Genomic DNA, 114,190 nt, shown 5'->3' with positions numbered 1-114,190 from the left:
GTAGACGATGCGGCCGTTCACCTTCTGCACCTCGGTGGAGTGCGTCTTCTCGGGATCGAGCTCCACGAACGGCAGCGCCGGCGAGACGGTGCATGTCAGCGACGAAGGGCGACCAGCGCCGTTGCGCTTGAACAGGGCCACCAGCTCGTCGTCCAGCGCGGCGCCGTGCTCGATGGTGTCCACGCCGGCCTCGAGGCCCACGCGCACGCCCTCGGCGCTCTCGATGTGCGCGGCGGTGCGCAGGCCCAGCTTGCGCGCTTCGTCGCAGGCAGCTTGCGCGATGTCGGGCGCCATGCGCAGCACGCCCGGCTCGCCTTCCACCTCCGCGTCGAACACGCCGCCCGTGATGAACAGCTTCACCAAGTCGCACTTGCGCGCGAAGCAATCGCGCACGATGGCGCGCGCCTCTTCGGGCGTGGACGCAACGTGGGCGAACAGCCCCGCGCCATGGCCGCCCGGCACCGTGACGCCCACGCCGGACGTGACCAGGCGCGGGCCGGGGTACTTCCCCGCGTCGATGGCGTCGCGCACGTCCACGTCGGCGAACCCGGGGTCGCCCACCGAGCGCACGGTGGTCACGCCGCTGGCCAGCTGTTGCTGCGCATGCGCCTTGAGCGTGCGGCGCAGGTACCACATCCCCAGCGGGTTGCCCACCACCTTGTCGATGAGGTCGCCGGCCGCCCCTGCGCTCGTCGGCTTGCCCGAACCGCACAGATGCACGTGCAGGTTCACCAGGCCGGGGACGAGGTACGCGCCGGCAAGGTCGATCTCGCGCGCGCCCATCGGCCCCACCGTGGCAGCCGCGGGGCCCACGCGGACGATGCGGCCTCCGTCCACGACGACGGTCATGTTGGGCTGCGGCTCCATGCGCTCGGTGCCGTCGAGAACGGTGGCATGCGTGAAAACGTAAGCGGACATGGCAACTCCTTCGCGATCGCGATACGGCCTTGCTCGACAGTATACGCCGCTTTGCCGAGCCGGCCCGACACGCGAGACCTGTTCGCCGTAAGCATTTTTTTCGTTTTGCGAACCTATCGAGGACTCAAAAGGACGCAGCACCGACCGCTTCGGAAATCGAGCGCTTCCGACCTGCGGTTTTGCATTCGCCCTGCGAAGAGCTGTTGTCGCCGGGCCGCGCAATGTTCGCAAAACGAAAAAATTGCTTACTTCGGGCGAATTCGCGTGTCCGATCAACGTGGGCTCCCTGCGGCGCACCGCGCGCCGCACATCGCGAACGTCACGCACCCGCGAGAATGCCTCGAAGCCGTCGAGGGCTTCGTCAGCCGTTTCGAGTAGCGCCGTCGCGCTCGGCGCGCGCGACGGCGAACACGAGGTGCGGCATGTCCACGCCTCGGTAGCGCTTGACGATGGAACCCTCCGGCTCCATGCCGAGACGGCGCGCCACCCGCTGCGAGGGAAGGTTCGTGTCGCGGATGATCGAGTACACGCGTTCGACGCCCACGGTGTCGAACGCGTGGTCGCGGCAGGCCCGCGCCGCCTCACAGGCGAAGCCGCGATGCCAGAACGCCCGCTGGAACAGGTAGCCCACCTCCACGACGCGCACGCCGTCGGCATCCTGGTAGGTCAACCCGCATTGGCCGATCATGGCGCCGGTCTCCTTGAGCACGACCGCCCACAGCCCGAAGCCGTCGCGCGCGTAGCGCTCCATCTGGCGGTCGAGCCACGCCTGCGCCTCGTCGTCCGGCAGCGCGCCCTCGTAGGCGTACATGGCCTCGTCGTCCTGGAGGATGGCGCAGAGGGCGGCGAAGTCGCCTTGGTCCATCTCGCGCAGAACCAGCCGCTCGGTCTCGAGGACGAAGCGCCCGGCAGGCCGTCCCATGCTCATGGGCGCTTCCCGTCCTCGATGCCGAGGCGCGCGGCCGTCTCGGCGAGCGCCTCGGCCGTGATCGGCCGGCCCTCCCCCACGTGCACGGCCACGCACGAGAAGCTGGGCTTGTCGGCCGTGAACAGCGCCAGCTCGCGCGAAGCCGCCCGCACGTCGTCCTTCGTCATGCCCGCGCGACGCAACGGCGACACCACGCCCAGCTCGGCGAGCGCCTTGAAACCGGGGCGGTTCGCCGGGTCGTCCGTGACGTTCGTGCCGTCGGCGAGCACCTCGAAGCCGTCCTGCGCCATATGGGCGAGGATGGTTGAGAAGATGAACGTCTTGCATCGGTAGCACCGGTCGGGGCCGTTCGCGCATATCCCGTCCTGCGCCAGCACGTCGGCGTCGATCAGCTCGAGCTCCGCGCCCAGCTCGCGCGTTAGCCGGCGCGCGTCGTCGATCTCGAAGGCGGGCTGGAACGCCGTCCGCACGCCGTACGCCTTCACGTCGCATCCGGCGCGCAGCGCGGCGGCCAGCAGAAACGACGAGTCGCACCCGCCCGAGAACGCCACGGCCAAGCGCGGCGTGCGCGCGAAAAACGCGTCGAGCGCCTCGACGCCCACGTCCTGCCCGGGACCCGTCGCCGTCATGCGGGCTTCTTCTCGAACAGTTCGGCGGCGCGCCCGAGCTCCTTCACGATCTCGATATGCTGCGGGCACACGCTCTCGCACGCGCCGCAGCCGACGCACGTCGACGCAGGGCCGCTCGACGCGTTCCAATCGTAGTTCTCCTGCGCGCGGTGCTCGTCATGGTACAGCTCCAGGATGTTGAGCGACGCGAGGGCCGCGGGAATGCGCACGCCTTGCGGGCAGTTCTTCAGGCAGTAGCGGCAGTCGGTGCACGGCACGGTGTCCACGCCGTCGAGGATGGCGCGCACCCGCGCGAGCGCCTCGTCCTCCACCCGGCTCAGCGGCTCGAAGCCGTTCATGACGGCCACGTTCTCGCGCACTTGGTCGGGCGTGGACATGCCCGACAGCACGGTGAGCACCCCCGGCAGCGACGCGGCGAATCGCAGCGCCCACGACGGCAGCGACTCGTCTGGGTTCACGGCGCGCAGCACGTCCGCCGCATCCTGCGGCAGACGCACGAGCGAGCCGCCCTTGATGGGCTCCATCACCACGATGGGAAGACCGTGGGCGCGCGCCACCTCGTAGCACGCGCGCGACTCGATGGTCTCGCTCTCCCAGTCGGCGTAGTTGATCTGCAGCTGCACGAAGTCCACCTCGGGGTGGGCCCGGAGCACCTCCTCGAGCACCGCCGCCTTGTCGTGGATGGAGAAACCCAGGTTGCGGATGAGCCCGGCTTCCTTTTTCTCGCGCAGGAAATCCCACAGGCCGAAGTCGTCGAACAGGCGCGTGCGCTCCTCGCCCAGGTTGTGCAGGAGGAAGTTGTCGAAGTAGCCTGCGCCGGTCTCGCGCAGCGACTTGTCGAACATGGCGCGCGCATGGTCGGCGTTCTCCGCAAGCCACGCCGGCAGCTTCGTGGCCACCTGGAACGACTCGCGCGGGTAGCGCTCGACGAGCGCCTCGCGCAGAGCCGCTTCGGACTGGCCGTTATGGTAGCCGCGCGCCGTGTCGAAGTAGGTGAAGCCCGCATCCATGAACAGGTCGACCATCTCCTTGACCTGCTCGACGTCGATCTCCTTGCCGCCGTCGCGCTCCACCGTCGGCAGCCTCATGAACCCGAAGCCCAGCTTCCCTATCTCGTTCATCGCGATTCTCCGTTCCCCGATCATATCGTCTCAACGCGCTCGGCGTAGATATCAGCGTCCACATGCCACGAGCCATCGTCCTGCACGGTCACGTTCTGCCAGTGGAAGCGATCGTCTTCGATGGTGACGAACACCCACTTTCGCCGCCCATCGTCGACGTCCGTCAGGACGATCATATCGTCCTGCCTCCTTGCTTCGAGCCGGAACATCTTTCCCGCGTAGCCGTAGGCAACGTCCCACGCGTGCGTGCCGGGGTTGTAGACGCGCAGCGACGTGCCGTACTCGGTCAGCGGATGCGCGAGCTCGGTTCTCGTCCTGCGCGAAGGCAGGATGATCACGTCTTGGATGCCCATGCCCTCGAGCACCCGCTCAAAGATCCACTCGCCCTCGACCGAGCACGACAGGTTGCGGTCGACGTAGTCGAGCTTCCAGCTGCCGACGAGCTTGCCGAAATAGTCGTCCTCCTCGGGCAACTCCGGGCTCCTACCGTCGCTCGTCAACGCCTCGATAAAGTCGTCCATGAGCGCCAACCCCCTTCTGACCAAGCTTGCAGATACCACTTGTTTTCCCAGTTTAGCACAGGGTTCTGTATCAACATTTCTCATCCTAGCGAAGTGAAAAACCTACATGGCCGAACTACGCTAAAAAATGACAACCAGCCCGAAGGCTGGCTGTTCAATGCGTCATGACCTCAAGTTGTCGGCGAAATCGACCGATCGAGCTCACCCCCGCCGTCCGGCGCAGCTGCGCGCAGCGAAGACGGCGATTCCGGCGCAAGCAACAACCGCCAACCCCAGCATAACGACCCCGGAAACTGAAAGCGGATCACCGGTGGAAGCGAGCGGAGCAGCCGAAGGTACCGGCTTAACCGAAGCAACGGGCGTTGTATCCGCAGGGCCGATCGGGGCGGGACCCTCGGCCAGCTCCCCCACTTCAAGCGCGAACGCGGACAGGCTCGTCACCGTGATAGTGACCATGCCGTCTTTGGCGATTACGCGGTTCGAAAGGAGGTGTCCGTCGTTGAGCCGGTGCCACACGGTCACCCAATGTCCGTTAGCCTCTTCGCCGACCGGAAAGGACAGCATAAAGCTGCCGAAGCCCTCGTGAAGGGCAATGCCGTCGGCAGACAGATTGACCTCGAACACGCCGGCGAACGTTCCCGACCCCATTGCCGCGACAAGCTCATCGTAGGCCGTGCCCGAGGTGAGCTCGGCTGCGCTCAAAGCGACCGTTGCCCCATCGGGAATATTCGACCCGTTCAAAATGCCCTGCGCCTTGACTCCCACATCGCCCGCAACGGGGATCTCGACATCGGCGTTCGAGCCTTTGAACACGGCGCATATGTTCTCATCGGCAGTAACGGGCTCGTTTACATCATAAGATCCAGCAAGGTTCAGATCTTCCCCTAAACGGTAGTAGCCCTCGAAGACCCGGTCCTCGGTGCCCCCGAGATACTGCTCCGCATACGTTTGAAACGTGGGGCTATCGGAAACCGAATATCCCCTTCCTGCCGGAATGCCGAGATTCGTCGGCGGATACGAACTGCTTGAACCCGTGCTGTCTTGGATCGAAACGTCAACTCGATAGAGAGGGATGGCGTATACCGGCAGAAGCCTTACATCACGGTTGATAATGGTCGAAGAGGAAAAGAGGCTTTCTACCCTGTCCGATATGCTCGGATCGTCTTTCGGGCTATTGTAGAGGCCAACGCGCCACACGTAGGCGTGGCGGGCCGACGGATCCGAAGAAGTGGACCACTGCCATCCCAAGAAGTCCGCCTCAGCCATCATTCCAAAGTAATCCCACTCCGTTTTGCCGGGATTCGGGATATCCCCTGCAGAAACGGTGCCACCCTTCGCAACCTTTATCGACCCCGTTTCACCGAAGGTCACCGTGTAAGTGGATGGTTCCTCCTCATCCGCAAGCACGGATGCATCATTATCATCGGCAGCTGAAACGTCCTCGCCCGCCGATCCGGCGGCTCCGCCCCCATCCGCAGCGTAAGCAAAGGTACTCATTGCCAACACCACCATCGCTGCGATGAATAGCGAAGCGCAAAGCCTGGTGGCAAGCACGCAAGTTGTCGTTCTAATCCCCTTGTAAGCCATCCCGAATCCTCCCCGAAAGACAATCACGTGCGTATTTTCACAAACCATAATTAGTTTACCCTATCGCTTCGGAATTCTGCAGCGCAATCCCCGATTCAAGAGCACGTCAAGGAAAAGCGAACGACGTTCTGGAACAGGGTCGCCCTACATGACCCCTTCCATACGATACTCCATCAGCTCGGTACGGCCCTCTCGCCCGCAGACGCCCCGCATCACAATGGGGCCGTACCCTCACCTTGAGAGATTGGAGAACCCGTGTACTATTCCAGCGGAAACTACGAAGCGTTCGCCCGCCCGGCAAAACCGGAAGGCATCGAGGATAAATCGGCCTACATCGTCGGTACCGGATTGGCGGGCTTGACGGCCGCATGCTACCTGATACGAGACGCCCAGATGGACGGCTCGCGCGTGCATATATTCGAGCGCGACGCCGTACCGGGCGGTGCCTGCGACGGATGGGAGTATCCTCAGATCGGCTTCACCATGCGCGGCGGGCGCGAGATGGACAACCACTTCGAAGTGATGTGGGACCTGTTCCGATCCATCCCCTCCATCGAGGACGAGAACATGAGCATCCTCGATTACTACTATCAGCTGAACAAGCGCGATCCCAACTACTCCCTGTGCCGCGCGACGGTCAACCAAGGCGAAGACGCCGGCCTCGACAACAAGTTCGGCTTGTCCGACAAGGCGTGCATGGAGATCATGAACCTATTCTTCACGCCCGAGGAGCAGCTCGACGACAAAGCCATCACCGACTACTTCTCCGACGACGTGCTCGATTCCAACTTTTGGCTGTACTGGCGCACCATGTTCGGGTTCGAGAACTGGCACAGCGCGCTCGAGATGAAGCGCTACATCCAGCGTTTCGTGCACCACGTCGGCGGCTTGCCCGACTTCAGCGCGCTGCGCTTCACCCAGTACAACCAGTTCGAATCCCTCATCTTGCCCACGGTGAACTACCTGAAGGGCCAAGGCGTGCAGTTCCACTTGAACACCGAGGTCGTCGACGTCACGTTCTCCAATACCGAGGAGCGCAAAGTGGCCACCGAGGTGCAGACGATATGCGAGGGAGCGCCCAAAGCCTTCCACCTCTCCGAGAACGACCTCCTGTTCATCACCAACGGCAGCTGCGTCGCCAACTCGTCCTTCGGATCGCAAGACGAGCCGGCGCAGTTCAACACCGTGCTCGAACAGGGAACCGGGTTCGACCTGTGGCGGCGCATCGCCCGACAGGACCCGTCGTTCGGACGCCCGGAAAAGTTCATCGGCGATCCGGAGAAGTCCAATTGGATGAGCGCCACCGTCACAACCCTCGACGAGAAGATCGTCCCCTACATCGAGAGGATCTGCCGCCGCGATCCGTTCTCAGGCGGCGTCGTGACCGGCGGCATCGTGACCATTAAAGACTCGAATTGGCTTTTGAGCTGGACGTTCAACAGGCAACCCCAGTTCCGCGCCCAACCTGGCAACGAGCTGTGCGGCTGGTTGTACGGCCTGTTCACCGACGTGCCCGGCAACTACGTGAAAAAGACCCTGCGCGAATGCACCGGCAAGGAGATCTGCATGGAATGGCTGTACCACCTGGGCGTTCCCGAATCGCAGATCGAGGATCTCGCCGAGAACAGCGCCAACACGGTTCCGTGCATGATGCCCTACATCACGGCGTTCTTCATGCCGCGCGCCGCCGGCGACCGCCCCGACGTCGTGCCCGAAGGCGCGGTGAACTTCGCGTTTATCGGGCAGTTCGCCGAAACGCCGCGCGACACCATCTTCACCACCGAGTATTCCATGCGCACCGGCATGGAGGCCGTCTACACGCTGTGCAACGTCGACCGCGGCGTGCCCGAGGTGTGGGGCAGCGCGTTCGACATCCGCGACCTGCTGAACGCCACCACGCTCATCAGGGACGGCAAGCCCGTCACCGACATGGACATGAACCCCCTCGAGAAGCTCGCCCTGCACGAGGGGATCGAGAAGCTCAAGGGCACCGACCTCTACGGGCTGCTGGCCGAGTTCGGCGTGATCCCGTCCGACGACGCCGACGCGCCCGCGCCCGCCACCGGAGCCGTGTACCCCGGCATGCACTAAACGCCCAAGAGTCGCATAGCCCCCTGTTCAAAGGGGGCTATGCGACTTCCACGGCACCATGCGAACCTCCCAACTCGCTACCGACCCGGCTCGAGCACGTGTTCCAGGATGTCCCCGGGCTGGCAATCCAGAATCTCGCAGAGGGAATCGAGCGTGTCGAAACGCATCGCCGACACCCTCCCCTTCTTGATGCGGGAGAGGTTCGCGGGCGTGATGCCCACCTTTCCCGCAAGCTCCATGGTCCCGATTCCGCGCTCCTGCATCGCGCGCTCGAGGCGGCAGACGATGGGCATGACGCAGGCTCCTTCCTTTGCCGAACGGGTCGGAAACGCATGGCAAATGAATACCCATGTGTATTCAGGAAGAATAGTCTAGCGCATACCCTTGGAACATGGCCGGACAATTGGACAAAAGGTACGCGCTTCTGGGCGCGACGATCCGAAGAGTGCGAGAGGACAAGAACCTCACGCAAAGGGAGCTTGCGGGCATGATCGGCCAGCCTTCCTCGAACTCTTACGTTTATCGGCTGGAGAACGGGAAGATGAAGGTCAGTCTGGAGCAACTCATCAGGATAGCGGACGCCCTCGAAGTCGAAGTGCGCGACCTGATCGATTTCTAGCTTTCACCTGTTGATCTCGAAGTGCATGACGTCGTCACCCTGGACGACGCGCTCCTTGCTCTCCCGGCATAAGCGGCCCCGGCATCGCGACAGTGGCGAAACCAGACGCAAAACGAAGAAAGCGCCGGAGGAGGTAAAATACATACCTTTCGGGCGCTTTGCTACAATTCATAGTACAGTGTTTTCACTTGATGTCAATGATCTCTCGACGACGATTGACAAACCACAGATGTTTGATGCTTCGCATTTCCCGGGCATGCTTACGCAGCTCGCGCTCAATCACTACATCTGGCAGTTTCCTCATCCTATGAGAATCAAAAATGATGTTAGGCGACTGATGAAGCGCCCTGCGCAGATTCCGGTCGATGGCCCGCGCGTTGTCAGCCTTGGGAGCTTTCATTTCCCAAACAAACCCGTTGATCATCGCATCGGCAGAAGTTCTTCTGCTCTCTTCGCTGCGACGGATGAACTCCACGGTCAGCCCTGCCATGGCGAGCGCCTGAGCGGTTTCATACTCCTGTTCCCAGAGGTTGATGCCTGGGGCGATGATTATCTTCCCTTGACTGTTCTACATACTGGCCATTATACGACCATACGACCTACCTGGATATCGGTTTCGTAGGACATTGGGGTGATCCGAAATACCCTATGCAGGTCTTTCCCCGCCGTTGGGGTTCGGCTCGTCGGGAAGGGCGACGAATCCAGTACAACATTTTCACATCAAGCATACGGGAAATTGGGTCGAAACCGGGCTTTGGACGCGATAGTCGAAAAGAGAAAAAGAGCCGCATAACCCCTGCTCAAAAAGAAATTATACGACTCTCGGAGCTACCTGAGAACTATCATACGTTGAACTTGAAGTGCATGACGTCACCGTCTTGGACGACGTACTCCTTGCCTTCCTGGCGCAAGCGACCGGCGTCGCGGCAGCCCTTCTCGCCGTTCAGCTCGGAGTAATCGGCGAAGGACGCCGTCTCGGCCTTGATGAAGCCGCGCTCGAAGTCCGAGTGGATGACGCCGGCCGCCTGCGGTGCCTTCGCGCCGATGGGCACGGTCCAGGCGCGCGTCTCGGTCTCGCCGCTCGTGAAGTACGACTGGAGTCCCAGCAGATGGTACGCCTCGCGCACGAGACGGGCCAGGCCGCTCTCCGCAAGGCCCATGGCCTCGAGATACTCCTTCGCCTCGGCCGGGTCGATCTCGGCGAGCTCGGCCACGTCGGCCTCCACCTTCGCGCAGATGGGCACCGGCGCGCAGCCGTCGATCTCGGGCAAATCGGCCGTGAGCTGGTCTTCGTCGACGTTTGCCAGGTACAGCATCGGCTTCATCGTGAGCAGATGCAGGTCGTACAGCGCCGCGCGCTCGTCGTCGGTGAGGTCGAGCGTGCGGGCTCGATGCCCCTCGTTCAGGCCATCGTACACTTTCTTGGCCGCGGCCACCTTCGCCGCGCCCGCCTTGTCGCGCTTGGCTTCCTTCTCGAGACGCGGCAGCGCCTTCTCCAGCGTGCCCATGTCCGCGAGGATGAGTTCGGTCTTGATGGTCTCCACGTCGCTTTGCGGATCCACCTTGCCGGAGACGTGAACCACGTCGGGGTCGCCGAAGAAGCGCACGACCTCGCAGATGGCGTCGGTCTCGCGGATGTTCGCGAGGAACTGGTTGCCCAGGCCCTCACCCTGGCTAGCGCCCGCGACGAGGCCTGCGATGTCCACGAACTCGACGGTGGCCGGCACGATGCGCGCCGGATGGTCGATCTCGGCCAGGCGGTCGAGCCGCGCATCGGGCACGGGCACGACGCCCACGTTGGGCTCGATGGTGGCGAACGGGTAGTTGGCTGCGAGGCCGCCCTTGTTCGTGAGGGCCGTGAACAGCGTGGACTTGCCGACGTTCGGCAAACCGACGATACCGATGGAAAGCGACATGGAACTTCCTTCTCAAGCGATGCAAACGTATCGCCCCATGATAGCAAACTACGGATAGCAGGACGAGCGCGCGGCATGAACCCCACGTAACGAAACGCTAGACGACATCCTCTCCAAGTAGAATCTTCGGCATGGTGGTCAGGCACCGGTTCCAACGTTTGTAGAACTTCTCGAGGCCGAGCTTCGAAACCCGCGCATGGGCCTCCTCGCTTTCCAGCACCCAATGCAGCACATAGGTCACCTTGCCGACGTTCCTGGTAAGGCGAACGGGCAGCGCGCCCTCTTTGACGGAGGCGAAATCTTTCTGCCTATGGGTGCGTTTGATGTAGCGAACGTCGATGACGCCGTCCTGCTCCAGGTAGAACGCCGCCACTTCCTTCATGAGCTCTTCGATTTCGTCCACCTTGGTCAACTTCGCTTCGTATATGCATATCTCGTTGAACATGGGAGTCCCCCTACTCCATCCGTCGGCATGCAGGCACGTCCGTCCCGTCCGCATGCACGGGAGCGCTTCGTCCATCATAGCGCAACGCAACATGGCGGCCATCACGCAGGAATGCCAGCAGACGAAACGTCCTATCTACCTGACGAAGAACGGCACCGCGACGCTCGTGGTCATGGACGCAGATGCGTTCGACGAGGAGATGTCCGTCCACCAAGCCGTGTATGATCGGGAGGCGCGCGTGTTCCGCGCCATCATGCGCGGTCGCGAGGACGAGCTGGCCGGCCGCGTTCGCACGCTCGAGGATGCTCGCGCCGACGCTCGCGCGCTCAGGGAAACCCGCCATGGCCGATGACGAAGACCCTGCCATCGCTTTCGAAGTGAGGCTGACCGACGAAGCATTCTACGCTTACGCCGCCCTTCCGACGGAACGCGTCTTCGCGCACGTCGACAACGACCTCGATCCGCTCGCGATAACCCCGGAATTGGGGCAGGTGTACGATCCGGCTTACGATGCCGCGAAACCGCCGTTCACCTGCCGCGTCCTCTATTGCGAGCAGTACGGCATCTATTACCACGTAGACGAAACGGAGCGCGCCGTCATCGTGTTCGCCATCGAGGACCAGCGACGCAACCCGCTTACGCGGTTCCAATCCTACGAGTACGAGGTTGCAAGCTTCCCGCAAGAAAACCGCACTTCGGGATAATAGCAGCTGAGGCCCTCGGCACACGAATCGGCGCGTTCGGGAGGGATCTCCATGCGCTCGAGGTACTCCCGCTCGCTCGCGCACGTGCGGGCGATGGCCGTGTTGCGCACAATGGCCTCGATGTCGCGCAGGATGAACGACGAATCGTCGGAGCGGCCGACGATCTTCGCGGCGGCCACCCCCGCGCGCTCAAGCCGCCAGATGGCGCACAACCCGCACGCCGTGCGGTGGAAGCGCTCGTAAGCAAGCGCGTTCTCGCTCAGCTCGCGATCGAGCCTTTCCCCGCCGTACGGCGCCACGAGGTTCTCTCGACGCGCATGGCGCACGTCCCAGCACAGAGCGTTGCGCCCTTCGAAATGCCGCCCGAGGCACGACCCGTCGGCGAAGATGCAGCCGTTGCGCATGAGGAACGCCTCGTACTCCACCTCGGGAGCCTCGCGCACCATGGCCTCGATCTCGTCGAGGCCCACGTCGCGCGGCACGATGACCCGCGTGCAGCCGAGGCGCCGGTACACGCGCGCGATGGCGGCGTTGTACACGCCGCACATCGTGGACGCCACCACCCGCAAGCCGCAATCGGCGGCCGGCTCCACGGCTTCGGGAACCGATACGATCACGCCGGTCGCGCCCGCATCCTGCAAGCGCTCGAAGTACCCGAACAGGAAGTCGAGCTGCTCGCGGCTGTACGCGTTGGCGTTGAACGTGACGTACGCCTGCTTGCCGAGCGCGCGCACCTCGCCCACGATGTCGAGCACCTCCTCGAACGAGTAGGGGTTGGACACGCGGCCGAACCCGGTCATGCGGTTGAGGTCGGCGGACGCTCCGAAGCGCTCATGCCACGCGTCGTCGTGGAATCCCAGGTAGAATTCCTCGCCACCCGCCTGAGCGTAGCGTTTCAGGTACGTGCGGTCGTTCACGGGGACGAGCGGGTTCATCGCTGCACCAATACGTCGATGGGCGACACGATCATGCGGAAATCCTCTCCTTCGCTGATGAGGCATGCAGGGTTGGCGAAGTACACGGTGCGCCCCTGCTTCAGCAGGCGCACGCCGGACGGCAGAGCGTAGCCGACGGCGCAGCGCGCGCATTCGAGCGAGCACGGCGCGTTCGGGCGGAACTTCTCGCAGAGGGGCCGGCGCAGGCTCGCCAGCTCGCAGACGGCACCGGTGGTCAGGTAGCAGTACGGCACATGCACGCCCACCTGCACCTGGGGCATGAGCGCGGTCAGCGGCGCCAGGTCGAGCGCCGCATGCGTGGGATCGACCTCGACGCCGCGCACCTCGCCGCGACGGAACACCTCGGTGATCAGCGGCGGGATGTCGACGACATAGCGCACGTCCAGCAGCTCGGCGTACCGTGGATCGCGCGGCGCCTTGGAGAACAGGCGGCCGACGTTGACGGGGCAGCCGTAGCGATGCACGCAGCGCGCCAGCATGCCCACGTCGTTCACCGTGATCTCGTCGATCAGGTCGCCGTAGGCGTGCACGAGCCGATCGATGCGCTCGCACCCGGCCTCCACGTCCTTTTGCGAGAACACGGGCAAGACGAGCGTCGCCGGGATGCCCTCCCGGCGGCAGAGCGCGAACGACTCGCGCCATACGCGCTTCGGTTGGCGCAGGAAGTATTGGCTGCAGAAGTTCGAACCGACGTACAGGCGCTCGACGGAGCTGCGGCCCGCCTTCTGCATGGCGCGCTCCACCAGTTGGGAGAGCGTGAAACCATGCGGACGGGCCGCAGCCGCCACGTCGGCCACGTTGCACGCGGGCGTCGATTGCATGGCGGAGGCTACCGCCCGCCCACCGACGAGCCGCCGCCGTGGCGCGGGTTCACCGGAAGATCGTCGCCGGTCCGGCCGTTCGAAGCAGGCGCCTGCGCGGCGCTTCGGGCCTCGCCCGAACCGGCGCCCTCGCCGTAGCGCTCGCCGGAGCCGTAGCGCTCTCCCGAACCGTACGATTCCCCGGAGCCGTAGCGCTCGCCGGAACCGTAGCGCTCGCCGGAGCCGTCCTGCGCTCCCGAACCGTACTTCTCGCCCGAGCCGTACTTCTCCCCGGAACCGTAGTTCTCACCCGCGCTGTAACGCTCGCCGGACGCGTGCTGATGCGTGCGTTCTTCTTCTGCCATGAAGTCCTCCTTCGTCGCAGCGGATCGAAAATCGGCCCCGCAGGGCCGCACGCCCGAAGGCGCCAGCACATCATAGCGAGCGCCTCCGACGGCGCGCGGGGACCCTGTCTCGCCCTTGCTGGAGCGTGCCCTGCCCGTAAGGCCCCCGAAACCAAGCGGAGCGCCCCGAAGGGCGCTCCGTCAGCACATGCCGAGCAGTCGGAACGACGGCGTTAGAAGCTCACGAGGCCGAACGTCTGGGCGACGAACGCCACGAGGATGACCACCACGAGCACCGGCGCGATGTACTTGATGATGACGGTCCAAACCTTCTCCATCTTGAAGTCGCTCGAGATCTTAACCTCGTCCACGATAGCCTTCGGCTTGATGATCCACCCGACGAACACGCAGGTCAAAAGTGCCACGATGGGCATGATCACCGAGTTCGATATGAAGTCGAAGAAGTCGAGCAGCGACGTGCCCGCGCCGAGCGGCTCGATGAACGACAGGCCGTTGTAGCCCAGGTTCACGATGATGCCGGCCACCGCGACCACGCCGATGACCGCGCACAGCGCTTTCTTGCGCGACCAGCCCGCACCGTCCTGGATGATGGACGTGCACGTCTCGGTGAGCGAGATGGCGCTGGTCAGCGCGGCGAACAACACGAGCAGGAAGAACAGGAAGCCCACCACGGTAGCAGCCCCGCCCATGTCGGCGAACACGCCGGGCAGGATGACGAACATGAGCGACGGGCCGGAGTTCGCCGCCACGGCCTCGCCCGAACCCATGGCCACGAACGCGGCCGGCACGATCATGAGGCCGGCAAGGAACGACACGCCGATGTCGAAGCCGCCGATGCGCGCCACGCTCTGCGTGAGGCTCGACTTCTTATCAAGGTAGGAGCCGTACGTGATCATGATGCCCATGGCCAGCGACAGGCTGTAGAACATCTGCCCGAGCGCGCCGATGACCAGCTCCGGCGAGAACTTGCTGAAGTCGGGCATGAGGTAGTACAGCGCGCCGTCGATGGCGCCCGGCATGGTGAGCGTGTACAGCGCGATACCCACCGCCATCACGATGAGCGCCGGCATCATGACGAGGTTCGCCTTCTCGATGCCGCCCTTCACGCCCAGCGACACCACGATGAACACGATGGCCATGAACAGGAGCATCCACAGGAAGCTCTCGGTGTTGCTGGTGATGAAGCCCGTGAAGAAGTCTCCTCCGTCGGCCAGCGCCTCGGGCCCGTTGATCAGGTAGGCCGCCGCGTACTTCGTCACCCAGCCGCCGATGATGCAGTAGTACGGCGTGATGATGAAGGGCACGGTGGACGCGAGGACGCCGATGAAAGCGTACTTCTTGCCGAACTGCTTGAACGCGCCGATGGCCGACTGCCCCGTCTTGCGGCCGAGCGCCGTTTCCAGCAGCAGCAGCGAGACGCCGAAGGTGAACACGAGCACCAGGTAGGTGATCAAAAACGTGCCGCCGCCGTACTTGGCGGCGAGGTAGGGAAAGCGCCACATGTTCCCCAAGCCCACGGCCGAAGCCGCCGCGGCAAGGATGAACGCCCACTTGCCCGACCACGCCGAGCGCGTGTGCGCGTGTGTTGAAGCCATTCGATTCCTCCGTTGACGTAGAACTGGTAATCCCCGAACGCCCTGCCCGCGAAGCGCGTCCGCGAGGGGCCGGATGCGGGCGCCATCCACGTTGTGCACTTGCGCCGCGATCCAATGGCACATTATACCGAGAAACCGCCGCGCACGGACCACGTTTTCGCAGAAGCGCGCTCATAAAGGCTCGCGGTCGCGCGCTTCGTTACGGGCAGGATGCGCGCCGGGAACCGTTCGCAAGCAATCAGGGCGCGCTCGCTGCTGGCTTGAATACTGATCGCATCATGGATGCCGCCGTGCCGTCGAAACGAGAGGATCCCACCATGAACCATCCTGCTTACCTGTCCCGCCGCACGTTCCTGGCGGGAAGCGCCGTGCTCGCCGCCACTGCCGGGCTCGGCCTGTTCGGCTGCTCGAGCGCGGGCACGGACGCCTCCGCGCCGACTGCCGCTTCGAACGAGGACGAACCCGTGAACGCCTACTACGAGAACGCCGTCATCTACACGGTCGACGGTCAGGATCGCATGGCCGAAGCGCTGGCTGTCCGCGACGGGAAGATCGCCTTCGTCGGATCGTCGTCCGACGGGCAGCGTTACAAGGACACCGCCCAGAACGTGGTGGACCTCCAGGGTAGATTCGTGCTGCCGGGCCTCATAGAGGGCCACATCCATTCGGGATCGCCCGACTTCTTCGACTTCAGCCTCATCGGCCTCCCCACCGCCGACGACGAGTTGGCCGCCATCAAGGAATACGTCGACGCCCACCCCGAGAAGGACACGTATCTCGGCTTCGGCTACATGGCCAGCCTCTACCCCGGCGAAGAGCTGGAACGCGGGCCCAAAAAGGAGCGCCTCGACGAGATCAGCCCCGACAAGCCGCTGCTCGTGTACTCGTTCGACGGACACGGCGCGTGGCTGAACTCGAAGGCATTCGAGTACCTCGGCATCACGCCCGACACGCCCTCCACGCCCGGTGGCGAGATCTACAAGAACGCGGACGGCAGCCTATGGGGCACGCTGGCCGACTCCGCCATGTCGATGACCTCGAACTATCCCGTCAACCAAGAGAACGTGGCCGACGGGCTGGCGACGTTTCTGCGGGGCCTCAACGCGTTGGGCTACACGTCCATCTTCACGCCGCCCGGCAACGGTTTCTTCCCCGTGCCCTACGAGGGCTACCAGGCGCTCGCGGACCGCGACGAGCTCACCATGCGCGTGCGCGGCGCGGGCATCGTCACCAGCTGGCAGACCGACGAGGACCTGGCCACGCTCAGCGAGCTCAAGAAAAAGTACGACAGCGACGCGCTCAAAGTTATCGCCGGCAAGATATTCGTCGACGGCGTGATGGACAACGAGTCGGCCCTGCTATCCGAGCCCTACGCGAACAACCCGTCCAACTACGGCGAGACCGGCTGGGAGCAGAACCCCCTCAACCAGGCCGCCGCGGCCATCAACCGCGCGGGGATGCTCGCGCACATCCACGCCATCGGCGACGAGGCCGTGACGATGGGGCTCGACGCCATCGAGTACGCCGAGCAGAACGTGCCGAACGACGACGAGCGCAACGCCATCACCCACCTGCAGCTCGTGAAGGAGGACGACGTCCCGCGCTTCGCCGAGCTGGAGGTGACGGCCGTGGCCGACCCCTACTGGCACTTCAAGGAGCCGCAGTACTGGGAATCGAAGGAAAGCCCGGCACTGGGAGAGCGCGCCGAGAAGATGTACCCGATGAAGTCGTTCGTGGACGCGGGCGTGACGCTCGTCTCCGCCTCCGACTTCCCGGTGACCTCGAACCCCAACCCCTTCTACGCGATGCAGTTCGGCGTGACGCGCAACCTCGTGGACGGCAAGCCCTACGACGTGCCCGACATCACCGACATGGACGACCCCGCCTACCTGCTGTGGCCCGAGGAGCGCGTGGACATCAAGCGGATGATCCGCAGCTTCACCGCCGACGCCGCCTGGGCGCTGTCCCTCGACGGCGAGACGGGCAGCCTCGAGGAGGGCAAGGCGGCCGACTTCATCGTGGTGGATCAGAACGTCCTCGAGGCGAAACCGCTCGACATCAAGAACACGAAGGTGCTCCAAACCTACCTTCGCGGCGAGCGCGTCTACGACGCCGCGACGGCCGAGCAGTAGGGGCGCGTATACAGCTCTCCCTCAAACCGAAGACCTCCGTCTCGACATGATACAATGCAGATCGAGCGGAGGTCTTTTCTCGAGGAGGTGCAGTATGACGAACGTACAATCGATCAGTCGCGCCGTACAGGAAACGGCACAACGCTACCCCATCAGAAGCGCCGCGCTGTTCGGCTCGTACGCGCGAGGAGAAAACCGCGAGGACAGCGACGTCGACATCCTCATCGAAACGGATGGCACGTTCTCGTTGCTCGATGCCGCCCGATTCCGTCGAGAGCTCTCGGAAGCGCTCGATGTTGACATCGACGTGGTGTCGGCACGCTCGCTCGAGGGTTCTTTTGCGCGCCACGCTGTTCGTGACCAAGTAGTTCTCTATGAGCGCTCTTAGCACTCGAGATGCCTCCATTCTCGAAGGCATCGTATCGAACTGCAATTCGATCGAGGATAGGATCGAGCGCCATCGCGTCGATCGCACGGTTTTCATCAAACAGGCGGATCTGAGGGAAATGCTGCTCTTCCCCCTCATTCAAATCGGAGAGCTCGCCAACCATCTGAGCGAACAGGCTCTTGCGACGTACGACGATATCCCATGGAGCGACATCGTCGGCATGCGTCACATGATCGTGCACGGTTATGGCACTATCGACACAACCTGGGCGTGGACGACCATCGTGCAAGACGTTCCCGAACTCAAGCGGCTCTGCTCCTCAATTCTCGAAGGCCGTTAGCCCGCACCCTCCAAATCTGCGGTTTTGGCGAGGGGGCGGGCGCGGCGCTTGGGGCTTATGCGCCGATTAGGCTATCATGGTGCGCAGACCAAACGAGAAGGAGAACCATCCATGTGCGGTATCTGCGGATTCACCGGGGCGACCGAAGCCGATCTGCCCGCTTTGAAGGCGATGTGCGACATCATGGCGCACCGCGGCCCCGACGGCGAAGGCCAGTACCTCGCCGACGGCGTGGCGTTGGGGCATCGCCGCCTGTCGCTCATCGACCTGGCAAACGGCAACCAGCCCATGGTGCGCGCCACAGGCGCGCATGACTCCGCCGTCACCTCCCCCGCCGTCGAGGGATCCGCGCCCGGATCGTTCACCGTCGGCGACTACGCCATCGTGTTCAACGGCGAGATCTACAACTACCGCGACCTGCGCGCCGAGCTGGCCGCCGAAGGCTGGACGTTCAAGACCGAGTCCGACACCGAGACGCTGCTCGTGTCGTATCTGGCGTGGGGCAAGCTGCTGCTCGACAAGGTGCGCGGCATGTTCGCGTTCGCCATCTGGGACAAGCAGAACCGCGAGCTGTTCTGCGCGCGCGACTTCTTCGGCATCAAGCCGTTCTACTACACCGTGCAGAACGGCGAGGCCGGCCCGCAGTTCATCTTCGCCTCCGAGATCAAGTGCATCCTCGAGCACCCCGCCTACGAGCGCGAGCTCAACGAGGAGGCTCTCGAGCAGTACCTGTGCTTCCAGTTCTCGGCGCTGCCCGAGACGTTCTTCAAGGGCATCTACAAGCTGGAGCCCGCGCACTGCATGACCGTCCGCGCCGACGGCAGCATCGAGACCGAGCGGTACTGGCGCCCCACCTACGACTTCGACGAGAGCCGCAGCCGCGAGGACACCGTGGAGGCCATCGACGCCGCCATGCGCGAGAGCGTGCGCTACCACAACGTGGCCGACGTGGAGGTGGGCTCGTTCTTGTCCTCGGGCATCGACTCCAGCTACATGGCCGCGTGCCTGGCGAAGGAGAATCCCGACATCAAGACGTTCACCGTGGGCTTCGCCGAGTACGAGGGCGAGCGCGACGAGATCACCTGGGCGCGCGAGCTGGCCGACGAGCTGCACATCGAGAACAACTCGAAGCACATCGGCGAAGAGGAGTACTGGGCGAGCCTGCCGCGCGTGCAGTGGCACATGGACGAGCCGTCCGCCGACCCGAGCGCCGTGGCGCTGTACTTCGTCGACCAGGAGGCCGCCAAGAAGGTGAAGGCCGTGCTGTCCGGCGAGGGCGCCGACGAGTTCTTCGGCGGCTACCGCATCTACCAGACGCCCTTCGCCAACGCGAAGCTGTCCTGGGCGCCGAAGGGCCTGCTGCGCGGCGCGTCGAAGATGGCGCGCGGTCTGGGCGTGCGCGGCGCGAACTACCTGGAACGCGCCTCGGAGACGGTGGAGGACTGGTATTACACGAACGCGAACGGCGTGGCGTTCTCGCCCGACGAGCGCGCGCGGCTGTTGAAGCGCCCCGTGCAGGCGTGCACCCCGCAAGAGCTGACCGCACCCGTGTACGCCGAGGTAGCCGGCCTCGACGAGACGACGCGCATGCAGTACGCCGACCTGTTCTTCTGGCTCGTGGGCGACATCCTGTTGAAGACCGACAAGATGTCGATGGCCCATTCGCTGGAAAGCCGCGTGCCGTTCCTCGACAAGGAGGTGTTCAACGTCTCGCGCACCGTCCCCACCCCGCTCAAGGCCGACGGCGAGCAGACGAAGATCGCCTTGCGCGAGGCCGCCGAGCGCGCCATCCCGAAGGACTGGGCGCAGAAGGAAAAGCTGGGCTTCCCCGTGCCCGTGGTGGGCTGGCTGCGCCAGGATCGCTACTACGACGAGATCAAGGGTTGGTTCACCGGCCCCGAGGCGAAGCGGTTCTTCAACGAGGACGAGCTGGTGAAGCTGCTGGACGACCACAAGAGCGGCGCCGCCGACAACACCCGCAAGATCTGGATCGTCTACATGTTCCTCATGTGGTACCGCATCTACTTCGTCGACCGCACCGTTCCCGAAAAACCCGCAGCATAGCGAAGAGCCCCCGGTCGGGGGCTCTTTTTTAGCATAGAAGGGGACAGTCTTTTTTTTGCCACTTCGTCAGGCGAGCTTCGACGAATCGACGGCGACGAGGTGGCCGTGCTCGTCCTCGAAGACGCACAGCCCGCCGTCGCGGCTCTCGTACAGGTTGCGGAAGCGCGCGAAGCGGCGCTTCTTGGCGAGCTTCGGCTGCGGCTCGGGCTCGGACTGGGGTTCAGGTTGCGGCTCAGGTTGAGGCTCGAGCTGGGATTCGGGTTGCGGCTCGGGCTCGGGCTGAGATTCAGGTTGCGGCTCGGTTTGCGGCTCGGGCTCGGGCTCGGGAACCGCCTCGAGGGGCGGCAGGGGCTCGGTGGGGTCTCCGGACTGCGCAGGCTCGTCCGACGCCTCGGGCTGTTCGATCTCTGCGGCAGCCGCCTCGAGCTCGTCCACCGCCTCTTCCAACTGGGCGGCAGCGGCGATCAGCTCCTCTATCGTCAGCGGCTTCTCCGGCACCCGCGCTTCCGGCTCGGGCTCAGGCTCCGGTTCGGGCTCGGACTCGGTCGCCAGCGCCGCAGCGTGCGCCGCTTCGACGAAGTCCTCTTCGTCGGGGTCGTTCTTCGCCACGAGATCGCGCTCCATCTGCACCTCGGCAGCCTGGAAGTCCGTCTCGCTCGGCTCGTCCACGACGGACTCCGGCTCGATCGCAGGAGGCATCACGACGGGAGGCAGCACGCGCTCCTCCAACCGCTCTTCACGCTCCTCGATGGCCGCTTCGGCCAGGCCGCCTTCCAGCACCTCGATGCCCGAGGCCATGACGTGCGACGGCGCCGGCGCCGGGTCGATGCCCAAGCGCGTGTACAGCGAGCGGTTCGATTGGGCGATAGACACAAGCTCGCACGCAAGCGCGACCCGATCGGCCTCCTCGACGCCCTCCTGCAAGAGCTTGCCTATTTCAAGCACGCGCGTCCACGAAAGCGCGTCCATATCCTCTTTGAGCGATATGATCTTGTCCGCTTCGCGCGCCACGCGCTTCTCCGTTGATTTCCCAAACATGATACGCCGCCTTCAGGTTACCGAGCGCCTATTGTAGCACGTCAGTAGATGACTCGCCAGAATACGAGCCCCTGAGCTGGGGCGTTTTCTCCCGCAACCCGACGATCGCAGGCTTCCAGAACCTCGCCCACCCAATCGGCGTCGCGCTGGCCCTTGCCCACCATCACGAGCGTGCCCACGATGGTTCGCACCATGGAGTGCAGAAACGCGTTGCCCACCACCTTGATGGACATGAGGTTCTCGCCCATCACCGTCTCGGGATGGAACGATATCTCGCGCACGTTGCGATGCGTCGGCTTGCCCTCGGCCGATGCCGCCATGCAGAAGCTCTTGAAGTCGTGCTCGCCCAGCAAATGCTGCGCGCCGGCTTCCATGGCCGTGAGGTCGAGGCCGCCGGGAACGAACCACGAGAAGTCCTTCATGAAGATGGGGCTCGTGGAGTCCACGCACAGATGGTAATGGTACTCGCGCGCCTGCGCGTCGAAGCGCGCCGAGAAGCCCAGCTTCTTCGGCTCGACCTCGCGCACGGTGATGGCATCGTGCGTGAGCGCATTGAGCGAGCGGCGCAAGCTCGGCAACGAGCGACCGGCGATGTCGAGATCGTTCACGTCGAAGCTGACCACCTGGCCGAGGGCGTGCACCCCCGCATCGGTGCGGCCGGCGCACGTCGTCTCTACGTCGCGCCGGAACAGCAGGCGCAACGCGTCCTCGAGGTCGCCTTGCACGGTGGTCTGACCCGGCTGGCGGGCGAACCCGCTGAACGGCGCGCCGTTGTACGACAGCGTCAGCGCCAGCGTGTGATCGCGCACGGGTTTTTCGGCAGCGTTGGCCGCTGTCGCTTCGCGCTCTCGCGCGGTGGAGGGTGTGATGGTTTCCGTATTCATAGGCGACATGATAAACGAACCCGACCCCGCTGCGAAGCGGGGTCGGGTATCCTCTTGCCAAATTGTTGAATAGGCCCCGGCCTTCTCAACGCGAAAGGAACCGCGCGCCCATCCTCGCTCTGAAGCGCGCGTAGGGCGCTGAAGCACGTTTTCCGTGCGAGACACATCCGAGAAGCACGGATCGCGCCAGCATACGGCACACGCATCCGACGCGCCATCCCGCGCTGGGGAAAAGCGCTTCGCGAGTCGCAAAACGCCGAAGATGCTCGAACGGAAACGCGTCTGCATCGAGACGTGCAGAAAACCTCGACGCTATCCGTTGCAAAACAGGGTTTTTGGCAGGATTTTCCCGCTCCGGTTGCCATCGAGAACGTTCCAGCACGGCCTTCGCACGGGAAACCGCAGGTCACGCCTCGCTCAATCTCCGAGATGACCGGGCGTGGCTGCCAAAAACCCGGTTTTGCAACGGATAGCGCTGAACATCCTGCGCAGTCCGCCCACGGAGCGCGTCGGCGCGTGGCCGCACGCGCCGTGGGCACCGCGACCAAAAAAAGCGGGCCCGAAGGCCCGCTCGATCGCAAAAGGATGTCCCGCCCCTACGAAGCCCTCCACACCTGGGAGCCGAAGAGGTCCTGGATCTCCGAGCGCATCACGGGGCTGCGGGAATCAACCGAGATGGGCAGCTCGGCACGGTACTTGTGGCCGTCGTTCTGCTGCACGAACAGCACCACGCCGTCGCGTCCCGGATACGACTTCAAGATGCGGTTGAGACGCAGCGACTTCGACTGGTCGAACTCGGACATCGCCACGCGCAGCTCGAGGTGCGACGGACGGGCATCCGCCTCGCTGAGCTCGATGACCTCCACCTCGAACGCCATGATCTGATTGCCGCGGTCGTTGGCCTCGAACTTGCCCTTCACCTTGACGATGGCGTCTTCCTGAATGGCCTCGGCGTTCTCGTCGTACTTGAAGCAGATGCACTCCACGTGCCCCGTCGTGTCCTCGAGGGTGAACGTGGCCATCTTCGTGCCGCGCTTCGTCAGCTTCGTCACCACGTTCGAGATCATGCCCACGAACACCGCGGACTTGATCTCCTTCGTGCGTTCGGCCAAGTCGCCCAGCTGGAACTTCGTCATACGCGCGATGGTGCCCTCGTACGGACGCAGCGGATGGTCCGAGACGTAGATCTTCATGATCTCCTTCTCGAACGACAGCAGCTGGCGCTTCGGCCACTCCACGCCGTCCGGCTCCGGGATCTCCTCCTCGAAGCCGGAATCCGGATCGTCTCCGAACAGGTCGAACATCGACACCTGGCCGCGCTCGCGGTCCTTCTGGCGCTTCGACGCGCTTTCAAGCAGCGGCGTCTCGTCGACGAAGTACATGAGCTGCTTGCGCGTGTAGCCCGTCGAGTCGAACGCCCCGCCCTTGATGAGCGCTTCGAGCGTCTTGCGGTTGTAGCATTTCGCATCGAGGCGGTTCACGAAGTCGTGCAGCGACGTGAACGGGCCGTTCGCCTCGCGCTCCTCGATGATGGCCTCGGCCACGTTCGCGCCGACGCCGCGCACGCCCACGAGGCCGAAGCGCACGCCCTCGTCGGTGGGCGTGAACTCGGCGTTGGACGAGTTGATGTCCGGCGGCAGCACGGGGATGCCCGAGTGGTTGCAGCTGGCGATGTAGCGGATCAGGCGGTCGGTGTTGCCCATGTAGGACGACAGCACGGCGGCCATGAAGTCGTTCGGGTAGTGCGCCTTCAAATACGCCGTCCGCATAACCAGGATGGCGTATGCGGCCGAGTGCGATTTGTTGAACGCGTACTTCGCGAACTTCTCGGCGTCTTCCCAGATCTGCTTCGCGATCTCGAGCGAGTAGCCGTTCTCCACCGCGCCGTCGTTCCAGTCGGCCTGGAGCTGGCGCATGATGTCGAGCTTCTTCTTGCCCATGGCCTTGCGCAGCTTGTCGGCCTTGCCCGCCGAGAAGCCGCTCATCTCCATGGAGATCTGCATGATCTGCTCTTGGTAGACCATGGTGCCGTAGGTCTCTTCCAGAAGCGGGCGCAGGCGGTCGTCGTAGTAGTGGACGGGCGTCTTGCCCTGGGCCACCTTCACGTAGTCGTCTACCATGCCCGACTCCAACGGGCCCGGGCGGTTGAGGGCGATCGAGGCCACGACGTCGGAGAAGCGCGTCGGGGGGAGCCGCGCGAACAGGCTGACGTACAGCGCGCCCTCCACCTGGAACAAGCCGTCCATGTTGCCGGACTGCATGAGCTTGAAGGCGCCCTCGTCGTCGATGGGGATGTCCTCGGGGATCACCTTCGTGCCGAAGCGCTGCTCGATGTTGCGGCATGCGATGGTGAGCACGTCGAGCGTGCGCAGGCCGAGGAAGTCCATTTTCAGCAGGCCCAGCTCGGGCGTGTAGTGGCCGTCGTACTGGGTGATGATGCCGCCGCCCTTGGTGTCGCGCTTCATGGGCACGTGGTCGCTCATGGGGTCGCGGCAGATGATGGTGGCGCATGCGTGCACGCCCTCGCCGCGCACGTGGCCTTCGATGGACAGCGCCGCGTCGATGACGGCCTTCACGTCCTCTTCGGTCTCGTACGCCTTCTTGAGGTCGGGGTTCGTGGCCAAGGCCTTGTCGATGGTGATGCCCAGCTCGTCGCCGATCATCTTCGTGATCTTGTCGCCGGTGCTGTACGGGTAGTCCAGCACGCGCGCGGCGTCGCGCACGGCGTTCTTGGCCTGCAGGGTGCCGAACGTGATGACCTGGGATACGTGGTCCTCGCCGTACACGTCCTTGATGTGGTTGATCACTTCTTCTCGGCGGCCCTGCTCGAAGTCGACGTCGATATCGGGCATCTCCACGCGCTCGGGCGACAGGAATCGCTCGAACAGCAGGCCGTTCGACAGCGGGTCGAGGGCGGTGATGTCCATGGCATACGCCACGATGGCGCCTGCGGCCGAGCCACGGCCCGGGCCGACGCCGATGCCCTGGCTGCGCGCCCACTCGATGTACTCCTGCACGATGAGGAAGTACGCCGGGAAGCCCTGCTGGATGATGATGCCCATCTCGTAGTCGGCGCGCTCCTGCGCCTCCTGCGGAACCGGATCGCCGTAGTGCTTGACCAGGCCTTCCTGGACGCGCCTACGGAAATAGCTCTCCTCGGTCTCGCCCTCGGGCAGCGGGAAGCGCGGAAGGATGGAGTCGCGCTCGAGCACCACGTTCACCTTCTCGGCCACTTCGACCGTGGTGTCGCAGGCCTCGGGGAAGTCCTTGAGCGCCTCGCGCATCTCCTCCTCGGTCTTCATGTAGAACTGGTCGTTCTCGAAGCGCATGCGGTTGGCGTCGTTGAACGCCGCGCCCGTGCCGATGCACAGCATGTAGTCCTGGGCGCGCGCGTCCTCGCGCGTGAGGTAGTGGAAGTCGTTCGTGGCGATAGTCTTGAGGCCGGCGGCCTTGGCCACGTCCGTCAGCATGTGGTTGAGCTCGGTCTGCGTGAACCCGGCGTCGGTGCGGATGCCCTGGTTCTGCAGCTCGATGTAGAAGTCGCCCGGCTCGAAGCAACTGGCGAACTTCTTGGCCCACTCCACCGCCTCGTCCACCTGGCGGTTGTCGAGCAGCTTCGGGATGATGCCGGCGATGCACGCCGACGAGCCGATGATGCCCTTGCCGTACTTCTGGAGCATGCTGAACGTGGTGCGCGGCTTGTAGTAGAAGTTGTCGACATGCGATTCGCTGACGAGCTTCACGAGGTTGTGGTAGCCCTCGTTCGTCTTGGCCAGCAAGAGGAGGTGGTAAAGCTTGGGCTTCGTGTCCTTGCGCAGCTCCTCGTCGACGGTGAAGTACACCTCGCAGCCGTAGATGGGCTTGACGCGCTTGCCCGTCTCCTCCTCGACCTTGTCGCACATCTCGCACAGCTGCGGCACGCCGGACATCACGCCGTGATCCGAGATGGCCACGGCGGGCATGTCGAGGTCGGCGGCTCGTTTCACCATGTCGTAGATGTGGGTGTGCCCGTCGAGCAGGGAATATTCGGTATGGTTGTGCAGGTGGACGAATGCCATATCTTGTGCCTCTTGTCAGTCATGGATGCGCGTCGTTGTGTCGATGACATTCTAGCAGCATCGGCGCTTTCGATGATCGAACAAACGATGGTTTTTGCAAGATCGTCACCCCTGCCGAGCGGCCACGCCGTCGGGCTCGCGACGGCGCCTCCCGCGGCGGCGGCCCCATCGTCGGGCTCGCGACGGCGGCGCCCGCGGCGGCGGCCCCGTCGTCCGCCCTGCGCGTCAGGACGCTTCGCCTCCTGCGGCCAATCGTCCGCGAGCAGGCCGAGGCGAGCGTCTTCGCGATCGGGACGCGCTCCGGAAAAGGACGGAGCCCTCGCGATTCGCAATACCCGATGCGAGAGCCGTTCTGCCCGCTCCGATGGACAAAAAGCCGAGTATTCTTTATCCTCAGATAAATATAGAAGAAAATGCGGACTTCTCATCAGGGAAAACGGAAGCCGGGATGATTCAACCCGGCGAGTCTTCACGAAAATCTATAGAATACTCGGCTTTTTGTCCATGATGTTTCCACTTATATATAGAAGCGACGCGACCCATCGGGAAGACGCGGTGGCGGCTCCAGTTGACGTGAATGCAACCAGTCGAAACACGTCCGCGCTCAAACGGGCAGGCCGCGACGGGCTGCGCTAGCAGCGGCCGAACAGCTTGCTGCGGACACGGCGCTGCTTCTCGCCCTTCCGATCGTCGTCACGGCCCGACGCCAGCTCGTGCACGTCCACTTCACCCGCGGCGATGCGCAGCAGCAGTTTCGCGTCGCTCATCGAGTCCGATTCGCGCCGAGGTTCCGATCGTTTCGCCATATGCGGCACCGCCTTCCAACGAGAGCTTGTACTTGTTCGACACGAGGCGGTATCCGTCGCGCTCCGCCATGCGCTGCATCGAGGGATTGTGGCTTTCGAGGTACAACGCGTCCACGTTGAGCAACGTGGCCAGCGACATCCAGATATCGAGCATCTGGCCCATGTAGCCCCTGCCCCGATGCGCGGCAGGGGTGTAGCAGCTCACGATGGTGGCGCTGCGCTCGCCCGCGCCGCACGCCCCGCCCGCCGAACCGAGCGTGGGCAGCCGGTCGTTCATCTCGAGGCCCGACACCGACGCCGCCTCGGCGCGATCCTCGATGATGCCGAACAGGATGCGCGTGCCGAGGTTCCGCTCGAGGTACGCCTCCGTGGCCTGCCGGAACGCACCGGCGTCGAAGGAAGGGTCCACGCCCCAGTATTCGAGCGACTGGGCGCACCGCATGTCGGCGATCAGGCCGATGTCCTCGCGGCGCGCGAAGCGAAACGCGGGGTTGATCCGTCGCGCTTCCTGCAGCTGGCGGCACGTGCCCGCGCACGCCAGCTGCACCGAGCTCGCGAGCGCCGCCTCGGCGACGGCCGTCACGCCCGCCCGCCTTCGTCGCCGAAACCGCGACGACCGCGACGGTCGCGCTCGAGCGGGCCGCAGGGGCCGCCGAACCCGAACGGGAAGTCGGGACGGCTCCCGCGCCCCGCGGGGCCGTCGGAGCCACCGCGCACGAAGGACAGCATCTCGTCGCGGTGCCGGCGCGCCCGATCGAGCGAATCGCGGCCGTCCTCGCCCATCGACTCCTCGAGCGCGTCGATCAGCCGATCGAGGTAGGCGCCCATCTGCTCCTGCTCCTCGTCGGTGAGGCAGGAGAACACCCTCGAAGGCGCGGTTTCAACCTGGTCGGCATCGCGTCCCTTCTGCGTCAACATGACGAGCATGACGCGCTTGTCCTCCTCGGAGGGATGGCGTTCCACGTAGCCGCCCTTCTCCAGCTTCGCCAGCATCTCGTTGAGCGACGAGACGCGAATGCCCAGCACGTGCGACAGGTCCTTCGTGCTGATGCCGTCCTTCAGCTTGAGCATCGCGAGAATGCGCCCCTGCCCGCAAGAAGGGTCCACCACGGGGCCCGCATCCGCGCGGAGGCGATGGCGCTGGCGTTGCAGCAGCCATTGCACCACCGAGAGCTTTTCCAACAACTCGAAACTTCTATCCATAACGTGCGTCCTTTCTCTGCCCGCGCTAGTTCAACCGGTACCGTTAGAAAGATATACCGGTACCGGTTGAAAGTCAACGCTTTTTCTACCGGTACCGGTAGAAAGCCACGAGAGACATGCTTGCGTCCGCTTGCCGACGCTGCCGACCTCTCGCCGCGGCACGAGCGTCGCGACGATACCGCTCACCGGCTGTTTATTCCTGAGCGATCAACTTGGTTTACAATATGCCACTTCCTCGACCTCCCGCACACGAAAGGCCCAGAAGCATGCCCGACCATGCCTGCCGGTACTGCGTAGACGAACAATCGACCCGCCTGTACGACGCCCTGCCCTGCGGCGTCATGCACTGTTGCGCGCACGGCAGCGGGAAGACCTTGTTCGTCAACAGGGCCGCTTCTGCCATCCTCGGCTACGAGGACTTCCCCGATCTCCTCGCGCGCAGGGGCGGCGAAGCGCTCGCCCACATTCCCATCGGCGAGCGGGCGCAGGCCGAACGGTGCATCGAGAAGCTGCTCTCCGGCGAGCGGTCGTCGTGCGAGTTCCATCATCGCATCGTGCGCGGCGACGGAGCGCCGGGGTGGATTCGCGGCACGGCGGTGCTCGTCGAAAGCGGCGATTGCGTCATCATCCAAGCAGCGTTCAACGACGTGACCGATCTCCACGAGCGGCGCTACGAGCGCGACCGCAACCGGTACGCCGAAGTGCTGCGCACCGCGTTCGACGAGGTGCACGAGCTCAACATGCACGGCAGCTACGTGCGCCGGCTGAGCTCGACGACCCGGGAGGACCATGCGAACCTGCAGATGACCCTCGAAGAGGTACACCGCATATGGGAGCGTTACGTCCCCCGCCCACGCGATCGCGAGAGCGTGATCGACGCTGCGAGGAGCCTGTCCGAAGGAAGCGCATCGAGCGCCATCGTCACGTACCGGGTCGCGATGGGAACGGGGGCGCGCTGGTGCCAGAGCACGTTTCTGCGCATGGGCGAAGACGGCATCCTCTGCTGCAACCAAGACGTGACCGAGCGCATGCGCACCGAGGACGAGGCGGTTTCGCGCAATCTGGGCGACATCGTGTCGCGCCTGCCCGTGGGCATCGGGATGTTCGCCCTGCGCGACGGCAAGGCGATCCCGCGCTACGTGAGCGACCCCGTCTGCACCATGTTCGGCTACACCCGCGATGAGTTCGAGAAGCAACGAGGCAACGAGCCGTTGTTCGATGCGGACCCGCTCGCATTCGAGGACGATGCGCCGTCGGCTCCGAACGAGTCCCCGCGCGCAGCGGCCAACCTCGACATCGTGCTGCAGCGCAAGGACGGCACGCCGCTCGCCCTGCGTCTGCGCGGCACGAAGTTCCGCACGCGGTCGGGCGAGGATCAGCTGTTCGTAGCCATCGCCGACGTCACCGAAGAGCTGCGCGCCCAGCATGCGCGCGATTGGCAGAACGAACGCTACCGCATCCTCAGCGAGCTGACCCACGCGATCAGCTTCGACTACAACTCCGAAACCGACGAAGCGCTTCTGTACACGGACGCCGGCGACGGCTTCAAGGCGCAAAGCATCCCTCGTTACCTGGAAAACCTCGACCTCGCGCGCGACGGGGTCATCCACCCCGGCAGCCTCGACGCCGTGCGCGCCCTGTTCGACGCCCCCGAGAAGCGGCGGACCGCCATGTTGGAGTATCGCGCGAACTACCGCGGCGACGGCTACCGATGGTACCGGGCGAACCTGTACAGGATGGAGGACTTCGATGGAGCATGGCACTTCATCGGTCTCATGGAGGACATCCAACACGAACGCGACCTCAAAACCCGCGCGGAGAACGACCAGCTGACCGGCGTGTCCAACCACATGACGACCAAGCAGCTCGTAGACGAAGCGCTGGCAGACCCGTCGCTCGCGAGACGATGCGTCTGCGCGCTCGTCGACGTCGACGACTTCAAGAGCGTCAACGACCACTGCGGCCACATCAAGGGCGACGAGCTGCTCGAGCGCATCGGATCGCTCATGCGCCGCTCCTGCCGGCCGACGGACGTGGTCGGCCGCGTCGGGGGCGACGAGTTCGCCATCCTCTTCAAGGATATGCCGCTGAGCATGGTTCTGAACAGGCTCGATGCAATCAGAGCGCAGGTGCTCGAGCTGACGGCATCCACCGCTGCCGAAGCCGGAGCTTCGGTGAGCATCGGAGTCTACGCCGTGGAGGGAGCCTCCTCTTACGACGAGGCGTTCGCCAAGGCCGACGAAGCGCTCTACGCATCGAAGGGCAAGGGCAAGAACCGTATCTCGCAGTACGCCTCGCAGGCGTAAGCGGGTCCTGCGCGCATCGAGGAAGCGGTCAGCCCCCTCTCGTTCGACGGCGTTCCTCCGCAGGCGCGACCCGGGGGCCGACGGCTCGTCTTTCCACGCATTGGCAACGCCCTCCCAACGCGCCGTTTGCAGGAAAGCGACTTGATGAGGGGGCGAATTATACTGCACGGCATCTAACCGCGCGTATGCAAGGACACCACATGAACACGACCACCCGTCCCTATCCGGCCGCGCGCGCCCGGCGATTGTTCGTCGCGCTCGCCGTCGCGCTGTCGGCCTTGGCCCTCGTGCTGCCGGCTCCGCTCACCGCTCATGCGGAGGGATCGAAAGAGCTGGTCGCGCACGGCGGCTACCGTCCCTACACCGAACGCTACAACGCCTCGACCGCCGGCGAGAGCCGGTTGACCGAGCTGTACGCGTACGTAAAGGAAGGGGAAACCGTCTCGTTCGGCACGAGCATCAAAGACGCCGTCGCCCGGTTCACCAACGAGAAGATGGGCACGAGCCTCTCCGATGCCGAGCTGGCCGCGCTCAACCAGTGCGATATCGTGGTCTGCGACCCCGCCTGGGTGCAGCAGCAGCAAGCCGATCCCGGCACCGGAAACGCGCACGCCTACCCTTACTTCCAGGGCGCACGCGACGCGCGCGTCACCACCTACGACGTAAGCGCCGACGCCACCGCCGACAACGGAGCCCCCGGCTACATCGGCAGCGTCGCGCGCGAGGCGGGCGGCGCATCCGGCCCTGACGGCAACGGCTACGCGCCCCTCACGTTCACCGCGCAGAAGAGCGGCGTCTACCTGTTCAAATTCTACTCGCAGGCGCTGTCCAACCGCAATCCGCAGCCCTACCCGGTCACCGACGACCGGGCTTTCACGTCGGCCGCGCAGGCCGGCGGCAGCGTCGCGGCATGGGACATCACCGTGTCGAACGGCGACGGCGTGCAGAACGGTCGCGTGTTCACGAAGAAGCTGTTCCTCAACATGGGCAACAACTTCGATCGCGCGAGCATCCTCAAATCCCATATGTTCGCGGTCACCGACGACAACTACCATTACGAGATCGACTTCAACGGCATGGACCCGTTCGGCTTCGTGTTCTTCGCCAACAACCGCGGGCTGCTCGACGGCTCGCTCGACGACCGCGCATCAACGCATTCGCTGTACCACTCGGTGCGCTCGCAGAACAATGCGCTGTCCGACCTGGCCGAGCACGGCGTCATCCTCAACAACGCGCCAACCAACGAGCTCGACCGCACCTACAAGCTGTTCTTCAACAACCCCGCCGACCCCGAGGTGCTGGCCGCGCTCGACATCGCCACGCCCGACGGCGAGAACGCCATCAGCAACTTCACGTTCGACGGCAACCCCACCCCCACCCCCGCCGCGCCCGAGCTCAAGGCGAACGAGGGCTTCGTGGGCGAGGGCGGCACGTTCTCGTTCGACGTGGGCGACGTGGCAGCCACGTCCTATGAGATCACGCTGAATTTCGGCAACGGCAACACGGTGACGCTGTCGAACTCGCTCGTGAAGAACGGAACGAACACCATCGCCTGGGACGGACTCGACGCGAACGGCGTCAAGGTGCCCGCCGGCACGTACGACCTGAACAACGTCGCCGTCAAGCTGAAGGGCGGCGAAGCGCACTTCCCGCTGCTCGACGTGGAGAACAACTACGACGGCGTGAAGATCCATCGCCTGGAAGCCGATGGGATGCCCGTCGATTCCACCGTGTACTACAACAACAGCTCGTCGAACGCCGGCGACGTCACCCCGCCGTGGAGCATGGCCAACTGGGCCGTGGCCGACACGCAGGATCACAGCGTGACGGGCGTGGACACGTCGTCGCAGGGCGCAATGGCCTACCAGAACCGCGCAGGCGATCAGACAGCGCTCGACATCTGGGCCTACCACGACACCCCCATTGCGCTGAGGAGCTTCCAGTTCAAGCTCATGGACGTGCCCACGAGGCTCGCCGTGCACAAGACATGGGACCACGGCGCGAACCACGCCGATCCGCTGCCCTCCTCCGTCGACGTAGAGCTCTTGGCCGACGGCGCGGTCATCGACACGCAGACCCTCACCGCGCCTGCCCCCGGCAGCACCGACGGAGGATTCTACGCCTGGACCGACCTCGATCCGAACAAGGCCTATACCGTTCGCGAGGTCAACGTTCCCGAGGGCTACCAACCCTCCGAGGCAATCATCGGGGATAACGACGAAGGCTGGTCCATCGAGCTGACGAACGCCTTCACCGGAAACGTGACCTCCATCGCAGTCGAAAAGCAGTGGAACGGCACGCAACCTCCCGCCGAGCTTCCCATCTCCATCGTCGGGCGCGACGCGACGGATGCCGAGCAGTACCGCAAGGACCTCGTGCTGAACGACGGCAACGGTTGGAAGGCCTCCGTCGACGGCCTCACCGCGGACCAGCAGGCGCTGTGGTTCTCTGTTGAAGAGAAGCTTCCCGACGGCTACCGGCAGATCGGCAACGCGAACAAGCTCACGCCGAACGGCGACGGCACGTCCGCGCTCTCGTTCACCATCACGAACCAAAAGGTCGTCGATCTCACCGTGACGAAGGCATGGGACGACGATGGCAACAGCAAAGGCATCCGCCCGACCACCGTGGAGATGCAGCTGCTCAAGGACGGTAGGCCCTTCGGGGACCCGGTGACGCTCAGCGAGGAGAGCGCCTGGTCATACACATGGAAAGACCTCGTCGACGACGGCTCCTATGCCGCGTTCAAGGTGTACGAGTCCTCCGATCTGGGCGAATACGCCTCCTCGGCCGACTCCCCCGAAAATGCGGCCGGATTCGCCGACGGCGCGGCCACCGTCACGAACGCCCTGCCTCCCACCACGTCGTTCACCGCGATGAAGCGATGGGCGGGCGCGCCGCTCGGAAGCACGCCCGAGGACATCGACGTGCAGCTGTACCAAAACAACGCGCCCTACGGCGACCCCGTTCCCCTCAGCGGCACCGGCGGCTGGCAGCACACCTGGTTCGGCCTGCCCACGACCGACGCAGGGGGCAATCCGGCGTTCTACCACGCGCTCGAAACCGACGTGCCGCCCGATTACGAAGCGAACATCGGGAACACCGGGAATACGGCGATCATCACGAACACCTACACAGGCGGCGTGGCCAGCATCGTCGTGCAGAAGGAGTGGACGGGCGCGCAGACGCCGGCCAGCATCGACGTGCGCGTGACCGGTACGAACGCTGCCGGCCAGCAGCAGTACGACTCGGGCGCGGTGACCCTCACCGCCGAGGGCGGCTGGCGCGCCGAGCTGCCCATCGCCGTCGGCATGCGCACCCTGACCTTCGACGTGTCCGAAGTCGTGCCCGAGGGCTATCGACAGGTCGATTCGACGAGCAGCCTGTCCGAGGATGGCAAGACCCTCACGTTCACCCTCACGAACGAGAAGCTCATGGATCTCAAGGCGACGAAGGCCTGGGTCGACGGGGGCGACGCGTCGGGACAGCGCCCGGCAAGCGTGCAGATGCAGCTGCTCAAGGACGGCGCGCCCTTCGGCGACCCGGTCACCGTGAGCCCCGACACGAACTGGTCGCATGCGTGGAACGGCTTGCCCGACGACGGCAGCGTCTACACCGTGTACGAGACCACCGACCTGCCCGGCTACACCTCGGACGCGTCGTCCGCCGGCAGCGCCGTGGGCTTCGAGAACGGCGAGGCCGTGATCACGAACGCCCTGATACCCACCACCTCGTTCACCGTCGCGAAGGAGTGGGTGAACGACTCCGACACCCCGCTGCCCGGCAGCGTGGACGTGCAGCTGTACCAGAACGGCGAGCCCTACGGCAGCGCCGTCACCCTCACCGAGGCCGGCGGCTGGCGCCACACCTGGCCCGACCTGCCCTCCCAGGGGATGACCTACACGGTCGACGAGGCGACCACGGTGCCGCTGTACACCTCCACCACCATGACCGACGAGAACGGCGCCACCATCACGAACACGTACACGGGCGGCGTGGCACACGTGCTGGTTAAGAAGGACTGGCTCGGCGGGCAGGCGCCCGCAAGCCTCGATGTGCGCGTGACCGGCATGAACGCCGACGGCGAGCAGAAATACGACTCAGGAACGGTGACGCTCTCCCCCGACAACGGCTGGAGCGCCGACCTGCCCATCGACGTGGGGATGCGCAACCTCTCGTTCGAGCTGTCCGAAGTGCTGCCCGACGGCTACCGGCAGATCGGCACGAGCACCGCGCTGTCCGACGACGGCACCGTGCTCACGTTCTCGCTGCAGAACCAGAAGGTGACCAGCCTGACCGCCACCAAGGCGTGGGAGGACAACGACAACAGCCGCGGCTCCCGCCCGTCCAGCGTCAGCTTCCAGCTGCTCAAGGACGGCGCGCCCTACGGCCCGCACGTCATCGTCGACGCGAGCGGCGCCTGGTCGCACACCTGGACCGACCTGCCCGACGACGGATCGGCGTACACGGTGTACGAGCCCGACGCCCTGCCGAAGTACGACTCCGACGCGCCCTCCATCGACGGCGCGATCGGGTTCCCAGGAGGCAGCGCCACCATCACCAACCGCATCGTCGTGCCCACCACCTCGTTCTCGGTCGAGAAGACGTGGGTGAACGACTCCGACACCCCGCTGCCCGGCAGCGTGGACGTGCAGCTGTACCAGAATGGCCGCGCTTGGGGCGATCCGGTCACGTTGACCGAGGCCGACGGGTGGCGCCACACCTGGACCGACCTGCCCGACGACGACACGACCTACACCGCTGAGGAGGTTGCCGTGCCTCCCGGATACGCCTCGTCCGTCGCCACCGAGGACGACGTGAGCACCATCACGAACACGTACACCGGCGGCGTGGCGCACATCGTGGTGAAGAAGGCTTGGACCGGTACCGCGACGCTGTTGCCTGAAAGCCTCGACGTGCGCGTGACCGGCACCGACAAGGACGGCCAGCAGCGCTACGACTCAGGCACGGTGACCCTCACCGCCGAGGGCGGTTGGCAGACAGACCTGCCCATCGATGTGGGAATGCGCAACCTCGCGTTCGCGGCTGACGAGACGGTGCCCGAAGGCTTCGAACTGGTCAGCACCGAGAGCACGCTGTCGGAAGACGGCACGACGCTCACCATCGCGCTGACGAACGAGGCCGACGAGCCGCCGACGCCGCCGACGCCCGGGCCGCCCACCACGCCGGGCACCCCGCAGACGCCCGGCACGCCCGGGACGCCGGGCACGCCCGCGAGCGTCGGCTCCCCCACCGTCGCCACCGGCGACGTGCTCGGCGGCGCGCTGACGGCCTTGGTCGCGCTCGCTGCCGCCGCAGCCGGCACGCTGGCGGTAACCGTCCTCCGCCGCAAAGCGCGCCGCGAGTAGCACGCCCGACCCGCTCCGAACGCGAAAAGCCCCGGTGGATCACCGGGGCTTTTTCATCAGCGGCGTTGCGGCCGTCGCGTTGCCGGCGGCTGCAAGCCGCATCTCGTCGAGCTCGTTGCGCGTTACGCGGCTTTCGCCACGTGCAGCTGAACCTCGTACCACGCCTTGTCGGCAGCGAGCGTCGTCTTGCGGGCCTCCTCGTCGGAAATCCCGGCCAGCTTCTCCTCGATGGCGGCCAGCTGCTCGCGCACCTGATCGACATCGATCTCGGACGCCGGCAGAGCGCGGTCGGCCAGGATGATGACCTTGTTGTCCGTCACCTCGACGTAGCCGCCCTGCAGGGCGTAGCGCGCCACATCTCCGGCGGCGGTCGCCTTCACGCGCGCCTCGCCATCGGCAAGCACGGACACGAGCGGCGCATGGCCCTTCAAGAAGCCCATCTCGCCTTCGACGCCGGGCACGACGACGAGCTCAACCTCTTGCGAGACGAGCTTCGCCACCGGCGTCACGATGTCGCACATGAACCCAGCCATTATGAAGCCTTCTTCATCTCTTCATACGCAGCGTAGACGTCCTCGATGGAGCCCTTCATGCGGAAGCACTGCTCGGGGATCTCGTCGCACTCGCCGTCGAGAATGGCGGCGAAGGAGCGGATGGTGTCCTCAAGCTTGACGTACTTGCCCGGCAGGCCCGTGAACTGCTCGGCCACGTGGAAGCACTGGCCGAAGAACTGCTGCGCCTTGCGGGCACGGTTCACGATCTTCTTCTGGTCCTCGGAAAGCTCGTCCATGCCGAGGATGGCGATGATGTCCTGCAGGTCCTTGTAGTTCTGCAGCAGCTCCTGGATGCCCACGGCCACGCGATAGTGCTCGTCGCCGACGATCTGCGGATCGAGCGCGCGGGAGGTGGACTCCAGCGGGTCGACGGCCGGGTAGATGCCCAGCTCGGAGATCGAACGGGACAGAACCGTCTTCGCGTCGAGGTGCGTGAACGTCGTGGCCGGCGCGGGGTCGGTCAAGTCGTCGGCGGGCACGTACACGGCCTGCACCGACGTGATGGAGCCGGTGGTCGTCGACGTGATGCGCTCCTGCAGGTCGCCCATCTCGGTGGCCAGCGTCGGCTGGTAACCCACGGCGGACGGCATACGGCCGAGCAGAGCGGACACCTCGGAGCCGGCCTGCGTGAAGCGGAAGATGTTGTCCACGAACAAGAGCACGTCCTGGCCCTGATCGCGGAAGTACTCCGCCTCGGTGAGGCCCGCCAGGCCGACGCGCAGACGCGCTCCCGGAGGCTCGTTCATCTGACCGTACACGAGGCAGGTCTTGTTGATAACGCCCGAGTCGCTCATCTCAAGGTAGAGGTCGGTGCCCTCGCGGGTACGCTCGCCCACGCCCGTGAACACCGACGTGCCGCCGTGCTCCTGGGCCAGGTTGTTGATGAGCTCCTGGATGATAACGGTCTTGCCGACGCCGGCGCCGCCGAACAGACCCGTCTTGCCGCCCTTGACGAAGGGCTCGACGAGGTCGATGGCCTTGATGCCGGTCTCGAAGATCTCGGTCGTCGTGGACAGCTCGTCGTAGTCCGGAGCCGGTCGGTGGATGGGCATGTAGCCCTTCACCTCGGGCATCGGCTTCTCGTCGACGGGCTCGCCGATGACGTTCCAGATGCGGCCCAGGGTCTCGGGACCCACGGGCATCATGATCGGGTGGCCCGTGTCGACGACCTCGAGACCGCGGACGAGGCCGTCGGTCGAGCTCATGGACACCGAGCGCACAAGGTTGCCCGGCAGGTGCGTCTCGACCTCGAGCACGAGGTGCAAGTCGCCCGCCAGGGTCTTCGCATCAACTGTCAGCGCATTGTAAATCGCCGGCAGCTGATCAGGGGGAAACTCGACGTCAACAACAGGACCGACGATACGCACGATGCGACCGGTTGCGCCCTTGCTGGCCTCGATCTCCTCCTTCGTAAGCATTTGTTCAGCCATTTAATCCTCCAAAGCCGCTGCGCCACCGACGATCTCGGAAATCTCCGTCGTGATAGCGCCCTGGCGTACGCGGTTATACAATCTAGTCAACGTTTCGACCATTTCGGTAGCGTTGTCCGTAGCCGACATCATGGCGTTACGGCGCGCGCCCTGCTCGGCGGCTGCCGAGTCGATGAGCGCATGGTACAGCGTCGTACGCACGTAGGCCGGCAGCAAGCGGTCGAGCACGGCGTCGGCGCTCGGCTCGAAGATCACGTCGCCCTCAAGCTTCGGATCGCCTTGCGTCTCCGCCACGCCGGCGCCGGCGAGCTCAGCCTCGAGCGCAGCCGTGTCGACGGGCAGCACGAGCTCCTCGCGAAGCACCTGCTCGGCAGCGTTCTTCGCATGGTTGTAGATCACAACCACCTCGTCGATCGTGCCGTTCTCGTAGCCATCGATGGCGTAGGCCGCAACGGACGCGGCCTCCTCCACCGTCGGATCGGCAGAAAGGTCCGAGTAAGCGAGCACCGGCTCCACCTTGCGGTAGGTGAAGTACCCGACGGCCTTCTTGCCGCAGGCGACCACCTGGGTGGTGGCGCCCGCAGCCTGCTTTTCCTTCATGAGACGCTCGACGTGCCGCAGCACGTTGCTGTTGAAACCGCCGGCGAGGCCGCGGTCGGACACAACCACGACGAAGAGCACGTTCTTCACTTCGTCATGCTTGCGCAACAGCGCGTTTTCGGAGCCACCTACACGCTTGGCAACGTTGGCCAACATTTCGACCATGGAGTCGGCGTACGGCGTTGCGGCCGCCACGCGCTCTCCAGCGCGGCGGATCTTCGCAGCCGACACCATTTCCATGGTGCGCGTGATCTGCTTCGTCGAAGAGACGGAGCTGATACGCCGTTCTATGTCGTGAAGGTTGGGCATAGTCTACCTGCCTTAGGAAGCCGAGGGCGAGAACTGCAGCTTGAAAGCTTCGATCGCAGCGTTCAGGTCGGTTTCGATGGTATCGGTAAACTTCTGCGCCTTCTCGAGCGCCTCGACGACCTCCGGCTTGGAAGCGTGGATGAAGTCGAGCAGCTCGCCGCGGAAGCGGACGACGTCGGACACGGGGATGTCGTCAAGGTAGCCATGCGCACCAGCGTAGATGGAGATGGCCTGGTCCATGACGGGCATCGGCACGTAACGACCCTGCTTCAAGAGCTCGGTCATGTGGGCGCCGCGGTTCAGCTGATCCTGCGTGGCCTTGTCCAGGTCGCTGCCGAACTGCGTGAACGCCTGCAGCTCGCGATAGGACGCGAGGTCGAGGCGCAGCGTGCCGGCAACCTGCTTCATAGCCTTCACCTGCGCGGAGCCGCCGACGCGCGACACCGAGATGCCGACGTTGACCGCAGGGCGCTGGCCCTGGAAGAACAGGTCGGTGGACAGGAAGATCTGACCGTCCGTGATGGAAATGACGTTGGTCGGGATGTAGGCGGACACGTCGCCGGCCTGCGTCTCGATCATGGGCAGCGCCGTGAGCGAGCCCGCGCCGTACTCGTCGGACATCTTGACCGCGCGCTCCAGCAAGCGGGAGTGCAGGTAGAAGATGTCGCCCGGGTACGCCTCGCGTCCCGGCGGGCGGCGCAGCGTCAGCGACATCTGGCGGTACGCCACGGCCTGCTTGGACAGGTCGTCGTAGATGCACAGCACGTGGCGGCCCGGGTTCTCGGCCGTGGCCGGCTGGCCGTCCTCGCCGTTGTACATGAAGTACTCGCCGATCGCGGCACCCGCCATCGGGGCGATGTACTGCAGCGGGGCGGAGTCGGACGCGGAGGCGTTCACGATGATCGTGTACTCCATCGCGCCGTGCTTCTCCAGCGTCTCCACCAGGCCGGCAACCGTGGATGCCTTCTGGCCGATGGCGACGTAGATGCAGATCATGTCTTTGCCCTTTTGGTTGATGATGGCATCAACCGCGATGGACGTCTTGCCGGTCTGGCGGTCGCCGATGATCAGCTCGCGCTGGCCGCGGCCGATGGGGATCATCGAGTCGATGGCCAGGATGCCGGTCTGCATCGGCTCCTCGACGGGCTGGCGCTGGATGACGCCGGGGGCCTTGAACTCCACCGGGCGCATGCCGTCGGCCTTGATGGGGCCCTTGCCGTCGATCGGCATGCCGAGCGGGTTCACCACGCGGCCGAGCATCTCTTTGCCCGAAGGGATCTCCACGATACGACCGGTGGTCTTCACCTGGTCGTTTTCCTTGATTGCGGTGACGTCACCAAGCAGCACGGCGCCGACTTCGTCCTCTTCGAGGTTCTGGGCCATACCGTAGACGGTCTGGCCGTTGGAACCCACGAACTCGAGGAGCTCGCCCGCCATGGCGTCTTTGAGGCCGTCGACGCGCGCGATGCCGTCGCCGACCTGGATGACGGTTCCGACTTCGCGAGATTCGACGCTCGTATTGAGCGCATCGAGCTGCTTGCGCAGTGCATCGTCAATAGACTGTGCGGTGATTTCAGTCACTAGCATTCACCTCCATCTGTTGATAGTTTGAGCACGTTGCGAGCGCTTTCCAACTGCGACAGGACGCTGGCGTCGATTCGCTTGCCGTTGGCACTCATCAATATGCCGCCGAGCAGGGACTTGTCGATGTGCTCGCGCAACACGACCTTCGTCCCCAGATCGGCCTCAGCTTTCTTCGTAATGACCTCGCGCAGATGATCGTCCAGGTCGACGACGGTCGTGACGTCGACGACGGTGACGTTCAGCTTCTGTTCGAGCTGTTCTCCATAGCTGGCCCATACGCGCGACAGCAACGCGAAGTCCCCGCGCTCGGCCATGACGGCCAGAACGTCGATGAGGACGGGGTTGCATGATGCGAACAGGTTGCGCACCAGCTGACCCCTCTGCTCGGGCGTATAGGAGCTGTCCTCCAAGGCGTCGGAGAGATCCATGTTCGAACGTGCGATGCGCATGATGCGCTCGGCCTGGTCGCGGACCTCGAGCACGGCGTCCTGACCGCCTGCTTCGTATGCGCCGTCCAGAAGAACGGACGCATACGTCGCGACCTTCTCTTTGAGAATTTGGCGGTTAGTTGGCATTGAAACTGCCCGCCTCGTTCACGTAGCGCTCGATGATCTTGCGGTGTTCGGCGTCGCCCAGATCCTCGCCGATCAGGCGGGACGCAACGGCGACGGACAGGTCGGCAACCGAGCCCTGGAGCTCGGAGATGGCAGCCTTCTTCTCCGCTTCGATGGCGTTGTGCGCCTTGTCGATCATCGCGGTGGCCTCGGACTGCGCCTTGTCGGTGATGTCGGCCTTCACGGCCTCGCCCGTCTTCTTCGCGTCGGCGACGATCTGGGCGGCCTGGGCCTTGGCATCTTCCAACTGGCGTTTGTATTCCTCAAGCACGCGCTCGCTTTCGACGCGAGCCTGCTCGGACTTCTCAAGAGAATCCTTGATGGTCATCTCGCGCTTCTCCAGCATGGCCTCGAACTTCGGCCAACCGAACTTGGCCAGAACGATCCAAAGCAGGATGAAGATCACGAGCATGGGGATGAACTCCGCCATGTCGGGCAGGATGGCGCTCAGGCCGCCCGATGACTCTTCTTCAGCCGCGAACGCGAGCGCAGGGAAAGCAAACGTCATGCCGGCGCCGGCAAGCGCGGCAAGCCCGATGCGGGCCGATGTTTCTTTCGCTTTAGCTTTCACGTACGTTACCTCCTTGTAAGCCTTATACGGCACGGTATCCGAATGAGGCTTGGTTACACGATGAAGGTAAGCACGAAGCCGATGAGGCCCAGAGCCTCGGCGAGAGCGGCACCGATGATGAAGTTCGTGAACAGACGACCCTGCAGTTCGGGCTGGCGAGCGGTCGCAACGCAGCAGCCGTAGCAGGCGATGCCGATGCCCAGGCCAGGGCCGATGGTCGACAGGCCGTAGCCCACGAGCTTCAAAGCCGCAAGAGCGAGTGTAATTTCCACAGTTTCCTCCTTTTACCGTTCTCGGGCTTTTCCCGAGAACCATGGACACCTTCTATGTCAACCAGCCGTGGAATAGCCGGCTAAACACCTAACGTTTCCCGCGCAGGGGCGCGAGGAGCCTCGTTCGCGGCCTAGTGGTCGGACGTGGCCAGGCCGATGTACACCGCGCTGAGGATGGTGAACACGTAGGCCTGCAAGAACGCCACGAGCACTTCCAGCGCGTACATCGCGAACAAGAACAGCATCCACGCGACGGAGATGCTGCCGACGCCCACGCCCGCACCCTGGATGGCAGAGCCGATGAAGACGCTGGTGAGCAGTGCGAAAATGCCGAGAACCATGTGGCCGGCGAACATGTTGCCGTAGAGTCGAACGGCCAGCGTGAGCACGCGCAGAAGCGTGGAGAACAGCTCGAGGAACCACACGATGGGCACCATCACGATGGGCAGGCCGGCCGGCGCGAACGACTTGAGGTAGCCGCCGAGGCCCTTGGCCTTGATGCCCCAGAAGATGAAGTAGATGAACGAGATTGCCGCGAGCGCCCAGGTGATGCTGATGGACCCGGTGGGGGTCTTGCAGCCCGGGATGAGGCCCACGAAGTTGCTGATCAGGATGAAGAAGAACAGCGTGGCCAAGAACGGCAGGTGCTTCTTGTAGCCGTGGCCGATGGCGCTTTCGCCCATGTCCTTCTTCACGAACTCGTAGCCGTATTCCACCATGTTGGTGAACTTGTTCGTGGGGATGATCGTGAGGCGCTTGCTTGCCGCAAGAACGACGACGAGCGTGATGAGGAAGCAGATGAGCATCCACAGCACGTACTGCGTCATGCCGAACGATCCCGACCCGAACACGAAGGCGGAATCGAAAGAATGCTGCAGGTGGGGTACCTGTTCCGCTAGGGATTCAAGAGGATTCACGTGTCTTTACCTTTCCATCTTACTTCCGCACAAGATTGCTGACGCCGAACCCGATAGCCGCGACGGAAAGGGCCACGACTTCGGCAAGAACGAACGGCAGGACGAACTCACGCGCAAGAAGCGCGCACGCGATGGCGGTTACGAAGAGCACAGCGACGGAAAGCAGCACACCTAGAAGAAGGGCACCGGCGTGCCCCAGGTTGCTGGTATCGGTCACTCGTCTCGTCATACGCAAACCGGCGAACAGCGGGGCGAACCCCGCGACGCCTGCAAGCGCCCCCAGTACGATAGCTACTGCCATGTCCCACTTTCTTCTTGACCGTCGAGCGCACAAGTACGCATCCTACCAAGCCGACTCGTATGATAACGGAACTTCACGTTTGTCCAACGGCAGGGTTACAAAAACTTACAAAATTTGGGTGAGTGGACGAATAAACCGGCCAAAAAACTGCATAAAGCCCGCGCGAACGGCGAGCGAAACCGTATAAAAGGCGGGCGGGGCGGGGCTGAGGCTGGGAGTTGGCGCGAGGCAAGGGGTGAGACAGAGGGACGGGGTAATTGTCTCGTTTCAGACAAAATGAGACAATTACCCCGTCCCTCTGTCTCACCCTGTCTCACCCGCCCCGCCTAGCAGTCGAACACGCGCAGCTTCATGCCCGCTTCCTCGAGCATGGACATGGCCAGCTCGTCGGGATACGGGTTCTGGTAGACGATCTCCTCGATGCCGGCGTTGATGAGCATCTTGGCGCACACGACGCACGGCTGCGTGTTGATGTAGATGGACGCGCCCGTGATGTTGATGCCGTAGCGCGCCGCCTGGATGATGGCGTTCTGCTCGGCGTGCAGGCCGCGGCAGATCTCGTGGCGCTGCCCGCTGGGCACGCCGAGCTGCTGACGCAGGCAACCGGTCTCGGCGCAGTGGCGCATCCCCGTGGGCACCCCGTTGTAGCCGGTCGCCAGGATGCGACGGTCCTTCACGATGACCGCCCCCACGGCGCGGCGCATGCAGGTGGTGCGGGTGGCCACCTCGTTCGCCAGCGTCATGAAGTACTCGTCCCAGCTGGGGCGCTTGTCAAGCAAAGGCTCGGTTGTCGTTTCCATGGGGTATCCCGTCTCTCGGTCCGCTCGGCGCGGCGCGCTTCCTACTTCGTGCCGAAGATGCGGTCGCCGGCGTCGCCGAGGCCGGGGACGATGTAGGCATGGTCGTTCAGGCACTCGTCGATGGCGCAGGTGTAGATCTGCACGTCGGGATCGGCCGCGAGCACGGCCTCGATGCCGACGGGCGCCGCGACGAGCACGACGAGCTTGATGTTCTTCACGCCCTGCTGGCGCAGGTAGTGGATGGCCGCCGTGGCCGAGCCGCCCGTGGCCAGCATCGGGTCCACCACGAGCACGCTGCGCTGGGCGATGCTGTCGGGCAGCTTCGCGTAGTACTCGTGCGGCTCGTGCGTATCGGGGTCGCGGTACATGCCGAGATGGCCGACGAACGTGGAGGGCATGAGCTCCTGCAGGCCCTCCACCATGCCGAGACCGGCGCGCAGGATGGGGACGATGACCATCTTCTTGCCCGCCACCTGCTTGCACGTGGTCTTGCAGATGGGCGTTTCCACCTCGACGTCCTCGAGCGCCAGGTCGCGCGTTGCCTCGTAGCCCTCGAACATGGCCAGCTCGCGCACGAGCGCGCGGAAATCCTTCGACGACGTGTTCTTGTTGCGCAGCTTGGACAGCTTGTGCTGGACCATCGGATGGTCGACGACGGTGACGCGGTCGTAGTGGTTCGTCATGGGAATGCGCTCCTCAATCAGTAGTCGAGCTCGGGATAGAGCGGATGGGCGGCAAGCAGGGCATCGGCCTTGGCGCGCACGTCGGCGAGCTTCGCTTCGTCGTCGGCGTTGAACACCGCGGCGGCGATAAGCTGGCCTACCTCGTAGAAGTCGTCGGCCGTGAAGCCGCGCGTGGTGGCGGCGGCGGAGCCCACGCGGATGCCGCTCGTGACGAACGGGCTGCGCGGCTCGTTAGGGATGGAGTTCTTGTTCACCGTGAGCCCCACGCTCTCGAGCAGCTTCTCGGCGTCCTTGCCCGTGACGTCGGCGGCCGTGAGGTCGACGAGGCACAGGTGGTTGTCGGTGCCGCCGGACACGAGGCGCAGGCCGCCGTCCATCATGCCCTGGCCGAGCGTGCGGGCGTTCTCCACGACGTGCTCGATGTACTCGGCGTAAGCGGGACGGGAGGCCTCGCCGAACGCGATGGCCTTGCCGGCGATGACGTGCATGAGCGGGCCGCCCTGCGCGCCGGGGAACACGGCCTTGTCGATCTTCTTGGCGATCTCCTCGTCGTTGGACAGGATGAACCCGCCGCGCGGGCCGCGCAGCGTCTTGTGGCTCGTGGACGTGACGACGTCGGCGTGCGGCACGGGGCTCGGATGCGCGCCCGTGGCCACGAGGCCGGCGATGTGGGCCATGTCCACCATGAAGTACGCGCCCACCTCGTGCGCGATGGCGGCCATGCGCTCGAAGTCGATGACGCGCGGGTAGGCGCTCGCGCCGCCCACGAGAAGCTTCGGGCGGATGTCCTTGGCGATGCGCTCGACCTCGTCGTAGTCGATGGTCTCGGTCTCGGGGTCGAGGCCGTAGGCGGCGAAGTTGTAGAAACGGCCCGAGAAGTTCACCGGCGAGCCGTGCGTGAGGTGGCCGCCCTGGTCGAGGCTCATCCCCAGCACCGTGTCTCCCAGCTCGAGCAGCGCGGCGTACGCGCCGAAGTTCGCGTTCGCGCCGCAGTGGGGCTGCACGTTCGCGAAGTTCGCGCCGAACAGCGCGCAGACGCGATCGCGCGCGAGATCCTCCACAAGGTCGACCTTCTCGCAACCGCCGTAGTAGCGTTTGCGAGGGTAGCCCTCGGCGTACTTGTTCGTGAGCACGCTGCCCACGGCCTCCATGACGGCGGGCGACGTGAAGTTCTCCGAGGCGATGAGCTCGATGGAGTCGCGTTCGCGGGCGAGCTCCTGGCGCATCGCGTCGGCGACGGCCGGATCGGTCTGGGGTACGTACTGGAGGGCCATGGGCGGTTCCTTTCGATGAGGGCGAGGCGAAGTGATCATGCTAGCACAGGATAGCGGGCGCGCGGCCCCTCCCGGCTATTCGTTCTCGAGAGCGGCGATCTTCTCGACGCGACCTGCATGGCGACCGCCGCCGAACGCGGTGCTGACGAAGGCCTCGAGGATCTCGCGGTTCGTGGGCTCGTCGACGAAGCGGCCCGACACGGCGACGACGTTCGCGTCATTGTGCTCACGCGCGAGAGCGGCGAACAGCGGGCTCGTGACGTTGGCGGCGCGGATGCCGTCGATCTTGTTGGCGGCCACGGCCATGCCGATGCCCGTGCCGCATACGAGCACGCCGCGCTCGGCCAAGCCGTTCACCACGTCGTGCGCGACGAGGGCGGCGTAATCCGGGTAGTCGACGCGCTCGTCGCAGTCGGGGCCTCGGTCGATCACGTCGTGGCCCTTCGAGGCCAGGTAATCTGCGAGCGCCTGCTTCTGCTCGAATCCCGCGTGGTCGCTTGCAATGCTGATCTTCATGTGGTGCCCTTCCCTTCTTCTTCGTCTCGATCAGTATAGAGCATCGCGCGTTGTGGGATAATGGTCGCATCCGTTTCAAGGAGGGAAATGCATGGGGATGCAGGGACGATCGACGGAGAATGCACGCGGCGCGACGGGTCGGGCGTCCTTGCCCGGCTTAGTGCGCGCGAACCCGGTCCCGCTCTACCTGCCGATAGCCCTGACCGCCACGTGGCAGTACGCGATGGTCAAGGTATGGAACCATTTCTGCGCCACGCCAGCCGCTTACCTGTATATGGGCGAGGGCGCGGCGTGCCTCCTGTTGGTGGCGGCCCTTGCCGCGCTCGGGAAGCGCGCGTCCGGCAAGCCCGTCCCAGCTCCTGCTGCCTTCGCGCTGGCGGCTTTTTTCTGCCTGGTGCCGCTCGGCGTGGTGGTGCTCGGGCCCTTTCCGGGCACCGACCTCGTCATAGGTGCCGTTGCCGCGCTCAGCATGACGTGGTACTACCTGCGCTGCGGCGAGCTGTACGTAGGCCTGAGCTTTCAACGTACCGTCGTATGCGTCGCCGTTTCGCTCGCCATCGCCTACGTGGTGAGGATCGCGCTGTTCCTGCTGCCCGATGCGGCCGTGTACCCGCTCGTCTGCAGCGTGCCCCTGTTGTTCGAGCCCGCCGCGCGCAAGGCGTCGCACGCTCGCGTCCGCGCGCTGGAAGACGGGACGCCGGCCGCCGCGCGCAACCTGCGCCGCACGAGCCCGGGCTTCCTCGTCGCGCTGGCCCTGGAGGTGACGGCTTTCTGCGTGGTGGCCGGGTTCTTCGGCACGCCTTTGCTGGCGGGCTACAGCTGGCTGCACTGCCTCATCCTCATCGGCATCCTGGCGGCGTTGCTGGCGCTGTTGCTGCAGCGCGGCCCCGAGGTGCGGCTGAGCCAGCTGTTCGAGGTCGTGCTTCTGTGCTGCCTGCTGGCGTTTGCAGTGCTGTCGTTCACATCGAGCCGGAGCACGGTGGGCCTGCTTATCATCAACGTGCCGCACGCCGTGGTCACCGCGCTTCTGTGGATGCTGCTCATCGACCTCGAGAATCGCCGCGAGTTCCCGCCCCTCGCGGTGTTCATGGCGGGCTGGGGGCTGAGCGACCTCGGGATCGGCGCAGGAAGGTTCCTCGCCTCCTCGGTGGTTGGCACGAGCGACCTGCCGTCGAACGCCTTGATCGTTCTGGCGTTCTTCCTGGTGGCGAGCTTGGTGTTCGTGTTCAACAAGTTCACCGCCTACGACGCGCTCTCGTCGTTCGTCAGGGAGGACGAAAGGGGCGAGGCGCGCATCGACTATTCCGAGATAGAAGCAAGGTGCCTCGCGCTGGGCGAGCGGCACGGCCTGACGAAGCGCGAAGTGGAGATCGTGCAGCTCGTGGCAAAGGGGCGCTCGCGGGGGTACATCGCCTCCTCGCTCGTCATCTCCGAGAACACGGTGAAGGGCCACACACGCAACGCCTACGGCAAGCTGGGGATCCACAGCAAGCAAGAGCTGCTCACCCTCATCGAGTCGCTGTGACGCGCGAAGCCGCCCGGGCCGTGGGGCTCGGACGGCTTCGCAGGAGGGTGCGCGCGCTGCGGTGAGGGAGGGGTTCGCCGCGCTACGCTTGGGAGATGGCGTCCTTCACGGCGGCCATGAACGCCGTGCTGGTGAGCGTGGCGCCGGAGACGGCGTCGACGTCGGCAGTGTTCTTCGCCACGGCCTCGGCGGTAAGGGTCTCGAGGGCCTTGCCGCCGATCTCGGGCGTCTCGCTTTCGGAGACGACCTCGACGGAGGCGATAGTGCCGTCGGCGTAGGCAACCTTCACCGTAATGTCGCCGCCCATGCCGCCCGAGCCGACGCCGAGGTACTCGCCGGCTGCCAACTGCACGTCGGCGCCTTCCTCGGGCTTGACGTCGCTTGCCGCGCCCGGCTCGTAAGAGATGGCGGGCTCGACGGCCGCGAGCGGCTCGTAGGCGGGCAGCTCGTCCTTCTCGGCGGCAGCGTTGGTGCCGGCGATCTTGCCGAACACCATGCACTCGGCGAGGTTCCCGCCCGAGTTGTACTGGAAGGGCGTGATGCCGCCAAGCTCGCCGGCGCTGTACAGGTGCGGGATGGGGTCGCCCTGCGTGCTGATCACTTCGGCGTTCTTGTTGCGGCGCGGGCCGCCCTGGGTGTTGAGCACGAGGGGGCGGAACTCGGCCGCGTACAAGGTGCCGCCGTCGAAGGGCCGCATGCTCTCGGGGGCGCGGTTGAACTGGTAGTCCCTGCCTTCGGCGGCGAACTTGTCGAAGTCCGCGAGCGTGCGTGCGAGGACCTCGGGGTCGGCTCCGATGATCTCGGCGAGGGCCTCGGGGGTATCGGCCTTCTTGAGGATCGCCTCGCGCTCTTCGGTGAGGTAGCCGCCGTCCTTGAGCTCCTGGTACTGGACGGAATCGAACACCAGATGAGGCGTGTAGTTGGCGACGGGCATCCTCCACACGCCGCATGAGTACACATGGCCGTGGCGGTGCTTGCCGTTCTCGTCGACGAAGCGGCTGCCGTCGTCGCCTACCAAAACGACGCTGCCCTTTCCGTACGCCTCGCTGTCGAGCGAGATGAGGGGCGACGTCGGGCTGAGCTTGGCCGTTTCGAGCAGGGCGCGGTTGCCCTCCTCGACCGCCCAGGCGTTGCCGCTCAGGATGCCGAGCGACTCGTAGGCCTCCATGTGCCACAGGTCGGCGCCCACCTCGATGCCCATGAGGATGCCGTCGCCGTTGTTGTGCAGCGTGCCGAGCGGCGTGAGGCGGGCGGCTCCCAGGTAGTCCTGGATCATCTCGCGGTTGTTCTCGAAGCCGCCGCAGGAGAGCACCACGCCCCTCTTCGCGCGCACGAGCGTCTTCTCGCCCTTCCGGTCGATCTCGACGCCCACGATGGTTCGTGACCGGGGATCCTGGACGAGTCGCGTCGCCGGGGACTCCAGCCACACGTCGATGGCGTCGGCGCGGTCGACCACGTTCTTGCGTATCAGCTGCCACAGCGAGCTGTTGTACATGCCCTCGGTGGCGAACCACTCGACGATGGCCTCGCCGCCCTCGTACTCGGGGTACTCGGGCGTGACGATGGAGCCGTTCGGGCGAACGAAGGGCTTATCGGCCCCCAGGTGCTTGAGCAGGTCCTCCATCTGGCAGATGCCGTCGGTGTAGGTGCGCAGCATCCCCTCGTCGTAGTCGAAGTGCCAGGCTAGCTGCTCGTAGTAACGGTACGTGGCGTCCGGGTCGGTGCCCGACACGCACATCTGCGCGGCGAAGCGGGTGTTGCCGCCCTCCTCGCCGAGCGGCGCCTTGTCGCACACCAGCACGCGGGCGCCCGCATCGGCCGCATAGACCGCGCTCACGCCGCCCGCGCCGCCGAAGCCCACGACCACCACGTCGTACTCGGCGTTCCACGCCACGGTGTCGGCGAACGTGAAACCCTCGCCGCCCGCGCTCGCCTGTTGCGCAGGAGCCGCGCAGCCGGAAAGGCCCGCAAGCCCGAAGCCCGCCGCGCCGATGCCGGCAACCCCCGCGCCTTTCAAGAAGCTCCGTCGAGAAAACGTCTTCGATTCCATGGGAATCTCCCCTTCCTATTCCGTCCTCTGTTTCCTGTCGCGCCGCGCTGCGGGCGACTGGATCGAGGATCGCGCGGAAGGGCGCGCGCAACCATAGCGCTTTCGGGGTCGTTTCGAAAAAAGGCCTGACCCAAACGGGGTTGTTTCGCGGATTCGCGCCTTTCGACAATGCGTCGGAAAGGCGCCGACTCGCTCAGGACGCCATCGTGCGTTCGACGGCGCGGGCCCAGCCGTCCAGCAGGGCGGCATGGCGCTCGTCTTCCATCCCGGGCTCGTAGATCGCGTCCGACGAGCGCAGGGCGCAGAGGCTCGCCGCGTCGTTCCAGAACCCGGTTGCCAGGCCCGCGAGGAACGCGGCGCCGAGCGCAGTTGTCTCGGCATTCTGGGGTCGGCGCAGCGGCGTGCGCAAGATGTCGCTTTGGAACTGCATGAGAAAATCGTTCGCGGACGCGCCGCCGTCCACGTTGAGCACGCTGAGCGGCACGCCGGCATCGGCCTCCATGGCCACCGCGAGGTCGCGCACCTGGTAGGCAAGCGACTCGAGCGCCGCGCGCACGATATGCGCGCGACCGGTTCCGCGCGTGAGCCCGTAGATGGCGCCGCGCGCATCGGCGTCCCAGTAGGGTGCGCCGAGGCCGGTGAACGCCGGCACCACGTAGACGCCGTCGGTGCTGTTCACGCTGCGGGCGATGGCCGACGTCTCGGCCACGTCGTCGATGATGCCCAAGTCGTCGCGCAGCCACTGCATGAGCGCGCCGGCCATGAACACGCTGCCCTCGAGCGCGTACTCGGGGCCCGCGCCGGGGCCCGACGCGGCGATGGTGGTGACGAGGTTGTGCGTAGAGCGGCACGCCTCGCCGCCCGTGTGCATGAGCAGGAAGCAGCCGGTTCCGTACGTGTTCTTCGCCTGCCCCGGTTCGAAGCAGCACTGTCCGAACAGGGCCGCCTGCTGGTCGCCCGCCACGCCGCAGATGGGCACGTCCGGCACGATGCCGGTGCGCGCGGTGCGGCCGAACTCTCCCGACGAGGGGCGCACGTCGGGAAGCATGGACGCGGGAATGCCGAACAGGTCGAGCAGCCACGGGTCCCATGCGAGCTCGTGGATGTTGTACAGCATGGTGCGGCTGGCGTTCGTCACGTCGGTGGCGTGCACGCGCCCCTGCGTGAGCGCCCAGATGAGCCACGTGTCGATGGTGCCGAAGGCCAGCTTTCCGGCCTCGGCGTCGGCGCGGGCGCCCTCCACGTGGTCGAGGATCCACTTGATCTTGCTGGCGGAGAAGTAGGCGTCGGGAACGAGCCCCGTCTTGTCGACGATAGCCCGCGCCACCCGAGGATCGGCCGTCAGCTCGTCGATGATGGGCGCCGTGCGACGGCATTGCCACACGATGGCGTTCGTCACGGGCTCGCCCGTTTCGCGGTTCCACACCACGGTGGTCTCGCGCTGGTTCGTGATGCCGATGCTGTCGATGTCCTCGGCGCCGAGGTTATGCGCCACCAGAAGCTCGGTGAGCGCGCCCAGCTGCGACGACAGGATGTCGCGCGGATCGTGCTCGACCCATCCGGGCTGCGGATAGAGCTGGGGGAACGGGTTCTGCACCGCATCGACGACGCACCCGCGCGCGTCGACGAGCATGGCGCGCGACGAGGTGGTTCCCTGGTCGAGCGCTACGACGTACTTTGGCATGCATGCTCCTCAATCCAATCGACCGTCTCAGTATAAACCCGAGCCCGCCCCGGTTCGTTGAGGATTTCGTGGCGCATGCCCTCGTACAGCTTCACCTCCACATCCTGCACGCCGGCGCGGCGCAGCTGCTCGGCCGCCGCACGCACGCCCTTGCCGCACGCGCCCACCGGGTCCTCCGCGCCGGCGATGAGCAGCACGGGCAGGCTCTTCGGCACCTTCGCCGCGCAGGACGCCGTCACCACCTCGGCCGTAAGGTCGGTGAGCGTGGCGTAGCCGCCGACGGAGAACATGGCGCCGCACAGCTCGTCGGCGATGTAGGCGTCCACGACGGCTGGGTCGGTGCATATCCAGTCGTGCGGCGTGCGCGGGTTCTCGATCTGCTTGGCGAACGCGCCCACGCCCATGCCGTCCAGAAGCGGGCTGCGGTAGTCGGGGCCCTTCGTCTTCGCGAGGAACCGCGCCAACGCGTTGCCGGCCTTCGACACGACGAAGGGCTGCTGGCCCGTGCCGCAGATGACGGCCGCCGCCACGTCCTCGCCGTAGCGGGCCAGGTAGGCGCGCGTGACGAAGCTGCCCATGGAGTGTCCGAACATGATGTAGGGCGTCTGGCGAGCGTAGCGGGCGGTGACGGTCTTTCGCAGCTCGTGGACGTCCTCGATGAGGATCTCCTTGCCGTCCGGCGGCAGGCAGCCCAGCTCGTCGGGGCCGGCCGCGCTCTTGCCGTGGCCGACGTGGTCGGCGGCGCACACCACATAGCCGCGCTCCACGAGGAAGCGCGCGAACTCGTCGTAGCGCCCCACGTGCTCCGCCATGCCGTGGACGATCTGCACGACGCCGCGCGGCGCAGTGCGGCGGCTTCCGCGCACGCGGGCCGGTTCCCACACGAGGCCTTTGATGGTGGATGTTCCGTCATGGGACAAAAAGCCGATCGGCGCGACTGCAACCGTTGTATCCATATGATCCCCTCCCCAGGAGTTTTATCCCATTATACCCGCACGCCACGCGCTCGAACCGAAACGTTACGTGAAGAGTCAGGGATGGCCTGACGTACGCGGCGGGATCGAGTTCGTGGCAGAAACGGCGAGAAATTCGTCGTATGGCGCGCGCAGCAGAGGGTGCTTCCCCGCCAGGATCGCCTCGCGCGAAGGCCGACCTGGGAAAACGCGAAAGCTCGCAACCGGATTGCCGGTCGGGCCGTCGCCCGGGACCGACCGAGCGACGAATTTCTCCCCGTTTCTGCCACGAACGCCGCAACGCGAAACGGGGCGCGGGCGGCCTGCCGGAACGCGGAGGCGCGCTCGGGGGGCTGCCGCAACGCGGGGCGTGCTCGGGGGGGCTGCCGCAACGCGGGGCGTGCTCGAAGGCGGCCTGCCGCAACGCGGGGCGCGCTCGGGGGCTACCCGAGCGCCCGCACGTCCGCTTCGGTGACGGCGCCTTCCCGCAGGATGCGGGGGGTTGCGCCGGTGCAGTCGATCACCGTCGAGGCGACGCCGCTTTTGTCGTCGTCGGCGTCGTCGGGCACGATCGCGCCCACGCGCACGACGAGATCGGGGTCGAGCGCGTCGAAGGCGCCCGGCGCTTGCAGGCCCGAGATGTTCGCCGACGTGGTGGCAAGCGGGCAGCCCGCCGCTTCGATGAGCTCGAGGGCAGCTTCGTTGTCGGGCATGCGCAGACCGATGGTGCCCGTCTGGGAACGGAAGGCCGCGGGCACGGCGTCGCCGGCCTCCACGATGAGCGTGAGGGGGCCGGGCCAGAACGCGCGCGCGAGGCGTCGCGCCAGGTCGGGAACGCGCGCGCCGTAGCGGTCGAGGTCGCCCGCGCTGGCCACGAGCCAGGAGATGGGCTTGCCGCGGTCGCGCTCTTTCAGATCGTAGAGCACGTCGGGGCTCGCCGCCGCCTCGACGGACACGCCTAATCCGTACACCGTTTCCGTGGGGAAGATGACCGCCTCGCCGCGCTTCAGGGCGGCGGCGGCCTCGTGCTTCGTGCTTGAACGTGGCAACATGGGCGCATCCCTTCTTCGATGATCGGGAGGCATTGTAGCACGTCGGCGCCCGCTCCTCCCCCGCCGCGCCCGACGGCATGCGTCAGACCAGCGCGTACTTCCTCTTGATGCGCTCGAGCTTCCGTCTCCAGGGAACGTAAAGCGCCGCGAGGAAGACGACCGTGGCCGCGCCGTGGATCGCGTCGAACGGCAGCGCGGCGCCAAAGGCGACGAGGGCGGCCGGCCAGGAGAACGGCTGCACGAAGCCGATGACGTACCAGCCGTTCAACAGCAGGCCGTACGCCAAGGCGGACAGGAAGCCGTACGCGTAGAGCACGGCCGTCCGGTCGAGCCATCCACGGTCGGCCAGCACGCCGGCCAGGTAGCCGACAAGGCCCCAGGCGTACATCTGCCACGGCGTCCAGGGCCCCTGACCGAAGAAGAAGTTCGACACGAGCGCCGCGAGCGCGCCCACCAGAAACCCGCTGCGTCGCCCGAAGACGGCTCCCGCGAGGATGCAGATGGCCGACACCGGCTTGAAGTCGGGAACGGGGGCGAACAGCACGCGCCCCGCTGCAGCGAGCGCGGCGAGCACCACCGTGGGCATGATCTGACGCAGCGCCGGACGCGAGGCTTCGAAACTGGCGAAGAACACGGCGACGGCCGCCAGCGCCACGACCACGGTGAGCAGCGCGCCTTGCTCCACCTGGAAGTACGCGCACGCGCCCAGCACGAGGGGCACCGCGACGAGCGCCGGCACCTCGAGCAGCGAGAGAACGCGCGCCGCCCTGCTCGGCAACCGGGGCGTCATGCGACCCCCTCGCGCCAGAGGCGGGCGAACGCGTCGTCGAGCGGGCGGTAGAACAGGTTGCCCGCGAAGAACGCGGCGGCCGGCTCGGTGCACACGGCCTCGCCGTCGAACAGCATGGTGGCGGCGTCGGCGACGAGCGCGGCGAACGTCAGGTCGTGCGTGGCGAGGACGACGGTCGCCCCGGCCTGCGCGAGATCGCGCAGGGTGCGGGCGACCAGCAGCTTCGACGGCGCGTCGAGCCCCTTCGTCGGCTCGTCGAGCAGCAGCAGGTCAGGATCGGTGAGCAGCAGCTTCGCGAACGCGAGCAGCTGCTGCTGGCCGCCCGACAGGTCGTAGGGATGGTTGGCGGCGCGCGCGTCCAGACCGAAGCGCGCGAGCGCGACCTCGACGGCGGCATCGTCGTAGGCGCACCTCGCCTGCCATTCGCGCAGCTCGTCGGCCACCGTATCGCACACGAACAGGGCCTTCGGATCCTGCGGCAACAGCGCCTGGCGAGCGGACAGCTTGTTGGCCACGCGCCCCCGCTCGGGCTTCAGCACGCCCGCGACGGCGCGCAAAAGCGTCGACTTCCCGCATCCGTTGCCACCCACGATCGCATGCACGTGACCTGCGGCGACGTCGAGGTCGAAGCCGCGAAGCACCCAGGAGGAATCCCGGGCGTAGCGCACGTGGACGTCGCGAAGGGAGAGAGCGGGCGAAGCCTCGCGGGCGGCATCGCCGCTCGGCGCGAGCCCTCCTGCTTGCGCCGAGCGGAGGACGTCCTGATCGGCGAAGCGCCCGCTCGGCACAAGCAGCGGGCGCGTCCGACCGTCCCGCAGCTCCACCAGGTCCGTCGCGTACGCGGCCATCGCCTCGGGGGCGTGGGTCGCCACGACGACGGTGATGCCTAGCTCGCGGTTCACGCGGAACAGGGCGTGCAGGAAGTTCTTCTCGGCCACGGGGTCGAGCTGGGCGGTGGGCTCGTCGAGCAACAGCAGGCGCGGCTGCATCGCCAGCGTGCCGGCCAACGTGGTCATCTGCTTCTGACCGCCCGACAGCTCGGCGACGGAGCGGCGGAACCACGGCTCGATGCCGAAGAAGTGCGCCACCTCGGCCACGCGGCGGCGCATCTCGTCCTGCTCCACGCCGAGGTTCTCCAGCCCGAACGCCAGCTCGTGCCACACGCTGTCGCAGACGATCTGGTTCTCGGGGCTCTGCGCCACGTACCCCACCGTCGCGGCGGACTCGCGCGCATCGAGCTCGTCCACGCCGCGTCCGAACACGCGCAGATCCCCCGCGCGCTCCCCCGCCGGCGCGATGGCCGGCTTGCAGCTTCTGAGCAGCGTGGTTTTGCCGCTGCCCGTGGCTCCCACCAGCAGCTGGAACGCGCCCTGCTCCACCGACCAGTCGAGCGGCCCGATGCCCGCCGTCGATTCGGGGTAGCAAAACGAGAAGCCGCGCGCTTCGATAGCCCTCACGCTCGCCATCGCACATACTCCTTCGCGGTGATCGCGAGCGGCAGGAACGCGAACAGCGCGTACGGCAGATAGTTCCACCAGGGCGCGAACCCGCCGATCGTCGGATAGAAACGGAACTGCGCGCATGCCGCCCAGGCGGCGGCCGCGGCCAGCAGCGCGAGCGCGCCCCCGCAGGCGAGCGCCGCGACGTCGAAGCGCCGGAACCGGTAGCGCGCGTAGGTGGTGCGCCGTGCGACGGCCCCCCAGCCGCGCGCCTTCATGGCGCCGGCCGTCTCGAGCGAGTCCTCCATGCTCCAGCCCATGAGCACCGAGGTTCGCCGCAGGTAGCCGCGCATAGCGGCGAGCCTCCCCGCAGGTTCCTCGGCGGGGCGCGCCGCCGTGCACGCGCGCTCCACGTCGGCGATGCCGTCGCCGCGCCGCACGAACTGCGGCACGAGGCGCGCCGTCATCGACAGCATGAGGCCTATCGTGGGCGCGATGCCGCCGAACAGCACCATGATCTTGTCCGAAGCGAGCACCTCGGAAGCGTTGGAGAACAGCGCGAGCACGCTGGCCAGCATGATGCCCATGCACGCGCCGTACACGAGGCTTTCCAGGTAGAACGCTCGCAAGCCGATGCGGAACAGCTCGGTGGATCCGACCGCCGAGAACGCCAGGTTCGCCAGCGCGACGATCGCCACGAGGGGGAGCTGCCACGCGAGCGTTCGGCCCGTCGCGCGCCAGCCGCGCAGTACCGCGCCGTATGCAAGCGCGCTGGCAAAGGAGATGGCCAGATAGACCGGCTGCATCGCCGTCATGCAGAGCACGATCATGACGGCGAAGTAGCCGAACGCCACGACGGGATGGAACAGGTCGAACGCCGTACGCTTCATGCGAGGCACGCCCCTAGGCGTGCACCGTCAGGAAGATCGAGACCACCACGAGCACGGCGAAGAAGATCGCCAGCGCGGCCATGACGATGGCCACCTTCCGATTGTTGAACACGACGCCCCACTTTCCTCAACCCGTACGCTTACAGGTCGTTGCCCATGTCGAGGGTGTACACCCACGTGATACTTTCGCCACCGCTTAGGATATACGAACCGCACCCGTATCCGGGCGAAGATCCGTTGACGAAATACAGCCAGCCGCTGCCGGGTCCGCAGGAGAATTCCGCGAGCCCGCCGATAGAGCTGACGTATCCGCTCGATCCGCCCACCGACACGCCGGTGGCGCACAAGGCGTCGTAAACGGAAGCGCCCTGGTTGAGCGTGACCGTGCCGCCGCCCAAAGACGAGGGATAGCCGTTGGACGCGGCGCGGGAGCTGTCGATGTACACTGACACGGTGACGGTGCTGGGAGCCGGCGGCGCTGGTTCGGGCGCGGGCGCCGGCTCGGGAGCGGGCGTCGGGGCGGGAGCGGTGCTTCCCGATGAGGGCGAGCCGGCATCGGGCGCGGAGTCGCCGGATGCCGAAGCGGCAGAGCCGTCGGCATCCGCCGCGTTCTCGCCATCGCCGGCGGCCGTTTGCCCGCCTGCACCCTCCGAAGCCTCTTCGGCGGCTTCCTCGCGGGCGCTCTCGTCGCTCTTCGCCGAGGCGCCGTCGTCGGCAGGCGCATCGGCGACGACGCGGGGCATCGGCACCGGATCGGACGGCGCAGGATCGCCGAGCCATCCGGTGGCGAAACCGGCGCTCGCCGCAAGCGCGCACAGGGCGATCGCGGCGGCGCTGACGCCCACGGCGAGGAGCGCCTTGCGGGGCCGGCGACGTGCGGGCTTGGACGCCGCCGACGCCTCGTCCTCCGAGGCCCCCTCCTCGCCGCGAGGCGCGGAGGGGGCGATGCGGCTGTCAGGCGCTTCGACGCCCGAGCCGTCGATCTTTTCGTTCGTGTCTTCGTTCATGCCGCCATGATCCTAACGACGCGCCGAAAGCTCGTCGGAAGCGCGCATCCGCCGCGTGGCGGCGACGCCCGCCGCAAGCGCGCCGAGCGCGAGCGCCGCGGCACCGGCCGCGTACGGCAGAGAGCCGTCGCCGGTCTTGGCGAGCGCCTTCTTGTCGGCTGCCGGAGCTCCTGCAGGCTCGACGTCGCCTTCTTCCCGCTCAGGGGCGGGCAACGCGGCCTGCCCGAGCTTCGCTTGCGTGTAGATGTTGTACGCCGCCCCGGTGTTCTTGAGGCCCTGGTACGCAACGAGTGCCCGGAACCCCTGCTCGGTGGCGAAGTCGTTGACTTTCCCTGCGTAGACGAAGGCTGTCAGGTCCTCCGTCGCCTGAGAGAGCAACGCGCTCATCGGCGTAGCCCCCGAAGCGGTCGCCCACGACGCAGCAGGGTCGATGCCCGCCGCGCACAGGGCGATTACCGCCATCGCCGTAGAGTTGGTGTTCGTGCCCGCCTCGACGCCGATGCCGCTTCCTCCGAAGCCGCCGTCGCCGAGCTGTATGGCCTTCAAGGCGTTGAGCGCCTTGTTCACGACGTTCTGGACGGTGGCGTCCTTCGAAGCGTACGGCGAAAGCGCCGTGATCACTATAGCGGTCATGTCCGCATCCGTCTTCGAGCCCCCGTACGAGAAGCCGCCGTCGGAAAGCTGGTTCGCGCACAGCGAGCGAACAAGCGCCTCTTCGGATATCTTCGCGTCTTCAGGTGCCGCATAATCGCCGCTCGAATACGCCAGCAGGGTGAACGCCTGAACGTTCACCGGTGACGCGGCTGTCACCTTCTGCGCCATGGCTTCCACGGCATGGTACGTGCCATCGCCATCGGGCACGGCGGCCGCGTCGGCGCCTGCTGCACTCAACGCGATGATGTTGCGCTGGAGCGCCGTCGCAACGGAGTCGGGCGCCGGGTTCTTCATGCCTTCGAGCGCCACAGGAACGAAAGCCTGTGCCTCGGCCTTTGTCAAACGGCCCATAGCAGCAAGATCCATGACCTGCCATACGTCGGTCGTTCCTTGGTAGGATGAGGCGATGTTGTTCATCAAGAAGGCCATGTCGGACATATTGACGCCGTGTGCGACGTTGGTGTCGGCAGGCGGATCGACCTTGTCGCCGGGATCGGCCGGATCGCCGCCGGCTTCAGCCTTCGTAACAGGATTTGCGACATAGTATGCAGACCAGTCCGAAGGAGCAACTGCGGAGGAGAAGGTGTCCCAGCACAGCTGGTAGGACCTCCCCGTCTCGATCTTCACCTGATCGAACGAAACAGAGGCCGAAACGCCCTCGGCGAACACGGACCAGAACTGGCTGAGCGAGAAATCGGGGCTGTTCAAACCGGCCAGCTTCGACCCATCCTTCGAAGCGATCGCGTTGAGGTACTTCCCGTGCTGGGACGCCGATGCGTCGTAGCCCTTCAGGTCGCCCTTCGCCACGGCGGTGTCCAGCAGGTCCTCCATCGTGAGGTCCGCCTTCGCATGCCCGGTGCCGCCGGCGGCCTGGGCCGTCTTGAGCACCTCGTCGAGCGCGTACTGTTTGTTGACCCAGGTGGGGTACGTCACCGCACCCGTATCGTAGTCGGTCTTGCTGCCCGCGGTGACGGTGAGGGTCGCCACTTCGGAAATCGTCGAGCCATCGTCCTTTTTCGCCTGGTCAGCGGGATTCTTCGCGTAGTATGCAGCCCAGTCGGAAGGAGCTGCGGCGCTTGAATAGGAGGCCCAGCAGAATTGGTAGGCGCTCCCGCCGACAAGCTTGATCTGGTCGAACGACGTGCTCGCGTATCCTCCGTTATCGAACAGCGACCAATACAGACTCGCCGAGGAATCGGGGCTGTTCCATCCGGCCAGCACCGTCCCATCCTTCGAGGTGATCGCGTTGAGGTACTGTCCACCGTACGAAGACGGAGAGGCGTCGTAGCCCTTCAGGTCGCCCTTCGCCACGGCGGTATCCAGCAGGTCCTCCATCGTGAGGTCCGCCTTCGCATGCCCGGTGCCGCCGGCGGCCTGGGCCGTCTTGAGCACCTCGTCGAGCGCGTACTGTTTGTTGACCCAGGTGGGGTACGTCACCGCACCCGTATCGTAGTCGGTCTTGCTGCCCGCAGTGACGGTGAGGGTGACGACGCTCGCCTCGGCGCTTTCCGGCGCCGTCCCCCCGTCTTCCTCTTCTGCAGCCCAGGCCGCGCTGGGCATGAGGCCCAGGCAGAGCGCGGCGGCCAGCAGCAGGGCCCACGCCCGCCGCATGACCCCCGTTCGTGCGATCGTTTGTTCCTTCACCGTCTTCCTTCTCCTTTCATCGGTCCTTGCGCAGAAGAGAGACAGCAAAAACAAAAGGCTGCGCGGCCCTCGCGAATCGAGGAGCCGCGCAGCCCGTATTCGCTACGCAGGCAAGCCGAGGGCGCTCGGGCCCAACGGGTCGCGCTCGCGGTAACTCGCCGCTTGCGCGCACACGCTTCTCGGTCGGTATTCTGGCTGATCGGCAAGGCCGAAACACAGTGGCGGTACCGTGCGGGATTCTCACCCGGCTTCCCACGATCCGAGACGTCTTCTTCATGCTCGAAGCATTCTACCACCTCTTGGGTCGGCGAACGACGCGGACAAGGGCGTTTCCGTCGGACGCCGGCCGCAGCCGCCGCAAGCGGCCGGGGAAACGAGACGTTTACCCCGTCCCTTCGTCTCATTGGTAGCGCAGCGACTCCACCGGGTCGAGCTTGGCGGCACGGCGGGCCGGGTAGTAGCCGAACACGACGCCGATGAGCACGCACACGGCCACGGCGCCGAACACCACGCCCGGCGCGAGCACCGGCGTGACGGTCATGCCCGCCTGCACCGCCCCGATCACCTGGCCCAAGCCCCACGCCGCCAAGAAGCCGAACACGATGCCGAACGCGCCGCCGGCCACGCACAGCATGATGGCCTCGAGCAAGAACTGCTTCGTTATGTCGCGACGGCGCGCGCCGAGCGACTTGCGCAGGCCTATCTCGCGTATGCGCTCGGTGACGTTCGTCAGCATCATGTTCATAATGCCGATGCCGCCCACGAACAGCGAGATCGACGCTACCGACCCCATGAGCAGCGAAAACGACGTCATCATCGTCTCCATCTGCTTGATGACGGCATCGAGCGACGACACGTACACGTTTTCGGGCTCCAGGTTGAAGTATTGCGCCACGAAGGTTTGAGTCGTCTCGACGAGACGATCCATGTCGGTGCCCTCGCGCGCCAAGCCGACGATCTGCTGGATGCCCCCGGTATTGCCGATGCGCGTCTCCACCGTGGTGTAGGGCGCGTAGAACGTCCCGCCCCCGCCCATGAACGTCGATGTCTCCAGCACGCCGATCACCGTGTAGTCGTCGTTGCCGAGGCGCACCGTCTTGCCCACCGCCTCGGTGTCGGGAACGCCGAGCATCTGCACGGCCATCTCGCCGCCGCCCATCACCACGAGCCGCGCGGCGTTCTGCTCTTCGCTCTCGGTGAAGAAGCGGCCCTCCTTGAGCTTCGTCCCGTTCGCCGTGAAGTACTCGGGGCGGGCGCCGATGATGCTCGCGTAGTTCTTCTGCCCGTCGGCCGTCGCCACCTCGGCCGACGCGTACGACGCGCCGGTGATGACCTCGTACTCCGGCATGCCCTGCGCGAGCTTGTCCAGGTCGTCGAACGTGATGCCCTGCGGCGAGTAGGCGCTGATGGACACCTGGCGCGCCTGGGAAAGCCCCATCTCGCCCATGAGCATGTTCTGCACGCCCGCGATGAGCGAGGTCATGGCGATGACGGCCGCGATGCCGATGACGATGCCGAGGATGGTGAGCAGCGAGCGGCCCTTGTTCGCGGACAGCGCGTGCCAGGTTTCGTAGAACAGGTCCCCGATCCTCATGCGCGCTCCCCTTCGTACAACCGCCCGTCGCGAATGTGCACCACGCGGTCGGCATGGGCGGCTACGTCGGGCTCGTGCGTGATGAGCACGATGGTCTTGCCCGCATCCCGCAGACGCTTGAACGTGTTCAGCACCATGTCGCCCGTGGCGGTGTCGAGGTTGCCGGTGGGCTCGTCGGCCAGGATGAGCGCCGGATCGTTCACGAGAGCGCGCGCGATGGCGACGCGCTGCATCTGGCCTCCCGACAGCTCGTTGCTGCGGTGGTCGTACAGCCGCTCGTCGAGCGACACGCTGCGCAGCGCCGCATGGGCGCGCAGCTCGCGCTCCTTGCGCGGGCAGGCCGTGTAGATGAGCGGCAGCACCACGTTGCGCAGCACGGTGGCGCGCGGCAGCAGGTTGAACGACTGGAACACGAAGCCGAGGCGCGTGGCGCGTATCTCGGCGAGCTCGTCGTCGCGGTAGTCGGCCACGTCGACGCCCTCGAGGAGGTAACGCCCGCGCGTGGGCGTGTCGAGACAGCCCAGCAGGTTCATGAGCGTGGACTTGCCCGAACCCGACGGGCCCATGATGGCGAGGAACTCGCCCTGCGCCACCGTCAGCGACACGCCGCGCAGGGCGTGCGTGTAGCCCGAAGCGCTCTCGTAGATGCGGTGCAGGTCGACGGCTTCAACCACGTTGGCCATGACGCTACCCCACCATGACGCTGCCGGCGGAGTCGGCCGCGGCCATGCCGCCGGCCTCCATGCCCATGTCGCCCGGCGCGCCGCCCGCGCCTCCGCTCACGACCACCTCTTCGCCGGCCTTCACCTGGCCCTTCACGACAGACGTGAGACCGTCCGACGCGACGACCTCCACCTCGCGCATGTCCATCTCCTGCGTCTCGGGGTCGGTGAGCACCATCACGAAGCTGCCGCCCACGCCGTCGGACTGCACGGCCGAGATGGGCACCATGAGCGCGTTGTCGATGGTGGTCGTGGTGATGGTGGCCTTGGCGGTCATGCCGGGCTTGAGGCGCGGGTCGGGCTCGGCGATGAGCAGTTTCACCGCATACGTGACGGCGCCGCCCATGCCGCCGTACATGGCGCCGCCCGACGCGTCGCCGGAGCCGGCCGACGTGGTGGCGATGCTCACCACGGTGGCGGGCAGCGTGAGGTCGGGGGCGGCGGTGAACGTGACTTCGGCGGTCTGGTCGGCGCTGATCTTGAGGATGTCGATCTCGTTCACGTTGATGGAGACGGTCATCTGCGACAGGTCGGCGATCTGCACGGGCGAGGTCGCGACGCTCGCCGTGGCCCCGAGCGCCTTGCCGGGCTCGATGTTCACCGCGACGACGCTGCCGGCGATGGAGGCGGTCACCGTGCGCTTGGCGGCGCGCGCGACGGCCTCGTCGTAAGCGCTCTGCGCGTTCTGCAGCGCGAGGTTCGCGTTGCTCAAGGCGAGTTCGGCCGACCTGATGGCGGAATCCGCGCTGGACTCGTCGAAGGACGCCTGCTCGCCGGCGAACGACTCGGCCGCCGCTCCCCCGGCCTCCTTGGCGGCCGCCGCGGCGGCTTGCGCGTTCGCGGCCGCCTGCTGGCCGGCGGACTTGGCGTGGTAGGCGTCGTTCACGGCGTTCTGGGCTTGGGCCACGCCGTTCCTGGCCTCCTCGATCCCCTGGGCCGCCTGGTTCACCGCTTTGTCCAATTCGTCGTTGACCACGGTGAACAGCGTCTGGCCCTCTTCCACCGCATCGCCTTCGGCCACGAGCACCTCGCCCACGATGCCGTCCACCTCGGGCGTGGCGCTCACCGACGCGACGGGTTGCAGGTTGCCGGAGGCCGACACCGTCTCGACGAAGGTGCCCTGCTCCACGAAGCCGGTCTGCGGGGCCATGTTCTGCAACGCCTTGGCCGCCTGGTCGGCCGTGTACCATGCGAACGCGCCGCCCGCGACGGCGAGCACCGCCACGGTCGATGCGACGCCGATGATGATCTTGCGCTTGCGCTGCTTCTTGCGCTTCGCCTTGAGGTCGTTGAACGCCCGCATGTCGGCGAGCGCCTCGGCGTCGACGAGATCGGTCGGCCCCGGAAGCGGAAGGCCCTCCACCTGCTCGAACGCGTACGGTTGAGCGCCCAAAGGCTCGGTGCCGTCCGGAGTATCCTGACGACGGTTGTTGATCGGACCCATCTACTACCTCCCGTGCGAAAGAAGCGGGGGCGGTTCTCGAGGAACAGCCGGTGCCTCAATCATAAGAGGAACGGTGGGAAAAGGGAAGCCGCAATCCGCGCAATCGCGTCAACCGCGCGCCAGATACGCCCCGACGGCCCCGTGCAGCTCGCTCACGCCCGGGCGCGGTTGCCGTATACTGGGGCGAAACGTTGAGCGAATGCGAGGAGCGAAGAGAGCATGGGCGATTTCTCCAACAGGGTGTTCGAGGTGGTGCGGCGCATCCCGCGCGGGAAGGTGGCATCGTACGGGCAGGTGGGACGGCTGATCGGCGCGCCGCGCTCGGCGCGGTACGTGGGCTACGCGCTCCACGCGAACCCCGACCCCGGCGCCGAGGTCAACAACATCCCATGCCACCGCGTGGTATTCAAGGACGGCGGCCTGTGCAAGGGGTTCGCGTTCGGCGGACCCGAGATCCAGCGCGAGATGCTGGAAGCCGAGGGAGTGGCGTTCGCCGACGACACGCACGTGGACATGGACGCCTGCCAGTGGGACGGGCACGCGGACGGCGCGGCTGAGGGCGAGCTGCCCACCGCGCCGCCGGAAGACTTCGATTGGGCGCGGGAACTGGGAGCATGACGATGGAGCAAGGATACGTGCAGGTGTACACGGGCGACGGCAAAGGCAAGACCACGGCCGCGGTCGGGCTGGCGATGCGCGCGGCGGCCGCAGGCCTGCGCGTGTACTTCTGCCAATTCATGAAGTACGGCCCCACCGGCGAGCTCGACGCGTTTCGCCTGTTCGGCGACCGCATCGTGGCGGAGCAGTTCGGCACGGGCGGCGAGTTGAGCGCCCCCGACCCCGAAGCCGACGCCCGGGCCGCGCGGCGCGGGCTCGCCGCCGCGCGCGAGGCGGTGCTGGGCGGCGCGTTCGACGTCGTGGTGCTCGACGAGGCGAACGTGGCCGACAGCCTGGGATACTTCGAGCCGGACGCGCTCGTGGACCTGGCGCTCGAGCGGCCTGCGACCGTGGAGCTGGTGGTCACGGGGCGCGGCGCCAGCGGCACGCTCATGGCCGTGGCCGACCTCGTCACCGAGATGCGCGAGGTCAAGCACTACTACGAGGAGGGCGTCGTCGCCCGCCGCGGCATCGAGTTCTAGATCAAGACAGAAGCGCGTCAGTGCGAGCATAGTTGAAGTTGACCGAAGCGTAGTTTACGGCCTGCGCCGCACGGGCCAAAGCACCGTCCGCCGTCACCACGGCATGCCGCGCATCGACGAGGTGGAGAAGCGAGCAATCGCCCACCCCCAGATAGCGGTACTCGTTTCGGTTCGCCGCCACGATGCTCTCGACATATCGCTCGTCAAGCCGGTAGACGAACCCTTCATCGAGCAGTTTGACGAGGATGTCCGCTTCGGCAGAATTCGCCCCGTGCCCATCCCTGCCGCAGATCAGATTCGAGCACTCGGTTACGATGTTCGGCGTGACCAGCAAGCGATCGAAACCGTCCAAGACACTGCAAAGAACCTCGAAATCTTCCTCGCAGTATTCTGTGACGTTCTTCTTCCGTCCCAACAGCCGAGGATCGTTCAAACCCACCACGAGCACGAGCAGCAGGTTCGCGTCGATGATCCCTTTCATGACGTTTGCTATTCGTACGAAACGACTTCACCGCTGTCATCCGAGATCTTCACCGTTTTGTACGTGCGCAAGTCGCGAAGGGACTCTTGGCTGCCAAAAACCCTACTGCTCGCATTGCTCCGTCGGTCGATCTCGCGGATGAACCCGACGCCTATCTCCCAGCAATTCTGCGAATCATCGAAGCGCGTTGATTCGATAGCAAATCCCGACCCGCTGAGAAACAAGGCTTTTTCATCCGGCTTCGTGAGAGTCTCCATGTCTGCCGTGTAAGCCGCCGCCTTCTTCGCGGCTTCTTTCACATCCATCGACAGCTCCTCTCGATCCGAACGCGTTTTCGATCCCATAGCGACCTCCCTTACTATAGCATCCTCGACGCAGCCGATCCACGTTGCGCCCCACTGCATAAGTATAGAGAGCGCGTCTCACATTTCGATGGCGCAGATCCAGCGAAACCCTCCGATGGATCTGGCACGGATCCAACGCGTTTCCAACGCGGTTTCCACGAAAGCCGCCGCTGATTCCAACGCGGATCCAACGTGAATCTAGCAGCCGTCCTAGAACGCGTCCGCGAGAGCGCGGGCCACGCGCAAGCCGTCGCAGGCGGCGCTCATGATGCCGCCGGCGTAGCCCGCCCCCTCGCCGCAGGGGTAGAGGCCGCTTTCGGGCGCGTCTGCCGGCGCGCCTGCCACCTGCGCTTGCAGCGCCTCGTCGCGCACGATGCGCACGGGGCTCGAGCTGCGCGTCTCGACGCCGGTCATCACCGCGTCGGCGTCCGCGAACCCGTGCAGCCGGCGATCGAGCAAAGGAAGCGCCTCGGCGAGGGCGTCGGCCACGAAGCCGGGCAGGCAGGAGCGCAGATCGCACCAGGCCACGCCGCGCGCGTACGTCGGGCGCACCGATGCGCCCGCCACACTCGCGCGTCCGGCCAGGAAGTCTCCCACCGTCTGTGCCGGCGCCTGGTACGCCGCGCCGCCCGCGGAGCGCGCTGCCTCGAAGGCCGCCCGCTCCATGCGTCGCTGCAGCTCGACGCCCGCCAGCGGGTGGTCGCTCCCGAAGTCCGCGGGGCCCACGCCCACGAGCAGCGCCGCATTCGCGTTCTCCCCGTCGCGCGCAAAGCGGCTCATGCCGTTCACCACGACGCCGCCCTCCTCGCTGGCGGCGCACACCACCTCGCCGCCGGGGCACATGCAGAACGTGTACGCGCTCCGGCCGCCCGGCAGGTGCACGGCCAGCTTGTAGTCGGCCGCGCCGAGCGCCGGGTGCGCGGCGGCGTCGCCGTACTGCGCGCGGTTCACCGCCTTTTGGGCATGCTCGATGCGCACGCCCACCGAGAACGGCTTCTGCTCCATCGACACGCCCGCCTCGTACGCTGCCGCGAACGTGTCGCGCGCCGAGTGCCCGCAAGCGAGCACCGCGCGACGCGCGTCGAAGCGCTCGACCGCACCCGTGCGCCCGTCGCGCACGTCAACCCCCGCAAGCACGCCGCCCTCGAAGCGCAGGTCCTCGAGCTGCGCATGGAAGCGCACCTCGCCGCCTGTTTCCTCGATCTGGAGGCGCAGCGTGCGCACGACGTCCACGAGCAGGTCGGTGCCGATGTGCGGCTTCGCCTGCCAGAGGATCTCCTCGGGCGCGCCCGCGTCCACGAACCAGCGCAGCACGTGGCGAGCGAGCGGGTTCTTGATGTTCGTCGTGAGCTTGCCGTCGGAGAACGTGCCGGCCCCGCCTTCTCCGAACTGGATGTTCGTCTGCGGGTCGAGATCGCCGCCCGCCTCGAACGCGGCCACCGTCGCCAGGCGCTCGTCCACGTCGCCGCCCCGCTCGAGCACGATCGGGCGCAGCCCGGCGCGCGCCAGGTAGAGCGCGCAGAACAGGCCGGCCGGCCCCGCGCCCACCACGAGCGGGCGCGGCTCGCCGCCGGCCTCGAGCGCGGCGGCGCACAACGGCACGCGCAACGGCTCGTACGGCTCGTGGCGGCGCATATGCATCCCCGCGCCCGCCCTCGCGGTCGCCCTCGCGAGCGCACGCTCCTCCTCGGCAGCGTCGGCCAGCTCCACGCCGAGCGTCGCCACGAAGTGCACGTCGCGCTTCTTGCGCGCGTCCACGCTGCGCTTGAGCACCCGCACCGCGCGCACGTCGCGCACCGCGACGCCGAGCGCCGCGGCGGCGGCCGCGCGCACGAGCGCCTCCGCTTCTGCTCCCGGCAGGCCCGCGTCGAGCGGCAGCTTTACGTTCGACACCTCAAGCACGGCGCGCTCCTTCCATCAGGCTCTCCGCGGCGGCGCGACCCGCCAGCATGCCGCTCGCCCACGCCCAGTGCAGGTTGTAGCCCCCGCAGGGCGCGTCCACGTCGAGCGCCTCGCCCACCACGTGCAAACCCGGCACCGCCCGCGCCGCGCACGTGCGCGGATCGAACGCCTCCACGTCGAAACCCCCGCGCACGACCTGGCACTGCCGCGCATCGCCGATGCCCGACACCTCGAGGGCGAGCCCCTTGAGCGCGCGGGCGAGCGCCGCGACGTCGTGCGCCGCGAGCGGCTTCTCGGCATGGAGACCGGCCGCTTTCAATACGGCCCGGCCCACTGCGGGAAGCATCATGCCGCGCAGCACGTCGTCTCCCGTGCCCGCGCCGCCGCGCTCGCGCAGGCGCACGATGCGGTCGCGCAGCAGCTCTTCGAGCGAGGGCTCGTCGAGCTGCGGAAGCAGGTCGACGAGCAGCGCGTCGCCCGGATCGACGAACCGCGACAGGTTGAACACCGCGATGCCCGACACGCCGTAGTCGCGAAACAGCACCTCGCCGAGCTCGCACGCCTTCTCCGTGCCGTCGGGCCCGACGAGCGACACCGCGCAGCGCACGCGGATGTTGTTGAGGGCCTTCACGAGACGCGTGTCGGTGCGCAGGGGGCCCAACACCGCACGGGACTTCTCCATCGCGAAGCCCTCGGGAACGAGCGCGCGAGCCGTTCGTCCGCCGGCCGCCACGATCACCGCCTCGGCGTGGCGCACCGCGCCGTCGGCGAAACGCACGTGGAACCGCTCGCCCGGGCGCGCGGGCGCGTCGAGGCGCACCGCCTCGCATCCGCACTCCTCGCGCACGCCCGCGTCGGACGCGGCCGCGCGCAGCACCTCGAGCACGCTCGTCGCCTTGTTTGCCAGGGGGTACAGGCGGCCCTCGCCCTCCTCGCGCCACACGAGCCCGAGGTCAGCGAAGAACGCGTGCACCGGGTCGGCCCCGTCGCCGCCGCGCAGGCCGTCCGCGCGCCGCAGCTCGTCCAGCGCCGCGCCCACGAACGCCGCGTTGCGGTACGCCCCGGCGTCCACCAGCGCGTTCGAGAAGTTGCATCGCCCGTTGCCCGTGGCCAGGATGGAACGTCCCACCCGTTCGTCGGCCTCGCATACCGCCACGTCGACGCCGTCTGCGCCCGCATCCGCACCTACGCGGACACCGCGCGCCCGCAGCGCGTCGGCCGCGGCCACCGCGGCGGCAAGCCCTGCCGCGCCGCCGCCTATGATCATCAGTTTCTTCATGCCGACCATTATACGACGAAGCGCCGGCAGATCGCCAACGACGCGCCCTCAGCCGGGCCGCCGAGCTTCACGACGCGCAAGCGCCTCCGTTCGGCGCACGGTCTCCGGGACGGCGCCACCCCCTTCGGGCGCCGCCTTGCGGGCGCCCTTCGCGCATCGTTTCACTGACGAAATGGCGAGAAATCACCGAATTCGGACTTTTCGGTTCGCCCCGGACGAGGCGAACCGCTTCCGACGGGAGAGGGCTTTACCGCGACCAGGCGTTATACGGGACGAAACCTCCTGGCGCGCCCGCGACCCGGCACAAGACATCCGAATTCGGTGGTTTCTCGCCATCGGAGGGAGCTTGCGGCGCAACGCCGTCCCACCTCCTGCGCGCGACGCAACCAGGTTGCAGCCCGCCCCGCCCCTCTGGACGCAAAAGGGCCCCGGCACCTTTCGATGCCGGGGCCCTCGCCGCTCCTTCATCGCCGCGCTATGCGCGCGCGAGCGCTACTTCGATTCAAGCACGGGAATGGGCGTATCGTCCGTCTCGTCCAAGTTCTTGTCCCACACGTAATGCTTCGTCTCGCGCGCGATGAGGCCCGAAAGCAGCAGCACCACGATGATGTTCGGGATGGCCATGAGCGCGTTCGTGATGTCGGAGATGGTCCACACCAAGTCGCCGATGCCGATGGCCCCCAGGAACGCCACCACCACGTACAGCACCTGGTAGGGGCGGATGGCGCGCTTGCCGAACAGGTAGGTGACGCAGCGGTTGCCGTAGTACGACCAGCCGAGGATGGTGGTGTAGGCGAACAGGATCATGCCGATGACCAGGATGGGCGTGCCGATGTAGGGGATGGACGCGAAGGCCGCGCTCGTCAGGTCGGCGCCGGCCGAAATCTGGCCGCTCTCCATGATGCCCGGGTTCGCGATCATCGTGGACACGAGCACGATGCCCGTGAGCGCGCAGATGACGACGGTGTCCCAGAAGGTGCCGGTCATGGACACGAGGGCCTGGCGCGCCGGGTTGCGCGTGGAGGCCGCCGAGGCCACGATAGGCGCCGAGCCCAGACCCGACTCGTTCGAGAACAGACCGCGCGCGCAGCCGAACTGCAGCGCCATCATCAGCCCCGAGCCCACCGCGCCGCCGAACGCCGCCTTCGGCGTGAAGGCGCACTCGAAGATGAGGCTGATGGCGGGCCACACGTACTCCCAGTTCATACCGATGATCACGATGCAGCCCCACGCATAGGCGATGGCCATGAACGGCACGAGCTTCTCGCACACCTTCGAGATGATCTTGATGCCGCCGAAGATGACGATGGACACCATGATGACGATGGCCAGGCCGATGCCCCAGGTGGGCACGCCGGGGGCGTTGGACGTGATGATCCCGGTCATAGCGCTGGACTGCACGGCCGAGCCGATGCCGAACGAGGCGACGGCGGCGAACAGGGCGAACGCTCCGGCCCCCAGCAAGCCCCACCACGGCGTCTTGCCGTCCTTCTCGAACGCGCGTCTCCATGCGTACATCGCGCCGCCCAGCATGTTGCCGTTATGGTCCTTCACGCGGTACTTCACGGCGGCGAACGTCTCGGAGTACTTCGTAGCCATGCCGAACACGCCGGTGAGCCACATCCACAGCACCGCGCCCGGGCCACCGGCGAGGATTGCGGTGCCCACGCCCACGATGTTGCCGGTGCCGATGGTGGCCGACAGCGCCGTGGTCAGCGCGCCGAACTGGCTGATATCGCCCGGCGCATCCGGATCCTTCGTCACCGACAGCTTGATGGCCGTCGGCAGCTTGCGCTGGATGAACCCTGTCCGAAACGTCAGAAACAGATGCGATCCCAGCAGCAGCACGATCATCGGCGGACCCCATACGAAGGCGTCGATGTCGCTGATCATCTGGACGATGTCCATGCACGTCCCCTCTCTCGTCTTTGCCTGTACACCCCGTTGCGAGAAAAGAGCCGGTCCCGAAGCAGGTTCCGAACGCCGTCGACACGCGACAAAAGCCGTTTCGGCAGGGGCACTTTCGCACGCTAAAGTATTCGGATTATAGCGACGCGGAACCTTACGGTTCGTCAACAAGCGCAAAATCCTCCGCGAGCGGCGCCGATGCGCGCCCTAGGCGTCGATGCCGTCCCTCGTCTCGTCGAACAGAAGGTCCATCATCTCCTGGCGCCCACTCACGCCGAGTTTCGCGTAGATATGCGACATGTGGGTTTTCACCGTGCTCTCGGCCAGCACGAGCTCGTCTTGCACGACCGAGCAGGTGCGCCCCTGGGCTAGCAACGTGAACACCTCGGTCTCGCGCGGCGACAGCGCGTAGGCCGCGGCCACCTCCTGGCACCGATCGACGATCGACTGGGTCAGGCGACCGGCCGCGTCGAGCGCCGCCTCGGCGTCGGACGCGTCGTTCGCAGGCTGCGCGCCCTTGCCCCGACCGTGCGCGAGCGATGCGAGCCACGAGCGGTTCATCACGAGCGCCACCACCACGAGGATGACGGCCGTCTCCACCACTGCGCTGCCGCGCAAAAACAGCATCCAACCCACCGAGGCCGCAGCGTACGCGAGCCCCGCAATGCCGACGATGCGGTTCTCGGACAGCGGGAGCAACGTGCATCCAGCCGCGACGGCCGCCCAGAACAGCAGATGAGCGAAGGGGTCGTTCAACTGAACGATGCTGTCGAGCAGCGCATTCGGCGCATCGCCCAGCTGCGCGCGCACCACCACGACGAACAGCCCCGCGATGACCACGAGGATGGGCGGCTGGAAGCGCACCGACGCAGGCTGCTTCGCCATGAGCAGCAGGGCGAGCCATGCGAACGCCGCCAGGCAGACGGTGAGCAGCGCGATGGCGGGAATGCGCCCGAGCGCGTCGAAGTAGGTAGTGTTCGAGTCGCCCCACACGCCCGAGGGGCCGAAGATGCGCACCATCGCCAGCAGCACGCCCACGATGACGAGCACGGCCACCATATCGTCCGCTGCCTGGCGCTGCCGCACGCTCGGCTCGGTGCCGACGGCCGCGCTTCCGACCGGAGACGGCTCCGCCGCGGACTCCGGGCCCGTCGCGCGGCCCGCGCCGCTTCTCGCGCTCGCCGCACGGGCCGCCTCGAAGCACGCCGCCGCCAAGCACGGCAGCGCGATGGCCACGACCACCTGCTGGGCAGGATCGATGAAGCTGTCCAACGCCAGGCTCATGAGCTGGCGCAACGGGAATGCCGCCACGATGCACCACACCGCGCACGCGAACCCCTGCGTTGTGGCCAGCAGGATGACGAAGCGCGACGCGAACCAGAAGTAGCCGAGCCCCGCAACAGCGAGCCCGCACGTGGCCAGGATGGTGGGACTGAAGAAGTCCTGGTGGAACGAGAGCGCAAAGCAACCCGTTCCCACCGCTGCCATTGCCGGCATCGCGAAGGCGAGGCTGCGATCGTGCGCGGCCGCCCAGCGCGGGATCGCCGCCAGCACCGCAGCGGCGACGAGGATGCCCGCCAGCCAAAACGTGCGGGCGTTCGCCCATTCGGCCAAGCCGAGCGAGGACAGCAGGAAGCCGGGGGTGTGCCCCATGAGCGTGCACCACAGAAGGATAAGCGACAATCCCGCAGCCGAAGCCGCCCCGCATGCGTTCACGATCCCCCGCCGATGCTCCATGCCGCAGCGCTCCCCCTTCGCGTCTCCCCTGCGTTTCTGCACGCAGTATAGCGCATCGGCGGGAACGCGCGTTGGACGGAGCCGGAAGATGCCGGCTCCGTCCACGGGAGGGTGCGGCGCAACGCCCGAAGCTAGCGCACCGCGAAGGAGAGGCTGGCGGACAGCGGCGACACCAGGTCGTCGGCCGTGCGGGCGCGCACGGTCATCTCATAGTCGCCCTTCTCCTCGAACGAAGCGGTGAACTGCCAGTTCACCCACTTGTCGGCCGTGGCTCCGTCCGTCTTGCACGCCGTCCAGGTGCGCCCGCCGTCGAAGGAGAACTCGATGGCAGCGATGGGGCTTCCGCAGTCGTCGGCCACGCCCTCGAACGTGATCTCGTCGCCCGCCTCGAATACGCAGCCGTCGGCGGAGTTCTTGATCTCGATCTTGTTGCGGTACATGGGATCGACCGAGGCCACCTCGGGCACCGCGTCCTCGCGCGTGAGCTCGATGCTGGCGATGTTGCGCGTGAAGTAGCGCGCCACCGTCTCAGGACACCACAGCTGCACGCTCGAGCCCTCCGACGCCTTGAGCTCCTCGCCGTTCACCCGATACACGAGCAGCGCGTTCTTGTCGAGCGCGTACTGCAGCGGCAGCGGCTCGCCGTAACCGTCCGCGCCGTAGGCCGTCACGGTGTTCACGCCGTCCTCGAGGTCGGCCATGCCCACCACCGATGCCAGCGGCACGCCGACGACGGCCGCCTGTCCGAAGGGCGACCCCGTGGCGCATGAGCAGCCCATGAGCGCCTCCTGCTCCTCGTCGTCGAGTTCGGACAGGTCCACCGCGAAGCTCTCCTTCACATGCCCGCCCACGTTCACGAAGTAGGTGGCCACGCCGTCCTGCTCGGCGGCGAGCTCGGGCGCAGGCTTGGAGCACATCGACAGTATGGCGGTTCCGAACACGTTGAACAGCTCGTCGTTAGGCGTGACGCCCTCCTGGTTGAACGTGAACGACCCCTGCACGTCCGCGACGCGCACGTAGTCGGATTCCTCGCCTAGCCACTGGGCGCGGATATCGTAGTCTGCCACCGTATGGGTGGCGCCTGAGGGCTGGGAGCCTCCGTCTGCCGACGCGGGCTGCTGGGCGGCAAGGGCCGCGCCGGTGCCGGATGCGAGCAGCACCGCGCCCGCAACGCCGGCCATGAGTTTTTGAGCTGGCTTGTTCATGAGCGCTCCTACTCCTTTCCATCGGCCGCTTCGGCAGCCGCCGTCTTGCGCGCGACGAGCGACGGGGTGTCGATGACGACCGTCTCGTCGACGGCGGGCATCTCGTCCTTCGCGTTCACCATGACCGTCTGGATCTGCGGGCTGACGAGGCCGCTTTCCGTAGTGGCGCGCAGCTGCAGGCAGTAGGCGCTCTCCTCCTGAGGCGTCCAGGTGAAGTCGAACCAGACGAGCTTGTTGACGTCGGTATCGCCCAAGTCGTACTTCGTCCAGGTTTTGCCGAAGTCCATCGAGAACTCGACGCTGGCGACCTTCTCGTCGTAGGCGTCCACGTAGCCGTGGAACGTGTAGGGCTGGCCGTTCTGGATGACGAGGCCCTCGGGCACGCCCAGCACGGTGGCGTTGGGCTTGTTCGTCCAGTTCCCTTCGGCGTCGATCCAGCCGTTCGGATTGCCGTCATGATGCTCGAACTCGTACACGTGGTCGTCGAAATCGGGTGCATCGGTGGCCACCTTGTACTCGTTCATCTGCTTGGAGTTCACCTCGGGGTCGACGCCCTCGCACCAGTTCGTGCACGGGAAACCGTTGGCCGCCGTCAACTGCTCGCCGTTGATCTTGTACACGAGGAACGCCTCGCCGTCGTTCACCTTGTCGAGCGGCATGGCGCGCTTGGACGAGCCGTCGGCGCGCATGACGCGCACGCCGTTGATGTCGGCGTTGTCGGTGTAACCGCCCGCGCGCTCGATGAGCCAGCTCACGGGTATGCCGGTGATTTCCACGTTGCTCACCGATCCGGCGCCGGTGCCGTTCCAGTTGCACACTTCCTTCGATACCTTCGTCACCGTGACGCCGGCAGCCTCGGCCTCTTTCACAAGATCAGGCAGGAGCGCGGTGTAGGGGCTGTTCACCTCGCCGTCCACCGTGATGGGCCAGCTGTCGAACAGGCTCTGCGGCATGGGGGTGTCGGCGTACTCGGCACCGGAGCGCATGCGGTCGTACAGGCGGTTCCATGCGTCCATGTTGAACATGTCCTCCTGCGCCACCGTAGTTTCCTGGTCGATGGAGAAATCGCCTTCGACGTTCTCGACCTTCGTCACGCCGCGCAGCCGCTCGAACTTGGTCTGATCCCACAGCGCCATGCCCTCGCCGTCATTGGTAGCGTCGTGGCAGGAGTAGCAGTTTCCTTTGTACTCGTCCTCGAACTGGCCGTCGGCTTCCAAGCCGTAATGGATGTTGTGGATGAGCGTGCCGAACTCGTACTGCGTGGGGATGTAGCCCGGCGAGTACGTGTGGCAGAACAGGCACTGGTCCACCGTCATCTCGGCGTCGAGCGCCGGGCTGTTCGGCGAGGGGTGCATGGTCTGCGCGAGGTGCTGCAGCGTCGCGTCGAGGTCGGCGTGGCAGCTGTTACAGCCACGGTTGTCGTTGTTCAGCCGGTAGATGTTGTACGGCGTCTTGCCCTGGCGGGCGCGCTCGGCGAGCTCGCTCGGGGTTCGCTGCACGATCTGGCCGCTGGGCAGCGTGCGCAGCTCGGGCGCCCACTGGTCCACGTTGGCGTCCCACATGTCGTGCATGCCATCGAGGTAATCCTTGCCCGGGTAGGCGTCGAGCGAGATGCCGTCGTATACCGTGCCCTCTTCGCCGTCGATGATCGACTGCTGCTCGTCGGTGTACTCGCGTCCCTCCGCTTGCGGGGCTTGCTGGTCGCCCGTCGCAAGCGCCTCGTTCGTTTGGGGAGCGCAGCCGGCGATGCCGACCGTCCCCAACAAGGCGCACACGGCGACCAGCGCGATCTTGCGTTGTGCGTGCATCGGTCTCCTTCCTCTCCTGTTCTCGTCCGCGCGGCGGCCGAACGTCCGGCCGGCTCCCCCGCGCGAAAAGCATGGTAGGGAAACGGAGACGGAGTGCGCCATCGTCGAAGCGAACCATCTTGGGTTCAGAGGGCATCGTACGATCCGGAGGATGCCGCCGAACAGGCAAAACGGCCCCGCCAGTGCGGGGCCGTTCGCAGAAACCCTGCGCGCCGGGAGGGAGGGGCGCGCGGAGCCGTAAGGGTTTACGCCTTCTTCGCGGTTTTGGACGCGGCCAGCTCGGCGGCGCGCGCCTCCACGGCGGTGTCGTCGGGTTCGGCGGAAAGCGCCGGATCGACGGTGATCACGAAGTTCGGCTTCGTCTCCACCGCGTCGTCCGACACGATGTCGGCCTGGTGCGCCTTCTCGAGGTCGGCCATCTCGCCCACCGCGAGGTTCATGCCGGGGCACGCCGCGACGCACGCCGGCAGCTCGCCGCGCTCCTGTCGGCCCACGCACATATCGCACTTGTGCGTCTTGCTTTCCTGCTCGTCGTAGCATGGCGCATGGTACGGGCAGGCCTCGATGCACGTCTTGCAGCCGATGCACAGGTCGTGGTTCTGCTGCACGATGCCGTTCTCCAACTTCGTGTACGCCTGCACGGGGCAGTTCGCCACGCATGCGGGCTCGTCGCAGTGGTTGCACGACATGGACAAAAACGCCAGCGCCCGCGGGTCGTCCTGCTTGATCTCCGTGACATGGCGCAGCAGCACGCCCTGGCCAAGCTGCTTCTCGCTCTTGCAGGCGATGGAACACGTCTTGCACCCGTAGCAGTTCTTGTTGTTCATCCAGAATCCGAGCGCCATGGTTTACGCCTCCTTCTTCACGTCGACGAGGGTCTGGTTGCAGCAGTGGGTTCCACCGAGCGTCTTCCACTTGTCGTTGGTGACGTAGCTCGACGAGCCGCCCTGCTGCTCCCACCAGCCGTTCTGCAAGCCCACCACGCCGGCCTTGATGCGGTCGTTCACCTCGGCCACGCCGCGATGCTCGCCGCGATCGTTGAACACGACCACCGCATCCCCGTCGGCGATGCCGCGCGCCTCGGCGTCCGCCACGTTCAGCAGCACGACCGGCTGCTGATCGCACACCTCGTCCATCCACTCCAGGTTGTTGAACGTGGAGTGCACGCTGCGGTACGTCTTGCGCTGCACGCTGAACAGCGGGTACTTCGCCGCCAGCTCATCGCCGTTGCGCGCGTCTTCCTCGGCTCGGGCGTAGCTGCAGATGGGGTTGAAGCCTTCCTTCTTCCAGGCGCCCACCCAGAACTCGGCTTTCTTCGACGCGGTGAAGAATACGCCGTCCTTGTAGGGGATGTAGTCCTTGCCCACTACGTCGACGGCCTTCTTCTCCACGAGCTCGTCGTAGGTGACGCCCGTGGGCGCGAGCACGTTGGAGATGAGGTCCTTCATGGGCACGTCGAACGCGTCGCCGAAGCCGAAGCGGCGGGCAAGCTCAGCGAAGATCTCGAGATCGCTCTTCGACTCGCCCGGCCCGTCCACCGCCTTCTCCATGAGCTGGATCCAGTGGCTGCGCGCGTTGGCCAGCACGCCTTCGGTCTCGAAGATGCCGGTGCACGGCAGCACGAGGTCGGAGTACAACGCCGTCGGCGTGAGGTACTGGTCGACCGTGACCACGAACGGGATCTTCTCGAGCGCCTTCTTCACCATGCCCGTATTGGGCCACTGCGTCATCGGGCTGCCGGTCATCGACCACAGCACGTTCACCTTCACGGGATCCTCGTTCAGGACGGCCTCGCCGAACGTGAAGCGCGGGATGGCCGCCACGTCCTCGGTGGCCTTCGGCACCTCGATCGGATTGCCCGTGGCCACTTCGTTCATGCCGCCCGCGTCGCTCACGCCGTCGCCGACGTGCCCCACCTGGCCGCAGAACGCCGCCAGGTACGCGCCCACGGCCGTGGCGTACGTGCCGTTCTCGGTGCGCATGAAGCCGCCCATGTTCTGCACGATCATCGCGTGCTCGGCGCTCGCGTACTCCTTGGCGATGCGCTCGATGTCGGCCGCCGGGACGCCGCACTCCTCCTCAGCCGCCGCGAGGTTCCATGCGGACGTCTCGGCGACGATCAGTTCGAACTCGGTTTGGTAGGCGTCGGCCGCGTCGGTGCCGTCCAGCGTGAGCGCTGCCTCGATGCCGCTCTGGTCGTGCGGCACCACCTCGCCGCTCTTCTTGTCGAACACGACGAACGACGCGGGGTCGTCGGCGTTCTTCAGCACGGGCTCGCCCGTCGCGCGGTCCACGAGGCACGGCGCGCACGTGTGCGCGAGCAGGAACTCCTCGTCGTAGAGCCGCTCGTCCACGATGACCTTGAGCATGGCCAGGCCGAGCGCCGCGTCGGTGCCGGGCCAGGGCTGCAGCCAGTCGGTGGCTTTGGCGGCCGACTCCGTGTAGACGGGGTCGATCACCACGAGCTTGCCGCCGTTCTCCACCACGTGCTCGAAGCGCTGGAAATAGCCCTGCTTCGAGATGGCGGGGTTGTTGCCCCATACCACGACGTAGGTGCTGTTCTCGATCTGGTTGCGGCAGTCGAGGAAGCGCTTGCCGTATATGGGCACGATGGCCGCCGTGGTGCCCGCGCAGCACAGCGAGCCCACCGTGGTCGACGCGCCGCCCAGGTGCCCGAAGAACGCGTTGGCCACCGGGCCGTGCATGGCGCCGAAGTTGCCGGAGCCGGTGACGTAGCAGATGGACTTGTTGCCGTCGGAGGCGATGGCATCGTTGAACTTCTGCTCGATGAGCTGATAAGCCTCGTCCCAGCTGATCTCCTTGAACTGGCCGCTGCCCTTCTCGCCGTCCAGCAGAAGCGGCATGGTCAGGCGGTCGGGGTCGTTCACCATCTGCGAGCGGCTGATGCCGCGCGCGCAGGCCGCGCAGTCGTTCAGCTCGGACGACTCCACCTTCACCAGCTTGCCGTCCACCACGTAGCCTTTCAGGTTGTGGTGCTGGCACTCGGGCGGACAGGTGGAATAGAACACCTGCGCGTCGGCGTAAGGGTCCGGCGCCGCGCCCTCGGCATCGGTGCCGGCGCCGGCCTCCGTGTCGGCCTTCGGGCTGCATCCGGAAAGCCCCAACGCTGCGGCGGCGCCCGTCGTGGCGGCGGCCGCGACGAACGTCCGTCGCGACAGCGACGGCAATGCCTGATCCGCGGATTTCCTCATCTCGCGCTCCTCTCCTCGTCTTGATTCCCGAACAGCGGCGGAACTTCGCTCCCCCGTTCCTCCGCTGACCCCATTTTCCCCAGGCGGGCGCATCGGTTCAATATCCTGCGGAAGAACTTTCCGTTAAGAAAGTCCTACCAGAAATTAAAAAAGTATTACCATCCGCGACTTTCCGCCGCGCGCGCCCGCGTTTGTCGGATAATTACGAGGGTAGCACGGTCGCGCGTACCGGACGACGGGCAAGGGGGCCCGCCGTCGATGCACGTCTCAGGGGGAATCGCCATGACGTTCAAACGAGGTATCCGCTTCAAGTTCGCGGTGTTCATCGGCGCCTTCATCGTGGCCCTCATGGCCGTCGACGCGCTGTGGAACGTCCAGCTCCAACAGCGGCAGGCCGAGAACGAGGCGCGCGAGAAAGCCGAGGTGCTGGCCGACGAGATGCACGCGATGTGGGACTTCATCGACATCAACCAGAACACCATCAACCGCACCGAGGACGGCGCCTTCCGCACGAAGGCTCTCGTGTGCGTGGTCACCGCCAAGTCGGTGAGCACGCTGTTCACCATGAACACCGACTACAAGATCCAGTACACGAGCCCCACCCCGCGCCAGGCGGCGAACGCGCCCGACGAGTTCGAGCAGCGGGCGTTCGAGGCCTTCGGCGCCGATGCGGCCCTCGAGGCGTACTACGACGTGGGCTACGACGCCGAGGGGCGGCGCGTATTCCGCTACGCCGAGCCGCTGTACGTGACCGAGACGTGCCTCGAATGCCACGGCGAGCCCGCAGGCGAGCTCGACCAGTTCGGCTACGAGAAGGAGGGCATGCAGGTGGGCGACATCGGCGGTGCCGTGTCCATCACCGAGCCCATGGACATCTACGCCGACGGCATGCGCACGAGCGTGCTGCAGCAGGTGTTCATGGTGCTGCTCGTGCTCGTGCTGGCCTGCGTGGGCATCTACTTCGCCGTGAGCAAACTCGTGCTGCACCCGCTCGACGCGCTCGGGCGCGCCGCGAAGCAGATCGGCGCGGGCGACTTCTCCTACCAGCTTGAGGCGCGCACCGTGTGCGGCCCCGACGAGATCACCGAGTTCGCCGACGATTTCGACAAGATGGCCCGCCAGCTGGAACGGCTCTACACCGACCTCGAAAGCGAGGTGCGCAGCCAAACCGACAAGCTCTCGGCGCTCAACGACCTGCTGCTGTACCAGAAGGTCGAGCTCAAGAAGGCGCTCGACCGCCTCAGCGAGGAGACCGCCTACAAAAACGAGTTCTTCGCCATCATGAGCCATGAGCTGCGCACGCCGCTCACGTCCATCCTCGCGTTCGCGCGCATCCTGCGCGGGATCGACTCGCTCGACGCCAAGACGCGCAGCGCCGTGGAGGAGATCGAGGCGAACGCCACGCTGCTGCTCAACATGGTGAACAACATCCTGACCATCTCGAAAGCCGAGGCGCACAAGAACGAGCTGGTGGTGGAGCCGGTCGACTTCGTGGACCTGCTGGGGTTCATCAGGAAGTCGCTCGAGCCCGTGGCGAAGAACAAGGGCATCGCCCTGACCGCGAAGACCGACGCCGACGTGCCCGTGTCGATGGCCGACTGGGAGAAGCTGCGGCGCATCGTCGAGAACCTCGTGGACAACGCCATCAAGTATACCCACGTCGGCGGTCGCGTGGACGTGCGCGCCACGTTCAACGGCGCCTGCATCGTCGTGTCCGTCGCCGACGACGGCATGGGCATCGACGAAGCCGACCAGGAGGGCATCTTCGAACGCTACCGCCAGGCCGGCCAGTCGCCCAACCGCCGCTACCGCGGCACGGGCCTCGGCCTGGCCGTGGTGAAGGAGCTGACCGAGCTGCACGGGGGCAGCGTGTCGGTGGCGTCGGCCCGCAAGCTCGGCAGCACGTTCACCGTGCGCATCCCCTACGTTGCCGTGGAAACGGAGGAATACGATGAAGAAGATCCTGCTGATCGATGACGAGAACAGCATCGCGCGCCTCGTGGGCAGCATGGCTGCCGACGCGGGCTACGCGTTCGCCTACGCCGAAGACGGCGCGGAGGGCCTCGTCGCCGCCGAGCGGGAGGCGCCCGACCTCGTCATCATGGACGTGATGATGCCCCGGATGGACGGCTTCACCACCTGCCGCCTCATGCGCGAGCGCGGCATCACCTGCCCCGTCATCTTCCTCTCCGCGAAGGGCGACATCGTGGACAAGGGCGTGGGCTTCCAGGCCGGCGGCGACGATTACATGGTGAAGCCGTTCGATCCGCGCGAGCTGCTCATGCACATCGAGGCCCACCTGCGCCGCGCGAGCATGGCGGCCGCGCCCGTCGCGCCGCGCGGCGACATCCTGCGCGCGGGGCGCTTCGTGCTCGATCGCGGGCAGTTCCGCGTCACGAAGGACGGCGAGCGCCTGTCGCTCACGCCCAAGGAGTTCAAGATATTCTTCGCGCTGGCCTCGAGCCCCGGCCTCGTGCTGTCGAAGGAGCAGCTCGTGGAGGCGGCCTGGGGCAAGGAGTTCGTCGGCGAGACGTCGAGCATCACCGTGTTCATCAAGAAGCTTCGCGAGAAGGTGGAAGACGACCCGTCCGACCCGCGCGTCATCCAGACTGTCTGGGGCATCGGCTACCGCTTCGAGCCCGAAGGCCGCGAAGGGTAGGAAGCGGCGCGGGATGTCCCAAACGGGGACGGTTCCTGTTTGGGACATTACCCCGCGTCGGCGGCCTCGACGATGTCGAGCAGCTCCTGGCGGTTGTGGATGCCGAGCTTCTGGTAAAGGTGCATGCGATGCGTCTGCACGGTGCTGCGCGACAGGAACAGCTTCTTCTCGATGTGCGCCGAGTCGCGGCCCTGCGCGATGAGCATCGCGATCTCCGTCTCCCGCGGCGAGAGCTGGTATTCCCGCGCAACCGTTTGACACTTCGCCTTGAAAGGCGCCTTGTGCTTGAACGGCACGATCTGCACGAGCGCATTCGCATCGGCCTCGGTGAACACGACCGCGTAGCCCACCGCCACCGCGAGCACTGCCACGAACACGATGAGATGCACGTTGTCCATGGTGAGATGCTGCACGAACACCGAGCTGAACAGCGCGCCGCCGAGGGATCCGAGCGACCAGAACCCGTACACGAGTCCGAAGAACCCGGGCGCGTACGACGAACGATCGCGGAACACCGACGCGGCAATGACCCATATGAGCAGGAACACGAGCTGGTACATGATGACGCTGCACGTGTAGCCCACGATGGCAGCCTGCCCGGCCAGCACGATGGGCAGCAGCAGGATGCTGGCAAGGCCCATCAGGAAGATCATGCGGTACAGATGCCCGAACTGAAAACGCTCGCGGTACGCCAGCAGCGCGTAGGCGAACGCCACGGCCGCCGCCACGACGACGAACGCCGCAGCATGGTAGGCAACCGCGAAGGGCGTGCTCGTCATCTGCGTGCGCATGAACGCATCGAACTCGCTCCGGAAGAGATGGTCGATCACGCCCCACGCGAACACGATAGCCGCCAACTTAACGAGCATCCACGTCGATGTGCCGCGCCCCTCCCTCAAAACGGGAGATCGAACTTCACCCGGCGATCGGTCGTCCGCATGCTCGCGCTGGCCCGCTCGCAAGCAGATCGTCGACACGATCGGCAACGCGACGGACGTCGCTATGACCGTATAGATGTTCGCGATCGAGACGATGGCGTTGATGGCGCAGGTCAGCACTTGCGACAGGAACAGCGTGAGAAACATGCTCTGCGCCGACAGCCTGCCGAACAGCTGCATCCAGAACAGGTAGAGCAGCACGGTGAGCGCTCCCGCTACCGAGATGACCACGTCCCCGGTCACCGTCACGGAGTTCCGGGTTGCAAGCGGCAGCACGAGCACCGCACCCATAAGCGCCATGGCCACGCCAAGCGAGAGCGGCTTGACCGTGCGTTCGAGCGCCGCGAACAGGCGCTGCCCGCCGAGCACTATCACCAGGCACGCAAGCACGGCCGCCACGAGCGAGGGCATGCAGGCGCCATGCGGCGGCTTGTTCACGAGCGCGTTCATCATGTTGTCCGGCGTCGCAGCCGTGAGCAGCGTGGGCGAGATAGACACCGCGCAGCCGAACCCCACGGCAAGCGTCACGTTGGCCCGCGTGACGGTATTAGACCACGCGTCCTTCAGAGCAGTGCGATTCCCCATGGAAGCCCCCTCGTATCCCCTACGATCTTCCGCGCTCCATTCTACCCCATGCGCACGCACCCGAACAACGTGTCGCCACCTGCGCAAACGAAAGATCATATAACGCAACCGATGCGGTTTCGCACGCTCACCCTCCGCTTCCGATACCCCTTTTCCCAGCGATTTGCCAGAGTATTCGCAATGCCCGCGCCGCTTCGAGGCGGGGGCACGGGGACATCGAGGAGAGGAGTCAGGTATGACGAAATGGGGAATGCTCATCGACCTCAAGCGCTGCGCGGGATGCGGGGCATGCGTCGTGGCATGCCAGTTGCAGAACAACCAGGGCCCGGGCGTATCCTGGGTGAAGCTCGACACGGTGGAGTGGGGCGAAGCTGCGGGCGAAGCGGGGCGCGCCTATCTTCCTCACGCTTGCATGCACTGCGAAAACCCCGAATGCGTATCGGTCTGCCCAACCGGCGCCAGCCAGAAGCTCGACGACGGCGTGGTGATCGTGGATTACGACGCGTGCATCACCTGCGGCTACTGCATGTCGGCATGCCCGTATGGCGCACGCGTGCTTAACGAGGGAAAGGGCAACTACTTCGACGAGTACGCTCAGGCGCCTTACGAGGCGTACGGCGTCCAACGCTCGCGCGTCGTCGAGAAGTGCATCTTCTGCCACGAGCGCGCGGAAGAGGGGCTGCCCGTCGCCTGCGTGCTCAACTGCCCGGCTCACGCGCGCTTCTTCGGCGATCTCGACGACCCCGAAAGCGACGTGAGCAAGCGCATCGCCCAGGGCGATGCCGTGCGCGTTGATGAGACGTCGTTCTATTACGTGCCCATGAACGGCATGGACGAGAGCCTGCTGCCCACCGCCACGAGCGGCGCCTACGCCGAAAGCTCGAAAGCCGCGCCCGGCATCGACCCCGTCGCGGCAACGGTGGGCGTCGTCGCGGTGGCCGCGGTCGGCGTGGGCGTGGGCGTCGGGGTGAAGAAGTCGAAGGACAAGACGAAAGCTCAGGCCAAAGCCGACGAAACGAAGAGCGAGTAAGGAGGAGGGTGCACCCATGACTACGATTGACGAAACCGCGATGCAGCATGAAATCAGCCGCCGTTCGTTCGTGAAGGGCGCGTCCGCCCTGGCCGCCGGAGGAGCGCTTGCCAGCGCGTTCAGCTTCGACATCGCGCACGCCGAGGGCACGGTGGACCCCGACGCCCCCGTCGAGAAGCGCTACACGTACTGCGACATGTGCAACCAGGTGCCCAAGTGCGGCATGACCGCCTACGTGCAGGACGGCAAGATCGTGCGCGTCGAATCGCGCACGCCCCATCCCACCACGCCGCTGTGCGCGAAGGGCCTCGCCAGCATCCAGGAGCTCTACGACCCCAAGCGCTTGCAAACGCCGCTGCGCCGCACGAACCCCAAAGGCACGGGGCAGTCGCAGTGGGAGCCCATCACCTGGGACGAAGCCTACGACGCAATCGTGAGCGAATTCAACCGCGTCAAAGAGGAGGACGGCCCCGACGCCGTGATGTTCTACTGCGGCGACCCGAAGGAGCCGCGCCCGCCCATCCAGCGCGTGGCCACGCTGTTCGGCAGCTCAACGTACGGCCTCGAAAGCTCGCTGTGCTCGACGGCCACGAACATCACCTCCCAGCTCGTGTACGGCCGCGGGCAGAGCTCGTCCGGATCCGACCCTACTGACGCCACGGGCAGCTGCATGATCTGGAGCCTCAATGCGGCTTGGTCGCAGCCGAACCGTCACGCGAAGTTCATGGATCAGAAGGAGCGCGGCTGCAAGTTCGTCATCGTCGACCCGCGCATCACGCCCACGGTCATGGGCCTCGCCGACGTGCACCTCCAGCTGAGGCCCGGTTCCGACGGCGCGCTCGCCCTCGGATTCATCAACATCCTCATCCGCGACAACCTCGTGGACAAGCAGTTCGTCGACGAATGGACGCACGGCTACGAAGGACTCGCCGACCTGGCCGCCCAGTACCCGCCCGAGAAGGTCGAGGAAATAACGTGGGTGCCAGCGGCCAAGCTGGAAGAGGCCGTGCACCTGCTGGCCGACAACGCGCCCAGCACGCTGGTCACCAGCTCGGCGGGGCTCGCCCACTCCTCCAACGTGGGCCATGCGCTGCGCGCCGTGTTCATGATCCCCGCCCTCATGGGCATGATCGAGAAGAAGGGCGGCGTCATGTTCGCCTCGGGCGGCCTGCCGCTCGACGTGAGCGCCTCCACTGCCAAGTTCCGCGCCGAGGACGTCTACACCGAGCAGAACTTCGCCGATAAGCGCGTGGACAAGGACGACTTCCCCGCCTGGGTGTCGTTCACCAAGCACTTCCAGACGGCGCGGCTGCCCGAGTACATCGATGAGGGGAAGATCAAGGCCGCCATCCTCGTGGCAAGCAACGTGATGATCTGGCCTGAATCGGACCGCTACCAGGAAGCCCTCGGCAAGCTGGAGTTCGTGGCCGCCGTGGACTACTACGAGCGTCCCTGGACCCACGACTACGTGGACATCCTGCTGCCCGCCGCCATGTGCCACGAGCGCATGGCCCCCTTCGCCGCTTACGGCCGCAAGCTGTTCTTCCGCGAACCGTGCGTCGAGCCCGCCGGGCAAGCGCGCGAGGACTGGAAGATCATGCTCGATCTGGGATGCAAGCTGGGCTTCGAGGAGCAGTGCTTCGGCGGCGACGTGGAAGCGGCCCTCGACAACATCCTGCAGACGGCGGGCCTCGACGTCACGCTCGACGACCTGCGCGCGAATCCCGAAGGGTTGGAGATCCCCGGCTCGCCGAACGAGGAGGGCAAGCACGCCGCAGGCAAGCTGCGCAAGGACGGGCAACCCGGCTTCAACACGCCGTCCGGCAAGCTGGAATTCGACTCCGAGATCCTCAAGGGCTTCGGCTACGAGGGGCTTCCCGTGTACGAGGAACCGGTGCATTCGCCCTATACGCCGACCGAAGAAGACAAGCGCTACCCGCTCGTTCTGAACGCCGGCTCGCGCCTGCCCTACTACACGCACTCCAAACTGCGCGAGATCCCCTGGCTCAACCAGTTCATGCCCGAGCCCGTCGTGCGCCTGCATCCTCAGAACGCGCGCGACCGCAACATCGGCGACGGCGACGTGGTGCGGGTGTTCAACTTCCAAAACGAGATCGAGATGAAGGCAGAGGTGACGAACCTCGTGCACGCCGGCATGGTGGACATCTTCCACGGGTGGCACCAGGCGAACGTGAACCTCCTGACCACGCGCGACTTCGACCCGATCACCGGGTTCCCGCCGTTCAGGTGCGGCCTGTGCGAGGTCGAGGCAACCGGCAAGGGACGCCTCGTCAGCCAGTAGCCAATCAACGGAAACCGCCCCGCCCACGTTGCGTATGCCGCGCAGGCGGGGCGTCAAGGAGGGAATCATGAACGATCGGAAGAGAACCAAGGGGCTCATCGCGCTCGGAGTGGCGGCTGTCGTCGTCGTGGCAGCCGGCGCGGGGTTCTGGGTATGGCACGAGCAGCCCAGCTTCTGCAACGCCATCTGCCACACGCCCATGGACCCGTACGTCGAGGACTACTACGCCGACGATGCCACGCTGCTGGCCGCCTCGCATCGCGTGGCGGACGTCAGCTGCCTCGACTGCCACGTGCCCACGCTCAGCGAGCAGCTGGCCGAGGGCGTGACGTGGGTGGCGGGCGGCTACGCGCTGCCGCTCGAGCAGCGGCAGTTCGACAACGCGTTTTGCATGAACGGATCGTGCCACAGCATCGGGCAGGACAGCCTGGCTCAGATCACCGCGCAACGGGAATACAACCCGCACAGCAACTACCACGAGGAACTGGCGTGCGGCACATGCCATAAGTCGCACACCGCGTCGGTCATGCAGTGCGCGCAATGCCACAGCGATGCCGACGTCCCCGCCGGCTGGGTGGTTCGCTAACGGCCGAGAGGCTGGAAAGGAGGTTCCCATGGAAGTGTTGCTGGCGATCGTCATCAGCGTGCTGTTCGCCTGCGCGCTGCGCAAGCAGATCAAGCGCTACGCCGTGTCGTTCTACATCGTAGCCGTTGCCGTCGACGTGCTGTTCCTGTCGGGGGTGCTGTTCGGGGTCTCGCGCGAGTTCGCCGCCGCGGTGTACCCGTACCTCACGCGCTGCCTGCTCGGGTTCGCCCTGTTCGCGCTCGTCATGTACATCGGAGCGCTGCCCGAAGGGTCGAGGGCGCGCCAGATGCTCATGCCCATCCGCGGCGAGCTGTCCATCATCGCCGCCATCCTGACCATCGGGCACGTGGCGAACTACCTGGGCACGTACTTGGCCGACATCCTGTCGGGGTTTGCCGGGATGTCGGCGGGCATGGTCGCGTCGTTCGTCGTGTCGAGCCTGCTCATCGTGTTGCTGGCGGCGCTCACCGTCACGTCGTTCAACGCGGTGAAAACCCGCATGAACTCCGACGCGTGGAAGCGCCTGCAGAAAACCGCTTACGCGTTCTTCGGGCTGACGTACGCGCACCTCGTGCTGGTGCTGGCACCCACCGTCTCGTCGAGCGGGCAGAAAGCGGCGTTTAGCATCGCCGCGTACACGGCGGTCATGCTGGTCTACGTTGCGCTGCGCGCGGCGACGCACCTGCGCGCGAAGCGGGCGCGGCCCGCGACGTCGTAGAGCTTCGAGTGCCCGGCTTCGAGCACGCTTGGAGCCGGGCACGCCGTCGGTTGCGCCGTAGGGCACGGAAATCCGCCCGAAGCAAGCAATTTTTTCGTTTTGCGAACGATTTCGGCCCTTCGGCTCCCGGCCGCGGAAAAGGGGCGAGCATCGCCCCAGGTCAGTTTTGCCCGCCTCAGCCATTTCGGCCTTCAGGGTACGCAAAACGTCATAATTGCTTAGAATTTCGCGATTCCCGTGCAGGGCCGATACCGACCCTCGCGGGCAACCGACTCCCGCAGCAACCGCCCCCGCGCAAAGCGGGCGTGCGCAGCGCCGGGCGTCGCGGCGCTACTTGCTCTCCAGCTGCGGGATGGGCGCGTCGTCGGCCTCGTCGAGATTGCCGTCGTACACGTAATGGCGCGTCTCGCGCGCGATCATGCCGGAGAGCAGCAGCACGACGATGATGTTGGGTATGGCCATGAGCGCGTTGCCGATGTCCGAGATCGTCCACACGATGTCGCCCACACCTATGGCGCCGAGGAACGCCACGGCCACGTAGATCACCTGGTACGGACGGATGGCGTAGCGGCCGAACAGGTACGTGATGCAACGGTTGCCGTAGTACGACCAGCCCAAAATGGTGGTGTACGAGAACGCCACCATGCCGAGCACGAGGATGGGCGTGCCGATGTAGGGGATCTTCGCGAACGCCTCGCTGGCCAGCATCGCGCCGGAGTAGACGGTGGGGTTCGCCATGATGGACGACGCGATGTCGGGGTTCGCCAGCATCGTGGACACGAGCACGATGCCCGTGAGCGCGCAGATGACCACGGTGGACCAGAACGTGCCGGTCATCGCCACGAGCGCCTGCTGCGCCGGATTGCGCGTGGAGGCCGCCGAGGCAACGATGGGAGCCGAGCCCAGGCCCGACTCGTTGGAGAACAGGCCGCGCGCGCAGCCGAACTGCAGCGCCATCATGATGCCCGAGCCCACCGCGCCGCCGAAGGCGGCTTTCGAGGTGAACGCGCATTCCAGGATGAGCCCCAGCGCGTCGCCCACGAGCGTCCAGTTGAACGCGAGGATGACGAAGCAGCCGAGCGCATAGGCCACGGCCATGACGGGGACGAGCTTCTCGCACACCTTCGAGATGGACTGCACGCCGCCGAAGATGACCACGGACACGAGCACCACGATGATCACGCCGACGACCCACGCGGGCACGTCGACGTTCGAGGTGATGATGCCGGACATGGCCGACGCCTGCACGGCCGAGCCGGTTCCGATGGCCGCGATGGCGGCGAACGCGGCGAACGCCACGGCGCCGAGCTTCGCCCACCAGGGAGTGTGCCCTCCGGGGCTCGGATCGCGCTTGCCCTCGGCGTTGCGCCTGAACGCGCGCTCCCAGATGTACATGGCGCCGCCGAGCATGGCGCCGTTGTGGTCGCGCACGCGGTACTTCACGGCCGCGTACACCTCGGCGTACTTCGTGGCGATGCCGAACACGCCGGTGATCCACATCCAGAACACCGCGCCCGGGCCGCCCGCGAGGATTGCCGTGGCCACGCCCACGATAGAGCCGGTGCCGATAGTGGCGGCCAGCGCCGTGGCCAGCGCGCCGAAGTGGCTGATGTCGCCCTTGCCCTCGGGGTCGCTCGTCAGCGACAACTTGATGGCTTGCGGCAGCTTGCGCTGGATGAACCCCGTCTTGAAGGTGAAGAACAGATGCGAGCCCAGCAGAAGCGCGATCATCGCGGGGCCCCATACGAATGCGTCGATGGTGTTGAGTAGTTCGAACATAATTCCGCTATTCTACCCCGTAGTTCGCCCGATCAGGAAAATCAACGCTCCCCGTCCACAAACGGTTACCCCCGGCGCCAGCATTCAAAAGCTGACGAGCATCACTTCGATGCCGCTTTTCTTGAACGCCGGCCGCATGTACTCGGGATCGCGCAGTTCGGGAAGCACCTGCTGCAAGGCGAAGAACACGTCGGCCGAGGGAGAGCGGCTCGCGTCCTCGAGTGTATAGACGGCGCGCTCCGACATCCGCATCCCCGTCTTCTCCTCCACCGCCTCGGCGAGCGCGCTGCCCCGCGTGAACCCGTTCGCCAAGCGCGCCGCCTTCAGCAGCACCCCGTACGCCTTCCAATCGATCACGCCGTCTTCTCGAGCCATCACGTCCGCCTTCCATTATTGCACTATCGTGCAATACAGGGTATCATACATATTGCATTATAGTGCAACAACACCGCTTGCCTTCGAGAAAAGGGCGTGATACTATGAGTTCACTTAAAAATGAACACCAGGGAGAATCCGGAAGGAGGCTCATAAGGCGCCGGTTGGAGAACGGGGTGTTCTATTACGTGCTGTCGGACGGAAGCGGAAAGAATTCGTTTCTGGACGACTGGCTGGACGATCCTCGATCCAAAGAGAAAGCAAAGCGGCTTATTTCGACGGTGCTGAAGATAACGCAAAACGGCCTCGGATGGGCTACGGCAACAAGACAAGTCCGACGCATATCATCGGAACTATACGAAATCAAGAACTTTTTTGGACCCGCTCGGGTCATAGCCCACATTCACGTGGTAGAAACGATCGTGATGCTTCGACCGTTCCAAGGGCATAGCGGAACGGGCAGCATTCCGACCAGCATCATCGCAAGCGCAACCCGGCAGCAGCGTCTCGTTGTCGAGCTGCTGGAACAGGAGAAAAACGATGGCAATTGAAGAACGAGACGACCGCGCCTTCATGCGGGACTTCCACACCCCCGGCACGCGGGCGTACGACCATGCGCTCGACATCAGCGTCATGGTCTACGATCTCATGCAGGAAAAGGGGCTCACCAAAACCGAGCTCGCGCGACGCATGGGCATCTCGAAGTCGCATGTGTCCAACCTGCTGAACATGCAGCCGAACATGACCCTGGAGACCATTGCGAAGTTCGAGCTGGCGCTCGACGCCGTCTTCGAGTTCCGCTTCGTTCCCCGTCCCGCTCCTGAGGCGGCTTCGGAGGACGAGCCCCTCTCCGCGCAGGGCTGACGCCGTGCGCCGCCGCCTACGCGACCCCTACGGATCGCCCGCTGCACGCAGCCGCCCGTCGAAGGGAGCTTCCGGTTCGCCGACGCGGCTGCACGCCGCCGCCCGCCGAGAGGGCTCCGGTTCGCCGACGCGGGCGACGTCTCCCTTTAGCGGTGGTAGATAAGGTGGCAGACGTCGTCGCCGCGAGCGATGGTCTTGGGCAGGTCGAGGTCGCAGCCGTAAGCTTCGCCGATGCCGCGGTCGCCGCACATGGCCCAATCGCAAAGGTTGGATATCTCCTCGTCGGAGCAGCCCTGCTTCTGCCACGCCTTCACGAGCGGGCAGTAGTGAAACTCCAGCTCGAAGCGATCGTCGGAGACGTCCTTGACGTCCATCTCGAACACCATCTGCGCCGGCTTGCCGAACAGGCCCTTCTTGAGGCTCTTCAGGCTGTTCGTGCCGCCTCCCTTCGCAACCAGCTCGGCACCTTGGAACAGCCCGCAGCGCTTCACCGCCGCCGGCGCGAACGCGGCCGGATCGGCGCCCGCGCGCGCCGCCTCGTCGGTAAGCAGGTACAGCCACAGCGCGCGATGCTCCAACAGCTCGCGAATGGCCTTGATGAGCGGGTTCTTGATACGCGGCTCGTTGACGACCTTGCTTGCCATAGCGATCCCCTTCCTGCATGCCTTCTGTCATTATTGCGATTATACGGCAACGGGGCACCGTCGAGCACGCGCATCGACGGCGGCGACCAGCGGCTCGCGAATACGATCCGCCTCGAAGCGCCCGCAACGCAGCACCGCCCAACCCACAAAACCTGCGCATTGTCCGCCGTTCGACAGCCCCATGGTTGCCATGCGGCAACAGGGCGGCTACAATACGGCGCATGGATTCTGTTTCAGGGCGAGGTGCAATTCCTCACTGGCGGTAATCCGGCCGTCGGCTGCAAGCCGGGCGAGCCGGGAGTCCGCGACCCTGCGAGCGTCCCCGATAGGGATCGCGCCTGCAGGCTGATTCCGGTGCGATTCCGGAACCAACGGTATAGTCCGGATGGAAGAGGCAGAGATCCGCGTCGTCCACGCCCCGCGTGCGTCGGCCCGGACCCCAAGAAGCCTGTATGGAAAGAATTCATACGGGCTCGTTTTCTCTTTAGGCCGGGAAACGTGACCCGAACGTCACGGCCTGCAAGAGAAAGGGGTTGCCATGACCGGCAACGCACCGGGCACCAACGCCCAAGATACGTACGAATTCACCAACACCAACAAGTGGGACACCCGCCAACTCGTGACGATGGCCCTCATGTGCGCGATCGGCGTGCTGCTGTCCTTCGTGGAGTTCCCGCTGCTGCCCGGCGTCGCCTGGCTCAAGTACGACGCCTCCGCCATGCCCGCCATGGTGTGCGGCTTCGCCTTCGGACCGGCGGCCGGCCTCGCGGTGGGCATCGTGGGCGCCGTCATCCACGGCATCCTCATGGCCGACTTCTCGGGAGCCGTCATGAACATCCTCGTGGTCACGGGCTTCATCCTGCCCGCGGCGCTCGTGTACCGTCGCTCGCGCACGTTCAAAAGCGGCGTCGTCGGCCTCGTGCTGAGCGCCATCGCCGCCACCGTCATGGCCATCCTGGGCAACCTCGTCATCACGCCGATGTGGCTGGGCGTGCCGCTCGACGCCGTCGTGGCCATGATCCTGCCCATCTTGACGCCGTTCAACCTCATCAAGGCAGGCATCAACGCGGTGCTCACGCTCATCGTGTACAAGAGCATCTCCAATTTGATCACGCCCAAGAAGAAGCAGGTGAAGGGACGCTAGCCGCATGATCGAGTTCAAGGGAACAGGCTTCACGTACGACGGCGAGCGCTTCGTGCTCGACGGCGTGGACGCGCGCATCGCCCCGGGCGAGTTCGTGTGCGTCCTCGGCGGAAACGGCTCGGGCAAGTCGACGCTGGCCAAGCACGTCAATGCGCTGCTCGTGCCCGACGAGGGCAGCGTCACCGTGCTCGACCACGACACGCGCGACGAGCGGTCCACCTACTTCATCCGCAGCCATGCGGGCATGGTGTTCCAGAACCCCGACGACCAGCTGGTGGCCAGCCTCATCGAGAACGACGTGGCGTTCGGCCCCGAGAACCTGGGCGTGCCCACGGCCGACCTGCGCCAGCGCGTGGCCGACGCGCTGGCGGACGTGGGGCTGCAGGGTTTCGACAAGCGGGAGACCGCGGCGCTGTCGGGCGGGCAGAAGCAGCGCGTCGCAATCGCCGGGGTGCTGGCCATGGAGCCCTCGATCCTCATCCTGGACGAGGCCACGGCCATGCTCGACCCGCGCGGCCGCAAGGGCCTCATGCGCGTCTGCCGCGAACTGCACGACCGCGGGATGACCGTCATCATGATCACGCACTTCATGGAGGAGGCCGCGCAGGCCGACCGCGTCATCGTGCTGGAAGAGGGCCGCGTCGCCTGCGACGGCGCGCCGCAGGACGTGCTCGTGCAGGCCGAGCTGCTGGAACGCCTCAACCTGGACCTGCCCTTCGCTGCCGAGCTTTCGCTCGAGCTCGAGCGGCGGGGCGTGCCCGTGGGCATGCACATCGAGACGACCACGTTGAAGGAGGAGCTGTGCCGATTGCTTTCGAAGGCGTAAGCTACTCGTACGCCGACCCCGCTCGCCAAGAGAAGCGAAAGTCGCGCGTGAAGCGCCGCCGCGCGGCGGGCGTGATCGAGGACGCCCCCTCGCTCGAGCACGGCAAACCGGTCTGGGGAGGCGATCCCGACGCCGTCTGGGCGCTGCGAGACATCACGTTCGAGCTGAACGACGGCGAGTTCCTCGGCATCGCCGGGCACACCGGCAGCGGCAAGAGCACCCTCATCCAGCATATGAACGGGCTGGTGAGCCCCACGCGAGGGCGCGTGCTGCTGGACGGACAGGATCTGTCGGACAAGCGCGCGGCGCAGGGCTGCCGCGGCAAGGTGGGGCTCGTGTTCCAGTATCCCGAGTACCAGCTGTTCGCCGCCACCGTGCGCGAGGACGTGGCGTTCGGCCCCCGCAACCTCGGGCTTTCCGCCGACGAGGTGGAGCGGCGCGTGGCGTCCGCGCTCGAAAGCGTGCACCTCGACATCGCCGAGCTGGGCGACAAGAGCCCCTTCGAGCTGTCGGGAGGCCAGCAGCGCCGCGTCGCGTTCGCGGGCGTGCTGGCCATGGAGCCGCGCGTGCTCGTGCTGGACGAGCCGGTGGCCGGCCTCGATCCGGTGGCGCGCGAGGAGTTCCTCGACCTCATCGCCCAGCTGCACGAGCGCGGCCTCACCGTGGTCATGGTGTCGCACAGCATGGACGACCTCGCCCGCCTGTCCGACCGCGTGCTCGTGCTCAACGAGGGCCGGCAGTTCGCGTTCGGCTCGCCGTCCGAGGTGTTCGCGCGCGGAGACGAGCTGCGCGACATCGGCCTGGACGTGCCGGCCCCCCAGAAGCTGGCCGACGAGCTGCGCGAAGCGGGCGTGGAGTTGCCGGCCAAGCTGTACGACCTCGAAGGGCTGGCGGACGAGCTCGCGCGCGGCTATCGCGAAGCCGCAGGAGCCTCGGAGGTCCCGCATGCCTGACATCGCGGTCATCGGACGCTACTGGCCGGGCACGAGCCCGCTGCATCGCATGGACGCGCGCGCGAAGCTGCTGCTGGCGCTCGCGCTCATGGCGGTGGTGTTCGTCGCGCAGTCGTATCTCGGGCTGGCGGTGTGCGCCGCCTTCGTGTTCGGCTTCTTCAAGCTGGCGGGCATCCCGCTCCGCTCGGCATTCAAGTCCATCGCGCCGCTCGCGTTCATCGTGGTGGTCACCGCCCTGCTCAACGTGTTCTTCGTGCAGGGCGGCACCGTGCTGTTCGAGTGGTGGATCATCCGCATCAGCGAGGCGGGCCTGCAGCAGGCGGCCTTCATCGCCTGCCGCCTGCTGCTGTTGCTGCTGGGCATGAGCCTGCTCACCCTCACCACCGCCACGCTCGACATCACCGACGCGTTCGAGTACCTGCTGCACCCCTTCCGCCGCATCGGCGTGCCGGCGCACGAGCTGTCCATGATGATGGGCATCGCCCTGCGCTTCCTGCCCCAGTTCACCTTCGAGCTGCAAACCGTGTACCGCGCGCAGATCAGCCGCGGCGCCACGTTCTCCAAAGGGCGGCTGCGCATGCTCGCCTCGCTCATGGTGCCGCTGTTCACCAGCGCGTTCCGCCACGCGGAAACGCTGTCGTCGGCCATGGAGGCCCGCTGCTACCACGGCGGCGTCGGCCGCACGCGCCTGCACCCCCTGGCGTACACCGCGCTCGATCGCAACGGTGCCCTCACGATCGTCGCCATGCTGGCCTGCGTCATCGCCACCAACTTCATTCCCTGGTAGGGCCATCTCGAAAACGCCCTGCTCCAACCGAAAGGATTGCCCATGAACGGAACGAACACCATCGTCGACTATCTGACGAGCGTCCCGGCCTGGTACCTGGCCACCTGCGAGGGCGACCAGCCGCACGTGCGCCCCTTCAGCTTCGCCGCCGTGCAGGACGGCCGGATCTGGTTCTGCACCGCCACCACGAAGGACGTGTACCGCGAGCTCGAAATCAACCCTAAGTTTGAATTGACCGCCTGGAAACCGGGCAGCGGCTGGGTTATCATGCGGGGTAAGGCGGTTCTCGAGGATCGGGCGAACGACGAGGTGCGCCGCGCGGGGTACGAGCACATGACCGGGCTCGGAGAGAGCTACGAGGGGCCGAACGACGACACGCTCACGTTCTTCACGGTGCGCGATCCCGAAGCGTGGCTGTGCGATATCGACGGCAGCTGGAATCCCGTCGAGCTGTAGAGGCGGGCGCTCACAGACCCTCGAACAGCCGTCCCACGGTGGTATCCAAGCCGCCCGCGATGCGCTCGAGCATGTCGACCGTAGGGTTCGCTTTCCCGCTTTCGATATCGATGAGGTATTTGCGGCTGACGCCTACCATAAGGGCAAAGGAAGCTTGCGAGACGCCGAATTCCGTGCGGAGCCTCGCGATAGTGGTTCCGAGCTGAGTTTTTAGTGAAGTGTTCTCCATGCCGGTTAAAGGCTAGTCCCGGCGGGATGAAAAGTCGTAAACTATAGTTTACAGACCGTCAATAAAACAAGAGGTTTGTACTATGAGTTTATCGAGAGGGTCATTGCTTGAGGGCAAGATTGCCGGAGGTCGCACATGAGCGGAACCGAGTACGAAGAGTTGATGGACACGATCAGACGCGCGGCGGCGCGCATTTTCGAATACGCTGAGACCGAGGAAGAGGTGTGCCGCCTGGAGCAGGCGATCAACCACGAGATCATGTACGTGGCGGCCATCGCGCAATCCGAGCGGGTCAAGCCCCCGACGGGCTGGGACCCGCTCGGCCGCTAGCGCGCGGACGGAGCCTGGGCGATTACGAGGAGAAATCGTACAGGTCCTTCGTAGCGGTGCGGAAGTCCTCGTAGACCTCGGCCGCCACCGCTTCATCGTCGACGAACTCGAAGGCCGCAGGCTGGCCGTCTTCGTCGAGCTCGGTCACCTCAAGCAGCACGACCTCGCCGGACGAGCCCACGGGCTCGTCCTCTGTTATGGGGAAGAAGAACCCGTAGCTGCGGTCGTTGTGCAGGATGAGGCCGAGGAATTCGAGTTCCGTCCGCTCGCCAGCCTCGTCCTCGAACACGAGGGTGATGCCCTCCTCGGTTGGCGGGCAAAAATTCGGGGCGCTTCCTTCGCGCATCGCGGATCTCCTTACCTTCATCATGATCGTTGGCGTTAGGGTACCACAAGCGCCGCCCGGCGCGCGGGCGCGCGGCGGCAACGACAGACAAGCGTTAGACGATGAAGTCGCGTCCGCTTTCAACGAGGTCGATGAGCTCCTGCTGCGTGTGCACGCCGAGCTTCTGGTAGATGCGGCGGATGTGGGTCTTGGCGGTGTTGCGCGTCACGCGGCACTCCTCCTGGATGAACGCGCCGTTGCGTCCGCGCGCCAGCAGCGCGAACACCTCCCCTTCGCGCTCGGTGAGCCCATGGACGGATGCCAGGTGCGCGCAGCGCGTGTCGATGGCCGCCTCGGGTGCGGCGGGCGCCTCCACCTCCTCCACCGGCTTCACGCCGCGGATGGCCGCCGAGAAGCTGAAGTCCTTGAGGCCGATCCACACGTAGCCCACGAACGCGGCCGCCACGAGCGCGAGCAGCAGCAAGCGCACATCGGCGCTCTGCGCGTCGGTCGCAACCGGCATCCCGGCCAGCACCACGCCCAGCGTGGCGCCCAGGTTCGACGCGCAGAAGCCCTGGCCGAGCGCCGTGATGCCGCCCGAAGGATTGCGCGCCGCGATGATGGCGAGCGTCGCCCAGGTGAGCACGCTGAACATCTGGGCCCCCACCGTGAGCGCGCCGAGGGCCGCCGCCCCGAGCAGCGCCGTCTGCGCCGCCGACACGAAGAAGCCGAACACCACGAGCAGCCCCGATACGTGGAACAGCGCGTCCTCGCGCGATGCGCGCTGCGTGCGGGCGCACCAGACGGCCAACGCCAGCAGCGCTGCTCCGCACACAGCGCTTTGCCACCAGTCCGTCGGGCCCGCATCGAACGTGATGGACAGGCCGAACGCCACCTCGAACAGGAAGATGCACACGAACAGGCGGTTGAACGGTCCGGGGAACGAGCCCGGGTTCGTCAGCGCCAGCTCGCTGGGCACCACCCCGTCCGGCAGCGCGTCGCGCAGCCGCGCCACCGACCCGGCCACCGAGACGAGGGCCGCCGCCGGCAAAAGCGCGTAGACGACCGACGCGATCGGGGCGAAGGAGGCCAGCAACGGGTCGAGCGCGAGGTAGACGGCGTAGGAGAGGCACACGCCTCCGGCCATGGTGACGAGCACCCCGCGCGGGCGCAGGCGCGTGAGCGACAGCCCCGCCACGATGACGGCCCACGTGCGCCCGCACGACAGCAGCGCGGCCCCTGCGAGCGCGAGCCCGCCCGCGTAGCCGCTTTGAGAGCCCGCCACCCACAGCGCGCAGCCCGCGACGAGAGCCGCCAGCGCGCCTGCGGTCGCAGGCCTCACCGGCAGCGGCGCGCTCAGGCGACGGGCCGCGAGCGCCCACAGGCCGAACGCCGCGCCGTACAGAAGGCCGCACAGCGCGAGCCCCCATGGCACGGCGTCGCCGAAGGGCGGGTAGACGTAGCCGTTCTGCACGAACGTGGACAGCGACAGGGCGCAGACGGCCACGAGGCTGCGCGCGTCGATCAGCTTCTCGTGCGTCGCGGCGGGATCGAACGGCTCGGCGCCCGCTTCCCGCCCTTCGGCGGCCTGTTCCGCATGGTGCATTTCATCCCCGTTTCACTACCGTTCACCGTAGAAAATATACCGTTCGCCCTCGCGTAACGCCAGCAGGGTGACGATCACCCCCGCCTCGCCTCCGTATTGTACCGCTCGTAAGGCGCCCCCGAAGCGGGCGCAGGCGCACCGGTCGGGATTCTCCTTTTCGTACGCCCAAGGGAATTCCGATCGACCAAGCGAAGGAGGCATCCTGCATGACCACCATCCTGGAAGAAGCGAGAGCGCTGGAGGACGACATCGTCGCCGACCGACGCTGGCTGCACGAGCATCCCGAGATCGGGTTCGACCTCCCTCAAACGACGGCCTACGTGGCCGAGCGTCTGCGGGAAATCGGTCTCGAACCGGAAGAGATCGTGCCGGGCGGCCTCGTGGCCACCATCGGCGACCCGTCGGCAGGCCGCTGCTTCATGCTGCGCGCCGACATGGACGCGCTGCCTTTGCGCGAGGAGACGGGGCTGCCCTTCGCCTCCCAGACCGACTACATGCATGCCTGCGGGCACGACACGCATACCGCCATGCTGCTGGGCGCCGCCCGCATCCTGAAAGGCCGCGAGGCCGAGCTGCCCGGCTGCGTGAAGCTCATGTTCCAGCCCGATGAGGAGGGCTGCGCGCCCGACGAGATCTGCGGCAACGAGGCCATGATCAACGCGGGCGTGCTGGAGAACCCGCACGTCGACGCCGCCACGGCCATCCACCTCATGCCGTTCGACTACCGCCTGGGCGAGATCGCCACGCGACCGGGCACCGGCTTCTCGTCCATCGACGACATCGACATCGTCGTGCACGGCAAAGGCGGACACGGCTCGCGCCCGCACCAGCTGGTGGACCCGTTCAACATCGCCTGCCACATCTTCTTCGGCGCGCAGAACCTCATCGCGCGCGAGCTCGACCCGAACGACCAGGCGGTCATCACGTTCGGCGCCGTCAACGGCGGCACGGCGGCCAACATCGTCCCCGACGATGTGCACCTGCTGGGCACCCTGCGCACCATCGACGAAGGCACCCGCGCGCACCTGAAACAGCGCATGGAGGAGATGTGCCGCGGCATCGCGGAAGGCTTCGGCGGGAGCGTCGACGTGCGGTTCCTCCGCGGCGTGCCGAGCGTGCACAACGACCCTGCGCTCACGAGCGAGCTGATCGGCTACGTGGAGGATCTCACCGGCCGCCCCGTCACCATCCTCGACAAGCCCATCTCGGGCTCCGACGACATGAGCGTCATCTCGCAGGTCGTGCCCACCACCTACTTCGTCATGGGAACCGGCTCAGAGGACGAAGGGGTGCGCTACCCCGTGCACAACTCCCGCGTGGTGTTCGACGAGAGCGTGTTCGTCGAAGGCGCGGCGATGACCGCAACGATGGCCTTGCGCTGGCTGGAAGCCCGCGCGCGCGACGACAAGGAGAACGAGCGATGAGCGAGAACGAGAAGCTGGCGACGGAAGCCGCCGAAACCGCGACCGCCGACAGGGCCGGGGCGCCCGAGCCCGGCGGCAAGAAGCGCCGCAAGAAGAAGAAAGGCGCGCCGGACTCCTTCATCATCCTCGTGGCGTGCCTCATCGGCGTGGCGCTCGTCACCGTGGTCATGTCGCTGTTCACGAGCGAGGTCACGGGAGCGTCGTTCGCCGACGTCCTGACCTCCCCGGTGCTCGGCTTCTCGAGCGCCATGCAGGTGTGCGTGTTCGTGCTCGTGCTGGGCGGCTTCTTGGCCATGGTGAACAAGACCGGGGCGCTCGACACCGGCGTCGCCACGCTCGTGCGCGCGCTCAAGGGCCACGAGCTGGTGCTCATCCCCATCCTCATGCTGCTGTTCGGCATCTGCGGCTCCACGTACGGCATGATGGAGGAGACGGTACCGTTCTACATCCTGCTGGCCGCCACCATGTACGCCGCGGGCTTCGACACGCTCACCGGCGCGCTCGTCGTGCTGCTGGGCGCGGGCGCGGGCTGCATCGGCTCCACGGTGAACCCGTTCTCCGTCGGCGTGGCCACCGCCGCCCTCACCGACATGGGCATCGCCGTCGACCAGGGCGTCATCATCGGCTTCGGCCTCGTGCTGTTCGTCATCGCCGAGGCCATCTCCATCTTCTTCGTCATGCGATACGCCAAGAAGGTCAAGGCCGACAAGGGCTCCACGTTCCTGTCGCTGCAGGAGCAGGAGGAGTCCGAGAAGGAGTACGGCCAGATGGAGGAGGATGCGGAGAACCCGGCGTTCTCGGCCGTCCTCTCCGGCAAGCAGAAGGTCGTGCTCGTGCTGTTCGCGCTCACGTTCGTCGTCATGATCGTCGGCTTCGTGCCGTGGCAGAACTTCGGCATCGACTTCTTCATGGCCGGCGGATCGGTCGACGACCCGGCGGGCGCCTGGAGCGCGTTTCTGACCGGCGTGCCGCTGGGCATGTGGTACTTCAACGAGGCCACGGCGTGGTTTTTGCTCATGGCCATCGTCATCGGCATCTTCGCGCGCTTCGCGGGCAAAGACATCGTGAAGACGTTCCTCGGCGGCTGCGCCGAGATGGTGAGCGTCGCGCTCGTCATCGCGCTGGCGCGCTCCGTCGCCGTCATCATGGGCGAGACGCAGCTCGACACGTTCATCCTCACGAACGCCGCGAACGCGCTGTCGGGCGTGCCCGCCTTCATCTTCGCGCCCGCCACGTTCCTGTTCTACTTCGTGCTGTCGTTCGCCATCCCCTCGAGCTCCGGCATGGCCACGCTGGCGATGCCCATCATGGGCCCGCTGACCAGCGGTTTGGGCTTCTCGGCCGAGGTCATGGTCATGATCTACGTGGCCGCCCACGGCCTGGTGGCCATCATCACGCCGCTGAACGGCGCCGTGCTGGCCGGCCTCGCGCTGGCGAAGGTGCAGTACGCAACGATGCTCAAGTGGGTGATGAAGGTGATCGTGGTCACCGGCATCGTGCTCGTGGTGGTGCTGACCGCAGCCATGCTCATCATGTAGCCCGCCGGGAGGGCGATGCCAGCGGTTTCGCCCTCCCGCCAGCGCCGCCGCGTCCTCCTTCGCACGGCGCCGACCCGTCCTTGCGAGAACGCGAGCCCCGACTTGGGCTCGCGTTCTCTTGCGTTTGGGAAAGGAGGACTCGTGCGATCGCCCACCCGCCCGCAAGCTCCTCCGACGCACCATGTTCACCGCCGCACTGCTGTAGAGCTTGCTCTCGCAAGCACCCGCGCGCGAGCCCTTCCCTATTCCCCCGCAGACGCGGCAGAGGTGGACAAAAAGCGGAGTTTTCTCTATCCTCATTTGAAACTAACCGAATGCACAAGCCATCTACCAGGCACGATGCAACTGCCCGTTTTTCCACCCATCGAAATGCCCGCAAAATCTAGCGAATACTCGCGTTTTTGTCCATGACCTGTTCGATCATAGTACAATGGAGTCCTTTCAGCGGGCGCTTACCCGGCTGCAGATTCGGGGGAAGGGGCCTTTCGATGACGTTGTTCCTTTCGCACACCACGGCGGCGGAATGTTGGCGCTCGGGAAGGTTCGATGCGGCGCTCGCTGGGCCCTCGATCGCCAAGCGGCATCGTCCTGCCGGCGCGCTTGACGTCGAGCGTGTTGCCAGCATGCTCGCGATGGATCGCCTGGGCGTCGTCTACGGCGAAGCGCTGGCCTTCGGCAGTGCCGAAGCGCGCGGATGCGAGCGGTTCAAGCCGCGAGCGTGCGAAATCCGAGCGCTTCGAGAAGAGCGGCTCGCGTTCGCCTCCGATCCGCTGCACGCGATCGTGCCCGACAAGCGCTCGGCCAACGCCCTCAAGCATCTCGCATGCCACGTGAACGCGAATGCGCTGCCAAGCGGCTCCTTTGTGCGCGTCGACGACGGCTTGCTTCTGTGCTCGCCCGAATTGTGCTTCCTGCACATGGCAACCCGCCTCCCCTTTCCCCACCTCGTGAAGCTGGGATTCGAGCTATGCGCCCTGTACACGCTGCAACCGGACGGCACGGCGAGCTACGGACGGCCCCTTCCCCCGACCACCGCTCGGGCCATCGATGCCTACCTGCGCACCTGCACGGGAATGCGCGGAGTCGCAACCGCCCGCCAAGCGTTGCGCTACGTCGGCAACGCGTCCGGCTCCCCCATGGAGACGGCGCTCGCCATCGTCCTGTGCCTCCCCCTCCGCCTGGGCGGTTACGGGCTTCCGCTTCCGTACCTGAATTTCCGCATCGATGCCCCGCGGCACGAGCGGGCCGCCGACGGGAAAAGCTACTACCTCTGCGACCTCTATTGGCCCCAGGCGAAGATCGCCGTCGAATACGACAGCGATCTGGAGCACACGGGCCCCGAGCGCATCGCCGAAGACGCGCAGCGGCGAAACGAGGTGACCGGCCTCGGCATAACCACGATCACGGCCACGCGCGAGCAGGTCATGAACCCGGGAAAGCTCGACCGGATAGCCCGCCAGCTCAGACGGGCGCTGCACGTGCGCGCGAGGAGCGAGCGCGAGCCGAATCCCGGCGTGCGAGAACGCCTGCTCCGCTCGCTGGTCACCGCGAAGGACCTGGAGGCGAGCTGGTCGAAACCGCGCAAGCTGGCGGCCTCGGCCGAAGGACGCTGAAAACGCCGTGCGACGCGCGCGGACGCTCGAGGCCTTCCAGCCGGCCGGGCTCGATAGCCGACATGCAGGTGCTCGACAAGGACGGGGCGCCCATCGAGGGCCTGTACTCTATCGGCAACTGCGTCGGCAACTTCTTCGGCAGCCCCGACTACCCCATGACGGTGCCCGGCCTCTCCCTCGGCCGCTGCCACACGCAGGGCTACGTGGTGGGACGCGCTGTCGCCGGCAAGTAGCCCCGCACCGCCCATCCTCGCGCGCCGCCTCCCCCTCCCGGCGGCGCGCGAAAGCAACGGCCCCCGGCGTGTTCGTCGGGGGCCGTTCTTCGCATCGGGCGCCTGGGGAGGGAGGCGGCGCCCGCTCAGCGAGGAGATGTTACTTCGTCAGGCTGTGGAGCGGGCCGGAGCCGCGCTCGGCGCTCTGCCAGCCCTCGGGCAGCGGCGCGTCGTGGCACTCGTTGCAGGAGAGGGTCGACGTGCCGTCAACCGAGTGGCAGGAGGTGCAGTCGCCGGCCTCGAGATGCGCCTTGTGGGGATTGAATCCCTCGATGCCGCCGAAGTCCTCGTTCGCCGCGTTGATGGTGGTACGGTCGTGGCAGCTCAGGCACAGCTTGTTGGGATACTCGTCCGCATCGTCGAGCTGTCCGGCGATATGAACGGCCTTGAGCGAGCCAACCGGATACGATGCCGCATCGGCGCCGCCGTTGCCCGCATCGCCCGAGGGCTGCGAGGGCGCGCATCCCCCCAACGTCGCCGCCAACGCGACCGTCGCCAGCACCGTGCACACCGCCATCGACAGGTTCTTCCTCTTCACGTCAGGCACCTCGGCTTTCCTAGATGTTCGCATGGATGTAGTCCAACCCGAGGATGTCCTTGACGGCCAGCCAGGCGAAGCACTGGCCGTGGCCGATGCCGGAGCCCATGACGTTGGGCGGGTACACGTTGCCGTAAAACGAGCCGGCCGTGTTGCCCGCGGCGTACAGGCCGGGTATGGGCCGCCCTTCCTTGTCGAGAACGCGGCAGCGCTCATCGTTCTTCAGACCGCCGCGCGTCGAAGTCATCGACGAGCAGTGCTTGGAGGCGTAGAACGGCGGCGTGTCGATGGCGTTCATCCACAGCGGGTCCTTGTAGAAGTCGAGATCCTCGCCGGCCTCGCACAGCTCGTTGTAGCGTTCGAACGTGGCCATGAAGATGTCCTTGTCGAAACCGCAGTGCTCGCACAGCTCCTCGATGGTGTCGAACTTGAACGTGATGCCGTTCTCCACGTTCTTGTCCACCTCTTCCTGGGTGTTGGACGCCGTGTAATCCTCCACCATGTAGCCGCCCTCGGGGAACTTCTCCTTCCAGGCGCTGTCCCAGATGCTCCAAGCGCAGCCGTCGGGCGTGCAGGTGAGCTTCGGGATGGAAGGCGACTGGAACGGCAGGTTCTCGGCCATGAGGCGACGGCCCGCGCCGTCCACCATGAGCACCGGCAGGTTGGCGACGCCGGCGTAGAAGTGCGTGCCGTCGAACGTGGTGGGCAGCGTGCCGTCCATCATGACGGCCGCGAACGGCCACAGATCGCCGCAAGCGAACTCGTCCATATCGGCGCCGATCCAGATGCCCATCTTCTGCCCATCGCCCGTGTCGTTGGTGTTGATGTTGTAGCGGACGATCTTGCTCAGCGACACGTTGTAATGCGCCATCATCTCGCGATCGGCAGCCATGTCGCCCGTGGTCAGCAGCACGCCCTTCGAGGCGTTGTACTTCACGTACTCGCCGGACTCGTTCTTGGCGATGACGCCCGTGCACCGTCCGCCGTCGTCGCGCACGAGCTGCACGGCGGGGGAATTGTAGTGGAACGTGGCGCCCTTCTCGGTTGCATAGGCTTCCATGACGCCCGTCCAGTCGACGGGGTCGCCCGTGGCGAAGAAGCCGCCGTCCTCCTGCGCGAAGAAGATCATCTGGGCGAACGCCTGCCACAGCGGGCTCGCGCCCGGCATGTCCACGCCGTCGTTCGTGATCTTGTAGTCGAGCGATGCGGCAGGAATGAGCTGGTAGCCCTTGTCGTTGAATATCTTCTCGAGCCAGTTGACGTAGGGGCCGGAGTTGTCGAACCACAGACCGTACGACGACATCCTGCCCTGCACGCCGTTGGTGATGGCCCAGGTCGACGTGATGAACTCCTTGCGGTCGGTGGTCAGCCCCAGCTTGGTCTGCACGTCGGAGTTGAAGCCGGCGGTGCACAGGCGGAACAGGCCGTACGTGCTGCCCTTCTCGACGACGTGCACGTTCGCGCCGTTCTCGGCCGCCAGCATGGCCGCGGGCAAGCCGCAGATGCCCGCGCCGCAGATGACGATGTCACATTCGACGGTTTCGACGATCTCGCTGTCCGGAATGGGATCCGGCGGCGTGAGGAACGCGGGCTGGCTGGTTGCTGCGGACGTCGGCGCCCCGGAATCGGGCGTCGGCTTCGCCTCTTCGGCAGGCACCTTGGTCTCGCCTTCCGAAGCGCCGCTGCAGCCGGCAAGCCCGAGCGCTGCGCCCGCGCCCACCATCGCCGCTCCGGTCAGGAATCCTCGACGTGATATTCCCTGGTCGTGCAGGTTTGCATGGTCGTGCATGATGTCCCCTTTCCTCGCTTGCGCTCCTTGGGGCCGCCCTGCCTCTTGCAGCGCTCGGCCCGATGACGATGCTATGCGTCGGACTCCGGGTTAGGGAATCGGTAATCCTGCGGCGAGCGGGGCATTTCGCTGACCGCGGCCGCTAACCCTCGTTAACCCCCGCACGGGTTAACGCTTTATCCCTAGCTGAATCGCGCACGATGGGATATCGTCGTGAAGAAAGCTTCTGGAGGGGAGTGCATATGGGGAGCGAGCGACGTTCGAGCGCCATCGCGAAGCTGCGAAGCGCCTTGGTGAGCACGCGGGAGAACATCGCGGCGGACGGGCTGTTCGTCGGGACGTCGTGCACTATCGCACTCGTATCGTACACGCACTATACCCCCGCGCTCGCCCACACCTCGCCCGAGACGTTGTCGTTCTCCGACGTGGCATGCCTGTTCGGCGCGCTCACCTCGATCGTGCTGCTCATCTTCTCCAAGCGCGATCGACCCGCGTTCGCACAACCCGCCGTCATCTGGGTTTCAAGCGCCTGCGTGCTGGCCAGCATCCTCGCGCTCGCGCTCTTTCCCGCCCTGTCGTACCTCTCTCCTCTGCTGATCGCCCTGGTCGGGGGCGGCTTGTTCGGCATCTACCTTTCCGTCGTGGCCGTATGCTGGCTGTGGGTGTACGCGCACCACAGCGCGGCCGCCGTCATTTGGAACGTCGTGTTCTCGGCGCTGGTCGGTTCGATCATGCTGTGGTTCATCGTGGGCATGGACACGCCGCGGGTGGCATGCAGCCTCGCGGCGTTGCTGGGCATGAGCGCCTACGCGCTGACGAAGCGCATGCGCCTGCTGCGAGGATCCCGTCTCGATCAGGCTTCGTTGGCCTCCGAGGGGCACACGCCCGCCCACATCATCGTCGGCACGTTCCTGTTCAGCTACGCTTTCATGGTGTCGCTGTCTTTCGCCGGCCTCGAGCACTTCTCCCTTGCGTTCTCGGCCATCGTCATCCTTATCCCCTTCTTGCTGGTCAGCGTGCTCATGCTCTCCTTCAAGCGGCTCACCGCCCTGTCGCTGCTCAACGTCGCCGTCCCCATCATCGTGACCGCCACGCTGTCGGCCTCGTTTCTGGATCTCAACCCTGTGGTCACGTTCGACCTCGCCCTCATCGGCATCCTGCTGTTCCTCGCCTATGCGGTCGTGCTCCTGTGCGCCATCACCGAAAAGACCGACGCGCACGCCTACCGGGCGTTCTCGTTGCTCATGTTGGGCTACTTCGGCGGGTGCATCGTCGGCAGGGCCGTCGCGGCGGGGGCAATGCTCGGCCCGGCGCTCGCGCACGACACCGTCGTGCTGACGTCGGTGCTCGCGGTGCTTATGGCCATGTTCCTCTGCATCCGCAACGGGTTCATGCCCAAGCAGCTGATCGCCCTGTTCGACCCCGACCGGCCGCACGAGAAGAACGGTCTGAGCGACGAGCAGGCTGCGCGCCTGGCGCAGGTGTCCGCGCGCTGCAACCTCGGCAACCGCGAGCACGAGGTGCTCGAGCTGCTGCTGAGGCAGAAAACCGCCAGCGAGATCGCGACCGAGATGACCATTGCCAACGGCACGGCGAAGTCCCATATCCGCCACGTGTACAAGAAGCTCGGGGTGCACAGCCGCGAGGAACTGTTCGAGTTGTTCGAGCGATAAAAAGCAACGGCCCCGGATGCCCGGGGCCGTTGGCGTTACTTCTTGTCGGGGCGCTTCTTGCGCTTGCCCTTCGGGGGCTTCGGCGCGCTCTTCGCGGCGGTCGCGCCGTGCGGCTCCTCGTGCTGGCTCTCCGTCGCGGCGCTGGCCGCCGGGGACGCCGCCTTCGCCGTTGCAGCGGCTTTCGGGGCAACCGACGCCTTCACGGCCTTCTTGCCCGCGAGCGCCGTCGCCATCGCGTTCGGGTTGCCGAACTCGAAGCGGCCCACCTCAGGCCCGAACTTCTTCACGAGCTTCTGGTAGCGCGGCTCGCGCGTCTTCCACATCGCGTACAAGGGCGACGCCACCGCGATGGACGAGTACGAGCCGCACACGAGGCCGATGACCATGGCGAACGCGAAGTCCTTGAGCGTTTCGCCGCCGAACAGCAGCATGGCGAGCACGGGGATGAGCGAGGTGAGCGTCGTGTTGATGGTGCGCACGAGCACCTGGTTGATGGAGTGGTTCGCCATCGTCATGAACGTGCACTTGATGTCGTCGGACTGCATGTTGTCGTTGATGCGGTGGAACACGACCACCGTATCGTACAGCGAGTAGCCCAAAATGGTGAGCAGCGCGGCGATGGTGTTCGGGTTCACCTCGCGGCCGACGAGCGCGTACACGCCCATGACCAGCACGAGGTCGTGCAGCAGCGCCACGATGGCGGTGACGCCCATCTTGTATTCGAAGCGGATGGCGATGTAGATGATGATGAGCACGATGGACACGAGGAACGCGATGAGCGACGATTGGATGACGCTGGCGCCCCAGTCGGGCCCGATGGTGGTCACCTCGAAGCTGTCGGTATCGAGACCGAGCGCGTCGGCCACCTGGTTGGCGCGCTGCGTGGCCTCTTCGGCGCTCGTGGTGGTGGTGCGCACGAGGAAACCCTCGTCGCCGTCGGCGTTCGTCGTCTGCACGACCGCATCGGGCTCGCCCGCCTGGTCGAACGCGGTGCGCATCTGCTCGGTGGTCACGTCGCCCGTGCCGTGGAACGACACCGACGTGCCGCCCACGAACTCGATGCCGAAGTTCAGGCCCTTGACGCCCACGATGGCCAGCGACACGCACACGAGCACGGCGGCCACGCCGAGGAACACGCGGCGGTAGCCGAGGAAGTTGATGTCGTGCTTGATGAACTTGCCGCGCGGCTTGCGCGCCGCCTTCGCGGCCGCCTCGCCGGCAGCGCCCTCGCGGCGCTCGGCGGCCTCCTCGGACTCGGCCGGGTTGATGGCCTCGCCGGCCTCGGCCGCAGCCACGCTCGTGCCTTCGGCGGCGGCGAGCGCCGCGTAGTCCTCGGACGCGGCCAAGCTGTCCTTGATGCCCCAGAAGCCCGGGTGCCGCGCGATGACCTTGGGCGCCAGCACGCGGATGAGCGGCGCCTTGAACAGCAGCATCATGGCGATGTCGCACACGATGCCCAGCGCCAGCGTCAGGCCGAAGCCCTTGACCGAGGCGCTGGCCAGGAAGAACAGCGACAACGCCGACACGAGCGTCACGAGGTCGGCGTCCACCGACGTCACGATGGCGTGCCTTACGCCCGTCACGGACGCGGCGCGGACGCTGCGCCCCATGCGAATCTCCTCGCGGAAGCGCTCCATGGTGAGGATGGACGAGTCGGCTGCCATGCCGATGGTCAGCACGATGCCGGCGATGCCGGCGAGCGACAAGCTGAACAACCCGAACGACGACAGCGTGGCCAGGATGCCCAGGTACAGCACCGCGAACACGATCATCGCGGCCGCGGTGATGGCGCCGAGGCCGCGATAGAAGAACAGCAGGTACAGCATGACCACCGCAAGGCCGATGAGCGCCACCAGCACGCCGGAAGCCAGCGCGTCCTGGCCGAGCGTCGGACCGACGGTCTGGCTCTGGGCGTACTCGAAGCTCACGGGCAACGAACCGCTCTCGAGCACGGTCTGCAGCGCCTTGGCCTCGTCGAGCGAATAGCCTCCGGTGATCTGCACGTTGCCGTCGGGGATCTCGGACTGGACGGCGGGAGCCGACTGCACCTCGTTGTCCAGGATGATGACGATCTTGCCCTTCGTGGGCGCAAGCTCCTTCGTGGCGTCGGCGAACGCCTGCGCGCCGGCCGAGTCGAGCGTGATGTTCACGGCGTAGTCGGTGGACGTCTCGGACGCCTTGCCGATGTCGACCTTCGAAATGTTCGCGCCGGTGACGATGGGCGTGTACGTGCCGTCTTCCACCGTGAGGTGCTGCGTCTCGCCCGACGGCAGCGTGAGCACGCCCAAATCGTCGGACACGGTCCCCTCGCCGGCGTACTCGCCGTTCTCGATCTTCGTCTTCACGTCCTCGTCGGTGAACGAGTCGAGGCGCGCGAATTCGAGCTTGCCGGTCTTGCCGATGGTGTTGAGCGCGTCCTCGGTGTTGGTGAGGCCGGGGATCTGCACGAGGATCTGGTCGGTGCCCTGCACCTGCACCACGGCCTCCGAGGCGCCCAGCGCGTTCACGCGGCTCTCGATGATGGCGCGGCTCTTCTCCATGTCGTCGTTCGACACGGCAGCCCCGTCGGCGCCCTTCGCCGTGAGCACGACCGACAGGCCGCCCTGGATGTCGAGGCCCTGGTTGATCTTCTCCTGGGGCGGCGTGAACATGAAGACGGAACCCAGCACCAGCAGGGTCGTGATGATGAGCAGCCAGATGTTGCGCCGGTCGGTGGGCCGGGCGGGTTTCTTCTTCGTCCTCTGCGTTGCCGCCATGTGACGTTCTCCCTCGTTGAGCTTCTCTCGCGTGCGTCATGCGCGGGCTCGCGGCCCGGCGCACGGTAACTGTCCCATTGTGCCACAACGCAGGAGAATGCGAAAGGAAGGGTGCCGAAAAGATCAGGGCTAATCCCTACGGTTAGGTTACGACGTTGGTCAGGGATGATGCCCGCCCGCGCGCTTCTTTAGTAATCCTTCGCCGCAGAGCTGGCCATCCACGCTTCGTAAAACTCCTCGTACGCTCCCGCCACCACCGCTTCGCGGGCACGGCGCATGAGGTCGATGAGGTAGTGCAGGTTGTGGACGGACAGGAGGATGCCGCCGAGCATCTCGTTCTGCTTCACGAGGTGGCGGATGTAGGCGCGGCTGTGGTTTCGGCACGTCGGGCACGTGCACGCGGGGTCGAGCGGGCCGAAATCGCGCGTGAACTTCGCGTTGCGCATGTTCATGCGTCCTTCCGACGAGAACGCCGTGCCCATGCGGGCCGTACGGGTGGGCAGCACGCAGTCGAACATGTCCACGCCCTCGCGCACCGCGCGCACGAGCGTCGTGGGGTTGCCCACGCCCATGAGGTAGCGCGGGCGGTCCTCCGGGCACGCGCGGGCGACGGGGCCCAGCGTTTCGAACATCACCTCGTGGTCCTCGCCCACCGAATAGCCCCCGATGCCGAAACCGCCGAAACGGCGCCCGCCGCGCGCCAGGCTCTCGTCCTCGATCTCGCGCAAGCGGCGGACGGATTCCAGCCGCAGGTCCAGCTCCATGCCGCCCTGCACGATGCCGAACAGCGTCTGGTCGGGCCGGGTGTGCGCGGCCAGGCAGCGACGCGCCCAGTTGGCCGACAGGTCCACGGCCTTCGCCACGAAGGCCTTTTCGGCCGGGTAGGGCGTGCATTGGTCGAGCTGCATGGCGATGTCGGCGCCCAGCTGCTCCTGGATCTCCATGTTGCTCTCGGGCGTCCAGCGCACCTTCGTGCCGTCGTAGATGGAGCGGAACGTGAGGCCCTCGTCGTCCAGCTTGAGCGTGTCGGCCAGGCTGAACACCTGGAACCCGCCCGAATCGGTGAGCATAGGGCCGTCGTAGTTCATGAAACGGTGCACCCCTCCCGCCTCGGCCACCACGTCGGCCCCGGGGCGCAGCGACAGGTGGTACGTGTTGGCCAGCACCACCTGGCTGCCGAGGTCGTTCAGCTGGCCCACGGTGACGCCCTTCACGCTTGCGCTCGTGCCCACCGGCATGAACATCGGCGTCTGGAACGACCCGTGCGCCGTTTCGTAGGACAGCGCGCGGGCGTGGCCGCTCGTCGCCTGGAGTTCGCAGTCGAACAGCGCCATGCTAGGCCTCCTTTGCGCGGGACAGCGCTGCCGCGCGGGCCGCGGCGTCGACGACATCCGCGTCGATGGCCTGCACGGGGTCGGCGCACGCGGGCAGCGCATCGGCCCAGGCGGCGAACTCCTCCATGGTGCCGTGCTCGACGGAGGCCAGATCGAAGCCTTCGTCCGGGTCGAGGAGGTGGTCGGTCACGAGGAACGCATCGGCGCCGAGCCCCTGGATGGCCAGGTCCTCCACCGTGTTGTTGCCCACCATGAGCACGTCTTCGCCGGCGAGGCCGCACGCCGCCACGTTCTCGGCATAGTAGGCCAGCTTCGGCTTCACCGACGTGGAATTCTCGAACGACGTGATACGCCCGAAGCGGGAGGCGTCGATGTCCGCCCACGACAGACGCCATTCCACGGCGCGGCGCGGGAACATGGGCATGGTTGCCAGCACGAGCGGGTACCCCTTCGCCGCCAGCGTCTCGATGGCGCGCGCCGCGGCCGGGTTGGGGACGACGCCTGCGCCGATCGCTCCGAAGTCGCGCTCGTAGAAGCCGGCGAGCAGCTCGTCCCAGTCTGCGGCATCGCGATCGGCGTGGCTGAAGAACGCCTCCCAATATGCATCGGCGTTCGTACGGCCGTCGTCGTGGACGGCCATGGCCTTGATCCCCGCCTTGAGCCCGGCCGAGAACGTCGCCGCGTCCAGCCCGTGCGCGGCGACGAAGTTCGCGATGGCTTCGAAGTAGGCGCCCAGGAACTCGTCGAGCTCCATGGGCAAGAGCGTGCCGTCCAAGTCGAAGAAGATTGCGCGGTAAGTGCGAGATGCCATGGCGTCGATCCTTTGATTCGATGAATACGCTTGCAAGCATGGTAGTATACGTCACGTTGCGAAGGAGCGTGGAAACCCGATGAAATTACTGCTTCATGCCTGCTGCGGACCGTGCTCGCTCGAACCCGTGCGCCTGCTGCGCGCGGCCGGGCACGACCTGACCATCGCCTATCTCAATTCGAACATCGCGCCTGCCGACGAGTACGCGCGCCGTCTGACCACGCTGCGCGCTTGGGCCGCAGGCGAGCAGGTGCCCGTGGTGGAGGGCGCTTACGACCCGGACGCCTGGGAGGCATGCGCGGGACGCGTCGGCGAGGCGGCGCACGACCCCGTCCGCCGCGAGGCGCGCTGCCGCGCGTGCTACCGCCTGCGCTTCGAAGAGGCCGCCGCGCTCGCCGCCGAGCAGGGATTCGACGCGGTGGGCACCACGCTTTCGGTGAGCCCCTACCAATACACCGACGTCATCCGCGAGGAGCTGGAGCGCGCAGCCTCCGCCGCAGGCGTGCTGCCGCTGTTCGAGGATTACCGCCCGTTCTACGACGAGGCCACGCACCGCAGCCGGAGCTTAAGAATGTACCGCCAGAACTACTGCGGCTGCCGCTTCTCGGACGCCGAGGCCGCCGCCGAGCGAGCCGAGCGCAAGGCCGAGCGAGCGGCGGCCCGTAAGGCGGAAGCCGCCCTCCATGCCGCCGAGCGTGCCGCCGCCGAAGCCGAGCGGATCGCCCGGAAGGCCGAGCGCGCCGCCTACGACGCCAAGCAGGCCCGCAAGCGCGCCGTGCTGAAGGCGCTGCGCGACCAGGAGCGCGACGAGGGGTAGGCGTGCTTGCATTCTACCGTCGAACCAAGTATACTTCCAAGTATAGTGATAGCCTGTTCGACGGAAGGAGCGACGATGCCCCAGCTTTCCCTGTATTTGGACGATCCCATGATGGAAGGCTTGCGCCAGGACGCCTCGCGCGAGGGGAAGACGCTCTCGAAGTTCGTGGCGGGCGTGCTCAAGGACCACGCTGAGAACAACCGTTGGCCGCACGGGTTCTTCAACCTGTACAGCGCTTGCGAGGACGGCGTGCTGGTCGAGCCGCCAGACGAGCCTTTCGATCTCGATCCCATTCCCGCTCTGGAGCTGGCGTAGCGATGTACCTGCTCGATAGCTGCATCTGCATCGACTTCTTGCGAGGACGGTTGCCTTACGCCTACGATCTTATGCGAAACAGCGACCCGCGCCTGTTCAAAATTCCAGCCATCGTGGAAGGCGAGCTGCTCGTCGGCGTGGAGAAAAGCTCTCGACCGGAGAGGGCGCGTTGGCTCGTCGACGAATTCACGCTCCCCTTCGACGTGCTGCCGTTCGACTCCGATTGCGCGCGCGAATACGGCCGGATTCGCGCGCTTCTTGAGCGGAGCGGGAAGAAGATCGGCCACAACGATCTCTTCATCGCCGCAACCGCGCTCGCAAACAACGCCGTCCTCGTAACGAACAACGTGGACGAGTTCAAGCGCGTGCCGGGATTGTCCCTGGAATGCTGGTACGAGATGAAGTGGGACGGATAAGCGCCCATCGGCGGGCAACAAGGCCTATAATAGGCAGTTCGCACCGCCGATCTCACAAAGCACGAAGGAAGCACGCATGAAAACCTCTGATTTCGATTACGACCTGCCCCCTGAGCTCATCGCGCAGGAGCCAGCCGCCGAGCGGGACGGCTGCCGCCTGCTCGTGATGAACCGAGTCACCGGCGAGGTCGAGGATCGCGTCTTCCGCGACATCGTCGACTACCTAACCCCGAACGACCTGCTCGTGGCGAACGAGACGCGCGTCATGCCCGCCCGCCTGCTGGGCGCGAAGCGCGGCACGGGCGGAGCGGCCGAGGTGTTCCTGCTGCGCCAGCACGGCACGCCGACGGAGAACCGAAGCGCGTTGTGGGAAGTGCTCGTGCGTCCCGGCAAGCGCCTGAAGCCGGGCACGGGCGCCGTCGTCGACTTCGTCGACGCCGTAGGCGAGGTGGCGCTGTCGGCCGAGATCGTCGACTGGCTGCCCGACGCCCAGAAAGGCGAGCGCCTCGCGCGCCTGACCACGCCGCTGCCCTCCCTCGACGAGGCGCTGCATGCCGTGGGCCACACGCCGCTGCCGCCCTACATCAAGGACTACGCCGGCGACGAGGAGCTGTACCAGACGGTGTACTCCCGCCGCGAGAGCTCGGCCGCCGCGCCCACCGCGGGCCTGCACTTCACTCCCGCGCTCATCGAGCGTCTGCGCGAGCAGGGCGTGCGCTGGGAGACCGTCGAGCTCGAAGTGGGCCTCGACACGTTCCGCATCGTGGACGAGGACGACCCGACGCAGCACGCCATCCACACCGAGTACTACACGGTGCCCGAGCGCACGGTGGAGGCTATCGCCGAGACGCGCGAGCGCGGCGGGCGCGTCGTCGCCGTAGGCACGACGAGCGTGCGAAGCCTGGAAAGCGCCTGGGACGACGGGACGGGAGCAGTCACGCCGCGTGATCGCGAGACGACGTCGCTCTACCTCTTGCCCGGCTCGCAATTCCACGTGGTGGACGCCCTCATCACGAACTTCCACGTGCCCCGCTCCACGCTCATGATGCTCGTGTCCGCGTTCTCCACGCGCGAGCACATCATGGCC

General features: G+C 66.0%; 103 protein-coding genes and 2 riboswitches (2 of these 105 only partly in view). Of the genes, 36 read left to right on the top strand and 67 right to left on the bottom strand.

What is annotated here, in order from left to right; translation table 11 throughout:
• The 6 genes from C1A15_RS07145 to C1A15_RS07120 form a co-directional block, all read right to left on the bottom strand.
• Positions 1-918, bottom strand: partial view of an amidohydrolase family protein gene (locus C1A15_RS07145; protein WP_101721916.1) — the 5' portion only. Its footprint begins 390 nt before the window's first position; only the first 918 of its 1,308 coding nucleotides appear in the window; its start codon is at positions 916-918; its stop codon lies off the left edge, out of view.
• A gap of 361 nt (positions 919-1,279) precedes the next feature.
• Positions 1,280-1,846, bottom strand: a complete 567-nt coding sequence (locus C1A15_RS07140; RefSeq protein ID WP_101721915.1) for a GNAT family N-acetyltransferase — start codon at positions 1,844-1,846, stop codon at positions 1,280-1,282.
• The gene (gene larE / locus C1A15_RS07135) at positions 1,843-2,475 is read right to left on the bottom strand and encodes an ATP-dependent sacrificial sulfur transferase LarE (RefSeq protein WP_101721914.1); all 633 of its coding nucleotides are present in this window, start codon (positions 2,473-2,475) and stop codon (positions 1,843-1,845) included. The genes C1A15_RS07140 and larE overlap by 4 nt, the downstream gene beginning before the upstream one ends.
• Positions 2,472-3,596: an aldo/keto reductase gene (locus tag C1A15_RS07130; protein ID WP_101721913.1), complete on the bottom strand. Its 1,125-nt coding sequence runs from the start codon at positions 3,594-3,596 to the stop codon at positions 2,472-2,474. Before C1A15_RS07130 ends, larE begins: the two co-directional genes overlap by 4 nt.
• 20 nt (positions 3,597-3,616) lie before the next feature.
• Positions 3,617-4,117: a hypothetical protein gene (locus tag C1A15_RS07125; RefSeq protein ID WP_101721912.1), complete on the bottom strand. Its 501-nt coding sequence runs from the start codon at positions 4,115-4,117 to the stop codon at positions 3,617-3,619.
• A gap of 201 nt (positions 4,118-4,318) precedes the next feature.
• Complete coding sequence (locus C1A15_RS07120; protein WP_101721911.1) at positions 4,319-5,704, bottom strand: hypothetical protein; 1,386 nt, start codon at positions 5,702-5,704, stop codon at positions 4,319-4,321.
• Between the two features lie 255 nt (positions 5,705-5,959).
• Here C1A15_RS07120 and C1A15_RS07115 point away from each other — a divergent pair, with 255 nt between their 5' ends.
• The gene (locus C1A15_RS07115; RefSeq protein ID WP_101721910.1) at positions 5,960-7,795 is read left to right on the top strand and encodes an oleate hydratase; all 1,836 of its coding nucleotides are present in this window, start codon (positions 5,960-5,962) and stop codon (positions 7,793-7,795) included.
• 77 nt (positions 7,796-7,872) lie between these two features.
• Here C1A15_RS07115 and C1A15_RS07110 read toward each other — a convergent pair whose 3' ends face one another.
• Complete coding sequence (locus C1A15_RS07110) at positions 7,873-8,088, bottom strand: helix-turn-helix domain-containing protein (RefSeq protein WP_101721909.1); 216 nt, start codon at positions 8,086-8,088, stop codon at positions 7,873-7,875.
• Positions 8,089-8,186: 98 nt separating this feature from the next.
• On the opposite strand from C1A15_RS07110, the gene C1A15_RS07105 reads away from it, so the two are divergent.
• On the top strand, positions 8,187-8,414 hold the full coding sequence (locus tag C1A15_RS07105) for a helix-turn-helix domain-containing protein (RefSeq protein ID WP_101721908.1): 228 nt from the start codon (positions 8,187-8,189) through the stop codon (positions 8,412-8,414).
• Between the two features lie 184 nt (positions 8,415-8,598).
• On the opposite strand, the gene C1A15_RS07100 is transcribed toward C1A15_RS07105, so the two are convergent.
• From C1A15_RS07100 to C1A15_RS07090, 3 genes are all read right to left on the bottom strand, one after another.
• Positions 8,599-8,904 carry a CdiA C-terminal domain-containing protein gene (locus C1A15_RS07100; RefSeq protein ID WP_101721907.1) on the bottom strand — a complete coding sequence of 102 codons (306 nt, stop codon included), beginning with the start codon at positions 8,902-8,904 and terminating at the stop codon, positions 8,599-8,601.
• A 352-nt stretch (positions 8,905-9,256) separates the two neighbouring features.
• Positions 9,257-10,330: a redox-regulated ATPase YchF gene (gene ychF / locus C1A15_RS07095; protein ID WP_101721906.1), complete on the bottom strand. Its 1,074-nt coding sequence runs from the start codon at positions 10,328-10,330 to the stop codon at positions 9,257-9,259.
• Positions 10,331-10,427: 97 nt separating this feature from the next.
• Positions 10,428-10,775, bottom strand: a complete 348-nt coding sequence (locus C1A15_RS07090) for a hypothetical protein (protein ID WP_101721905.1) — start codon at positions 10,773-10,775, stop codon at positions 10,428-10,430.
• A 91-nt stretch (positions 10,776-10,866) separates the two neighbouring features.
• On the opposite strand from C1A15_RS07090, the gene C1A15_RS16995 reads away from it, so the two are divergent.
• Both C1A15_RS16995 and C1A15_RS07080 read left to right on the top strand, forming a co-directional pair.
• Positions 10,867-11,127 carry a prevent-host-death family protein gene (locus C1A15_RS16995; protein WP_101721904.1) on the top strand — a complete coding sequence of 87 codons (261 nt, stop codon included), beginning with the start codon at positions 10,867-10,869 and terminating at the stop codon, positions 11,125-11,127.
• A complete protein-coding gene (locus C1A15_RS07080) occupies positions 11,117-11,479 on the top strand; it encodes a type II toxin-antitoxin system RelE/ParE family toxin (protein ID WP_101721903.1) in 363 nt (120 codons plus the stop codon). The genes C1A15_RS16995 and C1A15_RS07080 overlap by 11 nt, the downstream gene beginning before the upstream one ends.
• Here C1A15_RS07080 and C1A15_RS16990 read toward each other — a convergent pair.
• From C1A15_RS16990 to C1A15_RS07065, 4 genes are all read right to left on the bottom strand, one after another.
• Entirely contained in the window at positions 11,428-12,414 is a 987-nt protein-coding gene (locus C1A15_RS16990; protein WP_180953023.1) for a peptidase U32 family protein, read from the bottom strand. The genes C1A15_RS07080 and C1A15_RS16990 overlap by 52 nt on opposite strands.
• A complete protein-coding gene (locus C1A15_RS16985; RefSeq protein WP_180953022.1) occupies positions 12,411-13,256 on the bottom strand; it encodes a hypothetical protein in 846 nt (281 codons plus the stop codon). The genes C1A15_RS16990 and C1A15_RS16985 overlap by 4 nt, the downstream gene beginning before the upstream one ends.
• Before the next feature lie 8 nt (positions 13,257-13,264).
• The gene (locus tag C1A15_RS07070; RefSeq protein WP_101721902.1) at positions 13,265-13,600 is read right to left on the bottom strand and encodes a hypothetical protein; all 336 of its coding nucleotides are present in this window, start codon (positions 13,598-13,600) and stop codon (positions 13,265-13,267) included.
• A gap of 212 nt (positions 13,601-13,812) precedes the next feature.
• Positions 13,813-15,195 carry a sodium-dependent transporter gene (locus tag C1A15_RS07065; protein ID WP_101721901.1) on the bottom strand — a complete coding sequence of 461 codons (1,383 nt, stop codon included), beginning with the start codon at positions 15,193-15,195 and terminating at the stop codon, positions 13,813-13,815.
• Between the two features lie 317 nt (positions 15,196-15,512).
• On the opposite strand from C1A15_RS07065, the gene C1A15_RS17230 reads away from it, so the two are divergent.
• From C1A15_RS17230 to asnB, 4 genes are all read left to right on the top strand, one after another.
• Positions 15,513-17,327 carry an amidohydrolase family protein gene (locus C1A15_RS17230; RefSeq protein WP_180953021.1) on the top strand — a complete coding sequence of 605 codons (1,815 nt, stop codon included), beginning with the start codon at positions 15,513-15,515 and terminating at the stop codon, positions 17,325-17,327.
• A 94-nt stretch (positions 17,328-17,421) separates the two neighbouring features.
• Entirely contained in the window at positions 17,422-17,715 is a 294-nt protein-coding gene (gene mntA / locus C1A15_RS07055; RefSeq protein ID WP_180953020.1) for a type VII toxin-antitoxin system MntA family adenylyltransferase antitoxin, read from the top strand.
• Positions 17,702-18,055, top strand: a complete 354-nt coding sequence (locus C1A15_RS07050; RefSeq protein ID WP_101721898.1) for a HepT-like ribonuclease domain-containing protein — start codon at positions 17,702-17,704, stop codon at positions 18,053-18,055. The genes mntA and C1A15_RS07050 overlap by 14 nt, the downstream gene beginning before the upstream one ends.
• Positions 18,056-18,166: 111 nt before the next feature.
• Positions 18,167-20,119: an asparagine synthase (glutamine-hydrolyzing) gene (gene asnB / locus C1A15_RS07045; RefSeq protein WP_101721897.1), complete on the top strand. Its 1,953-nt coding sequence runs from the start codon at positions 18,167-18,169 to the stop codon at positions 20,117-20,119.
• 66 nt (positions 20,120-20,185) lie between these two features.
• Here the strand turns inward: asnB and C1A15_RS07040 are convergent, their stop codons facing one another.
• The 6 genes from C1A15_RS07040 to C1A15_RS07020 all read right to left on the bottom strand — a co-directional run bounded on the left by C1A15_RS07040 (position 20,186) and on the right by C1A15_RS07020 (position 28,108).
• Positions 20,186-21,157 carry a hypothetical protein gene (locus tag C1A15_RS07040; protein WP_101721896.1) on the bottom strand — a complete coding sequence of 324 codons (972 nt, stop codon included), beginning with the start codon at positions 21,155-21,157 and terminating at the stop codon, positions 20,186-20,188.
• A gap of 41 nt (positions 21,158-21,198) precedes the next feature.
• Positions 21,199-21,966, bottom strand: a complete 768-nt coding sequence (gene truA, locus C1A15_RS07035; protein WP_342746815.1) for a tRNA pseudouridine(38-40) synthase TruA — start codon at positions 21,964-21,966, stop codon at positions 21,199-21,201.
• A 671-nt stretch (positions 21,967-22,637) separates the two neighbouring features.
• Positions 22,638-26,099, bottom strand: a complete 3,462-nt coding sequence (gene dnaE / locus C1A15_RS07030) for a DNA polymerase III subunit alpha (protein WP_101721894.1) — start codon at positions 26,097-26,099, stop codon at positions 22,638-22,640.
• A 632-nt stretch (positions 26,100-26,731) separates the two neighbouring features.
• Complete coding sequence (locus C1A15_RS17345; RefSeq protein ID WP_281254119.1) at positions 26,732-26,866, bottom strand: hypothetical protein; 135 nt, start codon at positions 26,864-26,866, stop codon at positions 26,732-26,734.
• Positions 26,826-27,488 (bottom strand): GNAT family N-acetyltransferase, encoded by a 663-nt coding sequence (locus tag C1A15_RS07025; protein ID WP_101721893.1) that lies wholly within the window; start codon positions 27,486-27,488, stop codon positions 26,826-26,828. Before C1A15_RS07025 ends, C1A15_RS17345 begins: the two co-directional genes overlap by 41 nt.
• Positions 27,485-28,108 (bottom strand): MarR family winged helix-turn-helix transcriptional regulator, encoded by a 624-nt coding sequence (locus tag C1A15_RS07020; RefSeq protein ID WP_101721892.1) that lies wholly within the window; start codon positions 28,106-28,108, stop codon positions 27,485-27,487. The genes C1A15_RS07025 and C1A15_RS07020 overlap by 4 nt, the downstream gene beginning before the upstream one ends.
• A 266-nt stretch (positions 28,109-28,374) precedes the next feature.
• Between C1A15_RS07020 and C1A15_RS07015 the strand changes: the two genes are divergently transcribed.
• Positions 28,375-30,414, top strand: coding sequence for a sensor domain-containing diguanylate cyclase (locus tag C1A15_RS07015; protein WP_180953019.1), 2,040 nt, complete (start codon positions 28,375-28,377; stop codon positions 30,412-30,414).
• A gap of 200 nt (positions 30,415-30,614) precedes the next feature.
• Positions 30,615-35,783: a Cna B-type domain-containing protein gene (locus tag C1A15_RS07010; protein ID WP_180953018.1), complete on the top strand. Its 5,169-nt coding sequence runs from the start codon at positions 30,615-30,617 to the stop codon at positions 35,781-35,783.
• A 122-nt stretch (positions 35,784-35,905) separates the two neighbouring features.
• Here C1A15_RS07010 and atpC read toward each other — a convergent pair whose 3' ends face one another.
• The 13 genes from atpC to rpiB all read right to left on the bottom strand — a co-directional run bounded on the left by atpC (position 35,906) and on the right by rpiB (position 46,208).
• Complete coding sequence (atpC, locus tag C1A15_RS07005; protein ID WP_101721889.1) at positions 35,906-36,316, bottom strand: ATP synthase F1 subunit epsilon; 411 nt, start codon at positions 36,314-36,316, stop codon at positions 35,906-35,908.
• A complete protein-coding gene (atpD, locus tag C1A15_RS07000) occupies positions 36,316-37,767 on the bottom strand; it encodes a F0F1 ATP synthase subunit beta (protein WP_101721888.1) in 1,452 nt (483 codons plus the stop codon). Before atpD ends, atpC begins: the two co-directional genes overlap by 1 nt.
• Positions 37,768-38,676 (bottom strand): ATP synthase F1 subunit gamma, encoded by a 909-nt coding sequence (gene atpG / locus C1A15_RS06995; protein ID WP_101721887.1) that lies wholly within the window; start codon positions 38,674-38,676, stop codon positions 37,768-37,770.
• A gap of 12 nt (positions 38,677-38,688) precedes the next feature.
• A complete protein-coding gene (gene atpA / locus C1A15_RS06990; protein WP_180953017.1) occupies positions 38,689-40,263 on the bottom strand; it encodes a F0F1 ATP synthase subunit alpha in 1,575 nt (524 codons plus the stop codon).
• Complete coding sequence (atpH, locus tag C1A15_RS06985) at positions 40,257-40,835, bottom strand: ATP synthase F1 subunit delta (protein ID WP_101721885.1); 579 nt, start codon at positions 40,833-40,835, stop codon at positions 40,257-40,259. Before atpH ends, atpA begins: the two co-directional genes overlap by 7 nt.
• Entirely contained in the window at positions 40,825-41,445 is a 621-nt protein-coding gene (gene atpF, locus C1A15_RS06980; RefSeq protein ID WP_101721884.1) for a F0F1 ATP synthase subunit B, read from the bottom strand. Before atpF ends, atpH begins: the two co-directional genes overlap by 11 nt.
• A gap of 53 nt (positions 41,446-41,498) precedes the next feature.
• Positions 41,499-41,717 carry an ATP synthase F0 subunit C gene (gene atpE / locus C1A15_RS06975; protein ID WP_009304825.1) on the bottom strand — a complete coding sequence of 73 codons (219 nt, stop codon included), beginning with the start codon at positions 41,715-41,717 and terminating at the stop codon, positions 41,499-41,501.
• 131 nt (positions 41,718-41,848) lie between these two features.
• A complete protein-coding gene (gene atpB / locus C1A15_RS06970; protein WP_101721883.1) occupies positions 41,849-42,634 on the bottom strand; it encodes a F0F1 ATP synthase subunit A in 786 nt (261 codons plus the stop codon).
• A gap of 19 nt (positions 42,635-42,653) precedes the next feature.
• Positions 42,654-42,935, bottom strand: a complete 282-nt coding sequence (locus tag C1A15_RS06965; RefSeq protein ID WP_101721882.1) for a hypothetical protein — start codon at positions 42,933-42,935, stop codon at positions 42,654-42,656.
• Between the two features lie 326 nt (positions 42,936-43,261).
• The gene (locus C1A15_RS06960) at positions 43,262-43,735 is read right to left on the bottom strand and encodes a deoxycytidylate deaminase (RefSeq protein WP_101721881.1); all 474 of its coding nucleotides are present in this window, start codon (positions 43,733-43,735) and stop codon (positions 43,262-43,264) included.
• A 41-nt stretch (positions 43,736-43,776) separates the two neighbouring features.
• Positions 43,777-44,418 (bottom strand): uracil phosphoribosyltransferase, encoded by a 642-nt coding sequence (gene upp, locus C1A15_RS06955; RefSeq protein WP_101721880.1) that lies wholly within the window; start codon positions 44,416-44,418, stop codon positions 43,777-43,779.
• 17 nt (positions 44,419-44,435) lie between these two features.
• On the bottom strand, positions 44,436-45,692 hold the full coding sequence (gene glyA, locus C1A15_RS06950; protein ID WP_101721879.1) for a serine hydroxymethyltransferase: 1,257 nt from the start codon (positions 45,690-45,692) through the stop codon (positions 44,436-44,438).
• Positions 45,693-45,767: 75 nt separating this feature from the next.
• Positions 45,768-46,208 carry a ribose 5-phosphate isomerase B gene (rpiB, locus tag C1A15_RS06945; protein ID WP_101721878.1) on the bottom strand — a complete coding sequence of 147 codons (441 nt, stop codon included), beginning with the start codon at positions 46,206-46,208 and terminating at the stop codon, positions 45,768-45,770.
• Between the two features lie 91 nt (positions 46,209-46,299).
• On the opposite strand from rpiB, the gene C1A15_RS06940 reads away from it, so the two are divergent.
• Positions 46,300-47,733 (top strand): helix-turn-helix transcriptional regulator, encoded by a 1,434-nt coding sequence (locus C1A15_RS06940; protein ID WP_101721877.1) that lies wholly within the window; start codon positions 46,300-46,302, stop codon positions 47,731-47,733.
• Positions 47,734-47,815: 82 nt separating this feature from the next.
• Here C1A15_RS06940 and C1A15_RS06935 read toward each other — a convergent pair whose 3' ends face one another.
• From C1A15_RS06935 to C1A15_RS06880, 12 genes are all read right to left on the bottom strand, one after another.
• Positions 47,816-49,783: an FAD-dependent oxidoreductase gene (locus tag C1A15_RS06935; RefSeq protein WP_101721876.1), complete on the bottom strand. Its 1,968-nt coding sequence runs from the start codon at positions 49,781-49,783 to the stop codon at positions 47,816-47,818.
• A 193-nt stretch (positions 49,784-49,976) separates the two neighbouring features.
• Positions 49,977-51,467, bottom strand: coding sequence for a glycerol kinase GlpK (gene glpK, locus C1A15_RS06930; RefSeq protein WP_101721875.1), 1,491 nt, complete (start codon positions 51,465-51,467; stop codon positions 49,977-49,979).
• The gene (locus C1A15_RS06925) at positions 51,449-52,423 is read right to left on the bottom strand and encodes an alpha/beta hydrolase (protein WP_101721874.1); all 975 of its coding nucleotides are present in this window, start codon (positions 52,421-52,423) and stop codon (positions 51,449-51,451) included. Before C1A15_RS06925 ends, glpK begins: the two co-directional genes overlap by 19 nt.
• Positions 52,424-52,863: 440 nt before the next feature.
• Positions 52,864-53,472, bottom strand: coding sequence for an L-threonylcarbamoyladenylate synthase (locus C1A15_RS06920; RefSeq protein WP_101721873.1), 609 nt, complete (start codon positions 53,470-53,472; stop codon positions 52,864-52,866).
• 82 nt (positions 53,473-53,554) lie between these two features.
• On the bottom strand, positions 53,555-54,262 hold the full coding sequence (locus C1A15_RS06915; RefSeq protein ID WP_101721872.1) for an ECF transporter S component: 708 nt from the start codon (positions 54,260-54,262) through the stop codon (positions 53,555-53,557).
• Positions 54,259-55,728 carry an ABC transporter ATP-binding protein gene (locus C1A15_RS06910; RefSeq protein WP_101721871.1) on the bottom strand — a complete coding sequence of 490 codons (1,470 nt, stop codon included), beginning with the start codon at positions 55,726-55,728 and terminating at the stop codon, positions 54,259-54,261. The genes C1A15_RS06915 and C1A15_RS06910 overlap by 4 nt, the downstream gene beginning before the upstream one ends.
• Complete coding sequence (locus C1A15_RS06905) at positions 55,716-56,591, bottom strand: energy-coupling factor transporter transmembrane component T (protein WP_101721870.1); 876 nt, start codon at positions 56,589-56,591, stop codon at positions 55,716-55,718. The genes C1A15_RS06910 and C1A15_RS06905 overlap by 13 nt, the downstream gene beginning before the upstream one ends.
• Before the next feature lie 140 nt (positions 56,592-56,731).
• Positions 56,732-57,598, bottom strand: coding sequence for a DUF4430 domain-containing protein (locus tag C1A15_RS17340; protein ID WP_101721869.1), 867 nt, complete (start codon positions 57,596-57,598; stop codon positions 56,732-56,734).
• Between the two features lie 12 nt (positions 57,599-57,610).
• Positions 57,611-59,896: a prenyltransferase/squalene oxidase repeat-containing protein gene (locus tag C1A15_RS06895; RefSeq protein WP_245864959.1), complete on the bottom strand. Its 2,286-nt coding sequence runs from the start codon at positions 59,894-59,896 to the stop codon at positions 57,611-57,613.
• 136 nt (positions 59,897-60,032) lie between these two features.
• Positions 60,033-60,175, bottom strand: a riboswitch (adenosylcobalamin (AdoCbl) riboswitch).
• Between the two features lie 121 nt (positions 60,176-60,296).
• A complete protein-coding gene (locus tag C1A15_RS06890; RefSeq protein WP_101721868.1) occupies positions 60,297-61,490 on the bottom strand; it encodes an ABC transporter permease in 1,194 nt (397 codons plus the stop codon).
• Positions 61,487-62,173: an ABC transporter ATP-binding protein gene (locus C1A15_RS06885; RefSeq protein ID WP_101721867.1), complete on the bottom strand. Its 687-nt coding sequence runs from the start codon at positions 62,171-62,173 to the stop codon at positions 61,487-61,489. Before C1A15_RS06885 ends, C1A15_RS06890 begins: the two co-directional genes overlap by 4 nt.
• Before the next feature lie 4 nt (positions 62,174-62,177).
• The gene (locus C1A15_RS06880) at positions 62,178-63,656 is read right to left on the bottom strand and encodes an efflux RND transporter periplasmic adaptor subunit (RefSeq protein ID WP_101721866.1); all 1,479 of its coding nucleotides are present in this window, start codon (positions 63,654-63,656) and stop codon (positions 62,178-62,180) included.
• Between the two features lie 219 nt (positions 63,657-63,875).
• On the opposite strand from C1A15_RS06880, the gene C1A15_RS06875 reads away from it, so the two are divergent.
• Both C1A15_RS06875 and C1A15_RS06870 read left to right on the top strand, forming a co-directional pair.
• Positions 63,876-64,274, top strand: a complete 399-nt coding sequence (locus tag C1A15_RS06875; RefSeq protein ID WP_101721865.1) for an MGMT family protein — start codon at positions 63,876-63,878, stop codon at positions 64,272-64,274.
• Positions 64,275-64,276: 2 nt separating this feature from the next.
• On the top strand, positions 64,277-64,795 hold the full coding sequence (locus C1A15_RS06870) for a cob(I)yrinic acid a,c-diamide adenosyltransferase (RefSeq protein WP_101721864.1): 519 nt from the start codon (positions 64,277-64,279) through the stop codon (positions 64,793-64,795).
• A 1-nt stretch (position 64,796) separates the two neighbouring features.
• Here the strand turns inward: C1A15_RS06870 and C1A15_RS06865 are convergent, their stop codons facing one another.
• From C1A15_RS06865 to C1A15_RS06820, 10 genes are all read right to left on the bottom strand, one after another.
• Positions 64,797-65,276 carry a PIN domain-containing protein gene (locus C1A15_RS06865; protein ID WP_101721863.1) on the bottom strand — a complete coding sequence of 160 codons (480 nt, stop codon included), beginning with the start codon at positions 65,274-65,276 and terminating at the stop codon, positions 64,797-64,799.
• Positions 65,277-65,284: 8 nt separating this feature from the next.
• Entirely contained in the window at positions 65,285-65,620 is a 336-nt protein-coding gene (locus tag C1A15_RS06860) for a hypothetical protein (protein WP_245864958.1), read from the bottom strand.
• A gap of 210 nt (positions 65,621-65,830) precedes the next feature.
• The gene (locus tag C1A15_RS06855) at positions 65,831-67,522 is read right to left on the bottom strand and encodes an NAD(P)/FAD-dependent oxidoreductase (RefSeq protein WP_101721862.1); all 1,692 of its coding nucleotides are present in this window, start codon (positions 67,520-67,522) and stop codon (positions 65,831-65,833) included.
• On the bottom strand, positions 67,515-68,801 hold the full coding sequence (locus C1A15_RS06850; RefSeq protein ID WP_245864957.1) for an aminoacetone oxidase family FAD-binding enzyme: 1,287 nt from the start codon (positions 68,799-68,801) through the stop codon (positions 67,515-67,517). Before C1A15_RS06850 ends, C1A15_RS06855 begins: the two co-directional genes overlap by 8 nt.
• A gap of 492 nt (positions 68,802-69,293) precedes the next feature.
• The gene (locus C1A15_RS06845) at positions 69,294-70,709 is read right to left on the bottom strand and encodes an alanine/glycine:cation symporter family protein (protein ID WP_101721860.1); all 1,416 of its coding nucleotides are present in this window, start codon (positions 70,707-70,709) and stop codon (positions 69,294-69,296) included.
• Between the two features lie 207 nt (positions 70,710-70,916).
• Positions 70,917-72,446, bottom strand: coding sequence for a response regulator transcription factor (locus C1A15_RS06840; protein WP_101721859.1), 1,530 nt, complete (start codon positions 72,444-72,446; stop codon positions 70,917-70,919).
• 131 nt (positions 72,447-72,577) lie between these two features.
• A complete protein-coding gene (locus C1A15_RS06835; protein ID WP_101721858.1) occupies positions 72,578-73,651 on the bottom strand; it encodes a molybdopterin-dependent oxidoreductase in 1,074 nt (357 codons plus the stop codon).
• Positions 73,652-73,659: 8 nt separating this feature from the next.
• Entirely contained in the window at positions 73,660-75,459 is a 1,800-nt protein-coding gene (locus C1A15_RS06830) for a molybdopterin-dependent oxidoreductase (protein ID WP_101721857.1), read from the bottom strand.
• Between the two features lie 245 nt (positions 75,460-75,704).
• Positions 75,705-76,304 (bottom strand): 4Fe-4S dicluster domain-containing protein, encoded by a 600-nt coding sequence (locus C1A15_RS06825; protein WP_101721856.1) that lies wholly within the window; start codon positions 76,302-76,304, stop codon positions 75,705-75,707.
• A 3-nt stretch (positions 76,305-76,307) separates the two neighbouring features.
• Positions 76,308-78,671: a molybdopterin-containing oxidoreductase family protein gene (locus tag C1A15_RS06820; RefSeq protein WP_101721855.1), complete on the bottom strand. Its 2,364-nt coding sequence runs from the start codon at positions 78,669-78,671 to the stop codon at positions 76,308-76,310.
• Positions 78,672-78,953: 282 nt separating this feature from the next.
• Here C1A15_RS06820 and C1A15_RS06815 point away from each other — a divergent pair, with 282 nt between their 5' ends.
• Positions 78,954-80,648 carry an ATP-binding protein gene (locus tag C1A15_RS06815; protein ID WP_245864956.1) on the top strand — a complete coding sequence of 565 codons (1,695 nt, stop codon included), beginning with the start codon at positions 78,954-78,956 and terminating at the stop codon, positions 80,646-80,648.
• Complete coding sequence (locus C1A15_RS06810; protein WP_101721853.1) at positions 80,623-81,330, top strand: response regulator transcription factor; 708 nt, start codon at positions 80,623-80,625, stop codon at positions 81,328-81,330. Before C1A15_RS06815 ends, C1A15_RS06810 begins: the two co-directional genes overlap by 26 nt.
• 47 nt (positions 81,331-81,377) lie before the next feature.
• Here the strand turns inward: C1A15_RS06810 and C1A15_RS06805 are convergent, their stop codons facing one another.
• Complete coding sequence (locus C1A15_RS06805; protein ID WP_101721852.1) at positions 81,378-82,853, bottom strand: helix-turn-helix transcriptional regulator; 1,476 nt, start codon at positions 82,851-82,853, stop codon at positions 81,378-81,380.
• 235 nt (positions 82,854-83,088) lie between these two features.
• On the opposite strand from C1A15_RS06805, the gene C1A15_RS06800 reads away from it, so the two are divergent.
• From C1A15_RS06800 to C1A15_RS06785, 4 genes are all read left to right on the top strand, one after another.
• Entirely contained in the window at positions 83,089-83,883 is a 795-nt protein-coding gene (locus tag C1A15_RS06800; RefSeq protein ID WP_101721851.1) for a 4Fe-4S dicluster domain-containing protein, read from the top strand.
• 16 nt (positions 83,884-83,899) lie between these two features.
• Positions 83,900-86,185 carry a molybdopterin-containing oxidoreductase family protein gene (locus C1A15_RS06795; protein WP_101721850.1) on the top strand — a complete coding sequence of 762 codons (2,286 nt, stop codon included), beginning with the start codon at positions 83,900-83,902 and terminating at the stop codon, positions 86,183-86,185.
• A gap of 67 nt (positions 86,186-86,252) precedes the next feature.
• Positions 86,253-86,771 (top strand): cytochrome c3 family protein, encoded by a 519-nt coding sequence (locus C1A15_RS06790; RefSeq protein WP_101721849.1) that lies wholly within the window; start codon positions 86,253-86,255, stop codon positions 86,769-86,771.
• 28 nt (positions 86,772-86,799) lie between these two features.
• The gene (locus C1A15_RS06785) at positions 86,800-87,489 is read left to right on the top strand and encodes a hypothetical protein (RefSeq protein WP_101721848.1); all 690 of its coding nucleotides are present in this window, start codon (positions 86,800-86,802) and stop codon (positions 87,487-87,489) included.
• Positions 87,490-87,819: 330 nt separating this feature from the next.
• Here the strand turns inward: C1A15_RS06785 and C1A15_RS06780 are convergent, their stop codons facing one another.
• Positions 87,820-89,268 (bottom strand): alanine/glycine:cation symporter family protein, encoded by a 1,449-nt coding sequence (locus C1A15_RS06780; RefSeq protein ID WP_101721847.1) that lies wholly within the window; start codon positions 89,266-89,268, stop codon positions 87,820-87,822.
• Positions 89,269-89,352: 84 nt separating this feature from the next.
• A complete protein-coding gene (locus tag C1A15_RS06775; RefSeq protein WP_101721846.1) occupies positions 89,353-89,643 on the bottom strand; it encodes a hypothetical protein in 291 nt (96 codons plus the stop codon).
• 104 nt (positions 89,644-89,747) lie between these two features.
• Between C1A15_RS06775 and C1A15_RS06770 the strand changes: the two genes are divergently transcribed.
• Both C1A15_RS06770 and C1A15_RS06765 read left to right on the top strand, forming a co-directional pair.
• Positions 89,748-90,194: a hypothetical protein gene (locus C1A15_RS06770; RefSeq protein WP_146001818.1), complete on the top strand. Its 447-nt coding sequence runs from the start codon at positions 89,748-89,750 to the stop codon at positions 90,192-90,194.
• Entirely contained in the window at positions 90,184-90,507 is a 324-nt protein-coding gene (locus C1A15_RS06765) for a helix-turn-helix transcriptional regulator (protein WP_101721844.1), read from the top strand. Before C1A15_RS06770 ends, C1A15_RS06765 begins: the two co-directional genes overlap by 11 nt.
• Before the next feature lie 146 nt (positions 90,508-90,653).
• Here the strand turns inward: C1A15_RS06765 and C1A15_RS06760 are convergent, their stop codons facing one another.
• On the bottom strand, positions 90,654-91,151 hold the full coding sequence (locus C1A15_RS06760) for an L-2-amino-thiazoline-4-carboxylic acid hydrolase (protein ID WP_101721843.1): 498 nt from the start codon (positions 91,149-91,151) through the stop codon (positions 90,654-90,656).
• 225 nt (positions 91,152-91,376) lie between these two features.
• A riboswitch (FMN riboswitch) is annotated at positions 91,377-91,552 on the top strand.
• A 137-nt stretch (positions 91,553-91,689) separates the two neighbouring features.
• Between C1A15_RS06760 and C1A15_RS06755 the strand changes: the two genes are divergently transcribed.
• From C1A15_RS06755 to C1A15_RS06735, 5 genes are read left to right on the top strand one after another with little or no spacing between them, the layout of a single operon-like run.
• Positions 91,690-92,295, top strand: coding sequence for an ECF transporter S component (locus C1A15_RS06755; RefSeq protein ID WP_101721842.1), 606 nt, complete (start codon positions 91,690-91,692; stop codon positions 92,293-92,295).
• 4 nt (positions 92,296-92,299) lie between these two features.
• Complete coding sequence (locus C1A15_RS06750) at positions 92,300-93,121, top strand: energy-coupling factor transporter ATPase (RefSeq protein ID WP_101721841.1); 822 nt, start codon at positions 92,300-92,302, stop codon at positions 93,119-93,121.
• The gene (locus tag C1A15_RS06745) at positions 93,097-94,074 is read left to right on the top strand and encodes an energy-coupling factor transporter ATPase (RefSeq protein ID WP_101721840.1); all 978 of its coding nucleotides are present in this window, start codon (positions 93,097-93,099) and stop codon (positions 94,072-94,074) included. The genes C1A15_RS06750 and C1A15_RS06745 overlap by 25 nt, the downstream gene beginning before the upstream one ends.
• Positions 94,067-94,861 carry an energy-coupling factor transporter transmembrane component T family protein gene (locus C1A15_RS06740; protein WP_101721839.1) on the top strand — a complete coding sequence of 265 codons (795 nt, stop codon included), beginning with the start codon at positions 94,067-94,069 and terminating at the stop codon, positions 94,859-94,861. The genes C1A15_RS06745 and C1A15_RS06740 overlap by 8 nt, the downstream gene beginning before the upstream one ends.
• A 42-nt stretch (positions 94,862-94,903) precedes the next feature.
• Positions 94,904-95,317, top strand: a complete 414-nt coding sequence (locus tag C1A15_RS06735) for a pyridoxamine 5'-phosphate oxidase family protein (RefSeq protein ID WP_101721838.1) — start codon at positions 94,904-94,906, stop codon at positions 95,315-95,317.
• A gap of 10 nt (positions 95,318-95,327) precedes the next feature.
• Here C1A15_RS06735 and C1A15_RS06730 read toward each other — a convergent pair whose 3' ends face one another.
• Positions 95,328-95,546, bottom strand: a complete 219-nt coding sequence (locus C1A15_RS06730; RefSeq protein WP_101721837.1) for a helix-turn-helix domain-containing protein — start codon at positions 95,544-95,546, stop codon at positions 95,328-95,330.
• 135 nt (positions 95,547-95,681) lie between these two features.
• Here C1A15_RS06730 and C1A15_RS06725 point away from each other — a divergent pair, with 135 nt between their 5' ends.
• Entirely contained in the window at positions 95,682-95,876 is a 195-nt protein-coding gene (locus C1A15_RS06725) for a hypothetical protein (protein WP_101721836.1), read from the top strand.
• Between the two features lie 22 nt (positions 95,877-95,898).
• Here the strand turns inward: C1A15_RS06725 and C1A15_RS06720 are convergent, their stop codons facing one another.
• Both C1A15_RS06720 and C1A15_RS06715 read right to left on the bottom strand, forming a co-directional pair.
• Entirely contained in the window at positions 95,899-96,222 is a 324-nt protein-coding gene (locus tag C1A15_RS06720; protein ID WP_101721835.1) for a DUF1292 domain-containing protein, read from the bottom strand.
• 94 nt (positions 96,223-96,316) lie between these two features.
• Positions 96,317-97,807, bottom strand: coding sequence for a response regulator transcription factor (locus C1A15_RS06715; RefSeq protein WP_101721834.1), 1,491 nt, complete (start codon positions 97,805-97,807; stop codon positions 96,317-96,319).
• 206 nt (positions 97,808-98,013) lie between these two features.
• Here C1A15_RS06715 and C1A15_RS06710 point away from each other — a divergent pair, with 206 nt between their 5' ends.
• From C1A15_RS06710 to C1A15_RS06695, 4 genes are all read left to right on the top strand, one after another.
• On the top strand, positions 98,014-99,231 hold the full coding sequence (locus tag C1A15_RS06710) for a M20 metallopeptidase family protein (RefSeq protein WP_101721833.1): 1,218 nt from the start codon (positions 98,014-98,016) through the stop codon (positions 99,229-99,231).
• Positions 99,228-100,769, top strand: a complete 1,542-nt coding sequence (locus C1A15_RS06705) for a YfcC family protein (protein WP_101721832.1) — start codon at positions 99,228-99,230, stop codon at positions 100,767-100,769. Before C1A15_RS06710 ends, C1A15_RS06705 begins: the two co-directional genes overlap by 4 nt.
• A 488-nt stretch (positions 100,770-101,257) precedes the next feature.
• Entirely contained in the window at positions 101,258-102,382 is a 1,125-nt protein-coding gene (locus C1A15_RS06700) for a PDDEXK family nuclease (RefSeq protein WP_101721831.1), read from the top strand.
• A 62-nt stretch (positions 102,383-102,444) separates the two neighbouring features.
• The gene (locus C1A15_RS06695) at positions 102,445-102,615 is read left to right on the top strand and encodes a hypothetical protein (RefSeq protein ID WP_245864955.1); all 171 of its coding nucleotides are present in this window, start codon (positions 102,445-102,447) and stop codon (positions 102,613-102,615) included.
• Positions 102,616-102,754: 139 nt separating this feature from the next.
• On the opposite strand, the gene C1A15_RS06690 is transcribed toward C1A15_RS06695, so the two are convergent.
• Together C1A15_RS06690 and C1A15_RS06685 are read right to left on the bottom strand one after the other, a co-directional pair.
• Complete coding sequence (locus tag C1A15_RS06690; RefSeq protein WP_245864954.1) at positions 102,755-103,192, bottom strand: cytochrome c3 family protein; 438 nt, start codon at positions 103,190-103,192, stop codon at positions 102,755-102,757.
• 19 nt (positions 103,193-103,211) lie between these two features.
• Positions 103,212-104,981 (bottom strand): FAD-dependent oxidoreductase, encoded by a 1,770-nt coding sequence (locus tag C1A15_RS06685; RefSeq protein ID WP_101721829.1) that lies wholly within the window; start codon positions 104,979-104,981, stop codon positions 103,212-103,214.
• A gap of 242 nt (positions 104,982-105,223) precedes the next feature.
• On the opposite strand from C1A15_RS06685, the gene C1A15_RS06680 reads away from it, so the two are divergent.
• Positions 105,224-106,654 carry a helix-turn-helix domain-containing protein gene (locus tag C1A15_RS06680; RefSeq protein WP_101721828.1) on the top strand — a complete coding sequence of 477 codons (1,431 nt, stop codon included), beginning with the start codon at positions 105,224-105,226 and terminating at the stop codon, positions 106,652-106,654.
• A gap of 35 nt (positions 106,655-106,689) precedes the next feature.
• Here the strand turns inward: C1A15_RS06680 and secD are convergent, their stop codons facing one another.
• The 3 genes from secD to C1A15_RS06665 all read right to left on the bottom strand — a co-directional run bounded on the left by secD (position 106,690) and on the right by C1A15_RS06665 (position 111,555).
• On the bottom strand, positions 106,690-109,410 hold the full coding sequence (gene secD / locus C1A15_RS06675) for a protein translocase subunit SecD (RefSeq protein WP_101721827.1): 2,721 nt from the start codon (positions 109,408-109,410) through the stop codon (positions 106,690-106,692).
• A gap of 188 nt (positions 109,411-109,598) precedes the next feature.
• Positions 109,599-110,744 (bottom strand): tRNA guanosine(34) transglycosylase Tgt, encoded by a 1,146-nt coding sequence (gene tgt / locus C1A15_RS06670; protein WP_101721826.1) that lies wholly within the window; start codon positions 110,742-110,744, stop codon positions 109,599-109,601.
• A gap of 1 nt (position 110,745) precedes the next feature.
• Positions 110,746-111,555, bottom strand: a complete 810-nt coding sequence (locus tag C1A15_RS06665; protein ID WP_101721825.1) for an HAD family hydrolase — start codon at positions 111,553-111,555, stop codon at positions 110,746-110,748.
• Positions 111,556-111,634: 79 nt separating this feature from the next.
• Between C1A15_RS06665 and C1A15_RS06660 the strand changes: the two genes are divergently transcribed.
• The 4 genes from C1A15_RS06660 to queA all read left to right on the top strand — a co-directional run.
• Positions 111,635-112,372, top strand: coding sequence for an epoxyqueuosine reductase QueH (locus C1A15_RS06660; RefSeq protein WP_101721824.1), 738 nt, complete (start codon positions 111,635-111,637; stop codon positions 112,370-112,372).
• A gap of 75 nt (positions 112,373-112,447) precedes the next feature.
• On the top strand, positions 112,448-112,687 hold the full coding sequence (locus C1A15_RS06655; RefSeq protein ID WP_101721823.1) for an antitoxin: 240 nt from the start codon (positions 112,448-112,450) through the stop codon (positions 112,685-112,687).
• A 2-nt stretch (positions 112,688-112,689) separates the two neighbouring features.
• Positions 112,690-113,103 (top strand): type II toxin-antitoxin system VapC family toxin, encoded by a 414-nt coding sequence (locus tag C1A15_RS06650; protein ID WP_101721822.1) that lies wholly within the window; start codon positions 112,690-112,692, stop codon positions 113,101-113,103.
• Positions 113,104-113,179: 76 nt separating this feature from the next.
• Positions 113,180-114,190, top strand: the 5' portion of a protein-coding gene (gene queA / locus C1A15_RS06645) for a tRNA preQ1(34) S-adenosylmethionine ribosyltransferase-isomerase QueA (RefSeq protein WP_009304885.1). 69 nt of this gene lie beyond the right edge of the window; the window shows 1,011 of its 1,080 coding nt (coding positions 1-1,011); it begins with the start codon at positions 113,180-113,182; the stop codon falls past the right edge of the window.

The organism is Eggerthella timonensis, from assembly GCF_900184265.1.
Taxonomy (GTDB): domain Bacteria; phylum Actinomycetota; class Coriobacteriia; order Coriobacteriales; family Eggerthellaceae; genus Eggerthella; species Eggerthella timonensis.
This window is presented reverse-complemented; position numbering and strand designations above follow the sequence as displayed.

Bases quoted from the DNA above. Each gene is read 5' to 3' on its own strand.
- C1A15_RS06860 (WP_245864958.1), bottom strand. From the start codon at position 65,620: ATGGGATCGAAAACGCGTTCGGATCGAGAGGAGCTGTCGATGGATGTG.
- C1A15_RS06720 (WP_101721835.1), bottom strand. From the start codon at position 96,222: ATGCGCGAAGGAAGCGCCCCGAATTTTTGCCCGCCAACCGAGGAGGGC.
- C1A15_RS06665 (WP_101721825.1), bottom strand. From the start codon at position 111,555: ATGGCATCTCGCACTTACCGCGCAATCTTCTTCGACTTGGACGGCACG.
- C1A15_RS06740 (WP_101721839.1), top strand. From the start codon at position 94,067: ATGCCTGACATCGCGGTCATCGGACGCTACTGGCCGGGCACGAGCCCG.
- C1A15_RS16990 (WP_180953023.1), bottom strand. From the start codon at position 12,414: ATGAACCCGCTCGTCCCCGTGAACGACCGCACGTACCTGAAACGCTAC.
- C1A15_RS06730 (WP_101721837.1), bottom strand. From the start codon at position 95,546: ATGGAGAACACTTCACTAAAAACTCAGCTCGGAACCACTATCGCGAGG.
- upp (WP_101721880.1), bottom strand. From the start codon at position 44,418: ATGACGAACCACTACGACCGCGTCACCGTCGTCGACCATCCGATGGTC.
- C1A15_RS06685 (WP_101721829.1), bottom strand. From the start codon at position 104,981: ATGCACGACCATGCAAACCTGCACGACCAGGGAATATCACGTCGAGGA.
- C1A15_RS07050 (WP_101721898.1), top strand. From the start codon at position 17,702: ATGAGCGCTCTTAGCACTCGAGATGCCTCCATTCTCGAAGGCATCGTA.
- C1A15_RS07105 (WP_101721908.1), top strand. From the start codon at position 8,187: ATGGCCGGACAATTGGACAAAAGGTACGCGCTTCTGGGCGCGACGATC.
- C1A15_RS06905 (WP_101721870.1), bottom strand. From the start codon at position 56,591: ATGAAGCGTACGGCGTTCGACCTGTTCCATCCCGTCGTGGCGTTCGGC.
- C1A15_RS06800 (WP_101721851.1), top strand. From the start codon at position 83,089: ATGACGAAATGGGGAATGCTCATCGACCTCAAGCGCTGCGCGGGATGC.
- C1A15_RS06960 (WP_101721881.1), bottom strand. From the start codon at position 43,735: ATGGAAACGACAACCGAGCCTTTGCTTGACAAGCGCCCCAGCTGGGAC.
- dnaE (WP_101721894.1), bottom strand. From the start codon at position 26,099: ATGGCATTCGTCCACCTGCACAACCATACCGAATATTCCCTGCTCGAC.
- C1A15_RS06775 (WP_101721846.1), bottom strand. From the start codon at position 89,643: ATGGCTCGAGAAGACGGCGTGATCGATTGGAAGGCGTACGGGGTGCTG.
- C1A15_RS06700 (WP_101721831.1), top strand. From the start codon at position 101,258: ATGACGTTGTTCCTTTCGCACACCACGGCGGCGGAATGTTGGCGCTCG.
- atpH (WP_101721885.1), bottom strand. From the start codon at position 40,835: ATGCCAACTAACCGCCAAATTCTCAAAGAGAAGGTCGCGACGTATGCG.
- C1A15_RS07140 (WP_101721915.1), bottom strand. From the start codon at position 1,846: ATGAGCATGGGACGGCCTGCCGGGCGCTTCGTCCTCGAGACCGAGCGG.
- C1A15_RS06815 (WP_245864956.1), top strand. From the start codon at position 78,954: ATGACGTTCAAACGAGGTATCCGCTTCAAGTTCGCGGTGTTCATCGGC.
- C1A15_RS06965 (WP_101721882.1), bottom strand. From the start codon at position 42,935: ATGGCAGTAGCTATCGTACTGGGGGCGCTTGCAGGCGTCGCGGGGTTC.
- C1A15_RS06915 (WP_101721872.1), bottom strand. From the start codon at position 54,262: ATGACGCCCCGGTTGCCGAGCAGGGCGGCGCGCGTTCTCTCGCTGCTC.
- C1A15_RS16985 (WP_180953022.1), bottom strand. From the start codon at position 13,256: ATGCAATCGACGCCCGCGTGCAACGTGGCCGACGTGGCGGCTGCGGCC.
- tgt (WP_101721826.1), bottom strand. From the start codon at position 110,744: ATGGCGCTGTTCGACTGCGAACTCCAGGCGACGAGCGGCCACGCCCGC.
- glpK (WP_101721875.1), bottom strand. From the start codon at position 51,467: ATGCCAAAGTACGTCGTAGCGCTCGACCAGGGAACCACCTCGTCGCGC.
- C1A15_RS16995 (WP_101721904.1), top strand. From the start codon at position 10,867: ATGGCGGCCATCACGCAGGAATGCCAGCAGACGAAACGTCCTATCTAC.
- C1A15_RS06940 (WP_101721877.1), top strand. From the start codon at position 46,300: ATGGGGATGCAGGGACGATCGACGGAGAATGCACGCGGCGCGACGGGT.
- C1A15_RS06880 (WP_101721866.1), bottom strand. From the start codon at position 63,656: ATGGGTCCGATCAACAACCGTCGTCAGGATACTCCGGACGGCACCGAG.
- C1A15_RS06750 (WP_101721841.1), top strand. From the start codon at position 92,300: ATGATCGAGTTCAAGGGAACAGGCTTCACGTACGACGGCGAGCGCTTC.
- C1A15_RS06885 (WP_101721867.1), bottom strand. From the start codon at position 62,173: ATGGCCAACGTGGTTGAAGCCGTCGACCTGCACCGCATCTACGAGAGC.
- C1A15_RS07130 (WP_101721913.1), bottom strand. From the start codon at position 3,596: ATGAACGAGATAGGGAAGCTGGGCTTCGGGTTCATGAGGCTGCCGACG.
- C1A15_RS06770 (WP_146001818.1), top strand. From the start codon at position 89,748: ATGAGTTCACTTAAAAATGAACACCAGGGAGAATCCGGAAGGAGGCTC.
- C1A15_RS06780 (WP_101721847.1), bottom strand. From the start codon at position 89,268: ATGTTCGAACTACTCAACACCATCGACGCATTCGTATGGGGCCCCGCG.
- atpG (WP_101721887.1), bottom strand. From the start codon at position 38,676: ATGCCCAACCTTCACGACATAGAACGGCGTATCAGCTCCGTCTCTTCG.
- C1A15_RS07090 (WP_101721905.1), bottom strand. From the start codon at position 10,775: ATGTTCAACGAGATATGCATATACGAAGCGAAGTTGACCAAGGTGGAC.
- C1A15_RS07065 (WP_101721901.1), bottom strand. From the start codon at position 15,195: ATGGCTTCAACACACGCGCACACGCGCTCGGCGTGGTCGGGCAAGTGG.
- C1A15_RS06705 (WP_101721832.1), top strand. From the start codon at position 99,228: ATGAGCGAGAACGAGAAGCTGGCGACGGAAGCCGCCGAAACCGCGACC.
- larE (WP_101721914.1), bottom strand. From the start codon at position 2,475: ATGACGGCGACGGGTCCCGGGCAGGACGTGGGCGTCGAGGCGCTCGAC.
- C1A15_RS06795 (WP_101721850.1), top strand. From the start codon at position 83,900: ATGACTACGATTGACGAAACCGCGATGCAGCATGAAATCAGCCGCCGT.
- C1A15_RS06650 (WP_101721822.1), top strand. From the start codon at position 112,690: ATGTACCTGCTCGATAGCTGCATCTGCATCGACTTCTTGCGAGGACGG.
- C1A15_RS07070 (WP_101721902.1), bottom strand. From the start codon at position 13,600: ATGGCAGAAGAAGAACGCACGCATCAGCACGCGTCCGGCGAGCGTTAC.
- C1A15_RS06710 (WP_101721833.1), top strand. From the start codon at position 98,014: ATGACCACCATCCTGGAAGAAGCGAGAGCGCTGGAGGACGACATCGTC.
- C1A15_RS06715 (WP_101721834.1), bottom strand. From the start codon at position 97,807: ATGCACCATGCGGAACAGGCCGCCGAAGGGCGGGAAGCGGGCGCCGAG.
- C1A15_RS06850 (WP_245864957.1), bottom strand. From the start codon at position 68,801: ATGAAGAAACTGATGATCATAGGCGGCGGCGCGGCAGGGCTTGCCGCC.
- C1A15_RS07100 (WP_101721907.1), bottom strand. From the start codon at position 8,904: ATGGCAGGGCTGACCGTGGAGTTCATCCGTCGCAGCGAAGAGAGCAGA.
- C1A15_RS07125 (WP_101721912.1), bottom strand. From the start codon at position 4,117: ATGGACGACTTTATCGAGGCGTTGACGAGCGACGGTAGGAGCCCGGAG.
- C1A15_RS06680 (WP_101721828.1), top strand. From the start codon at position 105,224: ATGGGGAGCGAGCGACGTTCGAGCGCCATCGCGAAGCTGCGAAGCGCC.
- C1A15_RS07010 (WP_180953018.1), top strand. From the start codon at position 30,615: ATGAACACGACCACCCGTCCCTATCCGGCCGCGCGCGCCCGGCGATTG.
- C1A15_RS06870 (WP_101721864.1), top strand. From the start codon at position 64,277: ATGGAGCAAGGATACGTGCAGGTGTACACGGGCGACGGCAAAGGCAAG.
- atpA (WP_180953017.1), bottom strand. From the start codon at position 40,263: ATGCTAGTGACTGAAATCACCGCACAGTCTATTGACGATGCACTGCGC.
- C1A15_RS17340 (WP_101721869.1), bottom strand. From the start codon at position 57,598: ATGAACGAAGACACGAACGAAAAGATCGACGGCTCGGGCGTCGAAGCG.
- C1A15_RS06790 (WP_101721849.1), top strand. From the start codon at position 86,253: ATGAACGATCGGAAGAGAACCAAGGGGCTCATCGCGCTCGGAGTGGCG.
- glyA (WP_101721879.1), bottom strand. From the start codon at position 45,692: ATGGCCCTCCAGTACGTACCCCAGACCGATCCGGCCGTCGCCGACGCG.
- C1A15_RS06760 (WP_101721843.1), bottom strand. From the start codon at position 91,151: ATGGCAAGCAAGGTCGTCAACGAGCCGCGTATCAAGAACCCGCTCATC.
- C1A15_RS07040 (WP_101721896.1), bottom strand. From the start codon at position 21,157: ATGTTTGGGAAATCAACGGAGAAGCGCGTGGCGCGCGAAGCGGACAAG.
- C1A15_RS06655 (WP_101721823.1), top strand. From the start codon at position 112,448: ATGCCCCAGCTTTCCCTGTATTTGGACGATCCCATGATGGAAGGCTTG.
- C1A15_RS06735 (WP_101721838.1), top strand. From the start codon at position 94,904: ATGAACGGAACGAACACCATCGTCGACTATCTGACGAGCGTCCCGGCC.
- asnB (WP_101721897.1), top strand. From the start codon at position 18,167: ATGTGCGGTATCTGCGGATTCACCGGGGCGACCGAAGCCGATCTGCCC.
- C1A15_RS06835 (WP_101721858.1), bottom strand. From the start codon at position 73,651: ATGAACAAGCCAGCTCAAAAACTCATGGCCGGCGTTGCGGGCGCGGTG.
- secD (WP_101721827.1), bottom strand. From the start codon at position 109,410: ATGGCGGCAACGCAGAGGACGAAGAAGAAACCCGCCCGGCCCACCGAC.
- C1A15_RS06920 (WP_101721873.1), bottom strand. From the start codon at position 53,472: ATGTTGCCACGTTCAAGCACGAAGCACGAGGCCGCCGCCGCCCTGAAG.
- C1A15_RS06785 (WP_101721848.1), top strand. From the start codon at position 86,800: ATGGAAGTGTTGCTGGCGATCGTCATCAGCGTGCTGTTCGCCTGCGCG.
- C1A15_RS06820 (WP_101721855.1), bottom strand. From the start codon at position 78,671: ATGAGGAAATCCGCGGATCAGGCATTGCCGTCGCTGTCGCGACGGACG.
- atpD (WP_101721888.1), bottom strand. From the start codon at position 37,767: ATGGCTGAACAAATGCTTACGAAGGAGGAGATCGAGGCCAGCAAGGGC.
- C1A15_RS06840 (WP_101721859.1), bottom strand. From the start codon at position 72,446: ATGGAGCATCGGCGGGGGATCGTGAACGCATGCGGGGCGGCTTCGGCT.
- C1A15_RS06805 (WP_101721852.1), bottom strand. From the start codon at position 82,853: ATGGGGAATCGCACTGCTCTGAAGGACGCGTGGTCTAATACCGTCACG.
- C1A15_RS06765 (WP_101721844.1), top strand. From the start codon at position 90,184: ATGGCAATTGAAGAACGAGACGACCGCGCCTTCATGCGGGACTTCCAC.
- C1A15_RS06890 (WP_101721868.1), bottom strand. From the start codon at position 61,490: ATGAGGATCGGGGACCTGTTCTACGAAACCTGGCACGCGCTGTCCGCG.
- C1A15_RS07020 (WP_101721892.1), bottom strand. From the start codon at position 28,108: ATGGATAGAAGTTTCGAGTTGTTGGAAAAGCTCTCGGTGGTGCAATGG.
- C1A15_RS06865 (WP_101721863.1), bottom strand. From the start codon at position 65,276: ATGAAAGGGATCATCGACGCGAACCTGCTGCTCGTGCTCGTGGTGGGT.
- rpiB (WP_101721878.1), bottom strand. From the start codon at position 46,208: ATGAAGATCAGCATTGCAAGCGACCACGCGGGATTCGAGCAGAAGCAG.
- C1A15_RS06845 (WP_101721860.1), bottom strand. From the start codon at position 70,709: ATGGACATCGTCCAGATGATCAGCGACATCGACGCCTTCGTATGGGGT.
- atpC (WP_101721889.1), bottom strand. From the start codon at position 36,316: ATGGCTGGGTTCATGTGCGACATCGTGACGCCGGTGGCGAAGCTCGTC.
- C1A15_RS06755 (WP_101721842.1), top strand. From the start codon at position 91,690: ATGACCGGCAACGCACCGGGCACCAACGCCCAAGATACGTACGAATTC.
- C1A15_RS07110 (WP_101721909.1), bottom strand. From the start codon at position 8,088: ATGCCCATCGTCTGCCGCCTCGAGCGCGCGATGCAGGAGCGCGGAATC.
- C1A15_RS07015 (WP_180953019.1), top strand. From the start codon at position 28,375: ATGCCCGACCATGCCTGCCGGTACTGCGTAGACGAACAATCGACCCGC.
- C1A15_RS06830 (WP_101721857.1), bottom strand. From the start codon at position 75,459: ATGCACGCACAACGCAAGATCGCGCTGGTCGCCGTGTGCGCCTTGTTG.
- C1A15_RS06695 (WP_245864955.1), top strand. From the start codon at position 102,445: ATGCAGGTGCTCGACAAGGACGGGGCGCCCATCGAGGGCCTGTACTCT.
- C1A15_RS06925 (WP_101721874.1), bottom strand. From the start codon at position 52,423: ATGGATACAACGGTTGCAGTCGCGCCGATCGGCTTTTTGTCCCATGAC.
- C1A15_RS06825 (WP_101721856.1), bottom strand. From the start codon at position 76,304: ATGGCGCTCGGATTCTGGATGAACAACAAGAACTGCTACGGGTGCAAG.
- C1A15_RS17345 (WP_281254119.1), bottom strand. From the start codon at position 26,866: ATGAGCGACGCGAAACTGCTGCTGCGCATCGCCGCGGGTGAAGTGGAC.
- C1A15_RS06810 (WP_101721853.1), top strand. From the start codon at position 80,623: ATGAAGAAGATCCTGCTGATCGATGACGAGAACAGCATCGCGCGCCTC.
- C1A15_RS06725 (WP_101721836.1), top strand. From the start codon at position 95,682: ATGAGCGGAACCGAGTACGAAGAGTTGATGGACACGATCAGACGCGCG.
- C1A15_RS06660 (WP_101721824.1), top strand. From the start codon at position 111,635: ATGAAATTACTGCTTCATGCCTGCTGCGGACCGTGCTCGCTCGAACCC.
- C1A15_RS07080 (WP_101721903.1), top strand. From the start codon at position 11,117: ATGGCCGATGACGAAGACCCTGCCATCGCTTTCGAAGTGAGGCTGACC.
- C1A15_RS17230 (WP_180953021.1), top strand. From the start codon at position 15,513: ATGAACCATCCTGCTTACCTGTCCCGCCGCACGTTCCTGGCGGGAAGC.
- mntA (WP_180953020.1), top strand. From the start codon at position 17,422: ATGACGAACGTACAATCGATCAGTCGCGCCGTACAGGAAACGGCACAA.
- C1A15_RS06935 (WP_101721876.1), bottom strand. From the start codon at position 49,783: ATGGAATCGAAGACGTTTTCTCGACGGAGCTTCTTGAAAGGCGCGGGG.
- C1A15_RS07120 (WP_101721911.1), bottom strand. From the start codon at position 5,704: ATGGCTTACAAGGGGATTAGAACGACAACTTGCGTGCTTGCCACCAGG.
- C1A15_RS06910 (WP_101721871.1), bottom strand. From the start codon at position 55,728: ATGGCGAGCGTGAGGGCTATCGAAGCGCGCGGCTTCTCGTTTTGCTAC.
- ychF (WP_101721906.1), bottom strand. From the start codon at position 10,330: ATGTCGCTTTCCATCGGTATCGTCGGTTTGCCGAACGTCGGCAAGTCC.
- C1A15_RS06875 (WP_101721865.1), top strand. From the start codon at position 63,876: ATGGGCGATTTCTCCAACAGGGTGTTCGAGGTGGTGCGGCGCATCCCG.